This is a genomic window from Acetobacterium wieringae (assembly GCF_026646375.1).
In the GTDB taxonomy this organism is placed as follows: Bacteria; Bacillota; Clostridia; order Eubacteriales; family Eubacteriaceae; genus Acetobacterium; species Acetobacterium wieringae_A.
Map to the genome: position 1 here is coordinate 1 of NZ_JAIPPU010000006.1, position 115,343 is coordinate 115,343.

Annotated in this window: 123 protein-coding genes, 2 tRNA genes, 5 riboswitches and 1 other annotated feature (1 of these 131 running past the window's edge); of the genes, 29 read left to right on the plus strand and 96 right to left on the minus strand. The window is 42.3% G+C overall.

Annotated elements, in window-relative coordinates; genetic code table 11:
- From Q7P33_RS06860 to Q7P33_RS06870, 3 genes are all read left to right on the plus strand, one after another.
- Positions 1–1,439: aldehyde ferredoxin oxidoreductase C-terminal domain-containing protein (locus Q7P33_RS06860; protein WP_303868728.1), on the plus strand; the 1,439-nt coding region annotated here is incomplete at its 5' end.
- On the plus strand, positions 1,439–1,639 hold the full coding sequence (locus tag Q7P33_RS06865) for a hypothetical protein (RefSeq protein WP_303868730.1): 201 nt from the start codon (positions 1,439–1,441) through the stop codon (positions 1,637–1,639). The genes Q7P33_RS06860 and Q7P33_RS06865, both read left to right, overlap by 1 nt.
- 806 nt (positions 1,640–2,445) lie before the next feature.
- Positions 2,446–3,249: a sigma-70 family RNA polymerase sigma factor gene (locus Q7P33_RS06870; protein WP_303868731.1), complete on the plus strand. Its 804-nt coding sequence runs from the start codon at positions 2,446–2,448 to the stop codon at positions 3,247–3,249.
- A 280-nt stretch (positions 3,250–3,529) separates the two neighbouring features.
- Here the strand turns inward: Q7P33_RS06870 and Q7P33_RS06875 are convergent, their stop codons facing one another.
- The 5 genes from Q7P33_RS06875 to Q7P33_RS06895 form a co-directional block, all read right to left on the minus strand.
- A complete protein-coding gene (locus Q7P33_RS06875) occupies positions 3,530–3,811 on the minus strand; it encodes a hypothetical protein (RefSeq protein WP_303868732.1) in 282 nt (93 codons plus the stop codon).
- 26 nt (positions 3,812–3,837) lie between these two features.
- Positions 3,838–4,050 carry a hypothetical protein gene (locus Q7P33_RS06880; RefSeq protein WP_303868734.1) on the minus strand — a complete coding sequence of 71 codons (213 nt, stop codon included), beginning with the start codon at positions 4,048–4,050 and terminating at the stop codon, positions 3,838–3,840.
- Between the two features lie 322 nt (positions 4,051–4,372).
- On the minus strand, positions 4,373–4,639 hold the full coding sequence (locus Q7P33_RS06885) for a hypothetical protein (protein WP_303868736.1): 267 nt from the start codon (positions 4,637–4,639) through the stop codon (positions 4,373–4,375).
- Positions 4,636–4,920, minus strand: coding sequence for a hypothetical protein (locus Q7P33_RS06890; protein ID WP_303868737.1), 285 nt, complete (start codon positions 4,918–4,920; stop codon positions 4,636–4,638). The genes Q7P33_RS06885 and Q7P33_RS06890 overlap by 4 nt, the downstream gene beginning before the upstream one ends.
- A 34-nt stretch (positions 4,921–4,954) precedes the next feature.
- Positions 4,955–5,368, minus strand: coding sequence for a hypothetical protein (locus tag Q7P33_RS06895; protein ID WP_303868739.1), 414 nt, complete (start codon positions 5,366–5,368; stop codon positions 4,955–4,957).
- Positions 5,369–5,535: 167 nt separating this feature from the next.
- Here Q7P33_RS06895 and Q7P33_RS06900 point away from each other — a divergent pair, with 167 nt between their 5' ends.
- The 4 genes from Q7P33_RS06900 (at position 5,536) to Q7P33_RS06915 (ending at position 7,235) form a co-directional block, all read left to right on the plus strand.
- Complete coding sequence (locus Q7P33_RS06900; RefSeq protein ID WP_303868741.1) at positions 5,536–5,799, plus strand: helix-turn-helix domain-containing protein; 264 nt, start codon at positions 5,536–5,538, stop codon at positions 5,797–5,799.
- 215 nt (positions 5,800–6,014) lie between these two features.
- On the plus strand, positions 6,015–6,197 hold the full coding sequence (locus Q7P33_RS06905) for a type II toxin-antitoxin system HicA family toxin (RefSeq protein WP_148637594.1): 183 nt from the start codon (positions 6,015–6,017) through the stop codon (positions 6,195–6,197).
- Between the two features lie 31 nt (positions 6,198–6,228).
- Entirely contained in the window at positions 6,229–6,639 is a 411-nt protein-coding gene (locus tag Q7P33_RS06910; RefSeq protein ID WP_303868743.1) for a type II toxin-antitoxin system HicB family antitoxin, read from the plus strand.
- 464 nt (positions 6,640–7,103) lie between these two features.
- Complete coding sequence (locus Q7P33_RS06915; RefSeq protein WP_303868745.1) at positions 7,104–7,235, plus strand: hypothetical protein; 132 nt, start codon at positions 7,104–7,106, stop codon at positions 7,233–7,235.
- Between the two features lie 1,631 nt (positions 7,236–8,866).
- Here the strand turns inward: Q7P33_RS06915 and Q7P33_RS06920 are convergent.
- From Q7P33_RS06920 to Q7P33_RS06935, 4 genes are all read right to left on the minus strand, one after another.
- On the minus strand, positions 8,867–9,595 hold the full coding sequence (locus Q7P33_RS06920; protein ID WP_303868746.1) for a Rha family transcriptional regulator: 729 nt from the start codon (positions 9,593–9,595) through the stop codon (positions 8,867–8,869).
- Between the two features lie 19 nt (positions 9,596–9,614).
- The gene (locus Q7P33_RS06925) at positions 9,615–10,400 is read right to left on the minus strand and encodes a hypothetical protein (protein ID WP_303868748.1); all 786 of its coding nucleotides are present in this window, start codon (positions 10,398–10,400) and stop codon (positions 9,615–9,617) included.
- Positions 10,401–10,840: 440 nt separating this feature from the next.
- Positions 10,841–11,125 (minus strand): DNA-binding protein, encoded by a 285-nt coding sequence (locus tag Q7P33_RS06930; protein ID WP_303868750.1) that lies wholly within the window; start codon positions 11,123–11,125, stop codon positions 10,841–10,843.
- A gap of 1 nt (position 11,126) precedes the next feature.
- Positions 11,127–11,312: a hypothetical protein gene (locus tag Q7P33_RS06935; protein WP_303868751.1), complete on the minus strand. Its 186-nt coding sequence runs from the start codon at positions 11,310–11,312 to the stop codon at positions 11,127–11,129.
- Positions 11,313–11,456: 144 nt separating this feature from the next.
- Here Q7P33_RS06935 and Q7P33_RS06940 point away from each other — a divergent pair, with 144 nt between their 5' ends.
- Both Q7P33_RS06940 and Q7P33_RS06945 read left to right on the plus strand, forming a co-directional pair.
- Positions 11,457–12,350 carry a helix-turn-helix domain-containing protein gene (locus Q7P33_RS06940; protein WP_303868752.1) on the plus strand — a complete coding sequence of 298 codons (894 nt, stop codon included), beginning with the start codon at positions 11,457–11,459 and terminating at the stop codon, positions 12,348–12,350.
- Positions 12,351–12,353: 3 nt separating this feature from the next.
- Complete coding sequence (locus tag Q7P33_RS06945) at positions 12,354–13,739, plus strand: tyrosine-type recombinase/integrase (RefSeq protein ID WP_303868753.1); 1,386 nt, start codon at positions 12,354–12,356, stop codon at positions 13,737–13,739.
- A gap of 132 nt (positions 13,740–13,871) precedes the next feature.
- Here the strand turns inward: Q7P33_RS06945 and Q7P33_RS06950 are convergent.
- Both Q7P33_RS06950 and Q7P33_RS06955 read right to left on the minus strand, forming a co-directional pair.
- Positions 13,872–13,947: transfer RNA gene (locus tag Q7P33_RS06950), tRNA-Thr, on the minus strand.
- A 55-nt stretch (positions 13,948–14,002) separates the two neighbouring features.
- Positions 14,003–14,338 (minus strand): rubredoxin-like domain-containing protein, encoded by a 336-nt coding sequence (locus tag Q7P33_RS06955; protein ID WP_070372496.1) that lies wholly within the window; start codon positions 14,336–14,338, stop codon positions 14,003–14,005.
- A 158-nt stretch (positions 14,339–14,496) separates the two neighbouring features.
- A riboswitch (THF riboswitch) is annotated at positions 14,497–14,589 on the plus strand.
- A 52-nt stretch (positions 14,590–14,641) separates the two neighbouring features.
- Here Q7P33_RS06955 and Q7P33_RS06960 point away from each other — a divergent pair.
- The 5 genes from Q7P33_RS06960 to Q7P33_RS06980 all read left to right on the plus strand — a co-directional run bounded on the left by Q7P33_RS06960 (position 14,642) and on the right by Q7P33_RS06980 (position 18,794).
- The gene (locus Q7P33_RS06960) at positions 14,642–15,400 is read left to right on the plus strand and encodes a folate family ECF transporter S component (RefSeq protein WP_303868755.1); all 759 of its coding nucleotides are present in this window, start codon (positions 14,642–14,644) and stop codon (positions 15,398–15,400) included.
- 274 nt (positions 15,401–15,674) lie between these two features.
- Positions 15,675–16,604 (plus strand): class II fructose-1,6-bisphosphate aldolase, encoded by a 930-nt coding sequence (fba, locus tag Q7P33_RS06965; RefSeq protein WP_303868757.1) that lies wholly within the window; start codon positions 15,675–15,677, stop codon positions 16,602–16,604.
- Positions 16,605–16,795: 191 nt separating this feature from the next.
- Positions 16,796–17,773, plus strand: a complete 978-nt coding sequence (locus Q7P33_RS06970; protein ID WP_303868759.1) for an RluA family pseudouridine synthase — start codon at positions 16,796–16,798, stop codon at positions 17,771–17,773.
- Positions 17,774–17,775: 2 nt separating this feature from the next.
- The gene (locus Q7P33_RS06975) at positions 17,776–18,312 is read left to right on the plus strand and encodes a Holliday junction resolvase RecU (RefSeq protein ID WP_303868760.1); all 537 of its coding nucleotides are present in this window, start codon (positions 17,776–17,778) and stop codon (positions 18,310–18,312) included.
- 2 nt (positions 18,313–18,314) lie between these two features.
- Positions 18,315–18,794 (plus strand): S-ribosylhomocysteine lyase, encoded by a 480-nt coding sequence (locus Q7P33_RS06980; RefSeq protein ID WP_303868762.1) that lies wholly within the window; start codon positions 18,315–18,317, stop codon positions 18,792–18,794.
- Positions 18,795–18,825: 31 nt separating this feature from the next.
- On the opposite strand, the gene Q7P33_RS06985 is transcribed toward Q7P33_RS06980, so the two are convergent.
- The gene (locus tag Q7P33_RS06985) at positions 18,826–19,557 is read right to left on the minus strand and encodes a hypothetical protein (protein ID WP_303868763.1); all 732 of its coding nucleotides are present in this window, start codon (positions 19,555–19,557) and stop codon (positions 18,826–18,828) included.
- 194 nt (positions 19,558–19,751) lie between these two features.
- Positions 19,752–20,522 (minus strand): FAD-dependent thymidylate synthase, encoded by a 771-nt coding sequence (thyX, locus tag Q7P33_RS06990; protein WP_303868765.1) that lies wholly within the window; start codon positions 20,520–20,522, stop codon positions 19,752–19,754.
- Between the two features lie 235 nt (positions 20,523–20,757).
- Here thyX and Q7P33_RS06995 point away from each other — a divergent pair, with 235 nt between their 5' ends.
- Entirely contained in the window at positions 20,758–21,291 is a 534-nt protein-coding gene (locus Q7P33_RS06995) for a M48 family metallopeptidase (protein WP_303868766.1), read from the plus strand.
- A gap of 56 nt (positions 21,292–21,347) precedes the next feature.
- Here the strand turns inward: Q7P33_RS06995 and Q7P33_RS07000 are convergent, their stop codons facing one another.
- From Q7P33_RS07000 to Q7P33_RS07025, 6 genes are all read right to left on the minus strand, one after another.
- Positions 21,348–22,571, minus strand: coding sequence for an OFA family MFS transporter (locus tag Q7P33_RS07000; protein WP_303868767.1), 1,224 nt, complete (start codon positions 22,569–22,571; stop codon positions 21,348–21,350).
- A 21-nt stretch (positions 22,572–22,592) separates the two neighbouring features.
- Positions 22,593–23,246 carry a 3-oxoacid CoA-transferase subunit B gene (locus Q7P33_RS07005; protein ID WP_303868769.1) on the minus strand — a complete coding sequence of 218 codons (654 nt, stop codon included), beginning with the start codon at positions 23,244–23,246 and terminating at the stop codon, positions 22,593–22,595.
- Between the two features lie 11 nt (positions 23,247–23,257).
- Positions 23,258–23,968 (minus strand): CoA transferase subunit A, encoded by a 711-nt coding sequence (locus Q7P33_RS07010; protein ID WP_303868771.1) that lies wholly within the window; start codon positions 23,966–23,968, stop codon positions 23,258–23,260.
- Positions 23,969–24,454: 486 nt separating this feature from the next.
- Positions 24,455–25,174, minus strand: a complete 720-nt coding sequence (locus Q7P33_RS07015) for a hypothetical protein (protein WP_303868772.1) — start codon at positions 25,172–25,174, stop codon at positions 24,455–24,457.
- Positions 25,175–25,179: 5 nt separating this feature from the next.
- Positions 25,180–26,475: a hypothetical protein gene (locus Q7P33_RS07020; RefSeq protein WP_303868774.1), complete on the minus strand. Its 1,296-nt coding sequence runs from the start codon at positions 26,473–26,475 to the stop codon at positions 25,180–25,182.
- Between the two features lie 2 nt (positions 26,476–26,477).
- On the minus strand, positions 26,478–26,780 hold the full coding sequence (locus Q7P33_RS07025) for a hypothetical protein (RefSeq protein ID WP_303868776.1): 303 nt from the start codon (positions 26,778–26,780) through the stop codon (positions 26,478–26,480).
- 366 nt (positions 26,781–27,146) lie between these two features.
- Positions 27,147–27,239, plus strand: a riboswitch (THF riboswitch).
- Between the two features lie 138 nt (positions 27,240–27,377).
- On the opposite strand from Q7P33_RS07025, the gene folE reads away from it, so the two are divergent.
- Genes folE through folK form a run of 4 tightly spaced genes read left to right on the plus strand, consistent with a single transcriptional unit; the run spans position 27,378 to position 30,066 of the window.
- On the plus strand, positions 27,378–27,935 hold the full coding sequence (folE, locus tag Q7P33_RS07030; protein ID WP_303869020.1) for a GTP cyclohydrolase I FolE: 558 nt from the start codon (positions 27,378–27,380) through the stop codon (positions 27,933–27,935).
- A gap of 10 nt (positions 27,936–27,945) precedes the next feature.
- Complete coding sequence (locus Q7P33_RS07035; RefSeq protein ID WP_303868778.1) at positions 27,946–28,428, plus strand: HD domain-containing protein; 483 nt, start codon at positions 27,946–27,948, stop codon at positions 28,426–28,428.
- Between the two features lie 10 nt (positions 28,429–28,438).
- Entirely contained in the window at positions 28,439–29,266 is an 828-nt protein-coding gene (gene folP, locus Q7P33_RS07040) for a dihydropteroate synthase (RefSeq protein ID WP_303868780.1), read from the plus strand.
- Positions 29,248–30,066, plus strand: coding sequence for a 2-amino-4-hydroxy-6-hydroxymethyldihydropteridine diphosphokinase (gene folK, locus Q7P33_RS07045; RefSeq protein ID WP_303868781.1), 819 nt, complete (start codon positions 29,248–29,250; stop codon positions 30,064–30,066). Before folP ends, folK begins: the two co-directional genes overlap by 19 nt.
- Before the next feature lie 60 nt (positions 30,067–30,126).
- Here the strand turns inward: folK and Q7P33_RS07050 are convergent, their stop codons facing one another.
- The 17 genes from Q7P33_RS07050 to Q7P33_RS07130 form a co-directional block, all read right to left on the minus strand.
- Positions 30,127–30,705 carry a hypothetical protein gene (locus Q7P33_RS07050; protein ID WP_303868783.1) on the minus strand — a complete coding sequence of 193 codons (579 nt, stop codon included), beginning with the start codon at positions 30,703–30,705 and terminating at the stop codon, positions 30,127–30,129.
- Between the two features lie 19 nt (positions 30,706–30,724).
- Positions 30,725–32,176: a proline--tRNA ligase gene (proS, locus tag Q7P33_RS07055; RefSeq protein ID WP_303868785.1), complete on the minus strand. Its 1,452-nt coding sequence runs from the start codon at positions 32,174–32,176 to the stop codon at positions 30,725–30,727.
- Between the two features lie 80 nt (positions 32,177–32,256).
- A complete protein-coding gene (gene rplL / locus Q7P33_RS07060; RefSeq protein ID WP_228882626.1) occupies positions 32,257–32,640 on the minus strand; it encodes a 50S ribosomal protein L7/L12 in 384 nt (127 codons plus the stop codon).
- Between the two features lie 47 nt (positions 32,641–32,687).
- On the minus strand, positions 32,688–33,209 hold the full coding sequence (gene rplJ, locus Q7P33_RS07065) for a 50S ribosomal protein L10 (RefSeq protein WP_070372474.1): 522 nt from the start codon (positions 33,207–33,209) through the stop codon (positions 32,688–32,690).
- A gap of 24 nt (positions 33,210–33,233) precedes the next feature.
- Positions 33,234–33,354: a sequence feature (ribosomal protein L10 leader region), on the minus strand.
- 75 nt (positions 33,355–33,429) lie between these two features.
- Positions 33,430–34,119 carry a 50S ribosomal protein L1 gene (gene rplA, locus Q7P33_RS07070; RefSeq protein ID WP_070372473.1) on the minus strand — a complete coding sequence of 230 codons (690 nt, stop codon included), beginning with the start codon at positions 34,117–34,119 and terminating at the stop codon, positions 33,430–33,432.
- Positions 34,120–34,180: 61 nt separating this feature from the next.
- On the minus strand, positions 34,181–34,606 hold the full coding sequence (gene rplK / locus Q7P33_RS07075) for a 50S ribosomal protein L11 (protein ID WP_070372472.1): 426 nt from the start codon (positions 34,604–34,606) through the stop codon (positions 34,181–34,183).
- A 71-nt stretch (positions 34,607–34,677) separates the two neighbouring features.
- On the minus strand, positions 34,678–35,214 hold the full coding sequence (gene nusG / locus Q7P33_RS07080) for a transcription termination/antitermination protein NusG (RefSeq protein ID WP_303868789.1): 537 nt from the start codon (positions 35,212–35,214) through the stop codon (positions 34,678–34,680).
- 13 nt (positions 35,215–35,227) lie between these two features.
- Positions 35,228–35,605 (minus strand): preprotein translocase subunit SecE, encoded by a 378-nt coding sequence (gene secE / locus Q7P33_RS07085; protein WP_084633762.1) that lies wholly within the window; start codon positions 35,603–35,605, stop codon positions 35,228–35,230.
- 18 nt (positions 35,606–35,623) lie between these two features.
- Positions 35,624–35,773, minus strand: coding sequence for a 50S ribosomal protein L33 (rpmG, locus tag Q7P33_RS07090; protein ID WP_014355470.1), 150 nt, complete (start codon positions 35,771–35,773; stop codon positions 35,624–35,626).
- Positions 35,774–36,028: 255 nt separating this feature from the next.
- On the minus strand, positions 36,029–36,526 hold the full coding sequence (locus Q7P33_RS07095) for a GNAT family N-acetyltransferase (protein WP_303868795.1): 498 nt from the start codon (positions 36,524–36,526) through the stop codon (positions 36,029–36,031).
- 75 nt (positions 36,527–36,601) lie between these two features.
- Positions 36,602–36,787, minus strand: a complete 186-nt coding sequence (locus Q7P33_RS07100) for a hypothetical protein (RefSeq protein WP_303868796.1) — start codon at positions 36,785–36,787, stop codon at positions 36,602–36,604.
- A gap of 177 nt (positions 36,788–36,964) precedes the next feature.
- Positions 36,965–37,041: transfer RNA gene (locus tag Q7P33_RS07105), tRNA-Arg, on the minus strand.
- A gap of 141 nt (positions 37,042–37,182) precedes the next feature.
- Positions 37,183–38,004 (minus strand): D-alanyl-D-alanine carboxypeptidase family protein, encoded by an 822-nt coding sequence (locus Q7P33_RS07110; RefSeq protein WP_303868798.1) that lies wholly within the window; start codon positions 38,002–38,004, stop codon positions 37,183–37,185.
- A 214-nt stretch (positions 38,005–38,218) separates the two neighbouring features.
- A complete protein-coding gene (locus Q7P33_RS07115) occupies positions 38,219–38,437 on the minus strand; it encodes a hypothetical protein (protein ID WP_303868799.1) in 219 nt (72 codons plus the stop codon).
- A complete protein-coding gene (locus Q7P33_RS07120) occupies positions 38,438–38,860 on the minus strand; it encodes a DUF3842 family protein (RefSeq protein WP_303868800.1) in 423 nt (140 codons plus the stop codon).
- Between the two features lie 3 nt (positions 38,861–38,863).
- Positions 38,864–39,061: a CooT family nickel-binding protein gene (locus tag Q7P33_RS07125; RefSeq protein WP_070372466.1), complete on the minus strand. Its 198-nt coding sequence runs from the start codon at positions 39,059–39,061 to the stop codon at positions 38,864–38,866.
- Between the two features lie 157 nt (positions 39,062–39,218).
- Positions 39,219–39,377 carry a hypothetical protein gene (locus Q7P33_RS07130; RefSeq protein ID WP_303868802.1) on the minus strand — a complete coding sequence of 53 codons (159 nt, stop codon included), beginning with the start codon at positions 39,375–39,377 and terminating at the stop codon, positions 39,219–39,221.
- Between the two features lie 57 nt (positions 39,378–39,434).
- On the opposite strand from Q7P33_RS07130, the gene Q7P33_RS07135 reads away from it, so the two are divergent.
- Positions 39,435–39,884 carry a hypothetical protein gene (locus Q7P33_RS07135; RefSeq protein ID WP_303868804.1) on the plus strand — a complete coding sequence of 150 codons (450 nt, stop codon included), beginning with the start codon at positions 39,435–39,437 and terminating at the stop codon, positions 39,882–39,884.
- A 156-nt stretch (positions 39,885–40,040) separates the two neighbouring features.
- Here the strand turns inward: Q7P33_RS07135 and acsB are convergent, their stop codons facing one another.
- From acsB to Q7P33_RS07190, 11 genes are all read right to left on the minus strand, one after another.
- Positions 40,041–42,209: an acetyl-CoA decarbonylase/synthase complex subunit alpha/beta gene (gene acsB / locus Q7P33_RS07140; RefSeq protein ID WP_250936289.1), complete on the minus strand. Its 2,169-nt coding sequence runs from the start codon at positions 42,207–42,209 to the stop codon at positions 40,041–40,043.
- A gap of 72 nt (positions 42,210–42,281) precedes the next feature.
- Positions 42,282–43,067 (minus strand): AAA family ATPase, encoded by a 786-nt coding sequence (locus Q7P33_RS07145; RefSeq protein WP_148636695.1) that lies wholly within the window; start codon positions 43,065–43,067, stop codon positions 42,282–42,284.
- Between the two features lie 26 nt (positions 43,068–43,093).
- Positions 43,094–44,992: an anaerobic carbon-monoxide dehydrogenase catalytic subunit gene (cooS, locus tag Q7P33_RS07150; protein WP_303868806.1), complete on the minus strand. Its 1,899-nt coding sequence runs from the start codon at positions 44,990–44,992 to the stop codon at positions 43,094–43,096.
- 284 nt (positions 44,993–45,276) lie between these two features.
- Positions 45,277–46,062, minus strand: a complete 786-nt coding sequence (acsE, locus tag Q7P33_RS07155) for a carbon monoxide dehydrogenase/acetyl-CoA synthase methytransferase subunit (protein WP_070372462.1) — start codon at positions 46,060–46,062, stop codon at positions 45,277–45,279.
- A 74-nt stretch (positions 46,063–46,136) separates the two neighbouring features.
- Complete coding sequence (gene acsC / locus Q7P33_RS07160; protein ID WP_303868808.1) at positions 46,137–47,477, minus strand: acetyl-CoA decarbonylase/synthase complex subunit gamma; 1,341 nt, start codon at positions 47,475–47,477, stop codon at positions 46,137–46,139.
- A 19-nt stretch (positions 47,478–47,496) separates the two neighbouring features.
- Positions 47,497–48,432, minus strand: coding sequence for an acetyl-CoA decarbonylase/synthase complex subunit delta (acsD, locus tag Q7P33_RS07165; RefSeq protein WP_250933428.1), 936 nt, complete (start codon positions 48,430–48,432; stop codon positions 47,497–47,499).
- A gap of 185 nt (positions 48,433–48,617) precedes the next feature.
- On the minus strand, positions 48,618–49,274 hold the full coding sequence (locus Q7P33_RS07170) for a DUF3786 domain-containing protein (protein WP_303868810.1): 657 nt from the start codon (positions 49,272–49,274) through the stop codon (positions 48,618–48,620).
- Positions 49,274–49,921 carry a DUF3786 domain-containing protein gene (locus Q7P33_RS07175; protein ID WP_303868811.1) on the minus strand — a complete coding sequence of 216 codons (648 nt, stop codon included), beginning with the start codon at positions 49,919–49,921 and terminating at the stop codon, positions 49,274–49,276. Before Q7P33_RS07175 ends, Q7P33_RS07170 begins: the two co-directional genes overlap by 1 nt.
- A gap of 28 nt (positions 49,922–49,949) precedes the next feature.
- Complete coding sequence (gene acsV, locus Q7P33_RS07180; protein ID WP_303868813.1) at positions 49,950–51,875, minus strand: corrinoid activation/regeneration protein AcsV; 1,926 nt, start codon at positions 51,873–51,875, stop codon at positions 49,950–49,952.
- 244 nt (positions 51,876–52,119) lie between these two features.
- A complete protein-coding gene (locus tag Q7P33_RS07185; protein WP_303868814.1) occupies positions 52,120–52,905 on the minus strand; it encodes an AAA family ATPase in 786 nt (261 codons plus the stop codon).
- A gap of 571 nt (positions 52,906–53,476) precedes the next feature.
- Positions 53,477–54,280 (minus strand): ATP-binding protein, encoded by an 804-nt coding sequence (locus tag Q7P33_RS07190; protein WP_303868815.1) that lies wholly within the window; start codon positions 54,278–54,280, stop codon positions 53,477–53,479.
- Positions 54,281–54,379: 99 nt separating this feature from the next.
- Here Q7P33_RS07190 and Q7P33_RS07195 point away from each other — a divergent pair, with 99 nt between their 5' ends.
- Entirely contained in the window at positions 54,380–55,036 is a 657-nt protein-coding gene (locus Q7P33_RS07195; RefSeq protein WP_303868817.1) for a Crp/Fnr family transcriptional regulator, read from the plus strand.
- 7 nt (positions 55,037–55,043) lie between these two features.
- On the opposite strand, the gene Q7P33_RS07200 is transcribed toward Q7P33_RS07195, so the two are convergent.
- The 15 genes from Q7P33_RS07200 to Q7P33_RS07270 all read right to left on the minus strand — a co-directional run bounded on the left by Q7P33_RS07200 (position 55,044) and on the right by Q7P33_RS07270 (position 66,635).
- Positions 55,044–56,393 (minus strand): HdeD family acid-resistance protein, encoded by a 1,350-nt coding sequence (locus tag Q7P33_RS07200; protein WP_303868819.1) that lies wholly within the window; start codon positions 56,391–56,393, stop codon positions 55,044–55,046.
- 122 nt (positions 56,394–56,515) lie between these two features.
- Positions 56,516–57,271 (minus strand): ABC transporter ATP-binding protein, encoded by a 756-nt coding sequence (locus Q7P33_RS07205; RefSeq protein ID WP_303868821.1) that lies wholly within the window; start codon positions 57,269–57,271, stop codon positions 56,516–56,518.
- Positions 57,258–58,340 carry an iron ABC transporter permease gene (locus tag Q7P33_RS07210; protein WP_303868822.1) on the minus strand — a complete coding sequence of 361 codons (1,083 nt, stop codon included), beginning with the start codon at positions 58,338–58,340 and terminating at the stop codon, positions 57,258–57,260. Before Q7P33_RS07210 ends, Q7P33_RS07205 begins: the two co-directional genes overlap by 14 nt.
- Positions 58,340–59,449, minus strand: coding sequence for an ABC transporter substrate-binding protein (locus tag Q7P33_RS07215; protein ID WP_303868823.1), 1,110 nt, complete (start codon positions 59,447–59,449; stop codon positions 58,340–58,342). Before Q7P33_RS07215 ends, Q7P33_RS07210 begins: the two co-directional genes overlap by 1 nt.
- 37 nt (positions 59,450–59,486) lie before the next feature.
- Entirely contained in the window at positions 59,487–60,299 is an 813-nt protein-coding gene (locus Q7P33_RS07220; protein ID WP_303868824.1) for a class I SAM-dependent methyltransferase, read from the minus strand.
- A 42-nt stretch (positions 60,300–60,341) separates the two neighbouring features.
- Positions 60,342–60,866, minus strand: coding sequence for an FmdE family protein (locus tag Q7P33_RS07225; RefSeq protein WP_303868825.1), 525 nt, complete (start codon positions 60,864–60,866; stop codon positions 60,342–60,344).
- Positions 60,867–61,220: 354 nt separating this feature from the next.
- Complete coding sequence (locus Q7P33_RS07230; protein WP_303868827.1) at positions 61,221–62,114, minus strand: Mrp/NBP35 family ATP-binding protein; 894 nt, start codon at positions 62,112–62,114, stop codon at positions 61,221–61,223.
- Between the two features lie 158 nt (positions 62,115–62,272).
- On the minus strand, positions 62,273–62,644 hold the full coding sequence (locus Q7P33_RS07235; RefSeq protein ID WP_303868829.1) for a DUF134 domain-containing protein: 372 nt from the start codon (positions 62,642–62,644) through the stop codon (positions 62,273–62,275).
- A gap of 38 nt (positions 62,645–62,682) precedes the next feature.
- A complete protein-coding gene (locus Q7P33_RS07240) occupies positions 62,683–63,051 on the minus strand; it encodes a NifB/NifX family molybdenum-iron cluster-binding protein (protein WP_303868831.1) in 369 nt (122 codons plus the stop codon).
- A 210-nt stretch (positions 63,052–63,261) separates the two neighbouring features.
- The gene (locus Q7P33_RS07245) at positions 63,262–63,621 is read right to left on the minus strand and encodes a NifB/NifX family molybdenum-iron cluster-binding protein (RefSeq protein ID WP_303869024.1); all 360 of its coding nucleotides are present in this window, start codon (positions 63,619–63,621) and stop codon (positions 63,262–63,264) included.
- A gap of 62 nt (positions 63,622–63,683) precedes the next feature.
- Positions 63,684–64,547 carry an ATP-binding protein gene (locus tag Q7P33_RS07250; RefSeq protein WP_303868832.1) on the minus strand — a complete coding sequence of 288 codons (864 nt, stop codon included), beginning with the start codon at positions 64,545–64,547 and terminating at the stop codon, positions 63,684–63,686.
- A complete protein-coding gene (locus tag Q7P33_RS07255; RefSeq protein WP_303868835.1) occupies positions 64,525–65,379 on the minus strand; it encodes an ATP-binding protein in 855 nt (284 codons plus the stop codon). The genes Q7P33_RS07250 and Q7P33_RS07255 overlap by 23 nt, the downstream gene beginning before the upstream one ends.
- On the minus strand, positions 65,376–65,678 hold the full coding sequence (locus Q7P33_RS07260) for a BMC domain-containing protein (RefSeq protein ID WP_303868837.1): 303 nt from the start codon (positions 65,676–65,678) through the stop codon (positions 65,376–65,378). The genes Q7P33_RS07255 and Q7P33_RS07260 overlap by 4 nt, the downstream gene beginning before the upstream one ends.
- Before the next feature lie 3 nt (positions 65,679–65,681).
- On the minus strand, positions 65,682–66,050 hold the full coding sequence (locus Q7P33_RS07265; RefSeq protein WP_303868839.1) for a NifB/NifX family molybdenum-iron cluster-binding protein: 369 nt from the start codon (positions 66,048–66,050) through the stop codon (positions 65,682–65,684).
- 135 nt (positions 66,051–66,185) lie between these two features.
- Positions 66,186–66,635: a C-GCAxxG-C-C family protein gene (locus Q7P33_RS07270; protein WP_303868840.1), complete on the minus strand. Its 450-nt coding sequence runs from the start codon at positions 66,633–66,635 to the stop codon at positions 66,186–66,188.
- Between the two features lie 332 nt (positions 66,636–66,967).
- Here Q7P33_RS07270 and Q7P33_RS07275 point away from each other — a divergent pair, with 332 nt between their 5' ends.
- Positions 66,968–67,342 (plus strand): hypothetical protein, encoded by a 375-nt coding sequence (locus tag Q7P33_RS07275; protein WP_303868841.1) that lies wholly within the window; start codon positions 66,968–66,970, stop codon positions 67,340–67,342.
- A 152-nt stretch (positions 67,343–67,494) separates the two neighbouring features.
- Here the strand turns inward: Q7P33_RS07275 and Q7P33_RS07280 are convergent, their stop codons facing one another.
- The 3 genes from Q7P33_RS07280 to modD form a co-directional block, all read right to left on the minus strand.
- Positions 67,495–67,860, minus strand: coding sequence for a NifB/NifX family molybdenum-iron cluster-binding protein (locus tag Q7P33_RS07280; RefSeq protein ID WP_303868842.1), 366 nt, complete (start codon positions 67,858–67,860; stop codon positions 67,495–67,497).
- Positions 67,861–67,888: 28 nt separating this feature from the next.
- A complete protein-coding gene (locus tag Q7P33_RS07285) occupies positions 67,889–68,407 on the minus strand; it encodes a C-GCAxxG-C-C family protein (protein ID WP_303868844.1) in 519 nt (172 codons plus the stop codon).
- A 178-nt stretch (positions 68,408–68,585) separates the two neighbouring features.
- The gene (gene modD / locus Q7P33_RS07290; RefSeq protein ID WP_303868846.1) at positions 68,586–69,428 is read right to left on the minus strand and encodes a ModD protein; all 843 of its coding nucleotides are present in this window, start codon (positions 69,426–69,428) and stop codon (positions 68,586–68,588) included.
- 520 nt (positions 69,429–69,948) lie between these two features.
- On the opposite strand from modD, the gene Q7P33_RS07295 reads away from it, so the two are divergent.
- The 3 genes from Q7P33_RS07295 (at position 69,949) to Q7P33_RS07305 (ending at position 71,893) form a co-directional block, all read left to right on the plus strand.
- A complete protein-coding gene (locus Q7P33_RS07295; RefSeq protein ID WP_070372426.1) occupies positions 69,949–70,158 on the plus strand; it encodes a molybdopterin-binding protein in 210 nt (69 codons plus the stop codon).
- Positions 70,159–70,420: 262 nt separating this feature from the next.
- A riboswitch (cobalamin riboswitch) is annotated at positions 70,421–70,602 on the plus strand.
- 169 nt (positions 70,603–70,771) lie between these two features.
- A complete protein-coding gene (locus Q7P33_RS07300) occupies positions 70,772–71,419 on the plus strand; it encodes a hypothetical protein (protein WP_303868848.1) in 648 nt (215 codons plus the stop codon).
- A gap of 12 nt (positions 71,420–71,431) precedes the next feature.
- Entirely contained in the window at positions 71,432–71,893 is a 462-nt protein-coding gene (locus tag Q7P33_RS07305; RefSeq protein WP_303868849.1) for a EutP/PduV family microcompartment system protein, read from the plus strand.
- Between the two features lie 48 nt (positions 71,894–71,941).
- On the opposite strand, the gene Q7P33_RS07310 is transcribed toward Q7P33_RS07305, so the two are convergent.
- The 17 genes from Q7P33_RS07310 to Q7P33_RS07390 all read right to left on the minus strand — a co-directional run bounded on the left by Q7P33_RS07310 (position 71,942) and on the right by Q7P33_RS07390 (position 95,161).
- On the minus strand, positions 71,942–72,994 hold the full coding sequence (locus tag Q7P33_RS07310; protein ID WP_303868850.1) for a radical SAM protein: 1,053 nt from the start codon (positions 72,992–72,994) through the stop codon (positions 71,942–71,944).
- Between the two features lie 14 nt (positions 72,995–73,008).
- A complete protein-coding gene (locus Q7P33_RS07315; RefSeq protein ID WP_303868852.1) occupies positions 73,009–73,743 on the minus strand; it encodes an ABC transporter permease in 735 nt (244 codons plus the stop codon).
- A complete protein-coding gene (locus Q7P33_RS07320) occupies positions 73,743–74,585 on the minus strand; it encodes an ABC transporter ATP-binding protein (RefSeq protein ID WP_303868854.1) in 843 nt (280 codons plus the stop codon). The genes Q7P33_RS07315 and Q7P33_RS07320 overlap by 1 nt, the downstream gene beginning before the upstream one ends.
- A gap of 103 nt (positions 74,586–74,688) precedes the next feature.
- A complete protein-coding gene (gene cobN / locus Q7P33_RS07325; protein ID WP_303868856.1) occupies positions 74,689–78,441 on the minus strand; it encodes a cobaltochelatase subunit CobN in 3,753 nt (1,250 codons plus the stop codon).
- Positions 78,442–78,590: 149 nt separating this feature from the next.
- Entirely contained in the window at positions 78,591–79,625 is a 1,035-nt protein-coding gene (locus Q7P33_RS07330) for an ATP-binding protein (RefSeq protein WP_303868858.1), read from the minus strand.
- Between the two features lie 42 nt (positions 79,626–79,667).
- Positions 79,668–81,593 (minus strand): VWA domain-containing protein, encoded by a 1,926-nt coding sequence (locus Q7P33_RS07335; protein WP_303868859.1) that lies wholly within the window; start codon positions 81,591–81,593, stop codon positions 79,668–79,670.
- A 12-nt stretch (positions 81,594–81,605) separates the two neighbouring features.
- Positions 81,606–85,355: a cobaltochelatase subunit CobN gene (cobN, locus tag Q7P33_RS07340; protein WP_303868860.1), complete on the minus strand. Its 3,750-nt coding sequence runs from the start codon at positions 85,353–85,355 to the stop codon at positions 81,606–81,608.
- Positions 85,356–85,365: 10 nt separating this feature from the next.
- Positions 85,366–86,538: an ABC transporter substrate-binding protein gene (locus tag Q7P33_RS07345; RefSeq protein ID WP_303868862.1), complete on the minus strand. Its 1,173-nt coding sequence runs from the start codon at positions 86,536–86,538 to the stop codon at positions 85,366–85,368.
- Complete coding sequence (locus tag Q7P33_RS07350; protein WP_303868864.1) at positions 86,522–87,679, minus strand: adenosylcobinamide amidohydrolase; 1,158 nt, start codon at positions 87,677–87,679, stop codon at positions 86,522–86,524. The genes Q7P33_RS07345 and Q7P33_RS07350 overlap by 17 nt, the downstream gene beginning before the upstream one ends.
- Position 87,680: 1 nt before the next feature.
- A complete protein-coding gene (locus tag Q7P33_RS07355) occupies positions 87,681–88,892 on the minus strand; it encodes an ABC transporter ATP-binding protein (protein ID WP_303868866.1) in 1,212 nt (403 codons plus the stop codon).
- Entirely contained in the window at positions 88,889–89,923 is a 1,035-nt protein-coding gene (locus Q7P33_RS07360; RefSeq protein ID WP_303868868.1) for an iron ABC transporter permease, read from the minus strand. The genes Q7P33_RS07355 and Q7P33_RS07360 overlap by 4 nt, the downstream gene beginning before the upstream one ends.
- A 185-nt stretch (positions 89,924–90,108) precedes the next feature.
- A riboswitch (cobalamin riboswitch) is annotated at positions 90,109–90,309 on the minus strand.
- A gap of 38 nt (positions 90,310–90,347) precedes the next feature.
- Positions 90,348–90,680, minus strand: coding sequence for an energy-coupling factor ABC transporter substrate-binding protein (locus tag Q7P33_RS07365; RefSeq protein ID WP_303868870.1), 333 nt, complete (start codon positions 90,678–90,680; stop codon positions 90,348–90,350).
- The gene (locus Q7P33_RS07370) at positions 90,680–91,444 is read right to left on the minus strand and encodes an energy-coupling factor ABC transporter permease (RefSeq protein ID WP_303868871.1); all 765 of its coding nucleotides are present in this window, start codon (positions 91,442–91,444) and stop codon (positions 90,680–90,682) included. Before Q7P33_RS07370 ends, Q7P33_RS07365 begins: the two co-directional genes overlap by 1 nt.
- A 130-nt stretch (positions 91,445–91,574) precedes the next feature.
- Positions 91,575–92,417: an energy-coupling factor ABC transporter ATP-binding protein gene (locus Q7P33_RS07375; RefSeq protein WP_303868873.1), complete on the minus strand. Its 843-nt coding sequence runs from the start codon at positions 92,415–92,417 to the stop codon at positions 91,575–91,577.
- A gap of 24 nt (positions 92,418–92,441) precedes the next feature.
- A complete protein-coding gene (gene cbiQ, locus Q7P33_RS07380) occupies positions 92,442–93,320 on the minus strand; it encodes a cobalt ECF transporter T component CbiQ (protein WP_303868875.1) in 879 nt (292 codons plus the stop codon).
- Between the two features lie 48 nt (positions 93,321–93,368).
- On the minus strand, positions 93,369–94,136 hold the full coding sequence (gene cobK / locus Q7P33_RS07385; RefSeq protein WP_303868877.1) for a precorrin-6A reductase: 768 nt from the start codon (positions 94,134–94,136) through the stop codon (positions 93,369–93,371).
- Positions 94,137–94,250: 114 nt separating this feature from the next.
- A riboswitch (cobalamin riboswitch) is annotated at positions 94,251–94,444 on the minus strand.
- 72 nt (positions 94,445–94,516) lie between these two features.
- Positions 94,517–95,161: a 4'-phosphopantetheinyl transferase superfamily protein gene (locus tag Q7P33_RS07390; protein WP_303868878.1), complete on the minus strand. Its 645-nt coding sequence runs from the start codon at positions 95,159–95,161 to the stop codon at positions 94,517–94,519.
- Positions 95,162–95,282: 121 nt separating this feature from the next.
- Between Q7P33_RS07390 and Q7P33_RS07395 the strand changes: the two genes are divergently transcribed.
- Entirely contained in the window at positions 95,283–95,927 is a 645-nt protein-coding gene (locus tag Q7P33_RS07395; RefSeq protein ID WP_303868880.1) for a DUF1638 domain-containing protein, read from the plus strand.
- Positions 95,928–96,012: 85 nt separating this feature from the next.
- Here the strand turns inward: Q7P33_RS07395 and Q7P33_RS07400 are convergent, their stop codons facing one another.
- From Q7P33_RS07400 to Q7P33_RS07410, 3 genes are all read right to left on the minus strand, one after another.
- On the minus strand, positions 96,013–96,759 hold the full coding sequence (locus Q7P33_RS07400; protein ID WP_303868881.1) for a hypothetical protein: 747 nt from the start codon (positions 96,757–96,759) through the stop codon (positions 96,013–96,015).
- A gap of 59 nt (positions 96,760–96,818) precedes the next feature.
- On the minus strand, positions 96,819–97,748 hold the full coding sequence (locus tag Q7P33_RS07405) for a hypothetical protein (protein WP_303868883.1): 930 nt from the start codon (positions 97,746–97,748) through the stop codon (positions 96,819–96,821).
- 150 nt (positions 97,749–97,898) lie between these two features.
- Entirely contained in the window at positions 97,899–99,188 is a 1,290-nt protein-coding gene (locus Q7P33_RS07410) for an MFS transporter (protein WP_303868885.1), read from the minus strand.
- A 638-nt stretch (positions 99,189–99,826) separates the two neighbouring features.
- On the opposite strand from Q7P33_RS07410, the gene Q7P33_RS07415 reads away from it, so the two are divergent.
- The gene (locus Q7P33_RS07415; protein WP_303868887.1) at positions 99,827–100,579 is read left to right on the plus strand and encodes a transposase; all 753 of its coding nucleotides are present in this window, start codon (positions 99,827–99,829) and stop codon (positions 100,577–100,579) included.
- Positions 100,580–100,636: 57 nt separating this feature from the next.
- Positions 100,637–101,185 (plus strand): hypothetical protein, encoded by a 549-nt coding sequence (locus tag Q7P33_RS07420; protein ID WP_303868889.1) that lies wholly within the window; start codon positions 100,637–100,639, stop codon positions 101,183–101,185.
- A 15-nt stretch (positions 101,186–101,200) separates the two neighbouring features.
- On the opposite strand, the gene Q7P33_RS07425 is transcribed toward Q7P33_RS07420, so the two are convergent.
- The 5 genes from Q7P33_RS07425 to Q7P33_RS07445 all read right to left on the minus strand — a co-directional run bounded on the left by Q7P33_RS07425 (position 101,201) and on the right by Q7P33_RS07445 (position 107,121).
- Positions 101,201–101,686 (minus strand): ferritin family protein, encoded by a 486-nt coding sequence (locus Q7P33_RS07425; RefSeq protein ID WP_303868891.1) that lies wholly within the window; start codon positions 101,684–101,686, stop codon positions 101,201–101,203.
- Between the two features lie 389 nt (positions 101,687–102,075).
- Entirely contained in the window at positions 102,076–102,519 is a 444-nt protein-coding gene (gene msrB, locus Q7P33_RS07430; protein ID WP_369693290.1) for a peptide-methionine (R)-S-oxide reductase MsrB, read from the minus strand.
- Between the two features lie 58 nt (positions 102,520–102,577).
- Positions 102,578–104,638 carry a thioredoxin domain-containing protein gene (locus Q7P33_RS07435; protein ID WP_303868892.1) on the minus strand — a complete coding sequence of 687 codons (2,061 nt, stop codon included), beginning with the start codon at positions 104,636–104,638 and terminating at the stop codon, positions 102,578–102,580.
- 75 nt (positions 104,639–104,713) lie between these two features.
- Positions 104,714–106,399 (minus strand): hypothetical protein, encoded by a 1,686-nt coding sequence (locus Q7P33_RS07440; RefSeq protein ID WP_303868894.1) that lies wholly within the window; start codon positions 106,397–106,399, stop codon positions 104,714–104,716.
- Positions 106,399–107,121, minus strand: a complete 723-nt coding sequence (locus tag Q7P33_RS07445; protein ID WP_303868896.1) for an ABC transporter ATP-binding protein — start codon at positions 107,119–107,121, stop codon at positions 106,399–106,401. The genes Q7P33_RS07440 and Q7P33_RS07445 overlap by 1 nt, the downstream gene beginning before the upstream one ends.
- 217 nt (positions 107,122–107,338) lie before the next feature.
- Between Q7P33_RS07445 and Q7P33_RS07450 the strand changes: the two genes are divergently transcribed.
- Entirely contained in the window at positions 107,339–108,202 is an 864-nt protein-coding gene (locus Q7P33_RS07450; RefSeq protein ID WP_303868897.1) for a 4Fe-4S binding protein, read from the plus strand.
- A gap of 109 nt (positions 108,203–108,311) precedes the next feature.
- Here the strand turns inward: Q7P33_RS07450 and Q7P33_RS07455 are convergent, their stop codons facing one another.
- The 6 genes from Q7P33_RS07455 to Q7P33_RS07480 form a co-directional block, all read right to left on the minus strand.
- Entirely contained in the window at positions 108,312–109,229 is a 918-nt protein-coding gene (locus Q7P33_RS07455) for a PHP domain-containing protein (RefSeq protein WP_303868899.1), read from the minus strand.
- Between the two features lie 130 nt (positions 109,230–109,359).
- Positions 109,360–109,980 carry an ABC-2 transporter permease gene (locus tag Q7P33_RS07460; RefSeq protein WP_303868901.1) on the minus strand — a complete coding sequence of 207 codons (621 nt, stop codon included), beginning with the start codon at positions 109,978–109,980 and terminating at the stop codon, positions 109,360–109,362.
- A complete protein-coding gene (locus tag Q7P33_RS07465) occupies positions 109,980–110,837 on the minus strand; it encodes an ABC transporter ATP-binding protein (protein WP_303868903.1) in 858 nt (285 codons plus the stop codon). The genes Q7P33_RS07460 and Q7P33_RS07465 overlap by 1 nt, the downstream gene beginning before the upstream one ends.
- A gap of 1 nt (position 110,838) precedes the next feature.
- Positions 110,839–111,213 (minus strand): GntR family transcriptional regulator, encoded by a 375-nt coding sequence (locus Q7P33_RS07470; protein WP_303868905.1) that lies wholly within the window; start codon positions 111,211–111,213, stop codon positions 110,839–110,841.
- Positions 111,214–111,324: 111 nt separating this feature from the next.
- A complete protein-coding gene (locus Q7P33_RS07475; protein WP_303868906.1) occupies positions 111,325–112,005 on the minus strand; it encodes a M48 family metallopeptidase in 681 nt (226 codons plus the stop codon).
- 39 nt (positions 112,006–112,044) lie between these two features.
- Positions 112,045–115,343, minus strand: the 3' portion of a protein-coding gene (locus Q7P33_RS07480) for an SMC family ATPase (protein ID WP_303868908.1). Its footprint extends 214 nt past the window's final position; only the last 3,299 of its 3,513 coding nucleotides appear in the window; its start codon lies beyond the right edge, outside the window; it ends in the stop codon at positions 112,045–112,047.

Genomic DNA, 115,343 nt, shown 5'->3' on the forward strand with positions numbered 1-115,343 from the left:
TTATTTTACCTCATTTCCTTGCAATTTGGGACTGCACTTTTATGATAACACTCCAGGATATACCAGAAGAAAACGGATTATGGATACTTCACATCGGCGCCGATGGCAATGCAACCTTAAAAGATGCTGCTATTTATAAGTGTTGTAATAATTATGAATTTGCAGAATCGATGAAACAAACCTACGGTGATGCTTGCGCAGTCATATCCATTGGGTGTGCCGGAGAGCGTCTTTATAAAAATGCTTCGATTCAGATCACCGAGTTTAAATCAGGCCATCCCAGCCGTGCTGCTGCACGGGGAGGAATCGCTGCAGTTTTAGGAAGTAAAGGACTAAAGGCTGTCGTTATTGAGGAACCCGTTAAAAAATTTGAAGTGACATATGCTGATAAGGACAAGTTTAAAAAAGTTTGTTTACAGCTTAATAAAGTGATCGCTGAAGGGGCGAAAACTGACCCGTTCAGCATTATTGGAACCGCAGCGACAACGGATATTTCCGGTGCCTCCGGCATTTTACCTGTCGATAATTTTTCAGGGAAGTTTTTTGGCGATTATGAAAAAGTTGGCGCACAAGCGTTTTTAGATAAGCTGGAATCAAGCGGGGGAAGAAATCAGATTCCCTGTCAACCAGGGTGTGTAGTGCACTGTTCTAATTGCTACAATGATCCGAACGGAAATTATATAACATCTGGTTTTGAATACGAAACGATTGCATTATTCGGACCAAATTGTCATATTTCTGATTTGGATGCCATTGCCCGAATGGATCGATTATGTGACGATATCGGTGTCGATACGATGGAAACAGCCAATTCCATTGCAGTTTGTATGGATGCAGGAAAAATTGAGTGGGGAGATATTCCTGCTGTAATGGGTCTTTTGAATGAATTGAAAGAGGGAACAGAATTCGGGAATCTACTTGGTCAAGGTTGTGAAGCTGTGGGATTATACCTGGGATGTAAACGAATACCAGTCGTTAAACACCAGAGCATGGCAGGATATGATCCTAGAAACACCAAAGGAACGGGTATCACCTATGCAACTAGTCCTATGGGTGCTGACCACACCGCTGGCCTTACCATGGGTCGAGCATTTGATGATGCTGGTCGAACGGGCCAAGCCTATGCTTCCAATAAATTACAGGTGGCTATGTGTTTTGCCGACAGTATGATGTGTCTTTTCGCTTTTGCTCATACTGTTCCTGTTCTTCCTTTACTTGGGGAACTAATGGCAGCTCTTTATGGAGGAACTTCAGAATTTACCCGCGTGGCAACCATCGGCGTAACTACCCTTCTTACTGAAAGAGGATACAATAAAATGGCTGGTATGACAGCTAAAGATGACCGTCTCCCCGAGTTCTTCTATACAGACAGATCACCTGCTACTGGTTCGTTATTTGACATTAATGATTTGGAATTGGAAGTTTTGTTTGATTTCTGATGATTACTATTAATGGTATAGATTATCATGTTTGTCCTGGGTTGACGCTGGACAAATTTTTTATGAAATATGGCGTAGCACTTGATGGGACGAATATTGTTATTGTGGATGGTCGTGTACTATCACGAATTGATTTAGGAAATCAGCTAGCCCAAGACAATATGAAAATAACTGTTTTAAAACTAATCGGAGGCGGCTAATTGTAATCGTAATTTGTGCTGTAATTTGTTTGTAGAGAGTGTAAATTATTTTGTGCTTTTACGCATTCCAGATTAATGAAAAATTGAAGTGCAGATTTAAAGATTAAATTTCAAGACTATTTTTGCACATGATTCAAAGGCTGTCAATAATTAATATTGGCAGCCTTTATTGCTCAAGGATCGCATAGTATTGAACGACTTAATGACTCCATCAATCACATTGTTTTTAAATTTACTTCCCTGGTCGGTATGGAAATTTAAATCCGATCCAACCGGTATCTGATCCCGGCAAATGCTTCATAAACCAGCAGTGCTGTCTTATTATCAAAATCATTATTAAACTCCCCATAAGTGAATTTCTAAACGGTATTGACATAACCAAGGTGTTGTGAAAAATACGACAAAAAATAGGGGCAAAATAGCAGAAATAGCCAGAGTTTTTTGATTTTTCACAGTAGGTCACACTTTTGGTGGAGACATAATTCAAGAAATAAAAAAAAGAACCGCTAATTACAGCCATTCTTTTAAATAAATATTATTTTTTACTGGAGCTAGCGGGGGGAATCGAACCCCCGACCTACTGATTACGAATTAATCATATTAAACAACACCATCTCTCACCATCTTCATATTTCCCATTAAATAGCCATTCTACTAACTCATTTTCTTATAAACCGTCATGAAAAACAATCAAAAATCCTCAAAAAATTTAAAAGTGTCCCCAAATTGTCCCCAAGTCGTGGGTTTATAAAGCTGATTATAAAGCCGTTTTAATGATATAATAAAATAAAAACGGGAGAAACATCATGTCTAATGAAGAATTGGTTATGGCTTATCGTAATGGGGACAAATCAGCACTGGATCAAATCATTGAAAATAACCAGGGCCTTATCCATCATTTTGTTAATCAATACTATAATCTCACTGAAATATCATATCTTGAACGTGATGATCTGGTTCAATTGGGGAATATTGGCTTGATTGAAGCTGCTAAAGGGTTTGATCCTGATTATGATGTCAAATTCTCAACTTATGCCGGTGTAGCCATTAAAGGGCATATCTCCAGAGGATTGAGGTTTTCCTCTCCCTGGGAGAAGAGGAGCGACCGGGAAAGTGACCTGTGTCATGTGATCAGCGCTCATGAGCTGATTCCTGGAGCTGATGAAACAACATTCATGGATTTAATAGAAGATCCATCAGCCCTTAATGCCTTTCATCTGGCCAATGAAGAGGTTGACCGCTTAATCTTACGAGAAGACCTCTTCCATGTGATGGATCGTGTTTTCAATCCTGACGATAAAGAAAAGAATGCTCTCATTTTAAATCATGGCTTAAATGGACATGAGTACACTTTGAAAGAAATATCAGCTTTATATGGTGTTTCTCCGGAGAGGGCCCGACAATGGACTGCCAAGGGTTTGCGAAGGATCCGTGCTTCCTCTGCCGGCAAAGAATTGATGGCCAAATACAGAGATGAGTATGTTTGTAATACTCTTCTCCCAAAGCTGATAAAACACAGCCAGCGTAACCCTTATCTTTATGCTCAAAAGCTGGAAGACCTGGAAGATCTGGAATCTATTGATTATTTTCTTGATATGCTTGGGCTGTAATTTAATTTGCCGGTAACTTGCCAGCTTTATGCTTTGACCTGCTAAAACGATTCGTTCTGTCAATTATACCGTCCCCAAATAGAGAAACCGCCCTTCACAAAAAGGCGGTTTCTTTTATGTTCTGAGCCGTCACTCTTAATCAGGGTGATTGTTTATCTGTTTTTTTTAATAAGGATTCAGCAAATATAGCCCCCCCTTACCCTAAATTTCCAGATTTTCGTTCCTGCCTGGTTAGACATCGCGACCGTCACGAGGTGCTAAAAGTTTTTTATGCCCCCCACTACTGATCATGCTTAACCCCGCCTGTTAAGAGGTTTACCGCTTCCTGGAACCCCAATACAAAACCCTGGTACATGGCAGCACTGGCACAACAAGTAGACGTTTCTTCAATATCTTTCCGTATTTCGTCATCGTGTATTTTCTCCAACAAATGATAGAAATAAGTGATTAATTCGTCATATTCCGGGGAATCTTGATAAGAATCTCTGCTTTCTATTGATTCCAATAAAGCAGCCAGACTATCGTTCCCAATTCCATTACAAAGCTTTTGATAAGTATTCATTTATCATATCTCCTCTTCAATTTTATCTATAATTGTTCCCAGAACAAATCAATATCCTGAGTTCTGTAATCACGTTCTTTTGCCGAAATATCACCGATTCTATAGGCAAAACTAAGCATCCCGTATATTTCAAATAGAATCAATCTGGTTGTTTCAATACTATCCTCGAATTCTATCATTTGTTCCTTTTTACTTTTAATAAGCTTATCCAGTATTATCATGCGTTTTTGCCTATTCATTCTCCATTTCTCCCTTCATTTGCTGCACTGGAAAAGGTCGCCCTGGCTCAGTTCCCCCTTCCTGGCTGCGTGATCGTTCCGGTTGCCGTCGTGGCCTACATCATATTACTTTAAATGTCACATCGTGGCCGGTATTTTCTTTAATTAAGAGGCGCTTAACATCTTCCACTGTCAGATTGTTGTCAAGCGCTGCCTGGAGCACATCCACCAGTTTTACCCCATCGAGATAGGCCCAGATCTTTTTCTATTTTATTTTCATGGTTATTTCTTCCTTATGTCTGTAACCATGAAGAGGGCTTATCCTCTTCATACTCTCATTTGCTTACACCATTTTCAGCAAGTTGAATGCTTCATTGAAACCTATTTTAAATCCTTGGTATTTTGCCAAGTATATGAGATCGTCAAGCATCTTTTCTAATCTAAGAAATAACGCCTTATCCTCAATTTGATTCATTAGAGTTACAAATTCGTCTGCTACTATTAAAAATTCTGGTATGTCTAAATAATCATCTCGGTTCTCAACAGAATCCAATAACATACTTAAATGATTACCTTTAATGCTATTTGTGTACTTTTCAAAAACATTCATGATTTGATACTCTCCTTTTTTCGACTAGATTTTATTATCCTTTGTATTTCTTCCACATTGGCAAAGGTGGCAGCTTGCTGGAAGCCTGAGAATTTTAAATAATAAGCTGTAAAATCTCCGATGCCAAATCCACTTGCCCACCCATTGAGATAATTACTTCCAAAATCAACCGCTTTTTTTCCAAACAATTCTATCGCTCGGTTAATTAAAACACCGTCCGCATTACCAAATAAGACGGCCTCTTTTTCAAATAATTCTTTTACCTGAACACTGTTTAGCATTTTTCCTCCCGTCCGGAAGAGGTGCAGCCTCTCCCTAAGCAATCTGTGCTTTTATCCTCAAACCATAATATAAACCATTACCACCAACAATTTGTTTTAATGCCCCTTTTAAGGCCGTTCCGAAGTCCATGACCTTTGATAACCATTCAGCAACCGAAGAGGCCAAATAGCCTACACAGTAGGAATTGCCGTGGATCGTGGCCACCACTTCAATGGCATCCTCTTCAAAATATCCGGTAGTGTTTCTTTCAAGACTGATCGTGATTTCTGATGGGTCATATTGCTTCATGTGGTCAATGGCGGTCTGTCTCTTGCCCTGGGTGACCCCCTTAACAACAAGGGCTTTTCCCTTGGCCAGCTCCCAGGCTCTTTTAAATGCCTGGCTTTTGGTTAATCCGGTGGTTACCAGTTTGTTGGCGGTTCTTGCGATTTCTGATCGGTTATACATGTTGTGGTCTCCTTTCAATTTGTCAAATACATCTTATTGAGTATATTATAAATCTTAATGAGTATGTTGTCAATTACTAAATACACTATTTTGAGTATTTTATTGTTTTATTTGATTGCTTTCAACTCAAAAACAAGTTATAATATATTTAAAAGGAGGTGTGCTTAATGTCAGTATCTGATAAAATAAAATCATTATTGCAATTAAAAGGGGTTAAAAATAAAGACCTGGCCGATTATTTAGGGATCACTCCACAGTCAATGCGAAACAAATTTACAAGAGGGAGCTTTTCAGCAGAAGATTTGATACGCATCAGCGCTTTTTTAGGATGCAAATTATATTTTGACATGGATGGTGATATAAAAATCCCCCTTTCAACTGATGATCTCAGACCACCAGCACTAACAGATCAAACAGAACCCCAAGAATAGGCCCGTAAGGAGAGGATCAATCAAAGACCTCTTCTTTTTTCATGCAAATTATTGGCCAGATCCCCCCGCATTTTAACTCCCTCTTGAATCTGGTGTAATCTTATTCCTACCATAAACAAAACCGTTTAAATCGGCTTATCCAGCTTCATTTTATTAACAGTTCCTTGACGTGCGTATAATTTAGGCGTATAATATAGGCGTAGGGAGGATAGCAAATGACAACACGGGAAATAATGAAGATCCTGAAAAAGGACGGTTGGTTTGAAATTGAAACCAATGGTTCACATGTTCAGATGAAGCACCCAACAAAGGAAGGGAAAGTCACCGTTGTTAAACACTCGGGTGATCTTCCCAAGGGAACACTTAACAGCATCCTCAAACAGGCAGGGCTTAAATAGCCCTGTCACCCTATGAAAAGGAGTGGAAATCATGCGTAAATTAACTTATTTGGCAGTATTGGAGCCGTCTTCTGATGGTTACGGCGTTTATTTTCCGGATTTACCCGGTTGTATCAGTTTTGGGAAAGACATTGAAGAGGCTCAGCAAATGGCAAGGGAAGCGCTGGAGCTGCATATATATGGTATGGAAAAAGATGGTGATCCTCTTCCAGCACCATCAAAAGCCCTGGCAAAGGAAGATGTAGAAGACGGGATCATGACCGCCGTTACTGTTTTACCTGATCTGGTAAAGAATGATATGGAGAACCGCCGTGTTAAGACTAACGTCACTATTCCGGCATGGCTTAAAGATGCTGCTGAATCCAGGCATGTTAATTATTCGAAGTTGCTGGAAGCTGCTTTGATTGATTATCTCAATGTGAAAAGAGAGGTTCTGCGTTGAGCGTCAAAATAGGCAATGAAGAATTTACAGAGTTCAGCGACCTTTATAATAATGATCCGGATTTCATATCCTCCAAATTGCCGGGTATAAAGATGGTGTCCTGAATTGGGACTCCATCGGAAGAAATCATAGAAGCCCGGGCCAGCGCCTTGGCTTTTTTATTTGCTCAAATTTGAGTAAAAGACGATGGTCAAAACTGTCCACCGTGGGCCGCTGTTCTAAAATGCACATTATGCACTTTTCAGATATGCATGATCTGCACATCCGGCTTCTAAAGTGACAGTCCGTCACAATAGCCTGTAAAGTCAATAATCTTGACAGTTCAACTGTCCGTTTAAAGGACATCAGGCTTCAGATATCAGCTTTACCGACAACCGGTTTCGCCAACTTGGACAAAAATGTCCGAGTTCAACTGATTATGGTTTTGACAGCCGGTTTCGCTCCTCCAAATTGAGGAACGAGATATGATGGAATTATCCCACATCTGGCCCTGGCTCCAGTATCTGCAAACAACCGGCAAACAATTAGCTACCGTCATTCGTGTCGGTGCCAGATCCCCGGCCCCTGAAGGGGTTTCCAATATGGTAGGACCTTAAAGGGGGTACGCCCAACTTGGTAATACCTCTCCCCAAAATTGGGGACATCTTCAGGTACGGTATAACCTGTACCAGGCCATTTTTTATAATTGGTGTGCCTTAATCCGGGGTGTGTCGTGTTTTGCTACCCACCGGTCTCCCCAAACTGGGTATATGGCGTTTTACCACCCACCAAAACCCATGTTTTGAACCTGTCCAATTTTGGGCACACCCGGTATAACGGAAAAATCCGGTGTTATGAAGTTTTCTAAAGTCGGTAATCCCGACATTAGATTAACCCCCGAATTTTCATGGGTTAAATTCACACCTCAATTTTGAGGACTGGCAAGATCGGTTGAATTTTCGACCGATGTTTTTTCACGCTGTCAAAGCTGAAAATTCATCGCTGATATTTACCCCACCGAATTCTCACTGGTTACCAGATCGGCGCAATTTTTCGCCGGTGTTTTTTCCACAATATTCATTTTCCAAGAAGAGGTCAAGATTGCTAAAAAAAATATTTCCTGCATTCGCTCTATTGGAAGAAGTTACCCTATCCAATGAAAATGTTTTTTGGAATTCTTCATTTAAGGTGGGGGGATTGGCTCGGCTACAGCATTTTTTTAATCTTCTCATCGTCTTCATTGCCTTTGTTCCTTTTCCGGGTTGCTCGTCGTTGCCGGTGTTTAGCACAAATGATTATCCCATTAACCACGTCATACTGTAGCTCTGAATAGTTTTACCTGTTCTTTACGTGGTGTACAATGGTTCCTTCTTAGTGTATTCCATAGCGCTTAACATGGACATAATTCAAATTTAGATTGTGATTATTAACTTTATGATTCATACTGCTTTCTTGAAAGTACATGTAATCGCTTATTTTCATGGAATTATTATTCAAAAAGTCAAAAATAAAGTGTGTGTGCAAATTGGGAACCCTATGCAATGTGCAGCTGATTACTAAATCGCACACCCCCGGGGGCTTGATATATCGCTTGAACCTACTCCTATTGCTTTTACTTGTGCAGTGTGCAACTTATTACCTTGCTATAACCTTGCCCTATTTGCAGCTTATTAATGGCTTGTGTTTTACAGTTCTTAAGGTGGTGAAAATTCAGGGACAAAACGCCCCCTGTTAGGTCAGCGAGGATCATGGGCAATACTCCATTAACTTCTATTTTGGCAAGCGCTGGGAGCCGTGGCCATCCGCTCCCAATCCGTTTATAATATTTCTCATAAAAAACTATCGCAAGAAGAAGATCCCTAATGATTCTTGAACCCTATCGAATGACGACCCGTATCTTTAAACCCATTTTTTTTATGACCGGGAGTGTGGCCCATGGTGTATCCCGGATCCCGGCTCTTCCGGATCACTGGCCAACGCCACCTGCAGCATGAGCCACCCCCCTCACATGTGGGAACGTTTTTTCTGATGATTCTTGAACCCTATTGAATGACCTCTTCTTACCGATGTTTTCTTTATTCCAGTGGTATGCTTAACCTCTTATGGTTCGCCAATATATCAAATTAAAACACCTTGATCTAACCTTATGCTTTTTACCACCCTTTTTTCACTGAACATATGTTCATATTAAAAGGCAATTACCCCGTCATGCTGCGCCATTATCAATGCCATTACGTCCATGAGCGAATCACCCCAGGAACTTTTTAATAAAATACTCCTGCCCTTTTACCGTGACCATTGTCTTAATGCTTACGTCATGTTCACCATATGGTTTCGTAAATGGGACATGCTCAATTTCAAGCAAGCCATTATTAATGTATTCCTGCATTGGTATATTGTATTTTCCGTCATAATATACATATTTGTTTGTTCTAAGCCAGTCAAACAACTTATTTGGCCCAGTGTCCACACCATTTTGTGTCAATATTTTGGCTAGTTCTCCTACTTCAATTGAAGTTTCGCTCGCTGTTAACGCCTCTGCCAGAAGAACCTTTGACCTTTGATCTCGCAACTGAGCATCTCTTGAGTCAATTATCTTCTGTGCTTGAAGAACAGCCAGCGCCATGAATTCCTCTCCCTGTGGCTGATTTATCCTTTTGATCTCGCTTTCCATCTGGTTAAACGCCTCAATATATCTAAGTCTCCAGACATCAGCCTTCGAACCAGTAAACCCCATGGCTATAAAACTAAATCCATCTCGTGTAAGTAAAAATTCTTTGTATTCATTCCCATTATGTAAAAATGAGCTCTCAATAAAATAAGTGTTAACTACGAAATTTTCCGTAGTTAAAATATGGATTTTGCTTTCAATCACCTTTACGACATCATTATGCCTCTTCTCAAATCTTTCCGCAATCTCCCTGCTGCTGACAAATAACAAACCGTCTTTGTTTTCAATATTGATTAAATCGTTCATTTCATTTTCCTCTCTGGTTTCATGGCCGGATTTTCGGCTTTGATAATCGATTTGCTCTTTTTTGGGTAATGACCTCTTCTTTTGCCACCCTGATCATGCGATATACCTGGTATGGCCACCCAGTGAAATCATGGAAGCCCTCCCGGATGCTGTCAGTCTCAATGATGTACCCTTTAACTGGCTCCGGCACCTTACGCCATTCTTTTGCTTTAATGATTTCTTTCTTAATTTCCGGCTTCTTTAGGTTTTTACTGGCATTCCATCGCTTCTTTGAAGGGCTGCCGGTTTCTCTAAAGGTTTTTCTTGTCTCTTTAATCAGATAATGGGCCAATTCACTATATTGGCCGGTATCATCAAGGTATGTGAATTTAACCCGGCCTTTTTGCCATAACCTTGCAAAATCTTTTACTGTCACAGGATCTATCGTGTTTGCAATTAGATGATGGTGAATGGATTTATTTTTATATTCCGTGACTATGATATACCTGAGCTCCTCTTCATTTTTTCGGTACTCTGCCCGAATCTTCCGGATAAACTTTTCAAGCTCAATCTTCGCCTCTTCTGGTGCCAGCCTTTTTTCCTTTGCATAGGTAAGAACAATATGCAAATCACCTGGGCCATAATTTGTATTAATGAGCCTTCTCAGATTTGTTTCTGAATTCCTCTCATTGATCTTTTGCATCTGCTCCGGCGTTGGCTTATGATTCTCACCTCTGGTAATTCCTTTTATATTAAACCTGGTCGTAAACCGTTTTGTTATTTCAATGGTTTTGCCAGCTCTGCAGGTCTCTTTGATGTATGGCATTTTGATAACCCCTCATTGTGAAAGATATTGTCGGTAGATTAATAACCTTATCAAGTCTAAAAGCTGATTACTCAGCCGTTTTTTACTTGTTATCCATCATATAAAAAGGTATAATTAGATAACAGGTTATTTAAAGAACGCTATAGCATCCAAGCTTTAGCAGCGGTCTTTTCTTATTCAGTTATTTGTGATAAAAACACAACACTCTTTTAAAACTCTCCTCTATGGTATGGCGTGCCTGGGAGAGTTTTTTCATGTCTTTTTCTGGTACTTTCTGCCAATGGCGTCACGAATCGTTACCCCATCGCTTGCTTTGTCATAAAATTAATGGGAAGAGGCCGGAAGTCTGCCAAGATGTCAGACTGCTGGAACCTTCCCATTTAATTACGTTATGCTGTTGACAATGTCCCATGAATGACAATCGCCTTTTTCCCGTCCATTTACAAAATTCCGATATTTTTCTTGTATGCCTCCATTCTTTCTAAAGAGATCACCTTTTCCTTTTTAGCCAGTGCCTCTTCTGGGGCATCTTCCGCAAACGGGTCACTCAAATAATTGATAAGCTGATCCAAATTGATTAATTTTTTTCGCCCGGCCTTTACGCATTTGATCTTACCTTGATCTACAAGCCGTCTGATGGCGCATTCTGTGAGTGAGGTGTTCTGATCTAGGGCTTTTAATTCCTCAGCGCTTTGAGGGATGGTTCTCATTCTTGGGGTTTTCATGTTATACCGCCTCCTTTTCTTTCTTTAATTCCTCAATTGCATTATAAATCTTCTGTTTTTCCTCTTCTGGCAGTTCGTGACGCATTTTGCGATAAAAGGTTGAATCTGCCATGTTAATCCGATCCGCAATCATCCATTGGTATAAACCTGCATTTTTAATTGAATCTTTAATATCTTTGTTATTCATCTTGTTAGCTCCTTTTTATAAAATAGTTGTAGTTGTTGTTTATTCTTGCTATAATTAATTATAAGGCAAGAGCTGCAGTTGTGCAATTAAAAATTGCACATAATAAAAAAATGCTAGATATACTTACATTTGGAGGTGTTTAATATGGAAGAGGTAATATTTACTGGTTACGAAAGTAATTTTGCAATGCGGTTGAGGGATTTGATGAATGAATTTGGAACTACGCAAAAGAATTTAGCTGATATTACCAAAATTACAAGACAGGCTATTGCTCAGTATATGGAAGGAAGTGTACAACCAAATGTTGAGAGACTTTATAAAATAGCTAATTATTTTCATGTATCAGCTGATTATCTGCTTGGAATCACGGACCAAAGAACTTCTAATATCGATGATCAGAAGATTCATGAAATTACAGGTTTGAGCTGCGAGGCAATTGATAAACTAAAAAGGTTCAATAAATATTTGCCTGGTATTTTAATACCGACATTGAACGAATTGATAGAGTATGAGGATAACCCCGAATGTCTTGCTTTATCTTATAATTCAAGATATAGAAGTTGCCTTTCTTCTGATACTGAAGTGCGAACGGAACTCCATAATATTTTAAAATCCTCTAAAGATCTGCTTTCATTCAGCAATGGTCATATCGAAGGCCCACTTTTGTTAATTGAAGAGTACTTTAATGGTATCGTAGATAAAAAAAGCTATTTAGATATTAAAATCGAAGACACTTCAGTTAGCGAAATTAGTACTCAACGGATTATTGACACAGTTTTTTTTGACACAATTAAAGATTCATTGGCTGAAATGAGAAACCAAAATGAACGTAAAGGCGTTAAAGCAAGCATCCGTCAAAAAACACATCCAGAGACATTAGAAGAAATTAACCTTTCTTTATCGCTTGATCAAATACATTTTGATGAAATTGCGGATTCATTTAAAAACGAATTTAAAACCGCACTTATTGCTGAAGGTGTCGACGATTTAGAACTTGATAAAATAATAGAAGAGGCTATAAAAGAAGAGGAGGACTAACCCATGGCCAACATAGAAAAGCGAGGAAATGCCTTCCGGATCGTTGTTTCTGGCGGTTTCGATGTTAACGGCAAAAGAATTAAACACACTATGAACTATAAACCCCCAGAGGGATTAAGCCCCACCAAATTAAAGAAGGATCTGGACAGGGCAGCCCTGGAGTTTGAGGAAAAATGCAATCTGGGCTACGTCATGGACAGTAACACGAAGCTCATTGATTTTATTGAAATCTGGTTTAAAAATTATGTGGGTAATAAGAACCTCTCCCCGGTGACGGTAAAAGGTTATCAGGATCTCTCATTGAAAATTGCTGAACATCTGGGACACTTGAAAATGGGAAAGATTACCTCAAAGCATATACAGGACTTTTATAATCTGATCAAAGCCGGTACTGGTATGCGTGGCGGAGAGAAATACCAGGTTACGCCTGAATACCTAACCATTGTGGCCAAAATGAAGCAGAGGGACATCTCAGAAAAAGCCGGGATTAATGATGATACACTCAGGCGTCTTAAAAAAGGTGGTAACACTACTCTTGAAATCGCCCGTAAGGTGGCCGATGCTATTGGTAAAGACTTTGACAGCCTCTTCATATCAACAAACCCTCAAAAACAAGTATCCAATGATACAGTTTTACATTATCACCGGTTACTGAATAACATCATGAATACCGCTGTGAGATGGGGCGTTATTCCCTTCAACCCGATTGAAAAGCGTGTGGAGCTGCCCAAAACAGAGCGAAAGGAACAGGCTTATATGGATGATAAGGAAGCCATGGCATTTCTTGAGCTGCTGGAAGAGGAACCCATCAAATATAAGCTTGCCCTAAACCTCCTGATATACAGTGGCTTAAGACGTGGTGAGATTGGCGGTCTGAAATGGTCAGATATCGACTTTGAAGATAAGATCATTACCGTTAAGCGGGCCTTAAAATATGTTACTGGCCAGGGCATCATTGAAGGGGATCCCAAAACCTTTAAATCTAAGCGTAGCGTGAAGCTACCTGATTTCATCTTTGATCTGTTTAGGAGCTATAAAGTCTGGCAGCTGACAGAGCGCCTTAAAGTCGGCGATCAATGGATTGATCATGACTATATCTTCACCAGATGGAACGGGGAACCCATGAACCTTGACACCATCGGCGGTTATCTTAAAAAATTTACCGATAAGCATGGATTAAAGCCGGTGCATCTGCACTCTCTCAGGCACACAAACGCCTCGATCCTTATTGCCAGTGGTGTGGATCTAAAAACGGTGTCTTCCCGGCTGGGCCATTCCAATATCTCCACGACTGGTAATATTTATGCCCATGTGATCAATACGGCCGACGCAAAAGCCAGTGATGCACTGGAAAATATTTTAATCAAAACTTCCGTCAAAGCTCAATAACATTTCGCTATTGAGCTTATCATTTTTCAAAAGTGTCCCCAAATTGTCCCCAACTCATGGGTTTTTCGCCCTTAATCAGCTTTTCGGCAATAAAAAAAGAGAACCAAAACGGCTCTCTCATGCGATTCTTACTGGAGCTAGCGGGGGGAATCGAACCCCCGACCTACTGATTACGAATCAGTTGCGCTACCATCTGTGCCACGCCAGCAGTAAAACTTACTGCACTATCATAACACAAACCCTGGCTCCATTTCAATATTTTTTTACCATTTACCTTTTGAGATATGACCAGCTATTTCTGCTTTGCACATTTCCTTGATGACATAACAATCTGCTTCGGCTTTCTGAAAAATATGCAGACATCCTGGATCCAGATTAATTTCGGCACCTTTTCTTGAAAGATGAACAATCTTTTCAGCCAACCCAATCACTTCCATATGAATATCGTTGGTAACATAGGAGTCATATACTTTTTTAGCCTCTTCGTCACTTAAAGCTGCAAATTGCTCCCGGGGAGCTCCACATTTAGGACAATTTTCCGGGGCTTCAAGGCCTTCCATCTTATAACCGCAGACACCACATTTCCATAGCTTTTTCATTTATTACCCTCCATTTACTTTTTTTCTTTCAGTTTTTCTTTGACTGATACTATTATATACCCAAAATCACAATAATTACCACTTTGATTAAAAAATAACGATAATTATTTATCCTTGTGTAAACCTTTAACTGCATGTTAAAATGATGACAATTAAATACCAGAGTAGACAAGATGCGTAAAGTGTTAAAGGATGGGAAGTTGCCTTTAAACGAAATGTGACCATTGCGGTATCTTGTCGCTTCCGCTGTTACAATGCAGATTGTAGGTTGCGGAAGCATTACTTTAAACTCAAGGAGGTTTTATGAAAAGTAATGCTTTTATTAGTAGTTCCACCCGAACCCGGGTCATGGTGAACTGTGGGCTACTCATTGCCATCAGCATCGTGCTGAAGATTCTGTTTGAGGTGTACATCCCTCTTGGTGGCTTTCCTTCATTACGGTTAAACATCACTGCTTTGCCAATTATGCTAAGTGGTATCCTGTTTGGACCGCTAGCAGGTTTCGCCGTAGGTTTTATATCCGATATCCTCTGCTTTATTATTAAGCCAGGTGGCCCTTTCTTTATCGGATTTACCTTAGCCAGTGGGTTGACTGGTTTAATTCCGGGTTTACTCTTTATGCTGTTGCGAAAAAAAGAAGTAAAATATCTGGAATGGTTCAACCTGGTTTTTATCGTTCTGGCTACAATTATTCTGGCTGTTTCCGGCACCTTTGGTTTCGACAATGGTACCATTTATTATGCTGGTGAACCGATCAGCACAATTGTCTTTGTACTCTTTATTGCTTTAATGATTGCATTTGCGGTCTTCCCCATTATTGTTGTAAAGAAATCAAATCTTGACAATGAATTTCGCAGTGATCATATTCTGTTTATCGTCAGTGTTTCACAATTGGTCACATCAATATTGTTAAACACCTGGTTTTTGAGCATTCTTTATGGACAGGCAGTTGCTGTATTGCTACCTGCCCGAATCATTACCAACATTTTCCTGATTCCGTTATATACAATCATGCTCGTTGGTTTATTAAAAGTCCTTCCCAGCTTCATTAAACAACGTTAGTTACAAATAAGTAAAAGATGCAGCACTATCTGTTGCCTCTTTTACTTTTTTTCATTTTCAGCAAATACGTTCTTCACTATATTATTTCTTTTGTCAAAATCACGCTTTAATTTTTTCTTAATTTCCATGCAGATAAAAATGTAAATACCGATCAAATTTGTTCTGATTGCTTGAGTATTATCACAAAAGATAGTATACTGATACTACTGTCGCTAAATAAAAATGTCATATAAAACAACAAGCAAAATGTGATAACACTTAGGAGGTTTTCAAAATGGGACTAGTAACATCAACTGAAATGTTCAAAAAAGCTTATGACGGTGGCTATGCCGTCGGGGCTTTTAATGTTAATAATATGGAAATAATCCAGGGAATCGTAGAAGCAGCTGCCGAAGAACAAGCGCCTCTTATCTTACAAGTATCGGCAGGGGCCAGAAAATATGCCCATCCGGTCTATCTTAAAAAATTGGTTGAAGCAGCCGTCGAAGTCACTGGTTTGGATATCTGCCTCCACTTAGATCACGGTGATGATTTCGAGATTTGCAAAGCCTGTGTCGATGGCGGTTTTACCTCGGTTATGATCGATGGTTCAAAACACTCCTTCACTGAAAATATTGCCTTAACCAAGCAAGTGGTCGAATACGCTCATGATCATGGCGTTGTCGTTGAAGCCGAGCTGGGAAAACTGGCTGGCGTTGAAGATGATGTCAACGTCGATACCCGCAATGCAACCTATACTGATCCCGATGAAGCGGTCGAGTTTGTTGAACGAACTGGCTGTGATTCGTTAGCTATAACAATTGGCACCAGCCATGGTGCTTTCAAATTTAAAGGCGAACCCCGACTGGATTTTGAACGGCTTTACAAAATTTCCGACATGCTCCCCGGCTTTCCTTTGGTACTCCATGGGGCCTCTTCGGTTCCCAAAGAGTTCGTCAATCTTTGCAATCAATACGGTGGACAAATTCCTGGCGCTCAGGGTGTTCCCGAAGACATGTTGCGAAAAGCTGCAAAATCTGGCGTTTGTAAAATCAATATCGATACCGATCTGCGTCTGGCCATGACTGCCTCGATCCGCCAGGTTTTTGTTGAAAATCCCGGTTGGTTCGATCCCCGTCAATATTTGGGACCTGGTCGATCCGCCATCAAAGCCATGGTTGCCCATAAAATTAAAAATGTCCTGGACTGCAGCCACAAACGATAATTTATTTTATCCTTAACGTGTTTCTCCGTTTTTTGAGCATCGCACAAGCTAACTTTGATTACTTGGGCAGATGCTCTTTTATATTTAAAAAATACCCGCTTAATTAATTTTTCCGTCTCCATGACCGAAACTTAATTTATTCACGCCACATCCATGGTATAATAACACAAAACACTATTTAAGGATTATCGATGAAAACAATTGTTATTACTGAAAATGAAAGCAACCAACGACTGGATCGCTTTCTTAAAAAACTGATGCCCCAAGCCTCTACAGGATTTCTCCAGAAGATGCTGCGAAAAAAGCGGATCAAACTAAATGGCCAAAAATCGGAGCCATCCACAGCAATTACCGCTGGCGATGTGGTTTCGATTTACTTCGCAGAAGAAACCATTGCCAATTTTAGGGTTGATACACCACCGAAAAAATTGGATAGAAACAGCCCACAACTCGATATTATTTTTGAAAACAATGATCTGCTGGTGCTTAATAAACCCGTTGAATTACTCACGCAGCCAGATAAATCCGAAGAACCATCCCTGATTGACTATGCCGTTAACTATCTGATAAAAAAAGGCGATTATGACCCCAAAACCAATTTAACCTTCACCCCCGCCTGTGCCAATCGATTGGATAAAAACACAACCGGAATCATCCTGGTTCCCAAGAATTACAAAACCCTTCAAGCGGTTAATTGTGCGATCCGGGAGGATCGCACCAAAAAGATCTACTTCGCCATCGTTACCGGAAAACCCAAGACTGCCGATGAAATTACTGGCTATTTAAAAAAAGATGGTGATAAAAACTCTGTTACCTTCTCGCCACAGCAAACCGCCCCAACCGATAAAAAGGCCGTCCTGAACTATGAAACTCTGGCTGGTCACGGTGACTATGCCTTGTTAAAAATCATTTTAAAAACTGGCCGTTCCCACCAGATTCGGGTTCAACTTTCAGCCATGGGTTTGCCGATTGTCGGTGATCCCAAATATGGGAGTCGCCTGGTTAACAGCCGTTTATATGAAGAATTCGGCCTGAAAAGCCAATTGCTCCACAGCGCCCGGTACACCCTGCCTGACATGAATAAAACCTTTACCGCCCCGCTTCCACCGGTTTTTGAAAAAGCCTTAAAGCGCTTTGGCTTTAAAGATCCGTTTCTATCGGAGCAATAAACATGGGTTACTGGAACAGCCGGGGGCTGCGGGGCAGTCAGCTTGAGGAAAACTTAAATATCACCAATAAAATCTATCTGGAACAGGGGTTGGCGGTCGTTCAGAAAATTCCCACTTCCATCAAACCAGTAGAGTTGGATCCTGCTAAAGGTACCATTAAACTGGCCTATTTTGAAGAGAAAAGTACCGTCGACTATCTGGGCAACATTCAGGGAATTCCGGTCTGCTTTGATGCCAAGGAAACCAGCCAGAAACGCTTGCCGATTGCCAATATCCATCAGCATCAGATAGAATTTATGGAAGCCTTTGAAAAACAGGAGGGGCTGTCCTTCCTGATTGTTCATTTTAAATTCTGCGATGAAACCTTCCTGCTGCCCTTCGATATTCTAAAAACCTATTGGGATCGTGCCCAGCATAGTGGTCGCAAATCCATCCCCTACGGGGACTTCGACCAGAATCTGCGAATTTATCCTTACCATAATATCCTCCTTCATTATCTGGAGGCCATTAACCATTATCTTACCAGAAAGGAAAAATAATAATGAAAAAAATTGCCAGCTTCACCATTAACCACCTGGATTTACTACGAGGAGTCTATATCTCCCGAAAAGATTATTGCGGCGATCACTGCATCACCACCTTTGATATCCGGATGAAAGAACCCAACCGCGAACCAGTAATTAACAACGGCGAACTCCATGCCATGGAGCACTTGGGCGCAACTTTTCTGCGCAACGACCCGGTACTCAGTGATGAAATTGTCTATTTTGGCCCAATGGGCTGCCGCACCGGCTTCTACCTGCTAATGAAAGGGGAACGAACCCCAGCCGATATCATGCCCTTGATTATCAAGCTATTTACCTTTATGGCCGATTATCAGGATGAAATTCCCGGTGCCTCACCCCGAGACTGTGGCAATTATCTGGATATGAACCTCCCCATGGCCCGCTATGAAGCCCAGAAGTTTCTTACTGAAATTCTTGAAAAAATCCAACCAGAAAATATGATTTATCCTGAATAGAATCCATAAAAAAAAGCCCGGTGGGCTTTTTTTATTTGCGAGCTTTTGAATCAGTTGCCTTTTCTAATTTTTTATTGTCATTTTTGCTTTTACCAAGCATTTTTTCAAACAATTTCTCCGACCCAGATTTTCGTTCACTCATTTGCTTTTCATGGAGTCGCGTGTATTTATTGATTCTGCTGACCCATGTTTTGGCATCGGCAATCATCCTGCTGTCGTCAGGGTTTGGGATAACGGCAGTCCATTCCTGAAACAGCTTGCCATTTCGGGTTAAGGCTTCATAATTAATCGCTAAGACCTTGTACATTTTTTCACCATTGTCATAATTTTTCAGCTTCGCCTGCGCTTTCGTCCATTTATGAAACCGCCCCATAATGTAGGCACTGTCTTCCTGGATAATCGTAACATACGGTTTTACCAGCGCCCTATATTTAAAACTCTGCGGTAAGATGATAGTGAACAGTACTGACATAGTGGCAAAAAAAATGAAAAAAACAAACCCCAGCCACTTCGATCCTTCTGAGAGCATAATCACCAGTAAAACCGAAATAACCAATTCGATTCCCAATAAAATCCAGATCTTCTTCTTCTCGGAATTTTTCTGAATCTGGTTTAACTCGCCAATAAATCCCTCATATTGAGCTTCATCGTATTCCCAGACCAGCGCTTCGTCTTTATTTGCCAGAAACGTTTCAAACTGGCGATACCGGCGGTAGAAAAAGATAGCATAACCCAGCGAAAAAACAATAATAACCACACCCACATAGGTAAAGTAAAACTAATAGCTTACCACCGCTTTTATTACAAACGGAACAAAAATAATAGCGATCCCTAAAACAGCGACGATTAAAGCAATCATAATATTCTGTTTTTCGGGATTTTTAATTTCCAACATACCTTTTCACGACCTTTTCAATTTTTAGTTTATTTTTATTGGATAACACATATATCAATATCCTAAATGTGTTTGAATTTTTCTCTGACTTCAACGATTTGGCCACAGGTCATACTGCCTTCTGGGCAAGGGCCTTCGACACAACGGGGGCCACCGTTTTTAAAGAGTAAAGGGGCCACTTTTTTACATTCTTTAAGCATTTGGGTAGCCAGTTCCCGGATTTCCCATTGGGCCCGATTGCAACAACGCTGATTAAAGAAATGCAGCAGTTCCCGGGTATTCATAGTGGTCACAATTTTCGTTTCGCAGGCATTGGGCAAAACAAATCGAGCATCTTCGATACCCCGCTTTTCAGCCGCCATCGCAGCCTGTTTTTCTGAAAGTCCTGCTGCCATCAACTCTTTTGTGTATTTTTCAATAAGTCTTTGGGCCAGTGCATCATAGGTCTTTTGAGCGTTTTCCATTCCTTCCACAAAGATCTTTTCGCCATCCGGCAGAGCTTTAATTTCCGGAGGAATCACATAACTAAACTGACCTTCGGCTACATAGCGTTGTGATTTCTGACTGAAACTGGCCATCCGATGGCGTACCAGCTGATGGGTTAAGGCCCGACTGACTCCTTCAATGGCAAAGGTAAAGCTGGCATGTTCAATGGGTGATGCGTGACCCATGTCCATCAAACGGGTTAAGAAGCGCTCCACATTGTCATCGGTCAAGTCATCCATGATCTCACCGGCACCGGCTTTGGAATAACACAGCTTGGCCGCTGCCGCAACTAATTTCTCAGGATCCGGGGTGTGTTGAATCAAAGTTACACTTAATCTTGTCTCCATAAGATTCTCCTTTCATTTAAAAACACTTCTGATTATTCTCAACATGTTCGGGAACGATAATATCTCATTATAACATTTTTCCAGTGAAAGTACAGTTCATAAACGGCATCTTAAAAATTTACAAGTTAATCACCAATTCTTTCCCTATGGTGACAACTATTTCTATTCAGATTTAGCTGCTTCTTGGATATAATTGTCAAAATGAATTGTTCAACCAGAAGATGGAGGTACCCCTATGTTTGGCAATCTTGATACCGTCCCTGAATTATTAAAAAACTATCAGTACAAAACTGGTGAAAAACATAAATTTCTGGGTGATTACTATCGCCTGATGATTGAAGAATCCCCCACCACTGGTGTCGTGATCAACAACTATAACATGGTTCTTAATGTCCAGGATGTTTCATCCCTTTCTCATAAAGAATTTGTTCTGGATATGTGGTACCGGGAACAGGCCCGGGAAGTCTTTGTTGAAGCCATGGCTGCTGCCATCATCAAAGCGGCGCCCTATCAAATCCGTTTTCCCGACCTTAAAATCTATCGTCTCGACAACCGCTGGGGTGCCTGTTCACCTAAAAGTCAGCGGGTGATCCTTAATCTGGAGCTGATTAAAACCCCCAAGGAATGTATTGAATACATTGCTTTGCACGAAATGCTGCACTTCCGTTTTCCCAATCATAACCTTTCCTTCTACGGGGCCCTGGGCACACTGATGTCAGACTGGAAAGAACGGGAAGACATGCTCAACCGCAAATATCGCTTAACCTAAATCAAAACAAGATCTGTCGCACTGAGACAGATCTTGTTTTTTTACCTTTGAATTTTTTATTGTTCTGTTGCCAGCATCATTTTGTGTTTAGCATTCATCCGTTTGGCAACCAATACCAGAATAATCGCTGCAATATTAATGCCCAAGGTAATAATAAAGGCCAGGTCATAACTGCCACCACTTTTTTCGACAGCATAGGCCGCAATTTGCGGTCCAATAAAGGCCCCGATTGAAAGGCCGGTCATGACCACCCCATAATTCATACTCAAATTTTTAATCCCGAAATTATCAGCCGTAATTGACGGGAATAATCCGAACACCCCGCCATAACTGGCCGCAATCAAACAAATCCCTACCATAAAAAGCGGTAAATCTTTGGTAAAATACAAGGCCACTAAGCCAGCACCACTTAAAGCAAACATACACATCAAGGTATTGTAGCGTCCAATCTTGTCGGAAACAGTTCCCCAAACAACCCGTCCGGTGGCATTAGCCAGTCCGATAAATCCAACTGCAAAAGCCGCTTGTTCGGGCGATAACCCCACCATCACCTGGCCAATTGGTGAAGCCTGACTGATAATCATTAATCCGGAGATACAGCCCAGCACCATCAATCCCCAAATCACATAAAAATCAACCGTTTTTAACATATCCCGGGTGGTGACATCTCCACTACTTTGATTTGCTACCACAGTGGTCGCTTTGTTATCAGTATCCGATACCGGCGGAGCGGCAATAAAGATCCCCAGCACCAGAATCACCCCGGCAAAGATTAATCCTAAGGTCTGGAAAGCCCCCATTACGCCTTGAGCAGCTATAAACTGTACCGCCACCGGGGCAAAAATCAGTGAACCGGCTCCAAAACCACCCGCCGTCAGGCCACCCGCCAAGCCCTTGTATTCAGGAAACCATTTAACAGTATTGGAAACGGTAATTGAGTAGATCAGTCCAATTCCCGACCCGGCAATTAAACCATAGGTAATATAGATCTGATAAACGGTGGTGATCATTCCGCTTAAGTAAAGGCCCAAGCCAAACAACAGCCCACCTAATAAAACAACCACCCGAACCCCGAAACGTTTTACCAACGGCCCGGCAAAAATCATCGCAATCGGCAAAACAAATAAGTTGATGGTAAAAGCCATTGATGCCTGGGAGGGTGTCCAGCCAAAATCTACCTGCAACGGTTTTGAGAAAACGCTCCAGGCGTAGGCAAAGCCGATACACAAGTTAATCACAATACTTACAGCCAGAATCAACCATTTTCTATTGTTATTCATATTCTTTCCTCTTTGATCTTTCTAAGTAATTTCGATATGTTCCCATTCGATGATGTTTAAAATTGTCCCTTCGGTGAGCTGCTCAATCTCAGCAACCGTTATCCCTGGTGCCAGTTCTTCCAGATACAAACCGTCTTTCGCCACCCGAAACACCGCCTTATCGGTAATGATCATATCCACGACCCCAGCGGCGGTTAGAGGCAGGGTGCATTTTTTTCTGATTTTCGGGTTTCCGTGCTTGTCGGTATGGGTCATCGCCACAACTACGCGCTTGCAACCATACAGTAAATCCATGGCACCTCCCATCCCCGTCAACAGCTTCCCGGGAATTTTCCAGCTGGCGATACTGCCCGTTTCATCAACCTCCAGAGCCCCAACCACCGTCATATCAATATGTCCACCCCGAATCATCGCAAACGAAGTGGCCACATCAAACACCGCACCACCAGGCAGCATGGTAATCGGCTCGGCTCCAGCATTGGCAATATCCGGATTGCTTTCACCCCGCTTTGGTTTTGGCCCGAACATCAGGCCGCCATTTTCGGTCTGGAGAAACACCCGGGTTCCTTCTGGAATATAATTGGCCGATTCGGTCGGTATGCCGATTCCCAAATTGACATACATTCCATCTTTAAATTCCTTAGCGATTCTTCTGGCTATATAATTTCTAGGCATTTTGGCACCTCCTATAATTTATTTGTAGCGATCCACATTTCTTCATAAATCGTCTTTCGTTCTTCATAACGATGTCCCTGAACAATATAATCCACAAAGATTCCTGGCGTCCCAACTTGTTCACAGGCAATCTCGCCAATCTCGACAATCTCATCCACCTCGGCAATGACAATGTCGGCAGCCGTTGCCATAATCGGATTCGTATTACTCATTCCCTGATATTGCAAATTTCCCAAGGGGTCAGCCCGATAGGCTTTAATGACCGCCACATCAGCCCGAATCGGCTTAAATAACAGATATGGTTTTCCATCGACGGTAATTTTTTGTGCCATCGCTTCGACCTCTGTTCCCATCCCCACTGGTGTGACAACGGCACCCAATCCGGCACCACCAGCCCGAACCCGTTCCACAAAGGTACCCATGGGACTTAACTCCAGTTCGACTTCCTCTCCTACAATCTGTTTGATTAAATTCGGATCAGTTCCCACATGGGATGTGACATATTTGATAATCTGATGATTCAGGACTAACTTGCCGACATCCACACCACCACCTCGATACCCGGCGCCAATACTGATAACGGTAAGATTTTTAACGCCAGCTGCTGCTATTTCATCGATCATTTTTAGCGGAACAGCAGCTCCTAAGAATCCTCCGATCATAACAGAAGATTGATCAACAATTTTTTTTACGGCTTCTGCTGTCGTAATTTGTACTGCCATTACAATGACCTCCTTTTGCATGTAATAATTTCCCAATCATTTTAAGATGGTTCCTCAATTTAACACGAAACCGGTCAATTGAAACGAGAATTTTTTGACTGATAAATGGAATTTTTCATACTATTTCTCTAGGGTTAAATCCAATGTATCTGAAGCGTGTCTTTGAGATATTAATGTTACTCTTATATTCATGTTTGAAGTATCTTTAATCTATCTCAAGAACTCACTTAAAATCAAACATGAACAGAATAATATCTGATTATTCATATTTATTAAGAATTTTAAAGTATTAGTTCTTTAATTTAAATTTAAAGGTATTATAATCATTTTTTTAACATATTTTTACTCATTTATATATTATTTAGTCAGAAATAAAAAAATAGCTGGATAAAATAGCAATACTATCTTATCCAGCCATCTTTTAGGAAACTCTTAATTTGAACTTATTAAAGCTAACGTTAATCACCTCAATCAATTCGTTACCAATCATACATGCATTTTCTTTTTTAACATTCTTCTGGTTTTTTCGGGAATCCGATGATAAATCGTCTGGAGCAGCCCAATGATACAAAGGCCCGAGACCGCTACAATCAATGACCAGGTTAATTGGACTCCCCCCTGAACATTTAAGCTGATGATTCCATCAATACCAATTGCCAGAACAATCACAAAAAGAATCAGATTGGTGGGAATAAAAATAAACTGACTTTTGTGCCTGGTGTGTTTGAGAATAAAACGAAACAGGCTGATGTCCAGATAAACCAGGGTGGCAATCGGAAATGCATAACTTAAAAACCAGTTAGTCTGGCTTCCGCCAATCATGTAAACAGATAGACAGATAATCACCACAGTAATATAAGCTCCCAGAAAGTTATAGTTCGGTTTGAGATAACCCATGGCAAAAAAAACCATCGCAAAGATGCTAAGATCTGCCAACGCGATGTATTTAAGCAAAACATGATTCCAGGGGTAAACCAGATAGATGACACCAATAATCACCATAATACTGGCTGCAATAATCGTAATCGAAAAGAACGCCTGATTCTTTTTTCCCAGATGATCCTCATCATAGGTGTTGATTGCCTGGGGATATTTACTGTCCTGAGAATAATTCCCGCCATTGACATCCGGAATGGGAAAGTCGCAGAGCGGACAGTTTTTTACATCGTTTTCAACCTCAACACCACATTTTGGACAATACGCCATGTTTCTCACCTCTTATTCGTTTCTATTTTTACCGGAATTCCCAGCTGTCTGATTTTTCTGAAAAAAATCTTTTCAATCACCGTTTCTCCGGTGGTTTTGCCAAAACACAGCGCCAGCTGGTTGTCATAACTGACTGTTACCATTTTCAAGCGGCTTTCAGCGCTGGGAGATGGGAACACTTCAAAACTCTTCACATAAGGGCGAAGCTCTTCCGGAACCGTGACCACCCCCAAATTGGATAAGCCACTGGTATAACCCCGTTCGCCGTAGCGTTTATAGACAACGGGCATCAACAGTTTTTTTACCCACAGAGGAATGATTCTCAAAAATATCAGTTGTTCATTACGTACATTTCTTGAAATATAGCGGTTAATATGCTTCCGATTCATATATAGACCCATATACCCTTTGATCTGCTCAATAATTTCCGCACGGGTATAATAGCCCAATGCCAGATCAATCTCTGGATTGAGACTGATAAAGAAATTTCTCAGTGTAATCGAAGGAAACATCTTTCGCAAGTCTACCGGTACATTGATGGCAATCCGCTGGCGACGCTTTTTTTTCTCGCTGATCGGCAGCTCCATAATGTACTCCTGGATACTTTCAAAGTAAAGAGCCAAAATAAACTGGGTTAGGGTACAGCCATGACGCTTAGCCAGGGTCAATAAAGGTGCCACCGGCACAAAGCCCGTCAACAACAGATATTCCCCCTTATCCAGTAGTTCAAAGGGAAAATGAAAGACCTTTTTACTGCCCGGCGGCGGCGGTACGTTTTCTTCATAATAGACCTTAAAGGAGTCTTCAAACTCTCCCGGATCCACGTCTGAGTGAATATCCATGGCTTTACCCAGATCTTTTGGAACAATCTCCTTTAACAGTTTAAAATATTCGATAATCAGCGTTTGCAAAAAAGCCAGTCCACCGCTGCCATCACAGATACTGTGATTAAATTCGACATGAAGGTATTTTTTATAATAGAGCACCCGAAAGGGAAAGGTCTTGCCCTGCCGTTGTCGCATCGTTTTACAGGGATAATAGGTTTCTTCCTCGACCCTTGGTATCGCCTCGGTGTGTTCATAGTAATACCAGAAAAAACCACGTTTTAACGTCACCTGAAAATAAGGAAACCGGTGAATAATCTGTTCCAGGGCTTTTTGCAACGTCACTGGTTGGATTTCTTCTGATAATTCCACCGTCATCCGGTATACTGTGGTGATCCGCGATGAGGCAATGGCCGTATAGAGCACCCCGGCGTTGTCCAGCGAGTAAAAACTCTTCTTGTGATTCTTTTCTTCCATGGTCAACCTCCGCCTCGCAGAAAGTTCTTTCGAAAGCTACGCAAAAAGTCGTCAAACTGATCCTTTTCCACCACCAGGGTAACATCCACTGCCACCAGTGAACAGACCCCGATACTTTCCTGTCGCTCCGGCGACAAGGTTACCTGCCAGCCCGCACCGGTATAGCAATCCTCATGAATTGTTTCGGCCTTTTTTCTCAGATAACGGTCAAATTCCCATTTATGAATTCCCCGCATATACAACGTTTTTTTAATAAATTGATCACTACTTAGCACGTTGGCTGTTATTATATCTGATTCGGTCATCGTCCTACTCATTTCTATACATATTGCAATTTTGATTCTTTCGCAGAGTTATTTTAACATATCCGGCTTAAGTAAACGATGTAATTCTTAATGATCACCGCTTTCTGTTGTCAACTTTGGCAAATATATTTCATCTTCAAAGGACCGACAAGTAAAAATATTGCCAATCGATTACATCAACCGGGAAACTTTGTTAAAAAAATGGTTAAATTTTTTCTCTTTACATTTTTTGTTGATTTTACTAACTTTATTTTGATTTTTTTATCCGCAAATTACAAGCCAATCGATCCTTAGTACGTTTAAGAATACGTTATATTACCCTTGTAACCAACCCCGTCCCGTGTTAAAATACATCCAATTAAATATAACAGAGTAGACAAGATGCGTAAAGTGTTAGAGGATGGGAAGTTGCCTTTAAACGAAATGAACTCATTGCGATATCTTGTTGCTTCCGCTGGACCCCTTAACAACCAATTAAGGGTTGCGGAAGCATTGCTTAAAACATTTTGTTTTATTTAAGTAATGCTTTTTTTATTTGGTTTTAGTAAAAACCATTCCGGATCAAATGGAAGTTGATTCGGCGATAGGAGAAAAATGATTGATCAAAAGAAAATCCAAGAAGCTGTCACAATGATTCTAGAAGCCATCGGCGAAGATCCCACCCGAGAAGGCCTGGTTGAAACCCCTGCTCGGGTTGCCCGGATGTATGCTGAAATTTTTTCAGGTCTGGGCCATACTGCCGAAGTACACCTGGCCAAAACCTTTGCTGTAAAATCAGATGATATTGTCATTGAACGGGACATTCCCTTTTATTCGATGTGCGAGCATCACCTGTTACCCTTTTACGGTAAAGTTCACATTGCCTATATTCCCAATGGTCGGGTTGCCGGGCTGTCTAAACTGGTTCGTACAGTCGATGTTTATGCCAAAAAACCACAGCTTCAGGAAGTATTAACCACTGAAATTGGTGAAGCCGTTATGGAATACCTGCAAGCCCGCGGCGTTATGGTAATTGTTGAAGCCGAACATCTCTGCATGAATATGCGCGGCGTTAAACGTCCCGGCACCCGTACTGTTACCGCTATGCAAGCCGGTATCTTTCAACATAACAAGGAGCTCAAAGACGAAGTACATAAACTTTTAAGCATCAAATAGGACGTGGTTAATGGATCAGTTAAAAAACACCAACACCCTTTTTCACAATACTGATTATCAGAATTATCTAAAAAAAATAACAGCGTGTGAGGTCAGTCGGTCATTTTGTCGTCATGACATCGACCATTTTTTATCAGTCGCCCGCATTGCCAGTATCAAGACCATGGAAGCCGGATTAAACTTCTCCCGGGACCTGATTTATACCACTGCATTGCTCCACGACATCGGTCGTTTTGTTCAATATCAGGACAAAACACCCCATGAAATTGCCTCTCATCAATTGGCAATACCCTTGCTGAAAATCCTTGATTACACTGACGATCAGAAAAATCTGATCCTGGATGCAATCCTTAATCATCGTAATCCAAAAGCCAAGGGATTTAGTCAAATAGTTTATCAAAGCGACAAATTATCCCGGGCATGTTTTTGCTGCCCGGTTGAAAAAGAATGTGATTGGTCAAGTGAAAAAAAGAACCTGACCATCGTATATTAAAGGAGTATTCATGCGAATTGGCAATAAAAATTTTGACTTAACCAATCAGATCCTCATTATGGGGATCTTAAACGTTACCCCCGATTCATTTTCTGACGGCGGCAAGTTTAATAATCTGGATGCCAGCCTGAGGCAGGTGGAAAAAATGATCACCGATGGTGCTGATATTATTGATCTTGGCGGCGAATCGACCCGTCCCGGTCATACTCAAATCAGTGATGCCGAAGAAATTGGACGCGTCGTTCCAATGATTGAAGCAATCAGCCAACGTTTCGACATTCCCATTTCCATCGATACCTACAAGGGGTCTGTTGGGACAGCGGCCTTACAGGCTGGTGCCGACATGGTCAATGACATCTGGGGCTTCAAGTATGATCCGACCCTTGCCGACGTGACCGCCAAATACCAGGTGCCCTGTGTATTGATGCATAACCGTACTAGTCAGAATTATCAAAACCTGATGGCTGATATTAACAGCGATCTTCAGGAATCCATTGATATCGCCTTGAACGCCGGTATTTCTAAGGACGCCATTATCCTTGACCCCGGCATCGGCTTTGCCAAGGATTATGCCCAGAATATGGAAACAATGCATCATTTAGAAGACCTGCAACGTCTGGGCTACCCGGTTCTTTTGGGTACTTCCCGCAAAGGCTTTATCGGACTGACCCTGGATCTGCCGGTAACCGAACGGGTGGAGGGCACTGTGGCCACCACGGTTATCGGGATTATGAAAGGCGCCTCGATTATTCGGGTTCATGATGTCCTGGAAAATAAACGGGCGGCGCAAATGACTTTTGGCATTCTGAAAGGAGCACCATGGACAAACTCTATATAAAAGACTTTGAGGTCTTTGCCTATCACGGGGTTTTCCCCGAAGAAAAAACCCTGGGCCAGAAGTTTCTGATTTCTGTAATATTATCTCTGGACATGCAGGAAGCAGCCCTCACCGGCGATTTGACAAAATCAGTTCATTATGGCGAACTCTGTCATGCCCTGGAGATCGAATTTAAAAAAGAAAGCTACGACCTGATCGAAACCGCTGGCGAAATGCTTGCGACTTATGTTTTAAAACACTACCCGATGGTTAAACATGTCAGCATTACCATAAAAAAACCCTGGGCCCCGATACTTAAATCAATGGATACCGTCGCCATCGAAATAAACCGCGGCTGGCACCAGGCATTTATCGGACTTGGCACCAATATGGGTGACCGCAACCAGAATCTGGCCGAAGCCATTACTGCCATAAAAAGCACCTCAGGCATTGAAGTTCTGACCCAATCCACAATTATTGAAACCGAGCCCTGGGGTTACACCGATCAGGATGCCTTTCTCAACTGCGTTTTAAAAATCAGAACCACCCTGCCGCCCCCTGTCCTGATGAGCCGGCTACTTGAGATCGAGTTGGAACTTAAACGGGAACGAACGATTCACTGGGGCCCCCGAACTATTGATCTGGATATTTTATTTTACGATAATCTGATCAGTGATGATCCCCATGTGATTCTACCCCATCCCCGGATTCAGGAACGAACTTTTGTAATGGAATCAATGGCTGAAATTGCACCGTATTTCGTCCATCCTCTGCTCAATTTACGAATGATTGAACTACTGAACAATTTAAAAAATGCCTAAAAAAGAGGCCGTCTAAGGATAACTTAGGGCCTCTTTATGCGTTTTATCGATTAAATTGGTTTAGCCAAAATAAATTGCGTAGGCTGTCCGACTCGGAGTGGTCAATCCCATCTCAGTAACCGTAACGCCAATTTCTGCTTCAACATTGTCGAATAAATTGAATATTTTCTTACCCGATTCCAGACGAAATCCATCTTCACCCGGATAGATGCAATCTGTTATCGTGATGCCATAGCGATTCTTCACATCACGTATCAGCGCTTCTCTGGCAAATTCGCAGGCGAAATTGCAGAGCTCCATGATAATGTACTGATCCAGAACATTCTCTCGAGAAAGGCAATAGTTCTCAATTTCCCGACCGGCTGTGACGATATTCGGAAAAACATAGGTAGACTTGGCAATTTTTTCTACCCCAACTTCACTGATAAATTCAACACCATCCAGAGTGAAGTGAGTAGCATCAATGATTTTCGCTTCGGATACCCGATAGAGCACCTTTGGCTTCGGAATATTTCTTGCTGACTCAAGAATTCGCTCAATGGGCAAGGCCCGTCTTGATCCTTTTTTCATCCGGATATGTTCATAAAACTCGCTTTCATTCAAGAAAAATCCCAGGTTGGTCATTGCAATGCTGCTCATTTTCACACGCTCATTCTTCCTAATATGCTCGGGCGAAGTAGGCCATTTTTTGTGCCGGCTTGCCACAACATACACATTTGCCTGCGTACAACACTTCCTGTTCTTCTTCAAAAGGAATACAACGGATCGATGCACCCGTTTCTTCTTTTATCTGATCTTCACAGCTCCGCTCACCACACCACATCGCTTTTACAAATCCTGGATTTTCTGATAAATTCTTTTTGAACTCGTCGATGTTTTCCGCTGTGGAGGTTTTTTCTTCCCGCATTTTCAGGGCTTTATTAAATAGATTGGCCTGAATTTCGACCAACAAGTCATCCACAGCCTGGCTGATATTGTCAAGACTGACCTGAATTTTTTCACCGGTATCCCGTCGGGCCAGTACGCATTGACCATTTTCAATATCCCGAGGACCGATTTCCAGGCGGATTGGCACCCCTTTCATTTCCCACTGGTTAAATTTCCAGCCAGGGGAATAGCCGTCCAGATCATCAACCTTAACTCTAAAATCTTTTCCCAATGTTTTACTGATTTCCCAGGCTTTATCCAATACCCCTTCTTTATGTTGGGCTACTGGAATGACGACCACCTGAATCGGAGCAATTTTCGGCGGCAAAACCAGACCATTATCATCACCATGAACCATGATAATCCCACCGATCAACCGGGTCGATACCCCCCAGGAAGTATGATAAGGAAAGGACTGTTCATTATTGCGATCCAGGTACGTAATCTCAAAGGCTTTGGTAAAATGCTGCCCGAGATTATGAGAAGTGCCTGATTGCAGTGCCTGGCCATCGTGCATTAGTGCCTCCATGGTATAGGTGGCATCGGCGCCAGCAAATTTTTCTTTATCACTTTTTCGACCAACGACCATCGGCATGGCCAGGTGGCTTTCAGCAATTTCCCGGTAGATTCCCAGCATTTGCATGGTTTCTTCCTGAGCTTCTTCTGGGGTTTCATGGAGGGTATGGCCCTCCTGCCATAAAAACTCAGAGGTTCTCAGGAATGGTCGGGTGGTTTTTTCCCACCGTACAACTGAACACCACTGATTATACAAATAAGGCAGTTGACGATAGGAATTGAGCCACTTGGAGTACATACTGCAAATAATCGTTTCTGATGTAGGCCGCACTGCCAGTTTTTCTGCCAGTTCTTTACCGCCACCATGGGTAACCCAGGCGACCTCTGGCGCAAACCCTTCGACATGCTCCGCTTCTTTTGTTAAAAGGCTTTCTGGAATCAAAAGCGGAAAATACATGTTCTCATGACCGGTTTCTTTGAAGCGTTTATCGTAAGCACCCTGGATCAGCTCCCAAATCGCATAACCGTAGGGCCGAATCACCATAAATCCTTTTACCGGAGAATAGTCCACCAATTCGGTTTTGGATATAACATCGGTATACCATTGGGGGAAGTCTACCGCCATGGGGGTGATTTCCTTCACTTGATTTGTCTGTTTTTTTCCCATTGTTCTTCTTTCTCAGACTTCGTCTGTTAAACAAAAAAATCACCTGCGCAAGCAAGTGATTTTTAGTGGTTATCGAGTAATTATTTTACTTCGACGCTTCCGCCAACTTCTTCAATTTTAGCTTTAATATCATCAGCTTCTTCTTTAGTAGCGCCTTCTTTTAATGGTTTTGGAGCTTCATCAACTAATGCTTTCGCTTCTTTTAAGCCTAAGCCTGTTAATTCACGAACAACTTTGATAACTTTGATTTTTTGATCGCCAGCAGAAGCCAGGATTACATCGAAATCAGTTTTTTCTTCTACTTCTTCAGCAGCACCACCAGCAGCTGGAGCAGCCATCATAGCCATTGGAGCAGCAGCGCTAACGCCGAATTCTTCTTCTAATGCTTTAACCAGCTCAGATAATTCTAATACGGTTAAACCTTTTACGTCTTCAATTAATTGTGTTACTTTTTCACTTGCCATTTTATAAAACCTCCAAATATTCTTTCTTTAATTTAGTTTTTTTCGAATTATGCTTGTTTTTGTTCTGCGATCGCATTTAATGCGACAACCAATCCACGCATGTTTCCGTTAAGTACGTTAACAAAACCTGAAATTGGTGCGTTCAAGCCGCCAAGAACCTTGGCAACCAATACTTCCCGTGGTGGTAATTCAGCTAGATCCTGGACGCCTTTGACATCTAAAACTTTACCATCTACCATACCTGCTTTAATTTCTAAAGCCTTATGTTTTTTTGCAAACTCGCTGAGTAATTTAGCTGGTGCAACTGGATCTGTATCACAGAAAGCAATTGCAGTAGGTCCAACCAAAACGTCAAGTAAACCTTCAAAACCGGTTTCTTTTGCAGCGAACCGCATCATTGAATTTTTATATACCTTATAGTCGATACCTGCTGCTCTCGCCAGGGAACGTAACTCAGTTACTTCTTCAACATTCAACCCACGATAATCTACGAGAACCGCTGTTTGAGCGTTACGAAGTTTTTGCGCAATTTCCTGGACAATCACTTGTTTTTCTTCAATTTTTGGCATGTATTATCTGCACCTCCTTTATAAAATCGTATCAAAAAAGCTCACTCCACAGCGTGAAGAGAGCTTTATTATTCATAAGCGTTTATCTCTTCAACCTCGGTAGGATTTACAAACCTACTGTCTATGGATGAATGCGTCTTTTACAACGACGTTATTGTATCATTTGTCATTTTCTATGTCAAGTCGTTTCAAAGTTTATTATTTATAAAGCAATAAACTTCTAGATTTTTCCTGTATTGACTTTAACTCCAGGACTCATGGTGCTTGCCAGGGTTACACTGCGGAAGTATTGACCTTTGGCAGCAGCTGGTTTTGCTTTTTTAACAGTTTCCAATAATACCATCATGTTTTCTTTTAAGGCTTCTTCGGTAAATGATGCTTTTCCGATGATTACGTGAATAATATTGGTCTTATCCAAACGATACTCAACCTTACCGGCTTTGGTATCCGCTACAGCTTTGGCAATATCCATGGTTACAGTTCCTGATTTAGGATTTGGCATTAACCCTTTAGGTCCTAATACTCGACCTAAACGACCAACCTTACCCATCATATCTGGAGTAGCAATCATTACATCAAAATCAAACCAGTTTTCTTTTTGAATTTTATCGATCATATCGTCTTCACCAAAGAAATCGGCGCCTGCTTCTTCAGCTTCTTTGAGTTTATCACCTTTGGCGATAACCAGAACTTTAACTGATTTACCAGTACCATGTGGCAGAACGATTGCTCCACGAACCTGTTGATCTGCATGACGTGAGTCAACACCCAATTTAACATGCAATTCAATGGTTTCATCAAACTTTGCTGTAGCCAGTTTTTTGACTTGTGCAATTGCTGCATCAATTTCAAAAAGTTCTTGCTTGTCAAAGCTTTTTACCAAATCCTGATATTTTTTTCCTTTTTTCATCTTTGCCTCCTTGTGGTAATAGCGGTTTCCCTCCCACTTAAGGTGTTTCTACCTTCTAAAATTATTCTTCGATTGTGATACCCATGCTACGGGCAGTTCCAGCGATCATTCTCATCGCTGCTTCAACAGATGCTGCATTTAAATCTGGCATCTTTAATGTTGCAATTTCTCTTAACTGTTCAGTTGTAACCTTAGCTACCTTCGTTTTGTTTGGTACCCCAGATCCAGACTCAATACCAGCAACTTTCTTTAATAGAACCGCAGCTGGTGGTGTTTTTGTAATAAATGAGTAAGATCGATCCTGATAAACAGTGATTACAACAGGAATAATCATTCCCGCTTCATTTGCAGTTTTTGCATTGAATTCTTTACAGAATCCCATAATGTTAACCCCATGTTGACCTAATGCAGGACCAACTGGTGGTGCTGGTGTTGCTTTACCGGCAGGAATTTGTAATTTAATCATACCAATTACTTTTTTTGCCATGATAACACCTCCTTCATTTTATTATAGTTTTTTTTCTCCTAAAGGAGCAAGCATGAAGAATAGTTTTTTCCTTAAGTGTTTAATTTTTCTATTTGTTCAAATCCCAGTTCAGCGAGGGTATCTCGACCAAACATGGAAACATTGACCTTGACCTTTGATTTCTCGGCATGCACTTCTTCAATAACACCAGTGAACCCTTCTAATGGTCCTTCAATGACCTTGACTTCTTCACCAACATGCATACTGATTTCCACACGTTGCTGACGAATGCCCATACTCTTAAGTTCAGACTTTGAGAGCGGAACAGGTTTTGAAGCAGGACCAACAAACCCGGTCACACCACGGGTATTTCGGACAACATACCATGAATCATCTGTCATGAACATTTTAATCATGACATAACCTGGAAATAGCTTTTTTTCCTTAACGACTTTTTTGCCGTTTTTACTTTCCACTATTTCTTGTACGGGAACCTGAACCTCAAGGATCACGTCCTCCATATTTCTGTTTTCTACGGTGGCTTCAATGCTAGCCTTTACCTTATTCTCATAACCGGAATAGGTATGTGCTACAAACCATTGGGCCTGTTCCTGTTGATTAGTATCCATGGTTCTCCCTTACCTAAATGTTCATAAATAACGCGGCAAGTGCACCTAATCCTGAATCAACAACCCAAACGAGAAAAGTGAATATCCCAACAATCCCGGCAACAACACCAGATTTCTTTATCAATTCATCTTTAGTTAACCAAGTAACTTTTCGCAGTTCATGATGTACGCCTTTTAAAAAGCCAACCATCTTCTGAAAAATATTCGGTTCTTTGCTTTTATCGCTTGACTTCTTTGCTGTTTTTTTCTCATTTTTTGCCGTTGACTGAGGCGCTTTCTTTTCCTCTTTTACGAGGTTTGCAGCCTTATCATCGGTTTTTTGTGCCTGTTGTGGGGTGTTATCTTTTCCTTGTTTACTACTGGCATTTTTACTTTTTTTGTTAGTTGCCATGATATTCCTCTTTATCCATTATTTCGTTTCTTTATGTGGTGTATGCTTCTTGCAAAACTTGCAATATTTATCCACTTCTAAACGATCAGGGTTATTCTTCTTGTTTTTCATGGTATCGTAATTTCTTTGCTTGCATTCTGTACATGCTAAAGTAACTTTTACTCTCATTCCAGCACCTCCTACATCCTTATATCAACACCCGCAGGAACATGCAGGCACACGTTCCCTATTTTCATAGTCACTAACATAGAATACCATATGACCCTAATTTTTGTCAATGAAAACATTGATAATCATCTATGATTTTCTTTATCGGTGACTGTCCGATTATTATTGCGTTGATCCAAATAAAAAAAGGCTTAGAGCCTTTTGAACAACATTAAAATTATATCAGCAACGCCGAAAATAATCAAGCAGCATTTACTATTTTTCTATTTTTAATCCCCAATAATCGCAACCAATCAAGTTTCCGTCGATATCAACTGCCTCTGGCATATGCCCCCATAACCTGAACCCATGTTTTTTTACAAGCTTACGGCTGCTGATATTGGTGTCAAATACGACTGCTACAAGGTTTCTGAAGCCGATTTCCCGGGCCGCTTCAATCGCTCGCTGCATTAACATTGAACCAATGCCCTGGCGGTGAAAACGGCTGTCCAGGTAATAACTTATTTCTGAAGTAAAGCGAAACCCCTCTCTGCCAGCACGAAATTCTGTGAGTGTTACCCATCCAACCACGTTGCCATCGACTTCGGCCACATACATCGGATGTCGTGGCGCTGAATGATGAATGAACCAGTCTTTGCGCATCTCCATGGTTGCCGGCGAAAGCTGAGCCGTAAATTTTCGGGCCGCAATGGACTCGTTCAGAATTTCCAGCACTCTTAAGTAGTCTCTTTCTTCTACTAATCGTATTTCCAATGTGTCAATTATCTCCTGTTTATTCAGATTGTTTTTTTTGTGTTCGGATTACTCAGAAAACACGCTATCAACCGTTTATTTGCGACCAATTTTACCAAACCAGGCAATCAGCACCGTCGCAATAAAAATAATGGCAACGACTCCTGCTGTTGTAATCAGCGGAGAAAGGAGCACACTAATCCATGCAATAATGATTGGAGAAATGAGCGCAAACAATAAAAGCAGTCCACAGACAATTAAATACTTTTTATAGTTTTCCATAAGCACTCCCCCCGTTTTTGCATTGCTGCCGCTTAATAACTCTATGAAGTATAAACCTTGTTGTCATACTTTGCAACCGTTTCTTACTTATTTAATTAATTATTTACATACGACTGTCAATCAAACGGAAATAATAAATACCGTACAAAAAAAACGGCCTTCGCCGTCAGATTCAAATGGTGCACCCGAGAGGATTCGAACCTCCGGCACGCAGTTTAGGAAACTACTGCTCTATCCACCTGAGCTACGGGCGCACAAAACACTTGCTTATTATATCAGACAATTAATCCTTTGAAAATAGTTTTTCTCAGAACTGTCTTAAGATAAGCGCTAAATTTTAAAAAAAGGATACCCGAATGATATCCTTTTTGTGTATATATTTTTTTTAACTAACCTTAATTGGTACCGTAGTATTCTTCCATGGTTTTTCCGCTATTATATATCGCCGTCGCCACATCTACACCCAAATAGCGTAAATGCCAGGGCTCGTAGGCGTAACCGGTAATATCGGTTTTACCCTGAGGATAGCGGATAATAAACCCGTACTTATGGGCGTTATCCTTGATGAATTGACCTTCTGGTGTTGCACCAAAACTCTCTAACAGATCAAAACCGACAGACGCACTGGTGACATCCATGGCTAAACCCAGTTGATGTTCGCTCATACCCGGTCGGGCGCTCACCAGTTCAGCCCCGTCAACCCCATATGTATCCACATTCCAGGCATATAACTCAGACTGCGTTTCATACGAACGATACCCTGAACAGCAGTACAATTCCAGACCAGATTCCTCCGCCGCTTTAAACAGTTTCGTCAGTCCATCAGCAGCGACACTTCGCAGTTGAGTATCACGAGTTGACGGTAAATCAACCGTGACCAGATCGCTGGGGATATAGCTGGCGGTGATACTGTGATTTTTATTAACCAGTGTCGTAATACTGTCTGTCCCCGTTCCATTTACTACTGCTGTGTTTTTTGTTTCGGTCTGTACCGGTTGTTGAGTTTCAACCGTCTGAGTTGATGTAGCCGGATCAGCCTCTGTTTTTGTATTTGTTGTTTGAGCCGTTGATGCCTGCGAATTTTTCTGGTTCGTTAGTTCTGACTGGGTTTCGTTACGATTCCAAAAACCGAGAGTCAAAACTGAAATAGAAAGAATCAGAATGATCGCCAGACCACCGCATGCAACTATAAAACGTTTTTTATCTTTGATTCGCATTTTTTGACCTTCTTCTTTTTGTATTCGTTTTATTATACACCATCTCTAAAAATTCGCATAACTTTTTATGAAATAATCCCCGGTAGAATATCATATTCTTCCGGGGACTCATCACAATTTACACGTTTGATTCGATGCCATAAAAAAAAACAGAACAAAAAGTCCTGCCTTCAAGCATGGAAATAATCAGTTTTATGCAATTATTTATTTGTTATTAAAAGCGCATTTTCGCTTCCATAATCTTCTTTTGCGCTTCTCGCATTTTAGCGATCGCTATAAAAATCTCCTGGGACACATTATCCTTTGATGTTCCCTGCAATTTATCGGCCCATTCCTGATAGCCTGCAATATGGTCTCCGGTGTGATTAATCCAATGAGCAAGAAACACCTTGAAAATATCGGCTTCTTTATCCATATTTAATTTAGCCTCCATCTAAACTTCTCCCAAATTGAGCTCTTTTTTAATCAAGGATACTGCTTCACGAATTTGAAGTAGTAGAGGTTTTTCCTCCAGTGAAACAATATGGTGATTTTCCGGTAGAATCGGAATATAGATTTTAAATCCATCACTATTTCCAATGGCTTCAACCATTTTCGGAGTGACTTCTCCCATCATCGAGTTTGGAATGGTCATTGCAATTGAACTGATGATAAAATCAGCTTTTTTAACGGTAACAGCAATGGCGTTTTCGCCAGTAGCGCCCTTATTAGCGCCCTTTTTTAACATCGCCGCAGTGGCCAGCGCATTGGTTCCCAAACCATATATTTCAATATATGGTGGTATTTCATCTTTTAAAATACCCACAATTCGAGAGCCAATGCCTCCTCCCATGCCGTCTAGCACTACTATGTTCATCGTCTAGACCGTTGTTCCTTCAATAATAATTTTGTGGTTAAGAAGCTTTACTTCTTTTAATTTCCCTTGAACAATTTTTGTACCACCCAATAAATCCGACAGGGTTAAACTGCCATCTTCATTTGGAACGATATCAACAACATAGTCCATAATTTTAGTTTCTCCTTCAGGAGTGATCATATAAGCTGAAGATTCACACATGTTCTCAGTCTCCTTTCTTCTAATTGAGGTTATTTTAACATAGACTGCCCCCTAACACAAGTCAGGGGGCAACTGGTTTTTTATGCGCTTTTGACACGAGTTTTATCGCGATTCGTTTAATCCGCACTACTCAAGTCGTTTAAAATTTTAGAGTTATTTAGCCTAACTCTTTTTTTGCTGCCACCAGATGCTTATCGGCTTCACTCATCAGTGCTATCGCTTCGATTAAGGACTCGGCAACATCATTTTTTCCCAGTCGATTCATTTTTTCAACCCAGGTATTATATTCCATGGCATGATCCTGATTGTGTGCCACCCAATGATCCAGTAGTAATCCTAGAATTTCAACATCTTTATTTTCGATGTCACCACCATGGCAACAACCAGCGCCGTTTTTATTGTGGTGTCCACAATGACCGTCACCGTGAACATGAGGGTGAGGATGATCGTGGCTGTGCGAGTGATCGTGACCGTGGGGATGATCATGGCCATGTACATGGGCCTGACTTTCATGTCCATGTGCGTGCTCATGTTTATGAGGGTGGGGATGGGCGTGATTATGCGTGTGTTCGTGCTCATGTTCTGCAGTGTGGGTATGCTCGCTTCCATGATCATGGTCATCGCTGTGGGGATGACTGTGTGTGTGACCATGTTCGTGATTATGCTCATGAATGTGTTCATGACCTTCATCCCCAGTATGAGGATGCGCATGTTGATGTTCGTGTTGGGCTCCACCTATATGAGGATGGCCTTCTTCATGGGCATGATGCTCACCATGGCTGTGTTGTTCTTTATTGCTACACATATTGTTTCCTCCTGTTGATCTTATTTTAATAATTATAGCATCAATTTCTTAATAAAACTATAGCTATTTTGAATTATTCTAAACTGCATAGATTTATGTTTAGGTTAAAAAAAGGCAGAACACGACTGTGTTCTGCCTTCAGGCATGTCTTTATTTTGACGGCGTCAAAATTAATTACATAATTGGATCCATAGCTAAAGCTGGATGTCCTTTTGATTCTAAGAATTCTAATACTGCTTCAGAATCGCTGGCAATTGTTTCATCACAAACCATGTCTGCGAAGTTTTCAATTCCGGTCATTTCTTTAACTGCTTTATTTAAACGTTCTGCAACATCGTCTTTTAATTCTTTTGGCATCCAAACGATTCGTTGTAAACCGCCTTCTGCTGACATGAATTTTTTAGAACCGATCAGGAATCGACCATGACCCATGAAGCCTGGAGTTTGAACACCACCACCGGTCATTGAAGCCAATTCACCGAAAGTCATACCAACTGGTGAAGTATCGCCAAACTCACGGTTTACAATGATAACACCGTTTGCTTCTGGCATGATACCACAGATACATTCGAAACAACCACAAGATGTCATTGGATCTTCAAGGATTGAGTACAGTGTAACTGCTTCAACAGCACCTTGAGAATCTCTTGCAACTACTTCATTTACAGAATCCCAACGTCCTAAACGTTCGTCAATAGCTTCGCCTTTAACGATTGGTTGGTTAGGTCCGGTTGGGTCTAATTCTTTAGTTGCTTTAGCATCTAACCAGGAAACAGCACCACAAAGACCTAAACGTTCTGGTGTTACTACACAAACATGGCTTGGAGCAAATGATTGACATAACAGACAGGTGTAGAATTCATCAACACTTTCATCTGTCAGAGCGCCCATTCGTTCGTCACGTTCAGCATAGATCGGTTTAACCAGTTCTTCGCCAAGACGTTTTACATCTTCTGCATTGGTGTAAATGGTAACTTCACATTTGTCAACAACTTTATCAAAGTCAGAACGCATTTTTGCATATAAAACTTCACCGATGTGTCTTAAACGGAAGCCTTTTTCAAATGCTTCTTTTGTTAAACGGATCCATGCAATATTTCTTTGACCAACATGCATTGCGCCTTCAATATAGTTTGTGAAGTAATGGATACGTCTTTCGAGTACGGTTTCAAAGTCTTTTTGCATTGCTTTGCCACCAACTTTAACAACAACACCCATTGGCAGACGAACAACGTCTTTACCTTCGAACATAGCGTCATCAATGTCAGGTCCTACCACAGTAATTTTGTGGTCTTCCATTTCAGCAACATCACCAGTTGTTACAAGTTCCCAACATTCAGTTTTGTTTCCACCGAATTCAGCAAACATTGTATCTTTACGAACTCGTTCACCTTCGAAGGCTGAAGAAACAGCAACTGGACAGTCGATTTCAGTAACTTTGATTTTGATGTTACGGGCTTCTAAAGAAGTAGCAACAACTTTGCTGTTATCTGGTTGGTTTAATAATAAGGTTGGTACTTCATTGATGTATGTTTCTGTAACTGCTGGGAAGCCTAACTCGATTGCAGCTGCACCAGCGGCGATAATTTTATTGTCCCATGGTCCAAATACATTAACAAATGCTTTAACACGGTTTTTAGTATACGTTCTGTGAGCCAGGAAGTCGCCAGGAGGTGTTGCACCAAAGATTAAGCTGGCACGTAACGCTACAGATACAACGTGGATAACAGATTCGATTTCGTATCCCAAAGGAATAACTCGAAGGTCGATACCCATTTTGATTTTTTGTTCGATCGCCTGGTCAATTACTTTACCAACCATGAAGGTCAATAAACCTTTGCCCTGGTAATCTTTAACGATGCTAGCAAGCATTTCAGCATCTTTGCATTCACCGATAATAACAGCAACACCTGGGATGTCGTCAGTAACCAGTGGCACACCGAAGTTACGAACTTCAGCATCAGTGATATGTCCTAAGTAACGAACATCAGTTGTATTTAAATCTTCAACTGCACGACCTGCATATGGAAGATCTTCATAAACATATTTAACTGCTTCAATGATTTCCGCACACATTGCAGCAGATGTACCAGCATCTAAGCCTTGTTGCAGGTAATTCGTACGGTTGATCTTAGCTTTTGCTAGTTCTAACGCTTCTTCCAATTCACCTACGTTGGTAACTTTTTTACCGGTGATGGCATAGATACATGGTAAAGCGTAAGCAGTACCGGGGAATTTTACCGGTGTTTCTTTTCCCTTTTCAGCAACGACTTTGGCAACCATTTCTTCAGCACGTTGCTGATACTGGGCTTGACCGTCGTAAACAATATCAAAAAGATTCATATTCATATGGACTTTTTCCTCCTTAGATTCGTTCAATTAACATTAGATTTTTGTTGCTTTATTAAAAACTCGTTATTTCTTTTTTTCCTGCACAATTTCCAGAATTCGCTTACCTAAATTGGCAATGTCTTCCTTCATGACAGGATCGTCATAGGGTGACTTGTTGTTTCGGTCAGACTCTGAAATCGCATCACGGTAGTTTAAGAAACCAATAATGTTTTCAGCTCCGATTTTTTCGGTAAGAAAGGCGATATCTCCGTCGTTCCGGATTTTATTTCCAATAACATAAACTTGTTTAACACCAATATCCGTAGCCATGGATTTAACCTTATGATACGTTTGAATACTGCGGACACCCGGCTCGACAACAACGATAAATGCATCGACAGCGCCAGCGGTTCCTCGACCCAAATGTTCAATACCAGCTTCCATATCCATGATGACTACATCTTTTTGGTACAAAACCAGATGGCTCATCAGCATCTTTAAAAGCACATGCTCAGGGCAGACACAACCTGATCCACCGGTATCGACCGTTCCCATTGTCAGTAATTTGACACCGTTAAATTCCTTGGCATAACGGTCAGGAATATCAGCAACCTCTGGATTCATTTTAAACATTGAACCAAAAGAACCGGTATCGGCAGCAGTACGTTCTTCAATCATGTCTTTCATTTCAGAAATAGGAACAATACTGGCAATCATTTCTTCGCTCATGCCTAAGGCAAGACCAAGATTGGCATCGGGGTCAGCATCAACTGTTAACACATTATATCCCTGGTCGGCAAAATATCGGCTCAAACTTGCTGAGATGGTTGTTTTTCCAACCCCGCCTTTTCCTGTTAATGCTATTTTCATTTTATCACCTGTCTATCTTTATATAATTAGATACCTAATGCAACTCGTTTTGCTTCAATATCTTCCATGATCTTATCAACCATGACAATTGGATCTTTTTCGAATACGAAGTGGGCACCGATGAATTCCTGAACATCTTCTGTCATCAGTTTTGTGAAGTTTGGTGAACCCAATACTTGTGGAATAACTCCCAAGTAAGTATTGATACCAGAACCAACAACATAGTTAGCAATCGCTACCGCTTTTTCTGACATCCATTCTGGTGCGATACCAACGACTGGTAATAAAGCTGGATCGATTCCTTTTAAATCTGCACAAAGGTTTACTAAGTGAAGGATACGGCTGATATCTACACAAGAACCCATGTGAAGTACTGGTGGAATGTTTACACGTTCACAAACTTCTAACAGTCCTCGACCACATTTTTCTTTTGCTTCTAATGTTAATAAACCAGCTTTAGCAGCAGCTTGAGCAGCACAACCAGTAACAACACAGATAACATCACGTTTGATCAGTTCTTCCATAACTGTAATATGCGCATAGTCATGTTGTTGTTTAGGGTTATTACAACCAACAACACCAGCAGCTCCACGAAGTACCCCGGCATAGATAACGTCAGTTAATGGTTTAACTGTTCCCAGACCATCTTCTAATTGAGAGTTAACAACTTTATCTAAATGGTTAATGATTTCTTCTACAGAGTAACCAACCATTGTATCTTGTTTAATATCTGGAATTTCTACTTTGGAAGCATCACGATTCGGGAAGTTATTGATCGCAATTTTTACGATTTCAGCAGCATTTTCTAAGCCAGTTGCTTCAGAGAATTCAATGTACATATCACCAGCGATTTTTGCTTTTTGTGATGTACTGATGAATCGTGTATGGTAAGTTTTAGCCAGTTCTGGAAGAGCTGGGAAGATACATTGAACGTCAACGACAACCGCTTCCATCGCACCAGTAATAATACACATTTCTTGTTGGTAGAAGTTTCCGGCAATTTTAATACCATGTCGCATGGTCATTTCATTACCAGTACAGCACATCCCAACGATGTTAATGCCTTTAGCACCAACAGATTTAGCCATTTCAACCATTGCTGGATCTTGAGCAGCTAATACAAGCATTTCAGAAAGGTTAGGATCATGACCATGGATCAGGATATTAACCATTTCAGCATCAATAACACCCAGGTTAGAAGAAGATGCTCTTGCAGTTGGTGTTCCATAAAGAATATCCGAGAATTCAGTTCCGATCATGGAACCACCCCATCCATCAGACATCCCAGTTCTCATTCCACGTCGGAAAATACTTTCATAGTCTGCAGCACAACCCATATGTGTTGAGTGCATTAATGTTACAACTTCCTGATCAATGGCTCGTGGCTCAATGCCTTCTCTAGCCCATACAGCCTGACGATCTTTTGGTGCACGTTTTAAGAAACGTTGAGTTCCAAATGGTTTACCAAATTCTTCAAGGGCAATTTCAGCCATTTCATGTGCTAATGCGTAAGTTTCTTTGGTATCAGCATCAACAACATCCCATTCCTTAGCAATTCGACGTAATTTTGCTTCATCACGTACTTTAAATGGACCTTCTGCAGAAGCATGATGCATTGCATGAACAATATCACGGGCATGATCCGAGTGAGCAGATGTACCTGCAGCAACCATTCTGGCAAAGTTTCTTGCTACAATTGTGTCTGCATTCGCTCCACAAATACCTCTTTCAGCACCTTTTCCAGGAACTGGACTGACTCGACATGGACCCATTGCACAAATTCGGCAACATACCCCTGCTTCCCCAAAACCACATTGGGTTTTTTGTGCAGCACGGCGATCCCACATTGTTTCTGCGCCATCTCTCTGAGCTTTCGCAAGGGAAGCTTCAGCGACCTTATCGTAGTTTAAAATTTCATTGCTCATATTTTTTCTACCTCTCTAAATTTTATAATTTATATCAACGCACCTGTTTCGTATAATAGATAATTTTTACGGATTTGCAAAAAGTTTTATCATATCGAAAAAAATAATCAAATTACCCTTTACAAACATTGTTAAATGTTATACAATGTAGGTGAGTGATACATTATACATAGTTGTTTGCTCCTGACTTTCATCTTAACTTGTGCGGCAAGTGATGAATTGTGGTCGGGGGCTTTTTTTTATGAGTATTTTCAAATACCTGTTGTTAATTTATAAAGGTATTTCTAGAACTCAAGTACTGAATCGGCATAAAGGATATTATTTTTGATAATATCGCAAGCAACAATGGTTTCCATTAATCGTTTGTCGCAAGGATTAACAATAGCAGAACTGAATCCACATTGCATTGCCATAGCAACTGTAGCGCTATCTAATAATGGACGGATGTGTTTTGGTGCGCCATTCGATACGTTACTTAAACCACCAGTTGTTAACAGACCCATATCAGTGATCATTTGAATTGCTTCTAATACATCACCTAATTGATCTTGCATTCCTTTGATAACAATGAATAATGGGTCAAACAGTAAATCTGTTGGTTCCATTCCTCGTTCCATACCACGTTCTAATAATTCTGAACAGTATGCAATACGTTCGTCATTGCTTCCTGGTACACCTTCTTTAGAGCAAAGAGCGATAACCATCGCATCATTAGCAGCTGCTAAATCAACGTATTCGATACGATCGCCAGCATCAGCTGAGTTTACGATTGGTTTACCTTTTGATCGGTTATAAACCTGAATACCAGCTTCGATTGCTTTCATGTTGGCTGTATCCAATGCGATTGGTACGTTATCAAAGTTTTCCTGGAGTAATTTTACACCCCATTGCATTAATTCTTCGCCGCCTTTTTCAGCAGGTCCGATGTTTAAATCAAGATAATCTGCACCAGCATCTAATTGTTCTTTTGCTCTTAAAAGAATTGGCTCTGGATTTCTATCTGCGAATGCCTGACGAATTGCTGGAGAAATACAGTGAATTCTTTCACCAATAACCATGAATTTTGACATATTGTTCCCCTTTCAAATTGAAAAAAATATTTTAGGTGTGCCCGAAGTTAACTCCGGGCACAGATTGATATTATTTATGCTTGCATGTCTCTTAAGAACTTAGGTAATTGCATCGCTTCGTTTGGTCCAACAATAACTTCCCAGTCTGGAAGTTCTTCAGCTAAGTCGCCTTGAAGAACAGCAACCTTACCAGGTAAGATTAACTTACGAGAAGTAGTCATGCTGGCAACGTCTGCTTCTTTAATGAAGTTAGCGATAACGCCAGCGCCAAATTTACCAGCAGCCCAAGCAGTAAGTACTGAATAACCACCAGCGTCTGGAATTGCCAGGTAAGCAGGAACTTTAGATCGTTCGATTTCACCGGCAACAACGAAGTAAGACAGTGCGAAGTCAACAGTAACAAGAACTGGATCGTTGCCTGTTGGTTTGTTGAATTCATATACCTTCGGTTCAACACGCATTGGTTTTTGAGGATCGGTAAAGATGTTTTGTCTTAAACCAAACAGTGGTAAAGCAGCGTTGAAGTCCATTTCGTCCATAACGATGATTGAACCATAACGAAGAACGAAAGCCGATGCTAAAGCAATTTGCAGATTGATATTAGCTGGTGCTAATTTGTTTGCAAATACAACTGAAGGATATCCGAATGTACGGTCATTACCTTTGATTGCTGCAGTACGGATATCAACTGCATTTGCGTAAGCTTCTTTGATTGAAGTTTCGCCAACATTTAATACCAGGTTTTTGTAACCCATTTTTTCGATTTCTTCAACTAAATCGTGTAATGCTTCAATACTGTCTGCAGAAACACCAAGAACAGCATCTGCAGCTTTAGCTACGTCTACCATTGCTGCGGCGTTATCTTTGGTTGCGCCCATGATAATTGCGCCTGCGCCAGCACCTGCAACCGCTGCTTTTGCTACTTCAGCATCAGTTGTAACGATCATTGGAATTTTGCCACAGTCAGCTACTTTTTTAACAAGTGCTGCAAATTTAGCTGCATCAGCTGCAAAACGAACGGCAACTATTTCAACGAACATCATTTCGCCGATTCGGTCATAGTTAATTTTTTGTAATGTAGCGCAAGCTGCATCAACATCAGCGTCACTCATAGCATCTGATAATTCTACTGCAAACAGGTTTTTATTAACCAAAGTTTTTTCGTGTCTGAATAATACAGTTTCGCCGCCAAGAGCTTTTTCTGTATCGCCAGAACCAACTTTGATGGTTTTCATTGGAGGAGCTGTAGCTTCTGATAATAATTCTTTAGATTCTTCTGAGATGTATGGACATTTTTCTACAGGTACCCCGCCAGTAGCAGCTTTCATTGAGAAAGCCATACATGTTGGGAAACCACATTCTTTACAGTTTGTTTTTGGTGTGAGTTTAAAGATATCTAAACCTTTTACTGCCATTTGTATTCGCCTTCCTTTCCTAACCTATGATTCCAGCAACTAAAGCTTTAACGGTTTTAGCTGATTCTGGATGTCTTACGATGATAGCGTTTGATCCGCCAACAACACAAGCAGAAGCTGTTGCTACTTCCATACCGATACCACGTGCTTCCTGATCGCCCCATTCTGGTGCATCTTCAATTGTGGAAACCGCTTCTTTTACGCCCCATGCTTCGTTAGAAACATTGGTCATAATTGGCATTTGTAAGGATTCATCGTTTTGACCTAAGCCGGCTAAACGAATACGATCCATGGTTGAAGCAACATATTCAAAACCGTAACCGGCTGCTGCTGTTCCAACATCCATGATAATATCTTTGCTCTTAACACCCAGTTGTGTTAATAAGATGTTTAATTGTTTTGCAAGGTTGATATCTACTGCAGATTCAGCTGATACTTTTTGGCCGTAAGCCATTCCGCCAGCAGCACCAATTGTCTTGTAATTGTCTTCTACTGCAGAGAATAAAACGACATTTTTACCTTCAAGAGCTTTAGCTACTTCTTCTAATAACTTAGCATCTTTTTCGCCGTTTTTACATCCTTCTACTACTAAAGGTACGTCAATTGCAGCTTCTACTGCTACGGCAGTTGCAACACAGCTTTCAACTGATGCGTCTGCGCCGTTTGGATCTGCACTTTCAAGTTTAACTAATAGGAAATCAGCACCTGATTTTTCTACTGCTGCTTTTGCTAACGCTGCAGGGTTTTTCAAATCATCTCCGTAAAGAGCTTTGAAGCAATCTGCCCACTCGTCAGTTGTGTCTGAAATTGCGATACCAACCGCAGTTTTAAACCCTTCAGTACCTAAAAATGGTAATGAGTTTTCTCCACCTATGCTGATAGCTGCATCTCCAACACCTATCTCACATACGTTGATCTTGCCACTAAATTTTTGTTCTGCTTTTTTGTATGGCATTCTTTGTTTCCTCCTAACCTGTTACCTTTTTTCAAAATATTTATTTCAAAGTTCAAGACTTTAAAACCAAATTAAAACCATTACATATTCTACAGCTTTTTACCTGTATATATAAGTATACACAGATTGTACTATATTAGTTAAAAGTTTGTCAATTAATTTTCGGCATTTTTCTAAAATTTATCTTAATTTTTTTTAGAGTTTAAAGAGAAAGTAAAGGTTTTCAACGAAATCATCAAAACATCACCTAAAATTGCCAGATCTTTGATGTTAAAGACATCTGTTAATTTCTTGTCGAACAATATCTGCGCTTCAGCTTCGAACTCATCGTCACCAAACCACACTATCCAGACAATATCCACTCCAGGTGTCACTGTGAACTGCCAGGAAAGGTCACCTTTATTATAGGGAACCGCTTGTAGCCTGCTCATATATTTCTTTAGTTGTTCTGGCATTTCGTTGCCTATTTGTGCAAAAACTTGAATGCAGCGTTTGTGAAAATTGGAATAATATAACGGGCCATCCGGAAATTCTTTGAAACTAATCCACTCGTTGGTGGCTTCTTTTCCGTTGGCATTCATTAAATATCTGAGAATAAAAATTTTGATTGAGTAGTTATCAAATTCTTCACCTTGTGCGTTGCGAACCACTCCACTGGGATAATCGACAAAATAAGTTTCTCCCAGAACCGTAATTTCAAATCGTCCATTTTCCCGATTATAGGGGCAAGACGAGCTTCTACTCATCTCGCCGGGATCGTAATTTATAAATAAATCACGATTAATGACATAACTACTCTCCGAAAAATGGGGATCAATATCCAGTAATTTTGATTGCTTCATTATTTCTTACTGAGTTCTTTAAGTGCCGGAATAAAAATATCGCCCATAACAGCCATATCTTCAGCACTGAAGGCACTGGGAAAATTAGCATCAAACAAGATTTGTGCTTCGGGTGGAAACTCATCATCACCAATCCAAAGAATTACAGTCATGAACATATTATTGATGACCTCAAACCGCCAGGAGAGATCCCCAATACTTTGGGGTTCAGCACCCAGAATTGCCATCGCTTTTTTTAACCCCTCAAGATTATAATTAAAGGTAAAGGCAAACCGTTTTAAACAGCGCCCCTCAAAGCAGGGATAGTAAATGTTTCCGCCGGAAACATCCCGATAGGCAATGTTTTCGCCGGTAGCCTTAATCCCTTTGGCATTGATCAGATAGCGCAAAATCATGGTTTTTAGTTTATAATTATCAAAGTCCTGTCCATCCATATCCGTCACATCTCCCTGAGGATAGGCAACCTTGTATGGGGTTCCCATCAAAGTGGCGGTAAAGAAGCTCCCTTTTTCATCAAAGGGACAGGTACTGTTTTTAGCAACAGTTTGAGGATCAAGGTCTTTTAACAAGCCCTTGTAATGCTCATAGGGTATTTTATCTTTTCTTTTTTCTTCAATTGCGGTTTCATCCCGTAAGGTATTTTCCATTTAAAATCTCCTGTTTTAGTTTTCCATGTTAGCTTTCAAGCGATGGAAATAAGTTCATGTTGGTGTGCGGAATAAAGCAAGCCGAGATAAATTCATCCATATAGGTCGGGTGGACGCTTAATTCCATGTAAGTCATATTCTGAGAGATCTCACGGATCTTATCTTTTCCTTCACTGAGGGTCAGAGCCAAATAACACCCCTGCATTGAACTGTTACCAATATAGAAATATTTTTCTACTGGTATATCTGGCAGCATTCCCAGCGCAATTGCATTGGTGATATCCAGATTGGTGCCGATTCCGCCGGCAACATAAATATTTTCCAACACATCAATGGGCATATCCAGACTTTCCATTAAAATATAAATCGCCGAGAATACGGCTCCTTTGGCCTTGATAAAGCTGTCAATGTCAATTTCAGTGATATAGATGTCTTTTGAGCCATTGTCCAGCTCCTTGGAATAGAGATAATACTGCCCAATTCCGTATTCGTCAAATTTTATTCTGGGATGATTCAGATCCCGTTCCATTCGACCTTTGCCGTTAATGATGCCTGTTCGCTTCATTTCACAAATTAAGTCGATGATCCCTGAACCACAAATCCCAACCGGACTGACATGGCCAATGGTATTATAAAAGGGCCTAAGATCTTCTTCATTGATGGTAACCTGTTCGATGGCGCCAGGTACGGCCCGGGTACCGCAGCTGATTTCTCCACCTTCGAAAGCCGGTCCAGCTGAACAGGCACAGGTCATTAAGAAATCTTTGTTGCCAAAGACAATTTCGCCGTTTGTTCCCAGATCCACCAGCATAGTAAAGTCTTCTCGCATCCACACCGGTACCGCAAAGACTCCAGCGGTAATATCGCCGCCAACGTAACTAGCCACTGATGGGGCCAGATAAATTTTTCCTTCCGGGTTAACATTGATTCCCAGTTCAGCACACTTCATTTCAGGGATGTCATTAATCGCCGGGATAAATGGCTCCCGTCTTAAATAGTCGGGATTTAACCCCAACAATAAATGATTCATGGTGGTATTACCGGCGGCACAGACCTCGTAGATGTCTTCTTTGTTAATCCCGACAGTTTTAACCATTTTTTCGATGAGACTATTAATACTCTCTTCAACAATGGCATGGCGCAAATTTTCCAGTCCACCAGGTTTTTCTGAATACACGATCCGGTTAATGACGTCTGCCCCATATTTAACCTGAGCATTGCCCATTGATGCTTTTGTCAGGATTTCATTGGTGTTCATATCCACCAGGCAGGCCGACACGGAAGTTGTTCCAATATCCAAGGCAATACCGTAGAGTACTGATTTTTCGCCATTTGCCGGTTTTACATCGAGAATTTCGGCCACTTCCCGACGTTTCAGATAAACAACTTCGATTAAAAAATCCTTTTTTCTAAATGCATCCGGCAGTTTTTTCATCACATTCAAACTGATGGTGATGTCTTCATAACCCAGATTCTGTTGAAAATAAAGTTTTAGCCGATCTTCATCAGCACTGTTGTCTTCGATGCTGGGGCATGGCAATTGAATGATCTCAGACCAGAGCCGACTGGCATTGGTCATACCTTCTTTGATCATTTTCTTGCGAACGTATTTAATATTTTTATTTTCATTGTTTGATAAATCGGTGATCTGCATTTCATTGACAAAAGAAGATGCTAAATCCGGTACTTCCACCTCGATATCTTCAATAATGGTTGCATTGCAGGAAAGAACGATCCCGTTGGCCATATCTTCCTCAGAAATATGTCTGGTTTTTTCTGTCTTAACCTGTCCTGATATAATTTTTACCTTACATTTTCCGCAGGTGGCATTCCCGCTGCATGGCGAATCGATCATGACGCCAGCTCTTCTGGCTGCATCCAGCAGATTCTCGCCCTCACCGGCCACTAAATCAACGGATCTTTTTCCTTTAATTATAAATCGTACCTTACTCATTTAACAATCTCCCCTTTTCCGCAGTTTCCGTCTGAAAGGGCTGATAAACAGCCCCGATTTCATCGACAAACTCCCGTACCGACCAATTGTTAATCTGTTGTATGCTGCAGAATCGGACAGGCTATCGCCGTGTCCGCTCTGATGCATAGGGTCTGACCCCTAGGTCACAACATGATGTAACAATTGTCGGTACTGCTTTATCCGTTTATCTATCAGTTTTTAAAGCATTCATAAGCCTGATGATCTATTTTTTGTTGTTTTTGATGATTTCCAATTTGTTGACAATATCTCTTAAAGCCACCTTGGCTGGTGAATCAGCGGGCAGCTGAACCAGTGGTTTGCCATAGGCATCATATTCAAAAACATTCTGATCCAGTGGTACAACGCCAATCAGATCAAGTCCCTGTTTTTCGATTTCTTCGGCTGTCCCTTCGTTTAAGACGCCATCTGGTGCACGGTTGACAATGAGTTTAATTACTGGTACTTTTAGTTTAAGCTCAGCTACCAACTCTTTAATCCGGCCAACAGCCTGAATCCCGCGACGGGAACAGTCACTGACTAGAATCAACATGTCAATTTTTCCAAGGGTTCCCCGGCTTAAATGCTCCATTCCGGCTTCATTGTCAACGATGATATATTGATAATTGCTCGCCAGCATATCAAGCTGGGTTTTTAAGATTCCGTTTACATAGCAATAGCAACCAGCACCCTGGCTACGGCCCATAACCAACAGATCATAGCCGTTACCTTCTGCAACTGCCTGATTCAATCGCAATCTTAAAAAATCGGTTTTCGTCACACCCGGAGGCAGTGGCACACCTTCCATTTCAGCCCGGTTGACTTCTTCTTTAATCTCTCCAATGGAAAGATCAACCTCTTCTCCAAGCACTTCGTTAAGATTGGCATTGGCGTCTGCATCCACTGCTAAAATTGGACCCAGACCTTCTGCCACTAAATATTCAATAAGCATACCGGTAAGACTTGTTTTGCCAACGCCACCTTTGCCTGCAACTGCAATATTAAAAGCCATAATGTTTCCTCCATTATCATTTCCCGGTCAATTTTCTTTAAACAGTGTATGTTATAATCACTGTTTTTTCAACAGGAAAAATTCGTATTTTGTCAACTTGTATATATATGTATCGACAGGGCTATCATATCATAATCATTCTGGTTTTACAACATAACTTTATCACTTAAAGCACAAATTAAGGCCTTTGCAAAATATTTCTTATCGATTTTTGCAAAGGTTTACGAAACCATGATAACACCTCATTTTTTTGTGCCCGATCGAAATTGCAACGATCTAAAATTCGTTTAAAACATCTTCTTAGTTCACCTATATTTATCTATTCTGATCTAAAAAAAGCCATATCCCCGGAGATTCGGGATATGGCCGTATTTTTTAGGTAACAAATTAGAGGACAAATTTTTATCAGTCGAGCCGTTATTAAAAGCAAATCGTCGTGTGTTAAGCTTTAGTGGCTTCTCCAACAACAGGAAAATATCAATTTAATACTCATGAATTGTTCCTTTGCCGGAACCACATGGATAATCTTTCCACCTATTTCTGTAATTCGTTGTTTTTTTACGATGGCATTTTAGACATTTTCCAGCACTTTTCCATCTGTTGTGACGGTTAGCACCTGCCAGGGAATCATTTTTCCCGAATTCTGAAGAGCCGTGGTCACGGCTGCAGTGATACCACCACAACAAGGTACTTCCATCCGCACCACCGTCACGCTTTTGATGTCATTAAGCTTTATTATTTCAGTCAACTTTTCAGCATAATCAACCGAATCCAGTTTAGGACAACCGATCAGTGTGATTTTATTTTTAATAAAACGATTGTGAAAATCAGCATAGGCGTAGGCCGTACAATCTGCCGCAATCAGTAGATGTGCACCATTGAAATACGGAGCATTAACCGGGGCCAGCTTAATCTGCACTGGCCATTGTCGCAATTGTGATTGCGGAGCAGCTGTTGCCGTTGATTCCGGTGTTGTTGCAACATCTCGAGTAATCGCTTTGGACGAGGAGCCCGGACACCCACAGGCCAGTGGTTCCAAACCATCATCCGCTGATACGCTTTCCCGGACAATCGTTTTTGCATGAGTTCCGGGGCATCCACCCGTTTTTTTCTCATCACTTTTTTGAGCAGCTTCTTTCTTTTTCATATTTTCAAGCACCGCCGCTTCGTCATAGGCAGCGGCTTCCCGTTCCACAAAGGTTATCGCTCCGGTTGGACAGCTGGGCAGGCAATCACCCAATCCATCGCAGTAATCGTCTCTTAGTAGTTTGGCCACCCCATCGACCATGCCAATGGCACCTTCATGACAGGCTTCGGCACATAAGCCACAACCATTACATTTTTGTTCATCTATCGAAATTATTTTTCGGATCATCTTTATTTCCTCCTTGAAATATCATGTATTGATTTCTTGAGCTAATCATAATATAATCTACCCAAAACTACCGTTGCAAATGCAACACAAAGGGAAAATATGGATAAAAATATCGAAGTCTTAAGAAACGTTAAACTATTTGATGGCATTGATGAAAATCTCGAAGCCATGCTGCAATGCCTCGGTGGTGAGGTAAAAACCTATGATCGAGGGGAAATCATCCTACTGACCGGCCAACCGGTTCCAGCGGTCGGGGTTATTCTATCAGGAGAAGTTCAGGTTATTCAGGAGGATTATTATGGCAATCGCTCAATTCTTACTGAACTGAGCCCCAGCCATATTTTCGGCGAAGCCTTTGCCAGTGCCGGGATTAAAGAAAGCCCCGTAACGGTGCTGGCCAAGACCAACGCAAGTGTTATGTTTCTGGGCATCGAACGGATTATCAACACCTGCCCCAACTCCTGCATTTTTCACAATCAGCTAATCGAAAACCTGCTAAAAATTCTGGCACGGAAAAACATTCTCCTGAGTAATAAAAACCAGCTGTTATCGCGTCGAACCATTCAGGATAAGGTGCTTTCCTATTTGTCGATGCAGGCCGAAAAAAAAGGAAACCTCGCGTTTGAGATTCCCTTTAGCCGCAATGAACTGGCCGATTTTTTGTGCGTGGATCGCTCTGCTTTATCCCGGGTGCTTTCTAAGCTGCAAAAAGAAGGTATCATTGAATACACCAATAATCATTTCAAACTGCTATAATTTTTAATTATACTGTTTCATGACTTTCAACCGAACGGACACTATCATCCTTAGCCATATTATTCTCTATATCCTGATAAAGCGTGCGGGAAACCACAATCGAATCCCCCCGTTCATAGAGCCGATCCAAATAGTCGAGATAGGCACCGGGGGTAATAATACCATTGACCTTGATCAGATCAATCCCGGTTTTACCAACAATGGTATCGACCAGCTTAACACAGTTGGTTCCCAAGGCGTAATATGTTTTAAATTCATTGCCCTGTATGAATTTATAAAAACTTGCTTTGGCATCATTATAAAGCTGACTGGAAACATCAGAATAATCCTTTGGTTCCCCTTCAATTTCCCCTTTTTCTGCTTGTTCTGCTTTAGGTTCCCATGAAGTTGTTTTCGACAGCAGTTTGTCAAGTTGTTCCTTAACCCCACTTTTCTGTTCCGGGGTTAGCGAAAGACCATAACCCATCAGGATTTTCTTTTCAACCTTCAGAGCCTGTTTTACATGTTCCGCCTTGGGCATTTCCACCAGCACCCCATCAGCCAGAAAGCCACCCAGTTTCCAGGTGGAATCATCATAATTCCCATAACTAAATACATTTTCCCCGATGGAAGCATCCACATGACCCATTCCTGGTATCAATCCTTCTTTTGTATGAATAAAAATTTCCATATCAGTGGTTCGCTCAATGGAATGATCTTCCAGTAACAGCAAGGCATCCGGTTCTTCTTCCACCAATTGATTGACCTTTTTTAACATCCGCATCGGTAAAAAAGCCGCAAATACCAACGGCAGAGTGACCCGCAGGTGCTTCTTGGCTTTTTGGGCGCCGCTATTATGTTTCATTAAACTGACCAGCGCATCGCCAAAGATATTAAAAGCAAAAAAAATCAGATAAATTCCAAAAATAATGCCAAAAATTCGACCGGTGGTGGCAAAAAAAGCCATATCAATACCCAACCCGATATAAACCAGGGCCACCAGCATGGTCCATCCCCAGGACGCTCCATCGCTCTTAAGTTTTAAACTACTGATTAAAACAAAAAAACCAATGATGATCCCCAGCATACCAATCGCGAAACTAAACGGAACTTTTAAAAATTGCGGGTTGGCGTAGGTAAAAATTCCCCCAAACAGGCACAATAACCCGATACCCAGCTCCTTTAGCTTACTTTCGTCCTTCTTTAAAAAAATGGCGGATAAGTACATAATTCCAACGACAACTAACATAATCGAAATGCCGGTGATAATAATATCCCAGGCCAATTTTACGTCTAAAAGCATAATCATGCCGCCAATAAATACGGCAATGGCAATCAATAACCAGACGACCGGTGCGGTGTTTTTGAATGCTGACATAAGAACAGCCCTCCTTCTGTTTTTTATTCATTTTATCAGAATTCTTCAAAGTCGACAATCGTATTATTTAGCTCAACGTCAACAAAAAAAACTCTGGTTCAACAAGCAAACCAGAGTTTTTTTTACGTTAAAGGGATCACGACTTTCTGATTTTGATAGGATTCCACAACCACCGGCACCTGATAGACTGCGCCAATGTTTTCGGAGGTCATTATGTCCAAACCACCATAACAGAAAATTTCACTGTCTTTTAAAAAGAGAAACCGGTCGCAGTATCGCAGTGCCAGATTTAGATCGTGAATGACAATGACCACCGCGATCTCTTTTTCTTTGGTAATGTTCTGAATCAGTTTTAGTACCTCCAGCTGGTTCTTAAGATCCAGGCAGCTGGTGGGCTCATCAAGTAGCAGCACCTTCGGTTCCTGAGCCAAAGCCCGGGCAATCATCACCTTTTGAAGTTCGCCGCCGCTTAGCTCATCAATATAACGCAGTGAGAATTGTTCCAGTCCCATGCTTTCAATAATCTTTTCAACGATTTCGTAATCTTCTTTTTTCGGTGCCAGTTTAATATAGGGTTTGCGACCTAATAAAATAGCATCATAGGCCGTAATTTGACTTCCTTCACTTTTCTGGGCAACATAGGCGGTATTTTTGGCAATATCCAGACGGGTCATCCTGAGAATATCGACCTCATTAACAACTACCCGGCCTTTTTGAGGTGCGATAATCTTATTCAGACATTTTAGCATAGTGCTTTTTCCCGCCCCGTTATTTCCTAAAATTGCCACGCATTCGCCATTAGCAACATCAAATTCAATGCGATCCAGAATTTTGCAGTTGGATCGATAACCAAATTCCAAAGCATCAATTTTCAGCATTATGACTCACTCCTTTAAATATCAGATATAAGAACAGCGGAGCCCCCAGGAATGAGGTAATGGCTCCAATTGGCAGAATGACCGGTGAAATTATCAGCCTGGCAAACGTATCACTTATCAATAGCATCAGCGCCCCCATCAAGGCTGATGCTGGCAGCAGATAACGGTAATCATTGCCGACAAAACGCCGCATAATATGGGGAGCAATCAGACCAATAAAGTTGATGATCCCCACAAAGGATACAATCGTCGCCGCCGTCAGTGAGGCTACCGTCATCCCGATCAGGCGCACCCGGGATACATTGACCCCCAGGCCGGTGGCAGTATGTTCGCCGCATTCCAGGGCGTTGTAGTTCCAACGGTTAAACATGAAATAGATCAATGCCCCAGTTGTCACCGTTGCCGCCACCTGGATATTTTGCATACTGGCCCGACCCAGATCACCAAAAGTCCAGAACACAATCGCCGCCATTTGAACATCTGAGGAAAAATACTGAAGCAACGCCGTTGCGCCAGCAAACAACGAACTGAGGGCCACACCAGCCAGAATCATGGTTTCAGGAGATGCCTTGCGGGCTTTGGATAAACCCAAAATCACAAAGGTGACAAACATCGAGGCGATAAAAGCGCAGATGCTGGTCAGATAGGGGTTGTTGACAGTCACCGCATCGGCAGTGTTCCCCATAACGGCACCACCACCTAGGAAGGTGATAGCAATGGCCGCCCCGAAGGAAGCCCCCTGGGAGATCCCCAGGGTAGATGATGATGCCAAGGGGTTTTTTAAGATACTCTGCATGACACAGCCAGCCGCTGCCAAGCCAATCCCGCCGACGATGGCCATCAGGATTCGAGGCAGACGGATGTTGACTGTAACCAGTACATTTTTTTCAGCACCCAATCCAAATAAAGCCTTTAACACTTCGATAACCGGAATATCAGCCGAACCGGCTGATATAGCAAAAAGTGCAGTTAGAAATGTCAGTATCACCAGAATCACGATCGTCAGAACCTTGCGGTAGATGTATTGATCATAATTGACACCACAGGTTTTCTTTTTTTTGTTAATCATTATTTTCCAATTGTCAGTGGACCAAAGCCCTGTCCTGCTGCCGTATATTTAGAATATAATTTCTCGCCCAGCAAAAACTCAAAAATTTCATCCGTTTTCTTTTCAATATTGATATCTTTAAATTTATCAGGATAGACAATGGTACCGGCATAATAGGCATCGGCCAAGGCAATTTCCATATTGGTATAATTATTATTATATGCCAATTGGGTGTAAACCTTGTTATTCTGAACTGCCTGCAAAGAATTAAAGAAGTCCGGGTTCTGGGTGTATTGTTCATTGACCAGATCCATATTTTCCGGATTCAGGAAAATAATCTCCGGATTCCAGGCCAGTACCTGTTCAAGATCAATGGAGAAAGCTGATTTTTGACCGGTTTGATCGGCCACGTTATTGGCATTGATGGCTACAAAGGGGCCATAATTCCCGCTGGTTCCGTCAAAACCATGTTTGCCTTTAAAATTCAGAGCGCCATTATAAACACTGGGTCGACTAGCTTCAGGAATACCTTTGGTGCGATCATTGAGATCCTTTTGTGCCTTATCCATATACTCGTTGACTGCCTTAGCCCGATCTTCTTTGCCCAATACCTGTCCTATCAGATCCATGGAAGCACTCATTTTTCCATCAAATAAACCGGGATTGGCTACGGCTACCACCGGAATACCGGTTTTCGCCTGCAGATCATCGGCTTGAGTATAATCCGACACAACAAAAATGACATCGGGTGCCAATTTGACGATTTCTTCGTCAAAGGGAACAATGCCACCGGAACCACCCTGACCAATTTGCGTTAAACTGGCAAAATTTGGATTCACCAGGGTGTAGGGACGAGTTAACACCTGAACATTGTCCATATCGGTTGCGCCTTTAACCAGATCAACCGCATCCATGTAGGTTAACAGCCGCATCACTCCGAGGGAACCAACACTGTCAATTTCTGTTGGTACTTCCACCTGACGACCCTGACTGTCGGTTACCACCTTTGTGGTGGCCTTAGCTTCTTTACTTTCGGCATCCTCTTCTTTTGCACTGCTGCAAGCTACAAAGGATACCATCATCACCAAACTTAATAAAATGATCGCCACTTTTTTTATTCTTTTTTTCATTACTTTTCTCCTCTTTCAGTACATCGTTTAAAACGGATTATACACGCCAGCAGATCGTCACAATGGTTGTTTCCACATTTTCCGCAACCAAACCATCTTCTGCAATTGTGACTAAATATTTTCTGATCTTTGTTTCCTCTTCCGGGGTTAATGCCCGATACGACTTCATCCGGTTTGCATAAAGCTTATAGGCCGCATCAATGGGTTTTTTCATCTCCCACAATTGCTCTTCATAATGCATTTCCGGCAGCATTCCCTGAAGCCAGAGTAATTCGAAGGCATATAGTACCTCGATATCTGCCGATTCTTTTTTATTTTCGATCCCCAGCATTTCCCGGATCGCGTCAGAGACAGGATCTTTTCGTTTAATCGGCTTAGTCAGGATACAATGCCCCTTGCTTGCTTCATTAAGTTTTAAAAAAGTCTGGGCATTTCTGACTGCTGGTGTCATATTGGCAATGACCAGATCAAACTTCCCTTTGTAACCCATACTTTCAAGATCCGAGGCGTGCCAGTCATTGACATAAAACTCAATATTTCCTTTACCTAATTCAGTCTTTTTTTCATTGGCTTTTTCAATCATTTTAGGGGATAAATCCAATCCCGTTACCGTGTGACAGACATCTGAAAGGGCAAATGAATATTTTCCGGCACCGCATCCCACATCAAGAATGCTGCCTTCTTTGCTGATCAGGTTATTTTCTGCAATCATTTTTATTAAAAAACTGTTCTCTTTAGTTGGTATTTCAAATTCGGCGAATTGCTGAGCCATAGAATCCCACATTTCGACACTGGCTGCTACATCACGCTCATGATAATCCCATTTCTTTTTTACATCTTCTAAATTCAATTTTTCCCTCTTTTTTCTTGAATGAATCCTGTTTCCTACTCCCTAAAAACCTCGGGTGTAGGGATTTGAGCAATCGACACAGACTTTTTTGCCATTTTCAAGTCGAATCATATGCTCGGCCGTTTTTTCACCGCATTCTTCACAGATCACACTTTGAAAAATCCGGGCCCGTTCCGGCAGCTCATAATCCGGGGTTTTAAAATCAAAGATCTTGCTGGCATCAGGTTCATTTAAAATGAACGCTTCCATTTCATCCCGTTCCATTTCCGGCAAAGCTTTTAAAACCAGGCGGATTTTTTCACCACTGTTACGATTAAAAAAAGTAAACGCCTGTTTCCCCCGATTTCTAAACAACAGATTGCCTTTTCCAACGCTACATCCCAAAATAACCTGAACGCCATCAACACCGCAAGCATCGTTCTCGGTGATACAAACGACATCTTCATCTTCCGAAAAAGAGACATTGAGAGCCTTAATCGCTTCCTGTGAAGCTCTAACGCCAATAGCCAACCCAGGACAATGATGTCCGTGAAACGCTACCGATTTTTCCCATAATTCCTGATTCATTTTTCTTTTCTCCTTAAATTTTCAAAAAATAAAAGACCCACATGAGTGAGTCTTCAGACACATAATTGACATCAATATTAAACTGTTTTTGTAAACCACTACTCCAAAGACATTTTACTGATATGACACTTTTTAAAAGTGTCAGCCCTATTTCAAATCGGATCTGAGCAATTGCCTTAAAATTCTGTTAATACGCCTCTACAAAAAAAGCCAACAAAACACAACTTCTTTCAAGAAGTACATGCCTCATTGGCTACCTTTTATTTAATACGATTAAGCTTCTGTTAGTCTACATTAATTCTTAACATTTGTCAATAACCAGTTTATCTTTTTTATAATTTTATAAACAGTTTATTAAACCTGGCTCCCCGTCTGAGCCGGAACATCCTGACCAGCAAATTCCGGTATGAACAACGCATCTGCTTGTTCACTCTTTTCCATCGTTTTAATGATCGGATCCAACCAGTTGTTTTCAAACAATTCGATTAGCCCTTTGTCGCAGCCTCCCGCCAGTGATGAATCAATCGGCATTTTTGCAACGACATCGATGCCATATTGTTTGGCCACGTCTTCAATCCGGCTTTCGCCAAATAAATAGTGTTTCTTGTCACAATCCGGACATTCAAAGTAAGACATGTTTTCCACCAGACCAATTACTGGTACATTCATCATCTTGGCCATATTAACAGCTTTGGCAACAATCATCGAAACCAGCTCCTGGGGGGAGGTGACAATGATAATGCCATCCACCGGCAGCGATTGAAAAACGGTTAATGGCACATCGCCGGTTCCCGGCGGCATATCGACAAACATATAGTCTACATCACCCCAGATGACATCGGTCCAGAACTGCTTAACTGTGTTGGCAATAATCGGGCCGCGCCAAACTACCGGATCGGTATCATTTTCCAGCAACAGATTAATTGACATGATTTCAATCCCGGTTTTACTGGTGATCGGAAACAATCCCAGTTCTGAGGGCATGGCTTTTTCTTTGATACCAAAGGCTTTGGGAATGGACGGACCGGTGATATCGGCATCAAGAATGGCGGTGTTATATCCCTGCCGTTTCATACTGACCGCCATCAATGAGGTTACCATCGATTTACCAACACCACCCTTACCACTGACGACACCAATAACTTTTTTAATCTTGCTTAGTTCATGAGGCTGCTCGGAAAAATCGACTTTTCGATCGGCACATTCTTCGCCGCAGCTTCCACAAGATTGACTACAATTTTCACTCATAAAAATTCTCCTCTTTCAATTGTTTGCTACAGGCAATTCCAAAATAGCGTGAGCTTTGCGCCCAGTTTCGCACGAAACAATTTTTACACTGTACCCAAAGCAACCTTTGTTCGATGGTTTTTTATTTCGCAATTGCCTATTGTTTGCTATATTGATTTTTAAATCTGCGTCTGATCGCAACGACCATTACCTCGACGTTTGCGGCAACGGCTGCAACCGTAGGTTTCCTGACCTTCTTCGCACAGCTTGTAATGTCCGCCTTCGATTTTTAAGACATTGCCGTTCACCAACGCATCAGCCAGTTTTTTACGGGCATCGTTATAAATTTTTTGAACCGTTGTTCGTGCCACATGCATACTTTCGGCACATTCTTCCTGAAGCAGCCCTTCCAGATCAATCAGACGGATGGTTTCGTACTCCTCAACCGACATAGTGATGAAGCCCTCTTCTGTATTTTTGGCGTTAAGGGGTCCAAATAAATCCGTTTCCGGCAGACAACAGACTTTTTTCCATTTTACTGGTCTGGGCATCGCTTAATACTCCTTATTGTAACTGCTTATGCCAGAACTTAGTGCTGACATTCATGGCCCGCTTCGTGGGCATGACACATTTCACCAGAATCCATTACGGATCCAGCCAGCCAGCTTAATGCCACTTCTTTGACATCCCCGGAACATCCCCGAACCACTTCGATACCCGCTCGACGCAACACATTGACTGCGCCTTCACCCATATTGCCGGCAAGCAACAGACTGACACCCATTTCGGCCAGGGTGGTGGCAATATTGGATTTGCAGCCACAACCCTGCGGTGAGGCAATGATCTCCTGATTTAAAATCTCTTTGCTGCTGTCATCAATGGTAAACACCGTATAATACTCACAGTGGCCAAAATGGCCATCAATATAATTCTCACGAGTTGGTAATGCAATTTTCATAGTATTCCTCCAAATTATCGTTACTGAGATTGATTCGCATTGTTACTGACATATGCGATTAACAAAAATATTATAATACATTAACAGCATATGTCAATAACCTTCTTTGTTTGTTAATACTTTTTTAGGTGTTTAAATAAAGCAATGCACTGCGAATCTATCCAGTTTTTGTTTTTTTTGGAGATACTGTAACTATTAAACAGACCTTAATTATTGTCCGCACTCGTCATGATGCTGATGTTCATGGCAGACCGAGCCGGTAGATTTCAGTTCTCCCAACAGATAACGATCAACCAGATCTTTTGCTTTTCCCTGGGCACCGGTAATGACTTCAATATTTTTTTCATTGAAAATATCAACTGCCCCGCCGCCCATGCCGCCAGAAATAATGACGTTGACGCCCTGATCATTTAAGAATAGGGGTAAAAACCCTGGTCGATGCCCCGGATTGGGAACTGCTTCAGTTTTTACCACCTTGCCATCTACTGTATCATAAATCATAAAACTCTCACAATGTCCAAAATGTCCTGAAACCATACCGTTATCACTTGCTACTGCTATTTTCATTATATCTTCTCCGTTTTCTTTTTAATTTTGTTCAATTTTTTTAATAATTTTGCATAAGTATTCACTTATAACACTATTTGCATCGTCCTGTTGAATACTTCCTGGGCAGCCAAGCCCGCATCACATACGATATCCACAATGGTCAAGCCCTGATTGATGGCTTTAACCGCATTTTCATCATAAGGAATGTTACCCATATAGGGAATGTCCTGTTCTTTACAATACGCCATAATTGTTTCGGTTTTTTTTAGGTTGGTATCGTATTTGTTGACACAGACAGCGGTCTTCGTATGAAAGGTCCGAGCGGTTTTAATGATCCGTTCCAAATCACTGATCCCGGAAACCGATGGCTCCGCAACAATCAGCACCAAATCGACCCCACTGATCGATGCAATCACCGGACAACCAATTCCCGGTGATCCGTCAATGATGGCCAAGTCAGCACCGACATCAACCGCTTTCATTTGCTTCTTCACTTCGGTGACCAGCATCCCCGATGTCCCGCTGCCCATTTTAAGCAACGCGGTGGAAAAGAGACTGTCTTTATTGTCATACAGCATCAGTTCACCGGCAATATGGGATTTTAGACTGATCGCCCGAACTGGACAAACCATTTCACAGACACCGCAGCCTTCACATGCAAACGAATCGACCCGATAGCTGCCATCATTGACTGAGATCGCCTTAAAACGGCAATGTTCCAGACAGCGATCACACTTTGCACATAGCAGTGAATTAATCTCTGCCTTTGGCATCCCGAAAAAATCGTTTACCTGGGGCTTTACCGACTGCTTTAAAACCAGATGCAAATTAGGCGCATCGACATCACAATCCGCATATACTTTTGCCTGGGCCATCTTTATAAATGCACTGGCCAGGGTTGTTTTTCCGGTACCACCTTTACCGCTAAGAATGAGTAACTGTTTCATGTTCCACCTCCTTAACGACTTTTTGTAGCAACTCTGAGAATAAACCATAATATTTTTCACTTTTTGCCGCAATTTTACCATCAGAATTAATTATTCCCAATTCACTCTCAAATGGAATTTTGCCTAATACAGTGATCTGATTATCGCAACAAAACTGTTCAATCAGGTTTTCACCGGCCATCCATTTATTGATGACAACACCATGGGGTTTATTAAACAGCTTCACCAGCTGATAAACCAGGGCCAGATTATGCAGGCCAAATACTGTCGGTTCTGCCACTAAAATACAATAATCGACATCCCGGATGCTTTCCATCACAATGCAGGCACTGCCAGGTGGACAGTCAATCACTGTCATCTTTTCTTCAGCTGATATTTTATTCAGCAGTTCTTTGATAATGGGTATTCCCGATGCTTCACCGGTATTTAAAATACCGGAAATCACCTTGACCTCTTCGGAAATACCACTATTTATTTCTCCAATGACCTTGTCCTTTTCGGTCAAAGCGTTGCTTGGACAAAGCATGATGCAACCCCCGCATGAGTGACAAATATCATCAAAAACAATTAACTTGTTGATAATGGCGGCGAGGGCGTTGAATTTACAAAAGTCGACACATTTCCGGCACCCCAGACAAAGGTCTTCGTCAACAACAGGTATTTTAATGCTGACCTTTTCGTTCTTTATCTCCACCGGTTTAAAAAACAAATGCCCGTTTGGCTCTTCGACATCACAATCGACATAAACGGAATTTTTTGCCACAGCTGCCAGATTAACCGCTACCAGTGTTTTTCCGGTTCCACCTTTGCCGCTGAGCACTGCTAATTTCACTTACTCATCAACCTACTTTCTATGGCTTTCAAGGCTGCTTCCACTGATGTTACATCGCCCAGAATTGCCAGACAAATGATATGTTGTGGACAAACTCCTGAGATCTCAGTAACAACAACGTCAGACGTTTTTTCGGCAATATCACTGGCTACCAGCATTCTGACCACATCCCCCTGACACAAACCAACTGCCGTAAACTCATTCTGAAGGATTTTCTCAACAATTTTTTTATCGCCAACTTTGCGTGATATAATTCCGAGGGTTCCCTGGGATACGCCGTTAATCAATTGCGTTTTCATGACTTAGATTCCGCCAACGCCATGAAACCCTGCGTGAAACTGGTCGAGGACAGCCAGTTTGTTATCCATATACGCGTTGATGTTTTCCTGAATCGAGCCCAGCGTACTTTTGTAGATTTCCAGTTTCGTCGCTTTAAAAACCTCAGCGGCATTTTCGCCACATCGGGGCGTAATTAAGATATCAGCGCGACTATCGACAACAATCTGGGCCGCTTTAACCCCAGCCCCACCAGGACTGCTGGCGGCGGCATTTTCAATGAAGTCGCCCATTTTTGTCGTGGTTTCATAGATGTAAAAGTACGGGGCTCTTCCGAAAGACATGCATACTTCGCTCGCCAAAACTTTTTCATCAGCGGGTATTGCTATTTTCATTAAACTCTCCTTTTAGTTATTGACATATGTTTTTATTAATTATGATTATACCTCATTATAAACATATGTCAATAACTATTTGGATTTAATTGCTCGCCTTAAGCTCCCCGATTATTCCTGACTTAGTAAGTGATGTCATTCCTGTTGGTGCAATTTCTGTCCTTCGATGTATGCTGCCATCATCGCAGCTGCCATCCCCACCAACTCTTCACAGGGCCGATTTTGATAGTATGCTGCGGTTCGCTGCTCTGGAACCGGACTATCCTTGCCTGCTTCCAGTCCCAGTAATTCCCGGCAGATAATGGTTTGGTATTTGTCCTCAAATTGTTTGGCCAGTTCCTGAATCCGCTGATAATGAGCGGTTTTTCCGGACTGATCCCGGGGATCGCTGTAGCCGTAAAGCAGTCCTGCCACCGTGAACATCCCGGTCACCGCACCGCACACTTCTCGAAGTCTGCCCATGCCCGCGCCGAAGGATGAGCTGAGCCTGGCGGCCGTTTCAAAGTCCAGGCCACATTCATCGCTAAATGCCAGCAAAACAGCTTGAGAACAATTATATCCCTGTCGGAATAAATCCTTTGCCATCTCACGATGGTTTGTTCTTAAATTTTGATGTGATGCTGCCCCTGTCAACTCAGCTTGTCGCTTCCCTTTTTCCATTTCAAATTTACCCTTTCACACCTTAACACTAATGATCAACCGTGTATTCCGCTTTTTATAAGTATTATAGGCTATAATAAACATATGTCAATAACAGTCGTCGTGATTTCTCATCATGATAAAATTATTCAACGCTATGGCATGCTCGCCGTAAAAATGATATGATATAGTTAATCAGACTCCAAATGAAATTATTTTTCATTCTAATCAATATACAGAAATTACAAAAATATTTAGAAATACTAGGGAGAGTAGCTATGCAAACATGTTTTAGTTGTGGAATCAGTCTTGAAGATGATGATGTTTATGAAGTAAAAGGAAAAATTTTTTGTGATGATTGTGCCATGGGCCAACATAAGCTAACCCAGACCTGCGACCCCAGTGCCGTTCATAGTGCCAAACTCGATCGCAAAAATTCCGGCAAGACCGGCATTGACGGTTTAACCGATCCGCAAAAGAATCTCTATTTATTTATAAAAGATTGCGGTGGTGTAACCATGCCGCAATGCGTCGAAAAATTCGGCATAACACCAGATGAAATCAGCACCAATATGTCCGTCCTGCGACATCTCGAGCTGGCCAAGGGTCAAAAGCGAGCGGATGGGGTATATTTTGTTGTTTGGGAAGCCTGATTATTCAGAACAAAATCTTCTATCCATGCAGATTTCGAGTATGCGACCCACCGCCTTGATTACTCGAAATCCGGCTTTAAGGACAGTGATTTAAGCCTTCTTATACGCAGAAAAACCCTATATTTTAGGGTTTTTTCTGCGAAAGCTATTGTTTAATGGTGATGGTCGCCGCCACAACCATCGGTACCTTCGATGTTTCTGATGAGCTGCAAGTCGCGTTTTTTCATTAAATCAAGGGCTTCCATGCCTGTCTTGCCAGACCCCAGAAAACGGGTAATGCAGGCATCAGCCAGAATCTCAAAGGCCTGCGGATCACTGATAGCTCCGGTTATAATTCCTTCACAATTCAGGTCAATTACTTTTTCGGCTAAGCTTTCTGCTGAAAAATCTTGGCAGTTTTCAATTGAACTCACGCTTAAATTCGTGGTATCGACCACCAATAAATACTTCCCGGTCTCAAACTGCTGCGAAACCTTGCTTTCCAGCGTTTTACCGTCCATCGACATCGCTAAATACATTTTTACGCCGTCCTCCTTTTTCTAGCACTCATTTTTTGTTATTATCACTCATTTTTTCGCCATATGGCAGCTCAAAGGCTTCATCTTGTGGAATTTGCAGATATTTGTACGCTAATTGAGCGGTTGTTCCCACCATATTCATGCAGTGAAGCCGACGGTCTTTTCCATTCCAATCTTCAAATGGCTCACAGATTCCACGACAGGTTGCCCCACCATTGGCTTTGCAGAACTCGCCAACCAGATTGTTATAACGTCGGTAATATTTTTGTCCGACTTCCGGGCCACGTATCTCAGCATCGATGCTCCAGGGATCCTTGCGACCATAAACCGCACTGTTTGCCATTACGGCAGCTGATAAAGCGCCACAGGTTTCACCGACAAGGCCGATGCCACCACCAAAACCGGTACACATCGCAATCGTTTCCCGTGGAACATCCAAAACCCCCGCACGAAGCAAGGCATCATAGACACTTTCTGCACAATTTAAGCCACTCTTGAAATTCTCAATTGCATAATCATTGACCAATTGACTCTTGTTTTCTTCCATCTTCATTTCCCCGCTCTTTCCTTATTTTTTGCACCACGTAAAAATCGTTCCTGCTATACAATATTATAAGCTATAAATAGCATATGTCAATAATGGAATTGATTAAATCAAAGTCCATCCCGTATTGATCACTTAAACAAAAAGATACAAGTCACCACGCTTGTATCTTGAAATGATGCTATTGATTAATTTTAACTCCGATATCAATGGGTTTGGCACTGTAGAGACAGGTTGTCACAATGCCATTGACCTGGGTGCCGGCATAAGCGCTAATATTTGTTTCATTGATGCCGCCCGCTGCCAGCAGCACAACGCCAGGAAATTCACTGCGCAACTGCTTAACCGCTGCGCTCAGAACCTCCACCGTCAGTTTATCAAACTGAATTCCATCTACCCCGGCCTGGCAAAGCTCAATTGCCTGGGCCAGAGTGGTGGCTTCGACAATAATTTTCTTTTCACAGCATTCCGCTTTGAGCTCCGGCATTTTTTTTAGCAAACCATCAAACCCGCCAATAAAATTCAGATGCTGCTTAAAAATAAGAATCGTTTCTGACAATCCCAAACGGTGGGGCATGGCTCCGCCGGACATAATCGACTTAATCGCCAATGCCTTGGTACCGGGAAACCCCTTCCGGGTTGTCAATATCGCTGTCTTCGGACTGACACGCTTGGCCATATTCACCATTTGTCGGGTTTTGGTGGCAATTCCCGAACAATTATCAAGAATATTCTGACCCACCTTCCAGGCTTTATGTAAATCTTCGGCCCGTCCCGTGCCGGTAATCAGCTCGTCGCCCGCACTGACTTTCTGTCCTGAGGATACCATCGATTCTGTTTTGATATGTAAACGCTCAAATACCAAACTGACTTCTTCAGTGCCACAGATAACCGCATCTTCCCGGGTAAAATAAGTAATTTTCCCTTGCTGTTCCCTGACCCCCAAAACCCAGCTGGTCAGATCAATATAGGGGACATCCTCATGAATTAACTGGTCGATCTCGTTGATCGATATAAACGACATCTTTTCTCCTCCGTTTCAAGTGATTATTTAACTGCTTTGTTTTCGATTGTTTCAATGCAGTCTTTGAAATTATCGGCAATGATCCGCTGCTTGTCAGATACAATTGTAACTGACTGATATTATCTATTAATATCCTTCATCCCGCTTTTTGCTTTTTTTGTAACTAATCCAGTTTGTCAAAAAACAATCACATAATGAAATGATTGGATTTACGGTCACCTAAACCATTGATACCCCGGTATCGCCAGTTGCCATATTCAAATAAATCGATATTTTTTAGGATGCAAAGGTGATTAAAGCTTCATTGACCATCTTGCCGAGTATTACTTGACATCTACTTTTAGCCTACTTAGTGTTGTTTTGTTATTTTATGAATGTTATTATATTGTATACTCTTCTTTTATGTCAAGAGATGATTTCGGTTAAATGCGTTTCGCAGTTTAACACTGTTTTGTCTGGCTTAAAATGGGTAAAAACGAAAAGGTAGTATTTATTACTTTGTGGGAAAGGAGGTGTCAAAATGAAATTAAGTGCAAGAAACCAGTTAAAAGGCAAAATTGTTGCGATTGAAGATGGGGCAGTCAGCGGGATTGTGAAAATTGATATTGGAAATGGTAACATTATTTCAGCAACAATTTCCATGGCAGCGATCAAAGATCTTGGTTTAGTCGTCGGCGGTGATGCAACTGCGGTTATCAAAGCTACGTCAGTTATGGTTATGGTTGACTAGACGAATTTCAATTCAAAACACAGAAACGGACTGCAATTTCGTTTCTGTGTTTTTGATTTGAATGTCTTATCATTTTTTTAAAACTCGCAAATAAAACACTTTCTTTGTTATCAATCCTTTATCATTTTTTAAAGACTCGTTTTATCCTTTTACAGTAAGGAATTCTCATAATTTGCAAATAAACGTCAAATCAGTTATTGTCTCTAAACCAAGCTCGTATTTTTCCTTCATCCTGAAAAAACAATAATACCCTTGATTAACACTGGCTTTTAGATTATTATAGTCATAGATATGTTTTACAAAAGGAACGCGGTGAAAATCTGCGACAGTTTCTTTGCTACTGTAAGGAGAACATGGACGCATTCAGTCATTGGGGATACCGAGAAGGCTGGGTGCAGAAAGTCCCTCCAAGTCAGGATATTTTTGTAAAGCTAAAATTCTGTTTGAAGCTTCAAAGAAGGCTGCAAAATGTGAGCTGAAAACGAAATGACGTTCTCCTTTAATTGATGACGTCACCGAAATAGTCCCGCATTTGTAAACCTTTTTTTGAAAAGGTTTTTTTATTTTTTTTGCAGAAATAAAAAAACTGAACACTCAAGAAAAGAGGAAAAAAATGAAAGACGTTGTTATCAAAAAGATTCCCATTGGAACAGATATTGAAAAATTGCTGGGAAAGAAGCCCCTTGAGGTAGATTCCTCTGCCGATGCGGAGTACAGCCATGTTACAGATCGTTTAAGTGAGTGGTTTAAACCCAGGGCCATTCTAAAAGAATGTTCGATCAAAACAACCACTGGCAACACGATTCTGATCGGCGGCCATGTGTATAAAAGTAAAATTCTGAAACATCTCTTATCGGAAAATCAAAAGGTGTTTTTGTACCTGTTGACCATCGGCGACATACCAACCAACCTCATTCAGACCGAAAAATATCTGGTAAATTCGCTTAAACTGCCGGTTATGACTTCAGCGATGCGCTATCTGAAAAAAACGATTCAGTTGGAGCACGGTTTTGATAAAATCGGGATGGTCAATCCCGGACTACTCCCGGACTGGTCGATTAAGGCCAATCAAATCATCTTCAATACCTTTGGCAACACCGCCAAAAGTATCGGCATGGAAATAACCAAACACAGCACCATGCGCCCACTTTACAGTTCTTCCGGCATTCTTTTTGAGGATTTATTGGATTACTGCGATTGTCAAACCTGCCCCATCGATGCCTGTATTGGTCGGGAAGCACGTTTTGTCCAATCAGCCTAACGGAGAGTATTTATGGCAAATAATAAAAACCGTATCGCCCTGATCGGTCGGATTGGCAGTGGCAAAACCACCTTATTCCAACGGCTGACTAATGAATTGATCCGTTATGGCAAAACTCAGCAGATCAGTTATTCTGATCATTTTATTGATACCCCCGGTGAATTTGTTGAACTCCCCTGTTTTCGACCCCAGGCTATCAATGTGACCTGTGACGCCGGACTGATCGTCCTGATTAATTCCAGCACCGATTCTCAGAACTCGGTTCCACCCAATTTTGTCTGTACCTACAACATCCCGGTGATCGGGGTCATCACCAAGATCGACCACAGGCATAGCGATTTGAAACGCAGTCATCGTTACCTGACTTATGCAGGTATCCATCCGGATAAGATTCATCCAGTCAGTGCCCTCACCGGTGAAGGGATCGCTGAGCTTAAAGTGGTTATTCAGAAATATGTCACTTTTGCTCACTGACTTAAAAACCCGCAATATGATGAAAAATAATGCGGGTCTTTCCCTTCTTCAACTATTTTTCCTGGCCATCTCAAAGGCCGTTTTTTTCAGCACACAATCCAACGACAGGTCTTCGCCATCATTCCCATTAATCAGCAGCCGTGAGGGACACCCCCCAGGACAGAACGCATAAAATTCACAGGTTTTGCAGGTTTCCGGTTCTGTTTTCCCAATGGCAATGCTTTTTAACTTTTTTTCGTTCACATTCCCCATATAATATTCTGGTTGATCAATCAGCGATCCACAAGGATAAACATCGCCGTCTGGTAAGACCACATAGGATCGACCACAGGAAGCATAACAATACGCTTTACTGCAGGGCGACGTTTTTAATCGCTGTCTGGCTTCATGGATCTCCCGGATTACAATCTTTTTACCGGTCAGTTCGTAAAGTTCCCGGGCTGCTTCGACCATCTCTTTCAGCGCCTTTTGCAATTGCTCCGGGGTGGCTTTTTTGATGGACTCCGGATTGTCTCTGGCCCTTCCGGCATCGCGAAGCAAATCAAGACCAATTCCTCCAACATTGCCCAGATAATAGGCGAAATTGACCAGTTTGGGCAACTGCATCACGCTGTGACTGGTCACCACGCTGTTTAAGTTAATTTTAATTCCCTCATCGGCCAGACACCCAATCCCGGCAATCACTTCCCGAGTTTTTCCCCGGGAAAACTCATTGACTTCCGGAGGACCATCGAGACTGACCCCTAAGGCAATCTTCATTTTTTTCAGGCCCGCAGCAATTTCCGGAGTAATACCGGTGCCATTGGTTTGCATCCGAAAGCTGGCATTGTATTTTTTCGTATTTACGTAATCAACTACCTGACAGATCAGCGGATAGTTCAAAAGCGGTTCTCCCCCGGCAAACTGAATTTTCATGGTATGATCTGAAAACAGATCCAAAGTCTGCGCCGCTATCTCGAAATCCATATCCGCTTTTAAATGGGTTGAACCGGCATAGCAATATTTACAGGCCAGATTACAGCGGCTGGTTGTCCACAGTACAATCAATACTTTTTCTTTTACCATCGTTAATAATTCTTTTCCCTTATCAATCTGATTCATGCCCATGCTACCTTTTATTCCACCTTCTTACATAAACGAATGCTGACGATAAATATCACGATCAAATAAAGCATTAACACCGCTGCATGCAGCATCATATTTCCGGCTGTTTCCCCCGTTGTCCGCAATGCGATATTGGTATGGGTCAGGGGTAATAAATAAATAAACCATCGTAAAATTTCCGGCATCTTGTCAATCGGGAAAAAGGTTCCGCATAAGAAGGACATCGGGGTAATCACAAAACTCATAAATTTGGACATATCGGCATGGGAATTAATCAGTAAGCCAATTAAAAAGCCCAGGGCCGAAAAAACAAAACAGTTTAACAAGGCAATAAAAATAAAATATGGCGTAATCACCAGATCCGATGTAAAAATCGAAACAATCACCGTAATCAGGATTCCGGAATAAATGCCATAAAAGGCGCCGGCAATTATTTTTCCCAATGCGTAAATTGTCATATTAATCGGTGAAATCACATAATATTCAAAGGTCTTATAAAAGATGCGCGAAATGTTAATTGAATTAGCGGTATTGTTAAAACTTGTCATCATGGTATTCATCGCAATAATCCCCGGTATGATATAGGCCATATAGGACACGCCATCGATCTCCATACCGCTTCCAAGCCCCCAGCCAAATGCCACCAGATATAAGATGGGCGAAACTAAAAAACCAATGGTTGTGGCCCAGAATTTTCGTTTAAAGACAATAAATTCCTGCCATAAAATGCCATATAATCCATTCATTATGCTTCCTCCACCCTTCTATTGGTAAATTTCAAAAAGACATCTTCCAGATTCGACGGCCGGATGCGCACATCCCCTTCAAGTTCACCAGCATAAACATTGGCTTCTTCCCGGGATCTGAAAAATTCTTCCTGGGTTTCTCCGTCTTTAAAATATTCAACTGTCACCTTACCAACTTCTTCGATCAGGTTCCAGGGAGTATCCAATTTTAACAGTTGGCCTTTATTAATCAATCCAACCCGGTCACATAAAACCTCTGCTTCTTCAATGTAATGGGTGGTCAGCAACACCGTTAAACCATTTGACTTCAATCGTTTTAACAGATCCCACATTTTTCGTCGGGCTGATGCATCCAACCCGACGGTCGGCTCATCCAGCAGCAATATCTCCGGTTCATGAAGTAACGCTCTGGCAATCATCAATTTACGCTTCATCCCACCGGAATAGGTTTTAACCAGATCGTCTTTACGATCGGTCAAGCCGGTAAATTCAAATAACTCTTCAATCTTCTTGCGTCGCTTTTCCTTGTTAATTCCATATAAGATGCCATGTACTTCCAGATTTTCCCAGGCTGACGTCTCATTTTCCAGATTATTCTGCTGCGGCACCACTCCAATTTTTGCCTTAATCGCCGTTAAATTCCGATCAATACTTTCTCCGTCAATCACAATTTCTCCCGACGTTTTTGGCGTAATAGTACTGATCATTCGGACCGTCGTCGTTTTTCCGGCACCATTGGGCCCCAGTAAACCGAAAAACTCCCCATCTTTGATGGTTAAATCAAGATAATCCACCGCTGTAACATTTTTATACTCTTTAGTCAAATTTTTAATTTCCAGCATTTTTCCCTTCCTCCTCAATCACTCCAGGCCGAAACAAAATTTCTGTTCCGGCCACCTTTTTAGAAATTTCTTGGTATTATTGAATCAACTTTTACCCCCTTTCTCATTCACTAAATCCTTCAATGTCACCCTCAATATCCATATACATGGCGCGAAGCTTTTCCAGACTTTCGGCTTTGGCTTCCCACATGCCCCGTTGTGCGGCTTCCAGCAGACGCTCGGTCATATTTTGAATAGCCCAGGGATTGACGTCCTTGATCCATTCTCGTCGTTCATCGTTAAAGAGAAAATTTTCACTGATTTTCTCATACATCCAATCTTCAACAATATCGGATGTGGCATCCCAGCCAAAAATGAAATCAACCATTCCCGAGATCTCCTGGGCCCCTTTATAACCATGTTCTTTCAAACCGTCAAACCATTTCGGATTTAAAATCCGGGCGCGCATAATTTTAGCGGTCTGCTCTTTGACGTTATTTAAACCCACCCGGGATGGATCACTGGTATCCCCACAATAGGAATGGGGTTTTTCACCCGATGCAGTTCGTACCGCAGCAATCAATCCCCCATGATAATTATAGAAATCATCACTTTCCAGCATATCAATTTCCATCGAAGATTCGTTTTTGACCGTAATCTGAGCCATCGATAGACGCCTGGTAAACACTTCAGTCACACGTTTCCCGTGCACATTTTTACCATAAGCGTGACCGCCCCAGAAAGTATAAATATTACCCAGATCGCTATAGCTCTCCCAGTTTTTACTGTTAATCAGCTGGGTGACACCGGCTCCATAGGTTCCCGGCGGATCACTGAAAATTCGCACCCCGGCTTCTTCCTGAGCCATTTCAAGACTGGCCCCGTTTTTAATCAGTTCCCGCACTTCATTTTGAAAATTCCTTTTGATAAAATTGTCCTGATCCGCTTCATCCAGACAGGCCACCATATTAACCGCTGCTTCGACCGATTCAATCAGATTCGGGAATGTATCCCTAAAAAGACCGGAAATTCGCAATGTTACATCAACCCGTGGCCGACCCAATTCTTCCATCGGAATCACTTCCAGTCCAATCACCTTGTCCGAATTTTCCAGCCATTTTGGTTTAACGCCCAATAGGTAATAAATCTCGGCAATATCATCGCCAGATGTTTTCATGGTTTCGCCGGCATAAACAACAATGACCATTGTTTCCGGAAATTTGTTTTCATCCTTAATATAGCGGTCAATCATTTTCTGTCCCAGCTGCTTACCGACTTCCCAGGCGGCCCGGGTCGGTACTGCTGAGGGATCAATGGCATAAAAATTCCGACCGGTCGGTAAAATACTGACCCGACCCCTTGTCGGTGCGCCCGACCCCCCAGGCGGAACGAATTTCCCATCCACGCCATTTACCAGATATTTCATCTCATCGGTCGTTGCATCCAGTTTTGGCACAACGGTATTTTTAATGAATCGGAATACCGTCACCAGATCATCAAGATCAGACAATTCCGCTTTTCCAAAATAGTCGCTCGCTTTTTCCCAAACAAACGTCGGTTCCAGCTGATTACTGAAATAATCCGTCACCAGCTTCCGGCTAATCGCTTCAATTTCATTGAATTTCATCAAATTGGTGATTCCCTGCTGATCGACTGCCTGCGGTTCGTTTTTCAGGATCTCATAGTCATAGCCTTTGGCCCGACAGGTAGCCTGGGTCAATGACGGTACCTTCCCATTGGACAAACGCAACAATGCGCAAACCAACTGATGACGCTTTTCTTCAATCGGTGCCTTGCCAAAAACATGAAGGCCATCTTTGATCAAAGTATTCTTGATTTCTTCAACCCAGCTATGTAACTTTTCAACAAATCCCGAAAAATCCGATTGCATCGCTGCTGTAGTCAGATTTAAATCTTTTAAATAGTCGCCGTCAATGACAATTTTTTCAATATTTTCCTGGACAAAACTCATCTTGCCGGTATCGGTACTTCGGGCCTGATAATACTGCTTAATCAGATCATCCAGTTCTTCCATTTCATCATAAGATCCACTTAAGGTCAATGATGGAATTAAATGATCCAGAATCACTGCATACGAGCGCCTTTTCGCCTGAATTCCTTCCCCTTCAACCGTGATACTGTAAGGATAAAGATGAGGAATATCAGAAATGGCAATATCGGGATAACAGGCAGATGACAAACCGATTTCTTTTCCCGGCAGCCATTCCAGGGTCCCGTGCGTCCCCACATGAATAATCACATCCGCCTGAAACCCATACTTGATCCATTTATAAAAGGCGATGTACTGATGGGGCGGCACAATATCCGTACTGTGATAGACCTCATCGGCTTTATCTTCGTAGCCTCTGGCCGGTTGCAGTCCAATAAAAATATTCCCATTAAGAATACCCGGTACGGGCATTCTGCCCTGATGCACCATATTTTCTCCCGGGGGCTCTCCCCAGTCACGGATCATTTGCTGACGGCTTTTTTCTTCCAGCGGCTCGAACCATTGATCATATTCATTCTTTTCGATGATCGCAATACTTCGCCCAATCGCCTGTTCTGCCGACAACCACCGGGTATCATTACTGACTCCATTAATAATATTCTGAATGATTTCATCCCCATTTTCAAAATCATAGGCCGTTGTAATCCCATTATCTTTGAGGGCCTTGACCATATCAAAAACACTTTGGGGCGTATCCAGCCCAAAGGCACAACCAATCATATCATTTCGCGGCGGCATATTGTGAAAGAGAATGGCAACTTTTTTGTCCTTATTATCCTTGTGTGACAACTTCGCCCAGTTAATGGCCAGTTCACAAAGACTTGTTACACGATCCGGAATCGGTTGATTAATTGTCTTTTCACCGATATCATCCCGAATGATCGTAGAGTATGCAAAGGTAAAACTGATGATCTGTCCGTCAAATTCGGGATAATAAACACTTCCGGGAAAAGACATATTATCAATCCCTCGAAGATTCTCCTGCCAGTCTTGGTAGCTCTGATAGGTAGTGAGCCCCTTAATCACCGGGACATCGATGCTTTCGTAAATGCTTCTTGCAACCGTCTGCGAGCCGTCTCCCGGATCTGAGAGGATACTCTGGGAGTGACTCATGGTATTAATAATGACATCGACATTCCGCTTACCATCCGTTGTAAACACATGATCCACAACCCAATGAAAGCCCCGGCAGCCGATGGTCGGATCCGGTGCCGATGCCGAATAGACCGCCAGTGGGTATGCTCCCTGCTTTTCAATTTCGGCAATCAATGCGGCAATATGTTCGAAATTATTTTCTTGCATCAAGCGGCTATAAAGCAGAATGCCGATCACCGGTTTGCCGCTTTCTTTGGCTTTCTGAAGCCCTTTCTCAATGCTTAATTCTTTACCCGGATAATAAATACCCTCCCACTGGGCATGAGCTGGCGCCAAATATTCAAGTTTCAAATTTCCATAATAGACACCTAAGTATTTCATTAGGTTCATCGCATTAAAGGTACAATGATCCATGACATAATGCTGAATCGCTTCATATTCCATCGGTGAAATACCAGATTTTTTTAATGCCAGCCGGTTTTCCTCATCATAACCCGACCAAACGAAAAATCGTTTTTTATTCTCAAATGTCTCCATTATCGTAGCATAAGATTTAAATTGAGTCAGGCCACCATGCATAAAAACAAAAACAAAATCGGCCTTTTCCAGCTTTTCAATGGCCAATAGTTTTTCTTCTGTTGAGTAATCCATTCTGCTGCTATCCAGAAAATCAACTGAAATAGCGGCTGTTTCTTGTTTCAATTGTTGTGCCGCATCCTTAATATGATAAGAATGATCCATCGGTGAACAGATAAAAACAATTCGATACATTACTGTTCCTCCTTCACAAGTTCCATCAGACATGCGTTCATCTTTTTTATCAACAAACGCATCGGTTTCTGATGTCAAAAAACACGCTCTCTTGCTAGCAACATATATTATAGCGTGCTCTTATTTTTCAATTTTATACTGATTACTAGCTAACCAACCAATTCATTCACGATTTCTTCAATACTACTTTGATTGAATTGAGAATCGTCAAACGGTCGTTTACGCATCCGATGGGGCAGCACATATCCCGCCGCCTCTTTGACATCTTCTTTGGTCACTTCCGCTCTACCATGATAAGCAGCAATGGTCATTGCCGTCTTCATCATAACGATATCGGCGCGATGACCATCCACCCCCAGGGCCGTCGATATCTTGGCAATGATTTCGAGTAACTGATCATCAAAGCTTACATCTGGCAGAAATTCAACGGCTTTTTGAATCGTATCCGCCAAAGTTGTCTGTTCCTGATTAAATCCCTGATGAAAAACGTCTGATTCTTTTTCGAAATCTAGCCTTCTTTTAATAACTTCCACGCGTTGACCAATATCCCCTTCACCCAAAACATCAACCACCAAGCCAAAACGATCCAAGAGCTGGGGACGTAAATCTCCTTCTTCGGGGTTCATGGTTCCGACCAGGGTAAACTTAGCGGGATGTGTATATGAAATGCCTTCCCGTTCAATGGTATTCACTCCCATGGCAGCCGAATCCAGGAGAATATCAACCACATGATCGTCCAGCAGATTCACTTCATCAACATAAAGAATATTCCGGTTGGCCTGAGCCAGAATACCGGCTTCAAAGCGTTTTTCCCCTTTTTTAATCGCATGTTCGATATCCAGCGTCCCGACAACGCGATCCTCGGTAGCACTCACCGGTAAATCAATCACCTTCATTTTTGTTTGAACCGTCTTGAATTGATCATTTTTAATTTTTTCCAGGCACTCAGAACAAGCCTGATCCGTATTTAACGGATCACATGAAAATTTACAGGCTTCAACCTGATCCCGTTCCGGCAGCAGATCTGCCAAGGCTCGTACGGCCGTTGACTTGGCGGTTCCCTTTTCGCCTCTGATCAACACCCCACCCAGTGAAGGATTAATAACATTGAGAATCAGTGCCAGCTTCATCTTTTCCTGACCAACGATGGCTGTAAATGGGTAAATTTTGATATTCTTTTTCATTGTTTTTCCTTTTCTTATTCTATAATTTTGTATCTAATCACATCAAAGCGATAATGATACGGCAGTCATCAGACTATTGGCCTGAAGTTCTTCAATCTGATAACGGTCAGCATCCATCTGAACTGCCAATTTTTCGGCCAGATTAAGTTTTATAAAACTCTGATCGGTATCAATGACAATAGTCTTGATCTTTTCTGCCCGAATTCGACCAGCTGCTTTCAGCGCTTCCTCAAAGGCGTCTTTCCCCTGATCGCTGTATGTCGCCCGACCATCGGAAATCAGCACAATCACCGGCAACATATCCTTATCCTTGATTTTTCCTGCTTTCACCACTTCGACGGCCATGTTTAGGCCAGCTGCCAGAGGTGTTCTTCCGCCGGTCGGCAACGCTGTCAGTTTCTTTTCTGCCAATTCGACACTGCGGGTGACTCCCAAAACCAGTTCAGCGGAATGATTTTTAAAAACGATCATCCCCACCTTATCACGTTTCTGATAGGCATCATTAAGCATCGAGATAGCGGCTCCTTTAACAGCCTTCATCCTTTTGTTGGCACCCATGGAGCCGCTGGCATCAACGACAAAAATAATAGTATTCCCAGTTCTTTTTTCCCGGATCTTGACCCGGATATCCGACTGATTAATCGCTATGGCCATGTCATTTTTTTCGCGGTAGCGTTGATAGGGGGCGGCGGTTCGCAGCGTCGCATCAATGGCAATATCCCTGATTTCGCCTTTGACCGGACAACGGTTTCTGACATAACGTCCCTGGAGCGATGAGGTTACCATCAGGCTGCGTTTTCCACTTCCTTTTGAAATGGTACCTTTATCTGTTTGTGACATCCACCGGGCAATTTGAAAAATCTGCTCCGGTGCATCCAGGGTTTCTTCTCCGCCCTGAAAAAAGTCATCATCCGCCTCAGTTTGGTCATCTGCGGGATCTTCCGGCATTTCAGAATCCGACTCCTGTTCCGGGTTTTCTTCCGCTTCATCTACCTGATCATCCGCCTGTTCTGATCGGTCTTCTGGGTCATTCCCAGATTCGTTTTGTTCCTGTTCTTGCTGCTCTTCTGATTCTTCCGGTTCGGGGGGCGGTGGCGGAGCTTCCGGCTGATCATAAACGTCACGAATCCGGTGCGGCAGCGCATATTTAGCCGCTTCTTTAATATCGTTGATGTTCAGCATTTTTCTACCATCCATCGCCGCAATGGCTTTCGCTGTTTCGATGATCACCAGTTCTGCCCGATGACCGGCACAATTGGCTTCATCCACCACCGAGGCGGCCAGCTGCATGGCATTATCAGACACAACAACCTTACTCAGATCCTCTCTGGCCCGTTCAATCCGATTGCTCATTTCGACAATCTGATCCTGCCATTTTTGTTCAAAAGCAAGCGGATTCCGTTCATAGTCAATCCGACGCCGGACAATTTCAGCCCGAACCCGGGTATCAACCTCCCCCTTTACTTCAACATACAGACCGAACCGATCAAGAAACTGCGGCCGCAAGCCGCCCTCTTCTGGATTCATACTACCGACCAGAACAAAGTTCGAGGCATGTCGATAGGACATGCCTTCCCTTTCGATGATATTTTCACCGGATGAAGCCGCTTCCAACAGTGATTTGACCAAGTGGTCACTTAAAAGATTGACCTCATCCACATATAATAAATTACCATCGGCTTTTTTAAGAATCCCAGCTTCAAAGCGTCGTTCTCCAAATCTGATGGCATGTTCAAAATCAACGTTACCAAGTAGTCGATCTTCAGTCGTGTTCAGCGGCAACTCAACCAGTTCGGTGTCAACGGTCAATTTGCAGACCCCTCTGGCTAACGACGATTTCGCCGTGCCTTTTTCACCACTAATCAACACGCCGCCGATTTGAGGATTGATTACATTCCATATTAAAGCGTTTTTTATTTCCTCCTGTCCCACAACGGCCACAAAAGGAAAAACTGTATTATTTATCATTTGCAACTCCTCTTAACCAAGTGATTCTAGATTACCTTCCATTTCGAGGTAGATTTTTTTCAGCTTCTCCACACTTTCTTCGGAAGCATGCCACATGCCCCGCTGATTGGCTTCCAAGAGCCGCTCAGCCACGTTCTGCAAGGCCCAGGGATTGACTTCTTTCATCCAGTCCGTGGTTTCTTTATCGAAAGCATAACGGTTGGCAATGGCATCATACATCCAGTCATCGATGACATTGGTGGTGGCATCCCAGCCAAAGGTAATATCAACCATGGCCGAAATTTGTTTGGCCCCCCGATAACCGTGGTTTTTTAAGCCCTCGATCCATTTGGGATTATTAACCCGGGTTCGCATCACCCGGGAGGCTTCTTCATGGAGACTCAGGGTTTCGATATGATCGGTATCCGAGGTGCTGGGCACATAGGCCGGCTTCTGGGAACCGCTATGGGTGGTAATGGCTGCGACCATACCGCCAAAATAATTATAGAAATCATCGCTGTCGAGCATATCCACTTCCCGGGTCGATTCGTTCTTCACCGCCACATTAATCTTGCTGAAGCGTCGGGTAAAGACCTCCGGCATTTTTTCGCCGTGAACATCTTTCCCATAGGCGTGACACCCCCAAGTGGTGTAGACGGTTCCCAGATCGGTGACGTCATTCCACTTTTGACTTTCAACGACGTTTTTGGTACCGGCCCCATAGGCTCCCGGCGGATCACCAAAGACCCTAAGCAATGACTGGCGCTCGGCCTGCTCCAGAGAGATCCCCTGGCTAACCAGTTCGGCCACCTCTTCTCTGACATGCTTGCGGATATAGTTCATCTCATCCGGTTCATCCAGGGCGGCCACCAGATTAACGGCGTCTTCCACCCGTTCGATCAGATTGGGAAAGGCATCCCGGAAAAGCCCGGTGATTCGCAGGGTCACATCGATTCGAGGTCGTCCCAGTTCTTCCAAAGGAATCGCTTCAACCCCAATCACCCGGTCGGTATTGCCCAGCCAGACGGGCCGGGTTCCCAACAGATAAAAGGTTTCAGAGATGTCATCGCCATAGGTGCGCATCGATTCGGTGGCATAGACCAGCATTGAGACGCTCTCCGGATATTTCCCTTCATCCTGCTGATAGCGCTCCATTAACTGATTGCCAAGTACCTGGCCGATTTCCCAGGAGGGTCGGGAGGGCATCGCACCGGGGTCAACCGAATAGAAATTGCGGCCCGTCGGCAGGATTCCGGCATTTCCCCGGGTCGGCGCGCCCGATGGTCCCGGCGGAATAAAGCGGCCTTCAATCCCATCGATAAAATGCGTCATCTCATCGGTTATTTTCTCCACCCGTGGTTTAATAAAGGTGCAGACGTATTCCAATGTCTCTCTTAAGCGTCGGCTTGAAGTCTGCGGCTTAGTCTGGAACTTGTCAATAATATCGGGAATTACCTGAGCGTCGAAACCACTGGCTTCCAGTTCGCAAAAAATTTCGCGGCCCAGTTGATCCGCTTCAAGCAGCAAAATCCCATAGGATTTTCCATCACTGGTGGCTTTATCCGGTTCAGCCAGCAGGACTTCATGGTCATAACCCAGCAGATCACAGACCCCATCCCGCAGCGAGGGGATGTTGCCATTGCGGTTTCTGACCAGCATTTTTAGCATGTTGCGGTATTTATCCCCCTCCGGAACCTTGCCAAAGATATGAAAACCGTCATAGACGTCACAGGCCTGAACCTTGGTGACCCAGGAATGGAACTCATGAATACAGCCATCAATATCCGCTTCCATCTCAGCTTCAGAAATATCGAGATCATCATGCAGATTCATTTTTACGGCCAGTTCCTTAATCTCCTTTTCAATAATCGGCAGTTTTTTGGGATCGGCACTTTGAATATGATAATACTGTTTCATCAACTCATCCATCTCTGCCAGTTCATCATAAACGCCGGCTTCAAACATCGATGCTACCATATAATCTAAAAGGGTGGCATAGGTACGTCGCTTGGCTTGGGTGCCTTCCCCGGGAGCGTTAATGATATAGGAATAGAGATGGGGGATGGTACCAATGCAGATATCGCTGTAACAGTTTTTGGACAGGCCCACCTCTTTACCGGGTAGCCATTCGATGGTGCCATGGGTACCGACGTGAATAATCACATCGGCTTCAAAGATTTTTTCAACCCAGTTGTAAACCCCAATGTACTGATGGGGACAGGGTATGTCCGTGCTGTGGTACATTTCTTCAGCCTTGTCTTCAAAGGCCCGGGGGGGCTGCAGCCCGATAAAAACATTACCGTTTAGAATCCCGGGAACCAGCAACTGATTCTCCACCGCCATAAAGTCCCCCACTGGCTGATCCCAATATTTCACCAGATTATCCTGGATCCGGGGAATAAAGTGGTCAAACCACTGCTGATACTGCTCTTTTTTAACCGTGTCGATGCTTTTTTCAAGCATCGCTTCCGGCGAAGACCAGCGTCCATCATTGGTCAAGCCACTGGTAATCCGGTCGATGATTTCTTTGCCATCTTCAAAATGATAGGCGGTGAAGATACCACGCTCCTCCAGCGCATTCATCATCTCATAAACCGAAACTGGCGTGTCCAGTCCGGCGGCGCCGCCGATGTTATCATTTCGGGGGGGATTATTATGCAGAATAATCGCCACCTTCTTTTCCGAATTATCCTTATGCCGCAATCTGGCCCAATTATTGGCCAGGGTGACAATCCGGTTAACCCGTTCGGCAATCGGTTTTGAAACCCGTTTTGACCCGAGGGGAGTATCTTCATTTTCCGTGGTGGCAAAGGGATAGGCAATCACCTGACCGTCAAACTCCGGCTGAAATACGCAGAAACTGAGTGACAGGGGATCCAGACCCCGAACCGACTCATCCCAGTCGGCAAATGACTGCAGCGTCGTCATCGATTGCAAAACCGGCACCTTGAACAGTTCAAAAATACTGGTGTCTTTGGGCTTTGAGCCATCCCCGGGATCGGAAAGAATCGTCAGACTGAAGGCGGTGGTATTGATGATGGCATCGACAATCACCTGACCCTCCTGAATCATGCACCGTTCCAGCACATTACGGATACCTTCACATCCCAGATCGGGATCGGGCAGCATATCGGAATACACACACAGGGGATTAAGACCCTGGCTTCTGATTTCACGAATCAGGGCATCAATGTGGGCCAGATTATCCTTTTGGATCAGCAATACATTGATAATTATCCCGATGGTAAATTGACCATTATTTCGGAGTTCGGCTAAATATGCCGCCTCATCAGCAGTATCCATATCCGGGTCATAAATCCCACTCCATTTTGGCAGTACCGGTGCAGCAACCGGGTATGCACCGCCGGTAAACTGATTGGCCAGCCATTTGATCAGATTTTCAAAATTTCCCGCACTAGTCGATTTAAAATATTTATAAATCGTCCTGAAATCATCCGGAATAATGCCGCAATCCGGAAACACCTCGCCAACCTCTTCTTCAATGGTGGTATTAATAAAAAAGGGTTTCTTCTTTTTAAACTGATTGAAATAAGCATTAAACGGTTTGAAAAAAGACAGCGAACCATGCAGATTCATAAAGATAAAATCAGCCTGTTCGGACGCCTCAAGGCACTGGTCATAAACTTCTTTATTTTCCAGCTCGGTGGTATTAAACAAGGCCACCTTAAACTTACCAGGATACTGTCTGTCTAAATTGACCAGAGCCTCCCTGAAAGTCAGGAAAGGCTCCATACTGGTCATAATAATCACTAAATTCATCATTTTTTAGTCCTTATTTGGCTACAGCCGGCATTTGCACAAACTGGGTGACCTCATAATCCGGGTAAAGATCCGAATGGAAAATAGCTGCCAGATCAAGATATTTCTGATCGATGGTATGATAACTTAACCAGAAATTGTCAGTAATCTGCCAGACATTGCCACTGCTGTAGATCGGCAGATCGGCTACCACCGGCACCTGATCGGTAATTGATTTAATATCCGATCCATATTTGGGCATTCCCGAATTAATATAATAATCGGCTTTGGAAACCCGGCTGTAGAATTCTTCCGGAGTCAGTACCGTAACGCCATCTTTCCCGACGCCAATGTCATCAAACAAATACTCACCGCCGGCATCACGCACCATTTGGGCGGCTTTTGATCCGGCATTCTGGACATAAATTTTACCGGATGAAACAATGGCCCAGGCCACCTTGGGTTTTTCAGCCGTTTCCACCTTGGCTTTCATTTCATCAATCCGCTTCATTGCCGCATCATAATATTCGGTGGCTTCTTTTTCCAGATTATAAAAAGCCGAATAGTATTTCATCCATTCCATGGTTCCGCGGTAATCCGCTTCAGTACTGGAGGCGTCAAATAGATAGGGAATATTATTCTGGGTCAGCATTTCCATCAGTTTTTGCTGTTCGCTGCCCATGCCGGTTGAGGTAAAGACAATCTTCGGGTTCAATGACTGAATGACCTCATAATCATAGCTGTTGCTGGTTGCCGAATTGGATCCGATATCCTTGATCTTGCCCTCCAGCATCCGGTTTTTCATGGCATCAAAATCCCATTCTTCGGCTTTTAAACGGACTCCGACAATACTGTCAAACAAGCTTTCATCATCAAAGGCCCGTAAATAACCAACCTGAGTGGTACTGGTATAAATCGCCTGATCAATGGGAATGGTAATGGCTGGCAGGTCCTTGTATTCCTCTGGGGCCTCCTGACCTTTTTGCAGCAGCAGCATTTGTTTGCCTTCGCCATCGGTAACAATCTTGTTATTATTATCCAGATATTCGATGTTAAAATTCTTGGCATACTGCAGCTTGATGGTATTACCATCCTCACTTTTGTAACTCTTGTCACTCGACTGACAACCGGTCAGACCCACCATTGTTGTCACTGCCATTACCGCCGTGACTACCATCACCGCTAACCGTTTAAACTTTCTTTTCATTACTACTCTTTTCTCCTTCTGAGTCTAAATTTATTTCATTTGCCATGACCATTTCTGCAAGGGTCGTCACAAAAGAACTCACCATTTTTTGAATCACCACTTGGTCTGATTCGTCCTGTTTAATTGATCGGTCAAACTTAATAGACTGCACCCCGGCAATCTGCTTAAGAATCATCGCCCCACCATTGATGGCTTCCGGCCCGGACAATAAGCCCCAGCCCAATTGATCCAGCAGATGGACATAGAGAGAGGTCATGGTTACCAGCTCATCCTCCTGATCCAGCCGATGGAGACGATCGATCCATTTGGGGAAATCACGTTGCCCATCTTGACTGAGTTCATTGAATTTTTTAAAAAAGCTTCCCTCAGCAACCCCATAGCGTTTCATTCGCGCTAAGAGCCGATGCTGGGTAACCGGATTTAAAGCCATATGCTGATTGAGGGATTCTTTGACCGTATCCCGAACCAGTCGCCCAATCAATTCGCCCAGCTTGCCATGCTTGCCGGCATAGGTCAAACGATTTGGTGACTCGCTATCACAAATAATCATCAGGTTATCGGTTCCCGATCCGGTGGCAATGCCACTGGAATAGAGACTGCCGGCCATCAACTCCTGACAGGCGGCTGTTTTGGCCTCGGTTGCTGTCACCATAGCCCGGGCCATACAGCCCGGGCTCATGTTGCCACTGACAAAGACCATGCTGTTAATTGTTCCTGGTCTTAAATTGACATATTCACCATTTTTTTCATAACTGGTGGCCTTTTCACCGATCCGTCCGCCATTGACTTCCAGACTGGCGGTGGTAATGGCTGTCACAGTCAGGATATCATAGGTTTCGCTTTTGATGGCCGCACTTTCCATGTCCACAATGGTTGCCATCCGGGCCACGGTGCCGGGATCCAGCCCCAGCTCCTCCCGGATAAAGGCCTGCATTTTCTCCTGCTGACCGGCTTCCATGTTTTCGCACAAGCGACCCGGCCCGGGATTGACATCCTGATTGAAGACCGCCGTTAGATTTTCCTGATAGCCGCCGTGCTCCATGGCGGTGCTCATCACCTTTCGTTTTCCCGAGAAGGGACCCACCAGACATCGATGATAACGGTGAATGAAATCACCGGTAGCCGTTTTTTCCAACATCATCTCAGCACCTGATTTCCGTTTTATTGGGAATACTTTGCAAAATCTCAGCCGGGTTTTTACAACATCTTATTTTTTCCGACCATTCGCCAAAGCGATTACTCAACTCGCTTTGTTCTGATAAACTAAACACGGTTTTTCCCATTTTAATCGCCTCAATGATTAAATCGAGGTTGTGCTGATTGGTTTTTCCCACTGGAAAGCCGGTGTCGATCACGTAGTGCATTTTAGCCATTTTAGCCGTTGCAGCCTGATAATGCTTCTCACTGATCCGGCTAAAGGAATCTTCTTCAATGATGTCGCAATTAAGGGCTCTGGCTACATGTAAATCAATGTCATTACTGTGCAGGACACCGCAGCACATCCCAAAGCCGGCCCGGGATACGGCCCGATAAACACCCGTCCCAGTACCATTGCCCCCGGTAATAAAAACCTCTGGAACCACCGGCGAACAGAATTCCAGACAACCCAGCAACTCATTATAATTGGCCCCCTCAATTGAATAAAGATTCTGAATCGTGCCGGTTTTGATGATCTCTTCCGGTGTTCCCTGAGCTTTGACCTTACCCTTTTCAATTAACAAAATCTTTTGGCAGCCTTTAATGGCAATATCAATATCATGGAGGGATAAGACCACAGTAATCCCTTTTTCCAGACAGAGCTTTCTTAAAATACTGACGACCTCAACCTTGTGGCGGACATCCAGATGACTGGTGGGTTCGTCCAGAACAATCAGCTCCGGCTCCTGAACCAGGGCCCGGGCAATCATGACTTTTTGTTTTTCGCCGTCGCTAAGTTCAAAATAATAACGGTTTCTCAGATTCCCGGCGTCAACCAGATCCAGAGCCTCTTCGACGATGCTTTCATCCTCTTTTGATAATTTCCCCAGAAAATTGGTATGCGGATATCGCCCCATCGTAGCAATTTCAAAAACGGTCAGTAGTCCCAACGAGACCTGTTCAGTCAAAACAATGGCCATTTTTTTAGCCAGCTCTGCTTTTTTGATAGTGGCGATATCCATACCGTTGATTTCCACCCGCCCGGTTACCGGCGGCTGTAACCCGGTCAGGGTCCGCAGAATGGTTGATTTTCCCGATCCATTCGGACCTAATAAGCAAATCAGCTCCCCCCGATTTGCACAAATATTGACTTGTTCAACAACTACCTTTTTATCATAACCAACGTTCAAATTTTCAGTGAAGATTACTGGTTTCATAGCTCATTTCCTTTCGTTTTATGGACGAGTAAATAAACAACAATCGGCGCACCGATTAAAGCCGTAATAACCCCCAGAGGTAGTTCAATGGGGGAAAGAATCATCCGCGCACAGAGATCGCAAACCCCGGTCATCAGGGCCCCGGCCAAAATCACCCCGGGAATCAAAATGCGATTATCGGAAGTTCCCATAGTGATTCGCACCATATGGGGAACAGCGAGACCGACAAAGGAAATGGGCCCGGCAAAAGCCGTGATGGTTGCCGTCAGGACACTGGCAATCAGAATCACAACCACCCGGAATTTTTTCATGCTGAGCCCCATTGAAATCGCATAATTTTCGCCAAAGAGCATGGCATTGAGCGGTTTACTGAGGACAAAGGCCAAAATAATCATCGGACAACCGATACCATATAAAAACTGCACCTGCGGCCAGGAGAATCCCGAGAAACTGCCCATCGACCACATCACAAAACCATGCAGCTGTTCTTTGTCGGCAAAAGCCGTAAGAATACTGGTAAAGGCATTGCAAATAAACCCGGCCATCATCCCAATGATTAACAGGGTGGTGATATTTTTGACCTTTTGCGAAGCAAAAACTACCACCACCATGACCAGCATGGCCCCCAGAAAAGCTCCACCAAACAAACCCATCGGCGGAAGCGACTTCAAACCAAATGAGAATCCCCCCAATAGTACCAGCCCCACAAACAAGGTTGCCCCGGACGAGACCCCTAAAATATACGGCTCAACGATGGGATTTTTAAAAAATATCTGCAGCAGCAAACCGGATAATGCCAGACAGGCTCCCCCCATGATGGTCGCCAGCGTTCTGGGCAGGCGGATATTCATAATAATCGGGCCAAAGGTATCATCGGCTACTGCTTTTCCAGACAAAATGGATAGAATATCCGGAATACTGATATTGATGGAGCCGACGCTGATGCTGTATAGTGAGACCACCACAATAGCCACAAAAATCAATACCAGGATACTGAGTTGTCGTGCTTTTCTGTTTTTGATACTTTCCATTACCACCTCTGATTCATAATTTTTGCAACTTGTTTTGTCATTATGAAACCTCCATTTTAATTGATCACTTACCCTGACGGTTTATTGTGCGCTTAAAAATCTTCATAAAAAAAGACCCATTATCTCTGAATAAGACAATGAGCCCATAAAAATGCGCACGCAAATAAAACTATATCTGTCTCTCGCAGAGTTTTTCATAAACAGGCAGGTCTCCTGGCTCAAGCGTCAACATATTCTCCTGCCTTCCCATATGGCTACAGTGGCATTTTTGGAGGATACTCGTCTCTTACAGTGGCGGGACCGCGGAGGATTTTCACCCCTCTTCCCTTTTAATCGGCCCTGCAATACAAAGGATTGCAGCCGACACCTGTTCGTAATTATTTAATTTTCGTTGCTTAATACAAGCTGCCGCTAAACTGGCAAACTACTTCGCTTTTTTCTTGCCGGTCTTGTCTTCTTCCTGCTTCTTGCGTTCGACAAAACGTCCCATCACAAAAGCAATAATGCCGACCCCGATACCGGTTTGAAGGCAGAAAAACAAACTCTCTAATTCACCCGGCAATTCGCCCCCCAGTGCTGTTTCCATAATTGGCGTAAACCAGGGTTCGTAGTCTCCTCCTTGGATTTCAGAAACAACCACACTTCCGGCATTATCAGCCCCGCCAAATTCAGCACCTCTTAATGCAAATAACGGAACAAGAACCATTAAAGCGACCAGAAATAGTAGTCCGACCACTGTTTTTTTTGTAGCTGTCATTATTTCACACCTCCAGTAAGATATCCTAAATCACTAAGTTCTGGTTGCGCATAGGTTTCCAGGCCAATGATGATAACCACAGTCAGGATCCCTTCAATAATCGCCAGTGGCACCTGGGTTGGAGCAAACACCGCCAGGAACTTCACGGCTGATGCTGCAACACCTCCACTTTCTGAAGGATAAGCCATAGCCAGCTGAATACTCGTTACCAGGTAGGTAAAAAAATCACCCAGCGCCGCTGCCAAAAATACCGCAACACGTTTGTTTATTTTCAGTTTCAAGCCTAATTTGTAAATACCATAGGCTGCAAATGGTCCGGCAATGGCCATTGAAAAAGTATTGGCTCCCAAGGTCGTCAGCCCGCCATGAGCCAGCAACGTTGATTGAAACAATAACACGATGATCCCTAAAATACTCATCGGTGCGGGTCCAAAGAGAATTGCTCCCAGCCCAGTTCCGGTCATATGGGAACAGCTGCCGGTAACCGATGGAATTTTTAACGATGATAACACAAAAACATAGGCCCCGGCCATGGCCAGCAGGGTAATGGTCTTAGGGTTTTCTTTGAGGTTTTTTTTAATTGACAGGTAACCGGCAATTAAAAACGGAATACAGATCACCCCCCATGCGATACTGAAACCAACAGGCAGATACCCTTCCATAATGTGCATGGCACTGGCTACCGGGGTAAACCCGAAAACCAGGGCAATGGCTGCCACAACTGCTATAAATCTTTTTTCTCTGGTGTTTAAATGTGTGTTCATAGTTCCTCCTCTTGTTTTTATCTATTATTAAGGGTTCACAAGACCGTTGAGCGCTCATATTAAGTCTTGTAAAACCGGCTTAATCTATTTCGCATTTTTTTCTTAATTTGCTAAAAATCACCCTGTTACTTCAGGAACAAGTGAATTGTTTTTCCAACAAAACCTTTAATTCCTCCGGACTGGTGGGATAATCGTCATTGTTCTTAATCATTTTTTTCTCAACCAGCATTTCATAGACATCCAGCATCGCCGGACGTTTCAGATTGGCCTGTTTGAGAATTTCCCGGTTTTTAAAAATCTCCAGCGGGGTGCCGTCGGCAATGATTCTGCCCCGATCAAAGACAATCGCCCGCTCGGCCCAGCGGTAGGCAAAGTCGACATCGTGGGTGGAGATCAGCATCGTCTTGCCTTCTTGCCCCAGCTTGACCAATACCTCTTCCAACATTTGGGCGTTGAGAGGATCCAGGGCTGCGGTGGGTTCGTCAAAGATAATCACTTCGGATTTCATGGCAATGATATCCGCAATGGTGACCCGCTTTTTTTCACCGCCGCTTAAATAGTGGGGTGGACGATCCTTAAAATCGAGAATATTCATGTAAGTCAGGGCCTCATCGACCCGGCGGAGCACTTCTTCCCGGGGCAGTTTTAAATTCATCGGACCAAAACCAACCTCGGCCATCACCGTGGAAGCAATGATCTGGTTATCGGCATCCTGAAAAACAATACCAATGTTTTTTCGCAGTTCCTTTAGGTTTTTTTTATTAATAACCCTACCCTGATAGCAAATCTCGCCATGGTCGGCTTTTAATACACCATTGGCATTGAGAAAAAATGTCGATTTGCCGGAACCGTTGGATCCGATTACAGCAATCTTCTCGCCTTTGTAAATATTGACACTGATCCCTTTCAGGGCCGGGTTACCGGTTCCATAACTGTAATGCAGATTATTGACCTTAAGTATTGGCTCTCTCATCGATTGACCTTTCAAATTGAATCATTATTTTGTAATATACCAAAGTAGCAGCAGAAAAAAAATAAACCCGACAGGGTAAATCACCTGATTGATCTGAAACGGTTTTTCATCCTCCAGAAAAAGAAGCTCCCCTTCATAGCCTCTGGCTTCCATGGCGGTATAGTAGGCATTGGCCTTTTTAAGGGAAAGCACCAGCATATTGCTGGCGACGCTGCCAAAGGTCACGCAGGAGGTCTTAAAATCGCAATAACCCTGGCGGGAATCGGCGGAATTGCGCATAGTGTTAAATACGTCCAGCAGTATAAAAATATAGCGGTAAATCAGATTCATCAATTCAATGATCAGCTTGGGTACATGGGCTTTTCGCAGCACTTCGATAATTTCAGAAGACGGAGTCGATAGAGTCATCATGAACATCGCACTGATGGCCCCAAACACTTTCAGCATCAGAAACACCATTTCCTTAAGCTTGGCAACGGACGTATACAGATAACCAGAGCCGAGACTGAAATTGAATGGACCGATTGGTTGGCTTGAAAAATCAATGCCGATGGCAACAGTGCCCAAAATGATAAAAGTAATCGGAATCAGCAACACCGACAGATAGGCCCTCAGTGGCAAGCCACCTTTGATAACTGTTAAATAAGCCATGCTGACAATCACTGCCAGGGATACCAACGGGTTGTTAAGCACGATGCAAAGCAGCAGAGTCAATACTGAAAAGACCACTTTAAAGCTGGGGTTCCAGCCTCTGATTTTTGAGGCATAGGCATAATAATCAATGGCCGATCCTTCTCCGTGTTTATGACCGATTTGATGATGATGTTTGTTCGGATAATGGCTGTTATTGCTTTTTTCGTTCGTTCGAGCAAAACAAAGCCGCTTGGCTGAACTGTTTTCCATCTACTCCCATCCTTTCTTATTTTGTATGATTCCTGTCCATTTCGAATGCTAATTAAGCGTATCGATACATTTAATCACCTCATCAACCTGGCTGAACTTATTACTGCACTGCTCTTCGATGCGATCAACAAGAATGATCTTCATTCCCAGCTTTTTTGCGGCGTTGATCTTATCCACGACACCACCCATGTTGCCACTTTCTTTAGTTACCAGCACCTCAGCCTGACAGTATTTAAAGAGTTCCATATTCAGCGCTTCGTTATAGGGCCCTTTGATGGCGATAATATTTTTGGGGCTGAATCCCAGGTTTTCACATTTGCTCAAAACCTTCCAGTCCGGCAACACCCGTAGATAAACCCGCCGGGAGAAATCGGGAATTTTTTTAAACGCTTCAATCTTATTACTGCCCAGGGTCAACAGAATATTGCCCTGGTAGGTTTTTAATACATCACAGGCTTCACCATAGTTCTTAACAATGGTAATCTCGGGATCATTTGCATAACTAATCCGCTCCCGCTCGTAACGAATGTACGGCAGCGCTTCAAAGCGACAGACATTGATGGCATTTCGACTGATCTCCGAGGAAAACGGATTGGCAGCATCAACTAAACAAACCGGTTTCAGGGTTCTGATCAAATGGGTAATGTAATCCTTATTAAGTTTTCCCTGATAAATATCGAGGTTCTTGAATTCATCCAGCATCCCGGCACCCAGGCGGGTCGTAACGGTTACTGCCGTGTCGTGATTATTTTCTAATAGTCTTTTTATGACGGTCTTGGCATCGGTTGTCCCGGCGATTACTAGTACTTTTGACATCTTACTCTTCACTTTCCACTTACATTTTTGCATAAAAAAACCTCATTATCTCAAAACAAGACAATGAGGTCGCAAAAATGCGCACAAAAATAAACCTCCTCCATCTCTCGTAGAGTTTGAGATATGCAAACAGGCAGGTCTTCTGGCTTGAGCGTCAACATTACCTCCTGCCTTCCCAAATCTGGTGGCATTCCTGGAGAAACTCGTCTCTTACAGCGGCGGGACCGCGTGGGATTTTCACCCATCTTCCCTTTTCACCGGCTTATAATACATTGATTACAGCCGACACCTGTTTCTTATTTAATTCTTATATTTTCTTAATGCAATAGTACTATATCAAATTTCAATGGTTTTGTCACGTATTTTTTATCCCCGCGATTTTACGCCCTGAATCGTTCCGTTCTTAAACCCAGCTCGGCCAATGACATTCCGGCAATGGAAAACACATACGCTTCATCAGGATCCACCAATGTGACGGCTTCTGAATCGATGGTGTCAATTGTTTTTAAATCATCTCTTAGACCCAACCCATTTTGTTTCATTAAACTTTCTTTTTTGGTCCAGATTTTCGTAAAGGCCAAGGCCTTGTTATCGCTTTTATTAATCTGTTTTAATTCATGCTCGTTACAGACATATTCAGCCAGCTGGGCATCATAGCTTGATATGGCTTCAATATCGACGCCGACATCGCAGGTATGGATGGCACAGATCACCCCATTTTTGCAATGGCTAAGATTAAAGTGGATCTGTGGATAATCAGTTAAAAGTGGCTTGCCCTTGGCGGTATAACTGAATTGAATCTTTTCCGAAATGCCGTATTCATTTTTCAAACCATAACTCAACAATACGTAGCCCAATACCGACAATTTTTGATCAAGTTTCTGTCGATACGTTAGCGTCTTTTGCTGTCGTTCCGCCGGGAGTCTGGCCAATCCCTGGCTAAACATATCTTCGGTAAATTCTTTTAGCTGATCAAATAAATAAACCACAAATATTTCCCCTTCGTTCGTCTTTAATACCCTCATTTTAACAAAATTTATATTCGATTTCGACGCTTTCATCGAATAATAAGTTATTTTTTGCAGATTGACACATCTATACTTCTTCAATATAATCAGACCAATGTTAGAAAACGGAGGTTAACGCATGAAAAAAATTGTAATCGGGTGTAGTGTAATCCGCAAAGAAATCGAAAAATATTATGATAAATCAGCAGATTTTGAGTTCGATTGGTTAGAAGATCATCTTCATAACATCCCCGAAGCACTTCATAAAAAACTCCAATCTGCCATCGATAAACATCGTGATGCTGATATGATTTATCTTTTATATGGCCATTGTGGGCAGGCAATTTGTGGCATTCAAGCTCGACAGTGTCCCATTATTATTCCTAAAGTTGAAGATTGTATTGAAGTTTTACTTTACCATAATCCTGAAGTAAACGAAATGCGCCGCACTTCCTATTTTATATCGCAAGGTTGGCTATGGGGTAATGAAAACCTTGGCTATGAATATGACCGTATTAAAGAAAAATATGGCGAAAAACGTGCTTTGCGGGTAGTTAAAACCATGTATAAAAACTATCGTTATCTTATGTATGTCAATACTGGAATTGAAGAGGATCGTGTCCGCCATGATTGTTCTACCGTTGCTGAACGTTTAGGATTACAATTGCAAGAAACACATGGAGATATTCATCTGCTCTTAAATATGCTAAATGGTGTAATGGATGATCGTTATCTAATCGTTCCGCCGGAAGGGTATGTAACTGAAGAAATGTTCCGAAAATAGCAGGTAGTGTTACAAAAATGGGGTCTCGCTTTTATCCAAATACCATTTTTGCAACACTACCATTTTTAAAATAATCTGCCCTCATTCAACTTGTAATTATGCGCTTTAAATAAGCTGCAATAATATCACCAAAACGGTTCATTTCTCTGGTAAAGATAAAATCTTTGCCATAAATAAGTTTCTCGGCTTTCAGGTCTTTTTCATCACCCGTAAAAATACCCAACACCATTATCCCTCTTTGCCGGGCAATTCTGACTTCTTTGGCTGTATCATCGATACCAATCCCTCCAGAATAAGAAACTGCGCCGCGAAATTCTTTACCACTATTCCTGGTCGGCAAATGAATATCATTTGGTTTTCCATCACTTAAAACAATTAAAATCTTATTCTCCTCGGCCCGTGTATAAAGAGCATCACAAACACTCTTTATAGCAAGACCATCCCGATTGCATCCTTCACAGCTATATTCAAAAATATTTTCAGTCTGTTTTAAATCATCATCATAATTGCGGTACCGTTTTAGGATCGTATAATCAAAAAAACTGTAAAATCCATTAACGCGACAAGGAATTCCAGCATCAACAATTGCCCGTACAATAATATAGGCCTGAATTGCTACTGTTGCTTGTTTTAAAAATTGAGAATGGCTACTATCAATCATCAAATCAACAACATACTTCCCTTTATCATTGTTTTCCATTTTTCTAAATAGTCTTGTTGAAGGAACACGGCCCAACCGCCACAGCTTTTGGACATTAATTGTCCCTGAATCACTGGAAGTAGCATATTTAGATTGTTCTGCACTTAACGTTTGAATTAATGATTTTTTCAACCGATTTATTGTTGCTTCATAAATTTGCTGTTTCTTTTCGTATGCAAATCGGTTCTTTTCTAAACTTTTTTGAGCCCGTTTAACTGCATTTGGTTATTATTCTTACTCCTTATTAAACCCTCTGTGAAATGAAGTTGGCAATCTCGATGGACCCCTTTACATAATCGACTTTCGATTCTTCTAACAAGCACTCCTTTAAGATATGATTCCCCACAATTTAATTCGGCTTGACGATTCATAGCCTCAACAAATTCATTATCCTTGCTTCTATATTCTGTCTGACGTTCTCCGCTCATTGTCTTTTCAAGTTCTGCTACTTTACTGGATTTTTTATTTAACAACTCTGAATTTAAAACACTTTCAGATAATTTTTTTCTTTTAACCAACGGTCGGGGATGATTCTCTAAAATACTTTGCATATCAAATTGAACATAATCATTTATCCTAAAAAATCTGATATATAATTCGTCGATTTCTTCGATAAAATTTAGAAGGTCGTTTGTTTTGGCTATACTGATTATTTCCAATGCTAATTCACGCATGATCGGTTTTACGCTTACACTGATGCCCGCAAGAACTGAAAACATTGAGAACTCGATTTCATCGGATAAACAATCAGAAACCGGTGAATTTAGTCTATCAATAATCTCTAAACAGGCTTTTTTTTGTATATCGGGAATACCTGGTCTCTCGACTGTCAATAAATTAATCGCTATCACATCAATTGCTGGTAAAAGAATTGCCTGCAGCTTTTCCCTGGAAAACCCTGAACAACTCCGCCACTCAATGTATTGGTTGATTAGATACCAGTCCACATATTTTCGACGGGCACCTGAGATAGCTCCAAAATATAAAGCATTAAATTTCGAGCGATTTACCTTTTCATTTTCAGGCATTTCATCCCCATAATTGCCACAGATGGTCCACATCAAATTATTAACGCGATTGTCAAATTCAGAATCTTCGGATTCCCGACACTTCTCTGCCATTTATCGTACCTCCTAGAAAATGTTGCAAATGAATTAAGTTCATTCTCTAAAAATTCATAAAGTATACCCAACTGGATCTAAATAATTCGCAGTGGTGAGATATTTAATCTTAAAATCCGCGCAGAACTCTTTAATATTTAACTTCCTATATCATATGATATCTTGCCCGGTTTCAGTACGATGCTTTTCATATAAGATCGCCTCTTCATTCCGATCCGATTTTATAAATAGACAAATCATAACTGTGAGGATAGACATCATCAACATTAGTTGATAAGATAATGAAAAACTTCCAGTCATTTTTTTAATGTAACCACCTGCATAATTCCCGATCATTGAACCCACTCCTAACGATAAATTCAACAGCCCAAATAACTTCGCCGTTTTTTCTGGTGGTAAGACTCGAGTCACATATGTTGGATGCAATCCAAAAATGCCATTGTAAGTTAATCCAAAAATAGCACAAGCAAATAGAGCCGCTGCTGCATTATGGAAAAACACTACTGTTGCAATTGATAAAATCGAAATACTGTATGTGATAATCATTGCCCGTTTGGCTGTATATTTGTCGGCTAAAACCCCTGCAATAAAACCACTAAAAATACCAATAAAGCCAAAAATACTCCATGCAATTCCTGATATTTGTTCATTTAAACCCAAGTCTTCTTGCATTAAAGGTACGATGTAACTTTGGAATGGAATCAAATAGAGCCCGGATAAAATCAATAATGCAACTAATAAAACATAGTGTTTGAGATAATTCCCCGACTTATCATTCCTTAGCACCAGTTTTTTCGTCTTATCTTTATTTCTTTGATTGGCTTTTTCAATCTGTAAATCAGTTGAGTTCTTTAATTTGTATATCCAATAAACACCAATCACCCCGAGAATCAAACTGATAATGCCAAATACAAACCAAACGGTTTGCCAAGTATCATTAGTCAGTATATAAGGAATCAAGAAACCATTTAGAATTAGTCCAAAAGATGTCCCACTTGAAATGATGCCAAGACTTTTTCCGCGATTATCTTCCTGGATGTTCTTAGCCACAAACTCTACCATTGGTATCCATGATGTTGCCGCAAATATACCCTGAAGGGTTACAATAACTAGCAAGAGCCATGGATTATTAACGAATGCTAGCACAAAAACACTAAACCTACATAAAATTACTGACGACGATATCAAAAATCTTACACTTAAGTAACCACACAAAACACCGCCAAGCAAAGAAAAAAGCAAGTAAGCACCTTGGTGGCATGCATTTATTAACCCAATAAATTCGTAGTCAATATTTAAGCTACTGACGATATCCGGAGTAATCATCGAAAAAATATAACGCCCAAAAGCAAATGTAATTGTGATAAATCCCGTTAAACAAATAACATATATCAATTCTTTTCTTTTTTTGGACATGATATCCACCACTTTTTCTTTCATACTATTCTCCTTCTTCAAATGTACAATTTAGAATAATTGTGCTAATGATAAACGCAATCTGCTAATCATACATTTTTCACTTTCTGAGCTTATATTAAGCATTTTTTGTGCCAACTTTGTGTTTTAATTTAAATATTTTTTAATCATATTCTACCCGATATCGCAATAAACAGTATTTTATAATTATTTTAATATTACGAAATTTATAATAACCCCCTTATTACAGGCTGCTACCGCAAAATATTATTACCAGCAAAATTATATTCATGGCCAAAGGCCGCTAATTTCAGAGGGTTTTAAACACGCCTGCAAATAAATCTGCACAATAAAAAAAAATTGCAAATAATACTCGATTTGTTTCGTAAATATTATCAAATATTGGTAACGACCATATTTTTCGTATGCCCTCATGAAACAATCACAACAAAAAAGATCCCTCAATTATAATCAAATTGAAGAATCTTTTTTGTTACGTAAATTAATCTTCTCAACTTTCCCAGCTGAAAAATTCAGCTGAGACCTTACAAAAACAAACTTTGCAGCTTCTGAAAAACAGAAGTTGACAAAAAAATGCACCCAACGTCTGATATAATGAAAATGCAACCTAACAAAAATCAGACAGGAGAGTGCATAACACTATGATAAGCCAAAACAGCCCATCTGAACAGACAAATATTAAATTTCTCAAAGCTTTTAAAGCATTGAAACTAACATCGCTCCTTAGAGATTCCGGGATCCGCAAAGCACAGGGGATCAAAGTAACAGAAGTTTTTGAATTTCTTTTGCTACTGGCCTTTCAGGGCAAAAATCTGTATCGCTACCCGGATTCAAAGTACTATGATCATTCGGTATCAAAGAATACGTATTATCGATTTTTGAACACCGCTACCTACAACTGGCGGCGATTTCTGACCTCACTGTCTGCCCGGGTGATTACTTCATTCAGTAGGCTGACACATTCGGATCGGGTTAAAGTCTTTATTCTTGATGATACGGTGATCAATCGGAACCGCAGTAAGCATGTGGAACTTCTGGCCAATCTCTATGATCACGCAGAGCATCGCTTCATCAAAGGCTTTACCATGCTTGCCCTTGGCTGGTCGGATGGTTACAGTTTTATTCCTGCTGATTTTGCGATGATGTCTTCAGCCAACAAAGCAAACCGGGTGCAGGAAGTTTCGGAATCAATTGACAGGCGCACCAGTGGTTACAAACGTCGAAGCGAAGCCATTAAAAAGAAAACGGATGTCGCTGTTCAAATGATCAGTAACGCTTTAAAACAGGGCATTCAGGCCGATAATGTTCTGATGGATACCTGGTTTACCCATGAACCGATGATTCGTGCCATTCTTGATGAAGGTCTGGATGTCATTGGGATGGTGAAACAGTAAAAACAACGTTATCGCTACAAAGGCAGTTTTTATACCCTTCCACAACTGCGGCGACTGTTGCCGGAATATTCGCCCGGAAATCAGTTTGGATCACTTATTGTAACAACGAAAAATGGGATTCCTGTGAAACTGGTTTTTTTCAGAAATCGCAATAACAAAAGAGAATTGCTGTCGGTACTCAGTACGAATTTATCACTGTCTGATGAAGAAATCATCCCTATTTACGGAAATCGCTGGGCAATCGAAGTTTTCTTCAAATCCACCAAATCCTTGTTGAAGCTTGGCTCCGAATTTCAGGGACGAAGCTATGACATGACGATCAGCCACACCACGATTGTCTTTAGTCGATACATCCTTTTGGAATGGCTTCGCAGAAACGAAAAGGATGATAAAACCTTATGTGAATTATTCTTCAGACTCTGTGATGACATCCAGGATATGACACTTTCGACAGCTCTCCAAAGTTTGATGGGCTTATTTGTCGAACATTTAAACACGGTAGGCTCCCAAAAGTCTACTCTGCTAAAAATTCAACTCCAGCAATGGATTGACGCCCAGGCCTCTTTTGTAAAGGCTTTGTTTAGTCAATTAGGATGGGAAAGTTGAGTAATTCTTTATTCTTTAATACTCTTCTCTTATTCCAAATTCAGCATCTTCAACCCATTCTTCGGGACGTTCGACCAACGTGATCAGGTTATCAAAAATATTAAAATGCTTTTCTTCCTGCTTAACCAAGTAACCAAACAATTTCTTTGTTTGTTCATCAGTTGACTCTGAATACAGCTTCTGATACAGTTCGATGCTGTCTTTTTCCATTTCCAAGGCCATTCGATAGACATCTAGCTGATTGGGAATTTTTTCGAATTTATTCTTGAATTCTCCACGTTTTTTAAAAACATTACTTGTGTCTGCTAAGGTTTTATTGTCAGCCAGATCATAGGTTATTTTCGCCAGTTCGTTTTTTAACAATGTGGCATGACCATTTTCGTCATCTGCCAACAACAAAAACACAGCATTTAAACTATTATCCTGATTGTTTTCTGCTTGTTCACGGTAATACTTTTCGCCATCAACTTCCATTTTAATTGCAAATTCGATCGTATTCATGCACTTTCACCTCAAACTATTCGTTCAATTTAAAATTCATACCGCAAAGCTTAATTTTTCAAAAGCCCGGATTTTTGCAGATGTGTTCGTCCGTATTTCCGGTACAGGCCGCAATGTTGGCCTTTTTACTCAGAAGTCATATCCTGATGTCTTTTTTGATTCATTCGACCACCTCTTGGTCAGTGTTTGTTGTTTGGTATACCCTCGGCAAGAATCACACCTCGCAGTATAGAATCTTGTTAACCTTATACCCAGTATTACCGATTCCAATCAATTCAGACTCTTTTTCTTATTACCATTTTACCAGAAGATCTATTTGTCCATCAATAAAAAAAGAATCGACTATCATTGGATCGATTCTTTTTTTCTTCTGTCACTATTTATTTTATCTAGTCGATCAATGACAGATAATCACCGTAACCCTCAGCTTCCATCTCCTTAACCGGAATAAAACGCAGTGAAGCGCTGTTAATGCAGTAGCGCAAGCCTCCGGTGGTGATTGGGCCATCTTCAAAAACGTGACCCAAGTGGGCGTCACCTGTGACACTGCGCACCTCGGTTCGCTTCATCCGCAGTGAGGTGTCGCTGCGTTCTTTGACCACTTTGGGATCAATCGGTTTTGAGAAACTGGGCCAGCCACAACCGGATTCGAATTTATCGCTGGATGAGAAAAGTGGTTCGCCGGTGGTGATATCCACATAAATCCCTTTGCGGTATTCGTTGTAGTATTCATTCTGAAACGGTGGTTCGGTGGCATTTTTCTGTGTCACCGCATATTGATCCGGGGTCAAGGTCTTTAATAAGGTCTCCTGATCTTTTTTTTTATATTTCATTATCATTCCTGCCTTTCTTATGATGCTTCTGTTCCTACCCCATTTTTCCTGATTATAATCAGTCTTCAATAATTTTAAGAAAGCTTTCAAGGTCATTCACCGGCTGCTCGCAACGGTAGTTTTTACAGATATAGGCAGTCGGTTCACCGTGAATCATCTGCTGATTCATGGCAAACTCGTTGATCTTTTTGAGATCGGTTTCGCTTTTGTTAAACAGCACCACCAAAAACGGCAGAAACTGCTGATTTAAGCGACGGTTCATTTCGCGAATCGTCGTATCGGTCTCATACCCGGCAAAAACCACCTCGGTAGTGGGTTGTTCATGGAATAATTTGGCACAGAGCATCATCGTACCAGCCATCGGTGCCTGATTAAGGTTTCCGGCAAAATAGTGAAACATCCCATTGACGATATCAATATATTTCTGTTCTCCGGTTATTTTCCCAAGCTTCAGCAGACAATAAGCTGCCAGGGCATTTCCCGATGGCATGGCATTGTCATACACTTCCTTGGGCCGGGCAATCAATTGTTCCGTATCATTACCATAGAGAAAAAAGCCGGCGGTGCCAAATTCATCGCCAAAAAGGTTGATCATATCCACCGCCCGCACAATCGCTTTTTCGAGATACTCGGTTTTAAAACTGGCCTGATAGAGTTCCAGATAACCCCAGATGACACTGGCATAATCATCCAGATAGCCGAGAATTTTGGCCTCCCCCTTGCGGAACCGGGCGTAAAGCCGACCACTCCGCCGGGCCATGTTGTTTTCAATAAAAGCCATCGCCTCTTCAGCCTGTCGGACATAAACCGTTTTGTTGAAGATCCGTCCCGCCATCGCCAGAGCAGCAATCATCAACCCATTCCATGAGGTCAGAATCTTGTCATCCTTATGGGGATGAACCCGTTTTTCCCGCTGGGAAAAGAGATCAGCAGTCATCTCATCGAGTGCTTTTTCCAACTCGGGATTGGCTTCAATCAAATCGAGATCGGTATCGATCATATTAACAATGTTCTTGCCATCAAAATTGCCTTTTTTTGACATCGGATAAAACTTAAAAAAGACCTCCGCCCGCTTCTGGCCCAATATTTTTTCCACCTTATCCATCGACCAGACATAGAACTTGCCTTCTTCCCCTTCCGAGTCAGCATCTTGCGCGCAATAGAAGGCCCCTTCTGGGGAACGCAGATCACGATTGACATAGGTGATCGTTTTTTCGGCAATTTTTTTGTAGAGTATGTTGCCAGTAGCCTGGTAGGTTTCAGCATAAACCATAATCAGCAGGGCATTGTCATAGAGCATTTTTTCAAAGTGGGGAACCAGCCACTGTTCATCGGTTGAATAACGGGAAAACCCAAAACCAATATGATCAAAGATCCCGCCTTTATACATTTGCTGTAGGGTTTTTTCCACCATTACCAGGGCATCGGGCTGCTTAAACGCCTGATAACAACGCAGCAAATAAAAAAGATGATGGGAGGTGGGAAATTTGGGAGCCTTGCCAAAACCACCATAGCGGTCATCAAAGCTTTCATCAAAAAAATCATAGGCTTCAAAAAAGATCGTTCGCTTCAGTTCCTCTTCCCCTTTTCGTACCTCCAGATCATTGAGCAGTCCGGTCATCCGATTGGCAGAATCAATAATGTCTTCATTGTTTTTTCGCCACTGGCTTTCAATACCCAACAATACATCGATCAAGCCAGGGTTTCCAAGCCGAGAGTATTTAGGCAGATAGGTGGTGACATAAAAAGGTTTGCGGTCAGCAGTCAGAAAAACATTCAGGGGCCAACCACCCTGACCGGTACTGACCTGGGCAAAGGTCATATATATCTGATCAATGTCCGGCCGTTCTTCCCGATCGACCTTGATGCTGATAAAATATTTATTCAGGATTTCGGCTACAGCTTCATCCTCAAAGGATTCTTTTTCCATCACATGACACCAGTGACAGGTGCTGTAACCAATTGAAAGGAAAACTGGTTTGTCCTGTCGTTTGGCCTGAATAAAGGCCTCATTCGACCAAGGATACCAGTTGACTGGATTATAGGCATGCTGTAATAAATAAGGACTCATTTCATGAACGAGTCGATTCGCTTTTTTCTTTACGTCGTCAAGAGCCATTGTATCAACTCCTTTTTATTGTATTTCTTATCGCTACTAGCTATTATGCCCCTTAACCATTAACCTGGGCTTTAATTACGATTCAAAATTCAAGAATTCGGCTTCCAGGCGACGATTGATCAGTTGGTAAAAAACTACACAAAAAATTGCACTGATCAGGACAAATATTACATAACCCAATATTGGATTCACAAAATACCCCAATAAACCACTGACCCCAATTAACAACCCGGTGTAAGCCATCCCAACAAAAAGTGTAATGACCACATTCAAGTTATTTTTAACGGCCTTTTGAGGGTTATCCCAATTGAGCAGCGGCCGGTTCATATCGAGGAATAATCCAAACAACAAAATCGGCAGTGATCCCAGTATCCCCAGAATGCTGGTTATCACAAGGGTGGACAGGGGTAACGGGAAAATAAATTGCACCGCAATGATGGTAAAAACGATCCCCAGGCTTTGAATAAACATCGCTACCCCGGTTCGCCCCACAATCTGATCTCTGGCAGTCACCGGAATCATCCGAGTCAGCCAGGAGGCTTTTCCTTCCCGGGAAAAGGTCGAGGCGGTGGTAGCTGAGGTGCCTCCGAAAAAGATAAAAAAGGCAATCAATAAAAAGTTCATCAAAATTGGCATGGCTCTGAAAAACTCCTGCATCCCCTGTAAATCTTCCGGAGGGATTTCAATAAATGAAACGCTGAGCAAAATGCAAAGCGGGGCAATAATCACCACGCTGACATTATTAAAAAAGTAAACCGGGGTTCGCAACAATAGCCGCAAATCCATGGTAAATATCGCCATCGCTCCGTGACTCTTTTTCCCCAGCACCTTGCTGCGCTGGGCACCGCTTAACTGTTTCCCCTTTTTGATTATTTTTCCGCTGACAATACTCTTAAGATAAACACGATTGCCAATTGCAACCATCAAAACGCAGGATAACAGCGTAATTCCCAGTAGTGATGCAACCCAACCCAACGATATCAGAGTGATTTTATTGAGCGTCCAGGCCATTAAAAAACTGGTCGGCATCAAGTAACCAATGCTGTTCAACAAGCCTTCATTATTTGTCAGAATCGTATTCATCAGTAACTGAAAATCCGCCTCATCACCGCTTCCCAGTTGGCTGGTAAACCAGAACTGTACCGTGAAAATGACGGCAATCCCGATAAAGACAAAAACAATCTGAAGCATATCTTTGCGTCCTTTGAGGGAAGCCGATTGCATAATCAGCATGATCACGGCGGTCATTAGCGAAAGCGGCAGCACCGGGATGGTCAGAAAAACCAAAAACGATAACAGCCCATAAAGTAGCCCCATACCCTGACCGATACCATAAATAATCAGAATCGGAATAAAAATAAAGGCGGCAAAAATATATTCAAACACCAAAATGCTTAAGAATTTTGAAATGATCAGTTTTCGTTGACTGATCGGCAGTGGGATCAGTTCTTCAATGTTATCGGAGAAATAGAATTCTGAAAGAATATACATGACCCCAAAAACAATGATCAACACCGTTGCCAAGATATAGCCGATACTTAAAAAAACCGATGTCTGATTAATCAGTGTCAGCCCAAAATAGGTGGCCGACATCAGTGAAACGTACATAAAAAAGGCCGGAATCAAAGCCACTGGCACAATTATCAGGGTAAATAACTGTTTATAAAATTCTTTTTTATTGTACTTCTGATTATAGAAGAACAACGAAACTCCCAATGATTCGTTGATAAATAATTTAGTTAACGTGATAATTTCTTTCATTATTCGGTCAACTCCAAAAAAATATTTTCAAGTGACTCCTGACTCCCGGCTTTTTCGCGAATTTCAGCCATGGTGCCCACCTCAATGAGTTTACCCTTTTTAATGATGGCAATCCGGTCACAGATTTTTTCAGCCACATCCAATACATGGGTGGAAAAGAAAACCGATCGGCCCCGGTCGCAATGTTCCCGCATGATTTTTTTAAGCTCAAAGGATGCCTTGGGATCCAAACCGACCATTGGCTCGTCCAGAATAAAAAGCTGAGGATCATGAATCAGTGCTCCCACCAGAGCCAGTTTCTGCTTCATCCCATGGGAAAACGATCCAATCGGATCATTGACGGCATTTTTAATTTCAAAAATATCCAGATATCTTTCAATCCGTTCCTGTCGTTCGGCAGCAGGCACCTGATAAACATCAGCCATAAATTTCAGATACTCAATGCCCTTAATCTTTTCGAACAGCTCCGGATTATCCGGTACATAGCTAAACTGCTTTTTTGCACCCAGAATGTCCGCCTGATTATCGATGCCATTGATCGTTATCTTACCGCTGTTGGGCGCCAGCAGGCTGACAATCATTTTGATGGTGGTGGTTTTTCCCGCTCCATTGGGCCCCACAAAACCAAATATTTCTCCGGGATATACTTCAAAACTGATATCATCGACGGCTTTTTCGTTTTTATTACCATAGGTTTTTGAGATATGTTCAAGTATTAGCATGGTCGCTCCTTTTTTCTTGATAGTCTGTTTATTTTAACACAACTCTGACTGTTTGCGACGATAAAATTTAATATTGTTTTTAGAAACAAGGCATACAATAGAGACAATAAACATCAGCAATCAAAACGGATAATTGGTCGGTGGCGAAAAAAACGTTCCCTACGTGACCACTTATTTTTTTGAATTGCCTCACACCTTTAGGAAAGCAGGTAACCGCGTGATCTCAAAAAACGAAATTGCAGAATTAAAAGCCCAGGGGATCTTAGCCCAGCAACAGGAAGGTTATTTTTCGATTCGGGTTTTAAGCCGGGCTGGAAATTTCACCTCAGCTGAATTAAAGACTCTGGCCGAAATTGCCGAAAAATATGGACGGGGTTATCTGGGCGAAACCACTCGCTTAGCCATTGAAATTCCCTGGATCACTTATGAGCATCTGGATGCGGTTAAAGCCGCCCTCTCAGCCGGTGGGCTGGTTTACGGCGGTACCGGTAAAAAGATCCGACCGCTGGTGGCCTGTAAAGGAACCGTTTGCCAGCATGGTCTTTATGATACCCAGAAGCTATGCGGCATCTGTCATGACCAATTTTTCGGTCGGGATCTTCATGCCAAAACAAAAATCACCTTTGTGGGCTGCCCCAACAATTGTGCCAAAGCCAACACCAATGATATCGGTCTGATGGGACAGGCTTACATCCAGTTTGATTGGGATGCCTGCCTGAATTGCGGAAAATGTATCAAAGTCTGTCGGGCCCAGGCCCTGACGATGTTCAATCAGAAACTGCTTTGGAATGAACGTCAGTGTGTCAATTGCGGGAAGTGCGCCCAGGCGTGTACCACTGGTGCCATCACTGAGGAGGTTCGCGGCATTGCCGTTTATCTGGGTGGCCGGATGGGCCGGGGGTACCGTTTTGGGGATCGTTTAACCGATCTTTATGCGGCCGAAGAGATTCCCAACCTGATTGATAAAATTCTGGAAACCTATCTGGAATTGGGTAAAGACGGCGAACGAGTCTGTGGGGTGATCGATCGGATAGGTTTTAATGCGTTTGAAGAAGCCCTGCTTGAGCATCTCGAAATCTGACCAAGCTTTGAAGTACCACACCTTAGCGGTGCTCTGTCGATAAACTATTTTTAAAATGAAGAGAATCAGAATTCCCAGTCTTTTTATCAACATGGGATTCTGATTCTTTTTATAATTTGTTTCGCATCCGTTCTTTTTTTCGAATTCTGTTTTTCTCTTGATTTAACCGCTCGATAATGCTGTAATCAGTGGTTCCCAACTGACCAAGGGTTATTGTTGGTTTGAATTTCCCATGAAAATCACTTCCGGAGGTAAACAGCAGCTGATGCTTTTTACAATAGGCCAGATATCGTTGCGTTTCTTCTTCCGAGTGGGTGGTATAATAGGCTTCAACGCCGGAAAGCCCCTGTTCCAGCAGCTCATCGACAAAAGTCGTATCAATGAAATCCACCTTCATCTGGGTGTAGCCCGGATGCGCCAGAACCGCTACCCCACCGCTTCGATGAACCGCCTCGATAAACACTTTTGTTTCGGGAATGTAATTGGGCGCATAAAAGGGCTTGCCAAAAACCAGAAACTGTAAAGCAAACTCCAGTACCGGATTACTGTATTTTTTGTTATATTCAATAATCAAGGGATGGTTGGTGTTGCGTTCATCCTTGAAAACGCCGTAAGAAAGCGATGACGGTGCCGGCGAAGTATCTTTGCTGAATTCGTAAACATTCGCTTCATCCAGATAGAGACCATTCTCCTTCAGCAGTTTGATCTGCGCCTGTAGCCAACGTTTTCTGTCAGCATTAACTGTTTCAATAATCTGCGATACCGGTGACTCATCGAGATCGATATAATAAGCCAGCAAATGAACCAATTGACTGCGGTTCTGACAGAACACCTCGGTACCCGGAATCACCTCGACCCCCAGTTTTTCTCCCCAGGCCATGGCATTGTCAACTTCTTCAATACTGTCATGATCGGTGATTGCCAGAGTTGATACATTTTCCTTAATCGCCAGTCGAATCAGTTCCTCTCCCGACAACTCTCCATCGACGCTTGCCCGGGTGTGAACATGCAGATCTATTTTTCCCATTCTTTTCTCCCCCATTTTGTTAGCCGTCGTATCTATAATTTTAATCCCATTATCCCATCAAGTGAAGCACATTTCAACCAAAGCTTTATTTTTTAAATTCTTAAACGATTTCGCATTTTCTTAGGCTAAATCAAAACTCTTTTTCGCTATAAATTTTAACTGAGATCAGATACGAAAGAACCACCCCAACGACAGAAAACCCGATTAATGCGATCAAATAGATCCAGGGATTTCCAATGGTTGGCAGGGACACACCCAACTGTTCCACCAGCAGAATCAGGGCGGTCGGAATCAACGCACAAAGAACCAACAACAGCCGGGCTTTTTCAGTACCGAACTTATAAATCAAGGGAATAATCACTGAACCAAAGATTAAAGCCACCAGATAGATTACCCCGACAATGGCGAGAATTTCCAAATCAAAGCTTTTGCCCATAATGATGCTACCAACAATTCCAACCGCCAGTGATAAGACTGCCCCCAAGGTATTTAAGATAACCATCACCAGATACTTACTGAGTACCATTTCTTTTCGGGTCACCGGCATGGTCAAGGCATAAGCGTCCCACTTGGCCAGATCGTCATAGCTGATCGTGGTCACCACCATCATTGCAAACATCAAGATAATCATTCCAAAGATAAAACCATTGCCTTGAGGCAAGAAAACAACGGCGAAAAATACCATCATCACGCCCAGCATTTTAAATGTGCTTTTTAAATTAAGCAGATCTTTTAAGATCAGTCCCTTCATTATTTTTGCCCCCTTACATAAAATAACATGATTTCTTCAATGGTTATCCCATCGATAACCGCCTCGGGATATTTTTTGCGGATGGCTGCCTTTTCTTTCACCAGCACCTCAAAACTGAATTGATTCTTGCGATAGCGGATATATTCATTGCTCTCGAGTTTGCGGAAGTCTTCTTCACTGCACTTCAAAACCCCCATTTGTGAAAGTAGGGTCTCTTTTTCTTCGTCAAGCAAAATTTCACCCTGGTGAATAAAGACAATATAATCAGCAATCTTATCGAGATCGCTGGTAATATGTGACGATATTAAAATGGAATGTTCTTCATCCTGGATAAACTCCATAAAAACATCAAGAATTTCCTCCCGGACAATCGGATCCAATCCGCTGGTGGCTTCGTCTAAGATCAATAACTTCGGTTCATGGGACAGCGCCACCGCAATCTGCAGCTTCATTTTCATCCCCCGGGAAAATTCTTTGATGATTTTATTTTCGGGTAGCTTGAATTCTTTCAGATAGTGTTGAAATAATTGTGCATTCCAATTTTTATAAATACTGGCCAGCATTTTTGATATATCACCGGTTTTTAAATTGTCGTGAAAATTGCAGCCGTCCATCACAACGCCGACTGATTCTTTTATTTTTTTCTCATCTGTTAAAGTATCCATACCCAGTAGCTCAATGGTACCTCCATCACGCTTGACCAAATTTAGCATCGCTTTAATGGTAGTCGTTTTACCGGCCCCATTCTCACCGATAAAACCGACAATACTGCCTTTTGGCACTTTAAAACTAACATCTTTCAGTTGAAAATCCTGATAATTTTTGTTTAAATTTTTAATTTCAATGGCATTAATCATGTTATTCTCCCTTATACAATAGTTCCAACAACTCACTGAGTTCCTCCCAGGAAATATCACTGCTTCTGGCAATATCCACTGCTTTCTGTAAAAACTCCTCAGCCAGCCGTAGTTGCTCTTCCCGGATAAATGATAAATTCTGGTTGGCCACAAAACTGCCTTTACCAGTGACGGTTTCAATAAAACCATCCCGTTCCAGATCCGAATAGGCCCGCTTGGTGGTAATCACACTGATTCGTAGCTCCTTGGCCAGAAAGCGCATACTTGGCAAGGTGTCCCCGGGACTCAGTTCACCGCTGATAATCATCTTCTTGATCTGCTGGGCAATTTGCTCATAAATTGGTTTGTCACTGGAATTGCTGATGACGATATTCAACGTACCACCTCATTTCGTTCGCCTTAGTGTATATATACTTTATATACACTATAAACTCTTTTCTCCCAGTTGTCAAGGTTTTAAGCAAAAAAATAAGCGAGATGGTCTCGCTTATTCCCAGCACTGAACGCTTAATTTTTTCTGGAGTTGTTTCAGTTTTTCCCGCTCCGCTTTGTAATTGGGGAGTACCTGTTCCACAATTCGCCAGAAGTTGCGTGAGTGATTCATTTCAATCAGATGAGCTAACTCGTGAACGACCACATAGCGAATGGTGGCCTCTTCGGCCATTACCAGATACCAGGAAAAATTGAGATTACCGGCACAGGAGCAGGAACCCCATCGGGTTCGGGCACCGTTTACTTTGACGGCCTTGGGCTTTAGCCCCATATGTTTTGCCATTTCTTCCACTATATCACTGAGCACCTTTTTTGCCAGGGTTCGGTAGCAGCCCACCAGACTGGTTCTTAATGCCTCAGCGGACATCTGAGCATAGGCATAAAAACGCTGACCATCAAAGCCGAAAGCTGGTTTTTCTACCGGCTCCAGGGGATATTCATGGCCCAGAAAGAGCAGTTTGGTTCCAAACCGCAATTCGAAATTCTCCCGCTCCGCCACCTGTTGGGCCACCGCTCCGTGGTGGGTGTTAATCCACTGCTGGTGCTGGCTAACAAAATCCGCTACGACGTTTTTGGGGGTTCCATTGGGAACCCGCACCTCAATCTGCGCGTTTTTGGTAATGTAAAGTCCCATCGTTTTGCGCTTTGAAAACTTGATTGTATAATCTTTCGTCATCGTTATCCTTTTGCTATTTCAACATACTTTTTGTCCGTCTTATTTTTCAATTCGCACCTTGCTGCCGCCGACTCCGGCTTCGCCAGGCGTAATCAACAGTTTAACCGGCATCCGATTCTTGATCGATTCCACATGGCTGATGATTCCCACCTTCAGGCGATCATTATGGAGCATTTCAATGGAATTCATCACCACCTCCAGGGCATCTTCATGCAGCGAACCAAAGCCCTCATCGAGAAAGAAAAATTCCAGGGGTGCCCGTCCTTTTAACTGGATTTCAGCGGACAGAGCCAGCGCCAACGCTAATGAGGCCAGAAAGGTTTCTCCGCCGGACAGGGTTGAAGCATCCCGGGCCGCACCGCCATTTTTATAATCCCGGATAATGAATTTCCCCTCATCATCAGCTTCCAGTCCATAATTACCGTTGCTGATCTCGGTAAGTCGCTTGGATGCCGCAATGGAGATATACTTGAGCCGAGAAACGGCCACAAATTCGACAAAGCGCTTACCCGAAAACAGTTTTTCCAGATCATTAATCAGGGCCAGGCGATGATCCACCTGCTCCTTTTGCGCCAAATAGTCTGCCAACTCGGCCAGACGCTTTTCCAGCGCGTCGATACTGGTTTTTAAGCGGATCTCAAGGGCCTTTTGCTGCTCAAGGCTTTCTTCCAACAGCCGATGGGCGGTGCAAAGTTCATCATAGGCCACAGCGGTCATTTCCCGGTCATTAATTTTACGATTCAGGTCTTCCAGCTTACCGCTTAATTTCGTGCGGTTCTGGTAATAATCCTCAATCTCCATTTCCAGATCTTTGATGGTTTGATCGTCGATACAGGCGTTTATCGCAGTGATCGGATCTTTAAAGCCCAGAGTACTCAGCTGTTTTTTCAACGCTGTCTCAGTGGTGTCAAACTGGCTTTGCAGGGTGTGCAGATTGGCTTTCATGATGGTCACTGCTTCCTGAGTTTTGTCATAATCTTCCTGGGCAGCAGCCAGCTTTTTCTTGGCCGTATTCCAGGCATTTTCGATCCATTTGATATTACCGATAAATTTATCTTTTAATTCCCCCAGCTCTTTTAGCTGGTAATCTTTTCCCAGTTTTTCCTCAATGGCAATTCTTTTTTCTTTATGCTGTCTGGCCTTTTCGCCAATCAGCAGTAAATGCTCCTGAACCTGCCGGTTAACACCGTGAATGGCATCATCCAGTTTTTTTAGCTGCTGTTGCTGGGTTGTCAATTTATTTTCGAGTTCTTCGAGACTGTCCATCAATTCGCCCCGACGCTGATCCATCTTTTTAATGGTTTCGTTGGCGGTATGAAAGTCAAAGGCTTTTGGGACTCTGAGCTTAGTCTTTAATTCAGCCCCTTCTGCCATCAACTCCCGGAATGCTGTTTCCTTTTTCTTTTTTAGTTCTTCCAGCTCCCGGGTCTGTAACACGAGCGCTTGCTTGCCAGCTGTTTTTTCTTTAAGATCGCCATCCAGCTTCAAGATCTGATTCCTGACTTCATGATTCTGATTTTCCAGTTTTTTTAGCTGTACTTCCCAAGCGTCCATCATCTGACTCAGCTTGGCATTGGCAGCCTCCAGCAGCTCCGGTTGTCCTGGAGGAATCGGGTCACCAAGACTGGCGATTTCACTTTTTAAGCTTTTCTGATTTTCGACCAGAATGGTAAAGCTGCCGGTTAATTGGGCAATTTCTTCTGCCAGTACGATTAATTCCTGCTCCTGTTGCTGGTGAGCTTTTTTAATGACTTCTGCCCGAATGGCATCATCCGATTCGTCCGAATAATCCGTCAACGGATGCTCAGTTGCCCCACAAACCGGGCAGGGTTCGCCGGATCGGAGCTGTTCTCTTAGTTTATGCCCAATGGTTTTATTTTCCAACTCAATCAGTTCGATTGCTACCGCTGCCATTTTTTCTTTTAGAAGCTTTTCAACAGCCTTTTTGGTATCAATCGTCTGAATCAGATTATCAAGCTGGCTTTCCAGCGCTTCAAGACGCGTTTTACTAGCCCTTTGCTTGAGAAAGACATTTTTAATCCCCGTGATTGTTTCTTTTTCCTTCCCGATGCTGTCCCAGGTCGCCGGCCGGGCCTTTTCATGCGTATTAAGCGCCTGCTCGACAATTGCCTGCTCGGTTTCTTTTATCTGCCGCTGCTCAGCCAGATTTTTCTCACTTTCTTGCAGCGTGTTTATTTCTGTCTGATTTTTCGCCAGCCGTGTCGTATCGCTTTCAATTTCATCATTGAGCCGGGTGAGTTCTTCGGTAATGGCCATCCCCCGACCGATTTTTTCCCGATAATCCGGTTCGATCCGGCACTGCTTTTCCTCCCGACGTGCTCCATCAAGCCGCTTTTTTTCTTTTTCCATCGCCTGGGTCAGCAGTGTTTTTTCATTTTCCAAACTGATCTTGTGATGGTTTTCTGTATCCATTTTTTTATTTAGCTCGCGGATTTCTGTTTCCAAATCCAATTGGGCTTCTTTCCAAAGAATGGCATCCGCCACCTTTTCCAACTTGCTTTGAAACTTAAAGAGGTTTTCATTTTTATAGTCATCGGTTTGCTTAAAGTTTTTCTCGCACGTTTCTTTTTCAACAAGCAGTTGTGTCAACTTTTCTTCACTGCCAATCAGACTACGCTGACTTGCTTCGACCTGATTTTTCAGGGTTTCAAATGCTTCCAGAAAGGGCCGCACTTCCAGCGCCTTTTTTCCCAGTACCACCTGCTGTTCTTTGGCGGTGATTTCGGGTTGTCTGGTTTCAAGGTTTTGAGCCGCTTCTTTGGCATTTTGCTGCTCCGTGAGCCAACTCATTAACACCGCAGCTTCTGATCGTTCGATGTTCAACTTTTTAAATCGTTCCTGGTTTTCGTTAAGTTGTTTATGGTTTTGTGTATAACTGAGCTGCTTTTCAGTCAATGCTTCCGGGCTGACTCCTTCATAGGTATTCATACTGCCGACAATTTGATTGAGTTTTTCAACCTCCCTGATCCGCTCCGATTTAAGCCGATTGGAGAGATCATCCCCATATTTAGACAAATTAAACAGCCGTTCCAGCATATCCCGACGGGGCTTTCCCTCCAGCTTCAGAAAATCACTGAATTTCCCCTGAGGCAACACCACCGTTCGGGTAAAGTCAGTGAGACCCAGGCCAATGATTTCCTCACAGGCATTGGTCACTTCGGTGGTTTTATCCGCCAACACCAGCGGCCCTTCGGGTCTTAATTCCAGTAGCTGACATTTTCCCTGATTGATGCCTTCATTTTTATTGCGTTTGAATTCACGGCTGACCTGATAGGTTTTTTGCTCCGAACCGGCGATGATAAACTCATACACGACAC

Coding starts and splice junctions, on each gene's coding strand:
- Q7P33_RS06865 (WP_303868730.1), top strand. CDS start 1,439: ATGATTACTATTAATGGTATAGATTATCATGTTTGTCCTGGGTTGACG.
- Q7P33_RS06870 (WP_303868731.1), top strand. CDS start 2,446: ATGTCTAATGAAGAATTGGTTATGGCTTATCGTAATGGGGACAAATCA.
- Q7P33_RS06875 (WP_303868732.1), bottom strand. CDS start 3,811: ATGAATACTTATCAAAAGCTTTGTAATGGAATTGGGAACGATAGTCTG.
- Q7P33_RS06880 (WP_303868734.1), bottom strand. CDS start 4,050: ATGAATAGGCAAAAACGCATGATAATACTGGATAAGCTTATTAAAAGT.
- Q7P33_RS06885 (WP_303868736.1), bottom strand. CDS start 4,639: ATGAATGTTTTTGAAAAGTACACAAATAGCATTAAAGGTAATCATTTA.
- Q7P33_RS06890 (WP_303868737.1), bottom strand. CDS start 4,920: ATGCTAAACAGTGTTCAGGTAAAAGAATTATTTGAAAAAGAGGCCGTC.
- Q7P33_RS06895 (WP_303868739.1), bottom strand. CDS start 5,368: ATGTATAACCGATCAGAAATCGCAAGAACCGCCAACAAACTGGTAACC.
- Q7P33_RS06900 (WP_303868741.1), top strand. CDS start 5,536: ATGTCAGTATCTGATAAAATAAAATCATTATTGCAATTAAAAGGGGTT.
- Q7P33_RS06905 (WP_148637594.1), top strand. CDS start 6,015: ATGACAACACGGGAAATAATGAAGATCCTGAAAAAGGACGGTTGGTTT.
- Q7P33_RS06910 (WP_303868743.1), top strand. CDS start 6,229: ATGCGTAAATTAACTTATTTGGCAGTATTGGAGCCGTCTTCTGATGGT.
- Q7P33_RS06915 (WP_303868745.1), top strand. CDS start 7,104: ATGATGGAATTATCCCACATCTGGCCCTGGCTCCAGTATCTGCAAACA.
- Q7P33_RS06920 (WP_303868746.1), bottom strand. CDS start 9,595: ATGAACGATTTAATCAATATTGAAAACAAAGACGGTTTGTTATTTGTC.
- Q7P33_RS06925 (WP_303868748.1), bottom strand. CDS start 10,400: ATGCCATACATCAAAGAGACCTGCAGAGCTGGCAAAACCATTGAAATA.
- Q7P33_RS06930 (WP_303868750.1), bottom strand. CDS start 11,125: ATGAAAACCCCAAGAATGAGAACCATCCCTCAAAGCGCTGAGGAATTA.
- Q7P33_RS06935 (WP_303868751.1), bottom strand. CDS start 11,312: ATGAATAACAAAGATATTAAAGATTCAATTAAAAATGCAGGTTTATAC.
- Q7P33_RS06940 (WP_303868752.1), top strand. CDS start 11,457: ATGGAAGAGGTAATATTTACTGGTTACGAAAGTAATTTTGCAATGCGG.
- Q7P33_RS06945 (WP_303868753.1), top strand. CDS start 12,354: ATGGCCAACATAGAAAAGCGAGGAAATGCCTTCCGGATCGTTGTTTCT.
- Q7P33_RS06955 (WP_070372496.1), bottom strand. CDS start 14,338: ATGAAAAAGCTATGGAAATGTGGTGTCTGCGGTTATAAGATGGAAGGC.
- Q7P33_RS06960 (WP_303868755.1), top strand. CDS start 14,642: ATGAAAAGTAATGCTTTTATTAGTAGTTCCACCCGAACCCGGGTCATG.
- fba (WP_303868757.1), top strand. CDS start 15,675: ATGGGACTAGTAACATCAACTGAAATGTTCAAAAAAGCTTATGACGGT.
- Q7P33_RS06970 (WP_303868759.1), top strand. CDS start 16,796: ATGAAAACAATTGTTATTACTGAAAATGAAAGCAACCAACGACTGGAT.
- Q7P33_RS06975 (WP_303868760.1), top strand. CDS start 17,776: ATGGGTTACTGGAACAGCCGGGGGCTGCGGGGCAGTCAGCTTGAGGAA.
- Q7P33_RS06980 (WP_303868762.1), top strand. CDS start 18,315: ATGAAAAAAATTGCCAGCTTCACCATTAACCACCTGGATTTACTACGA.
- thyX (WP_303868765.1), bottom strand. CDS start 20,522: ATGGAGACAAGATTAAGTGTAACTTTGATTCAACACACCCCGGATCCT.
- Q7P33_RS06995 (WP_303868766.1), top strand. CDS start 20,758: ATGTTTGGCAATCTTGATACCGTCCCTGAATTATTAAAAAACTATCAG.
- Q7P33_RS07000 (WP_303868767.1), bottom strand. CDS start 22,571: ATGAATAACAATAGAAAATGGTTGATTCTGGCTGTAAGTATTGTGATT.
- Q7P33_RS07005 (WP_303868769.1), bottom strand. CDS start 23,246: ATGCCTAGAAATTATATAGCCAGAAGAATCGCTAAGGAATTTAAAGAT.
- Q7P33_RS07010 (WP_303868771.1), bottom strand. CDS start 23,968: ATGGCAGTACAAATTACGACAGCAGAAGCCGTAAAAAAAATTGTTGAT.
- Q7P33_RS07015 (WP_303868772.1), bottom strand. CDS start 25,174: ATGGCGTATTGTCCAAAATGTGGTGTTGAGGTTGAAAACGATGTAAAA.
- Q7P33_RS07020 (WP_303868774.1), bottom strand. CDS start 26,475: ATGGAAGAAAAGAATCACAAGAAGAGTTTTTACTCGCTGGACAACGCC.
- Q7P33_RS07025 (WP_303868776.1), bottom strand. CDS start 26,780: ATGACCGAATCAGATATAATAACAGCCAACGTGCTAAGTAGTGATCAA.
- Q7P33_RS07035 (WP_303868778.1), top strand. CDS start 27,946: ATGGATCAGTTAAAAAACACCAACACCCTTTTTCACAATACTGATTAT.
- folP (WP_303868780.1), top strand. CDS start 28,439: ATGCGAATTGGCAATAAAAATTTTGACTTAACCAATCAGATCCTCATT.
- folK (WP_303868781.1), top strand. CDS start 29,248: ATGGACAAACTCTATATAAAAGACTTTGAGGTCTTTGCCTATCACGGG.
- Q7P33_RS07050 (WP_303868783.1), bottom strand. CDS start 30,705: ATGAGCAGCATTGCAATGACCAACCTGGGATTTTTCTTGAATGAAAGC.
- proS (WP_303868785.1), bottom strand. CDS start 32,176: ATGGGAAAAAAACAGACAAATCAAGTGAAGGAAATCACCCCCATGGCG.
- rplL (WP_228882626.1), bottom strand. CDS start 32,640: ATGGCAAGTGAAAAAGTAACACAATTAATTGAAGACGTAAAAGGTTTA.
- rplJ (WP_070372474.1), bottom strand. CDS start 33,209: ATGCCAAAAATTGAAGAAAAACAAGTGATTGTCCAGGAAATTGCGCAA.
- rplA (WP_070372473.1), bottom strand. CDS start 34,119: ATGAAAAAAGGAAAAAAATATCAGGATTTGGTAAAAAGCTTTGACAAG.
- rplK (WP_070372472.1), bottom strand. CDS start 34,606: ATGGCAAAAAAAGTAATTGGTATGATTAAATTACAAATTCCTGCCGGT.
- nusG (WP_303868789.1), bottom strand. CDS start 35,214: ATGGATACTAATCAACAGGAACAGGCCCAATGGTTTGTAGCACATACC.
- secE (WP_084633762.1), bottom strand. CDS start 35,605: ATGGCAACTAACAAAAAAAGTAAAAATGCCAGTAGTAAACAAGGAAAA.
- rpmG (WP_014355470.1), bottom strand. CDS start 35,773: ATGAGAGTAAAAGTTACTTTAGCATGTACAGAATGCAAGCAAAGAAAT.
- Q7P33_RS07100 (WP_303868796.1), bottom strand. CDS start 36,787: ATGGAAAACTATAAAAAGTATTTAATTGTCTGTGGACTGCTTTTATTG.
- Q7P33_RS07110 (WP_303868798.1), bottom strand. CDS start 38,004: ATGCGAATCAAAGATAAAAAACGTTTTATAGTTGCATGCGGTGGTCTG.
- Q7P33_RS07115 (WP_303868799.1), bottom strand. CDS start 38,437: ATGGAGGCTAAATTAAATATGGATAAAGAAGCCGATATTTTCAAGGTG.
- Q7P33_RS07120 (WP_303868800.1), bottom strand. CDS start 38,860: ATGAACATAGTAGTGCTAGACGGCATGGGAGGAGGCATTGGCTCTCGA.
- Q7P33_RS07125 (WP_070372466.1), bottom strand. CDS start 39,061: ATGTGTGAATCTTCAGCTTATATGATCACTCCTGAAGGAGAAACTAAA.
- Q7P33_RS07135 (WP_303868804.1), top strand. CDS start 39,435: ATGGCAACAACCAGCGCCGTTTTTATTGTGGTGTCCACAATGACCGTC.
- acsB (WP_250936289.1), bottom strand. CDS start 42,209: ATGAATCTTTTTGATATTGTTTACGACGGTCAAGCCCAGTATCAGCAA.
- Q7P33_RS07145 (WP_148636695.1), bottom strand. CDS start 43,067: ATGAAAATAGCATTAACAGGAAAAGGCGGGGTTGGAAAAACAACCATC.
- cooS (WP_303868806.1), bottom strand. CDS start 44,992: ATGAGCAATGAAATTTTAAACTACGATAAGGTCGCTGAAGCTTCCCTT.
- acsE (WP_070372462.1), bottom strand. CDS start 46,062: ATGTCAAAATTCATGGTTATTGGTGAAAGAATTCACTGTATTTCTCCA.
- acsC (WP_303868808.1), bottom strand. CDS start 47,477: ATGGCAGTAAAAGGTTTAGATATCTTTAAACTCACACCAAAAACAAAC.
- acsD (WP_250933428.1), bottom strand. CDS start 48,432: ATGCCATACAAAAAAGCAGAACAAAAATTTAGTGGCAAGATCAACGTA.
- Q7P33_RS07170 (WP_303868810.1), bottom strand. CDS start 49,274: ATGAAGCAATCAAAATTACTGGATATTGATCCCCATTTTTCGGAGAGT.
- Q7P33_RS07175 (WP_303868811.1), bottom strand. CDS start 49,921: ATGGAAAATACCTTACGGGATGAAACCGCAATTGAAGAAAAAAGAAAA.
- acsV (WP_303868813.1), bottom strand. CDS start 51,875: ATGAGTAAGGTACGATTTATAATTAAAGGAAAAAGATCCGTTGATTTA.
- Q7P33_RS07185 (WP_303868814.1), bottom strand. CDS start 52,905: ATGGCTTTTAATATTGCAGTTGCAGGCAAAGGTGGCGTTGGCAAAACA.
- Q7P33_RS07190 (WP_303868815.1), bottom strand. CDS start 54,280: ATGATCCGAAAAATAATTTCGATAGATGAACAAAAATGTAATGGTTGT.
- Q7P33_RS07195 (WP_303868817.1), top strand. CDS start 54,380: ATGGATAAAAATATCGAAGTCTTAAGAAACGTTAAACTATTTGATGGC.
- Q7P33_RS07200 (WP_303868819.1), bottom strand. CDS start 56,393: ATGTCAGCATTCAAAAACACCGCACCGGTCGTCTGGTTATTGATTGCC.
- Q7P33_RS07205 (WP_303868821.1), bottom strand. CDS start 57,271: ATGCTGAAAATTGATGCTTTGGAATTTGGTTATCGATCCAACTGCAAA.
- Q7P33_RS07210 (WP_303868822.1), bottom strand. CDS start 58,340: ATGATTAACAAAAAAAAGAAAACCTGTGGTGTCAATTATGATCAATAC.
- Q7P33_RS07215 (WP_303868823.1), bottom strand. CDS start 59,449: ATGAAAAAAAGAATAAAAAAAGTGGCGATCATTTTATTAAGTTTGGTG.
- Q7P33_RS07225 (WP_303868825.1), bottom strand. CDS start 60,866: ATGAATCAGGAATTATGGGAAAAATCGGTAGCGTTTCACGGACATCAT.
- Q7P33_RS07230 (WP_303868827.1), bottom strand. CDS start 62,114: ATGAGTGAAAATTGTAGTCAATCTTGTGGAAGCTGCGGCGAAGAATGT.
- Q7P33_RS07235 (WP_303868829.1), bottom strand. CDS start 62,644: ATGCCCAGACCAGTAAAATGGAAAAAAGTCTGTTGTCTGCCGGAAACG.
- Q7P33_RS07240 (WP_303868831.1), bottom strand. CDS start 63,051: ATGAAAATTGCATTACCAACTCGTGAGAATTATATTGATGGCCATTTT.
- Q7P33_RS07250 (WP_303868832.1), bottom strand. CDS start 64,547: ATGAAACAGTTACTCATTCTTAGCGGTAAAGGTGGTACCGGAAAAACA.
- Q7P33_RS07260 (WP_303868837.1), bottom strand. CDS start 65,678: ATGAAAACGCAATTGATTAACGGCGTATCCCAGGGAACCCTCGGAATT.
- Q7P33_RS07265 (WP_303868839.1), bottom strand. CDS start 66,050: ATGAAAATAGCAATACCCGCTGATGAAAAAGTTTTGGCGAGCGAAGTA.
- Q7P33_RS07270 (WP_303868840.1), bottom strand. CDS start 66,635: ATGGCAAAGGATTTATTCCGACAGGGATATAATTGTTCTCAAGCTGTT.
- Q7P33_RS07275 (WP_303868841.1), top strand. CDS start 66,968: ATGCAAACATGTTTTAGTTGTGGAATCAGTCTTGAAGATGATGATGTT.
- Q7P33_RS07280 (WP_303868842.1), bottom strand. CDS start 67,860: ATGTATTTAGCGATGTCGATGGACGGTAAAACGCTGGAAAGCAAGGTT.
- Q7P33_RS07285 (WP_303868844.1), bottom strand. CDS start 68,407: ATGGAAGAAAACAAGAGTCAATTGGTCAATGATTATGCAATTGAGAAT.
- modD (WP_303868846.1), bottom strand. CDS start 69,428: ATGTCGTTTATATCGATCAACGAGATCGACCAGTTAATTCATGAGGAT.
- Q7P33_RS07295 (WP_070372426.1), top strand. CDS start 69,949: ATGAAATTAAGTGCAAGAAACCAGTTAAAAGGCAAAATTGTTGCGATT.
- Q7P33_RS07300 (WP_303868848.1), top strand. CDS start 70,772: ATGAAAGACGTTGTTATCAAAAAGATTCCCATTGGAACAGATATTGAA.
- Q7P33_RS07305 (WP_303868849.1), top strand. CDS start 71,432: ATGGCAAATAATAAAAACCGTATCGCCCTGATCGGTCGGATTGGCAGT.
- Q7P33_RS07310 (WP_303868850.1), bottom strand. CDS start 72,994: ATGAATCAGATTGATAAGGGAAAAGAATTATTAACGATGGTAAAAGAA.
- Q7P33_RS07315 (WP_303868852.1), bottom strand. CDS start 73,743: ATGAATGGATTATATGGCATTTTATGGCAGGAATTTATTGTCTTTAAA.
- Q7P33_RS07320 (WP_303868854.1), bottom strand. CDS start 74,585: ATGCTGGAAATTAAAAATTTGACTAAAGAGTATAAAAATGTTACAGCG.
- cobN (WP_303868856.1), bottom strand. CDS start 78,441: ATGTATCGAATTGTTTTTATCTGTTCACCGATGGATCATTCTTATCAT.
- Q7P33_RS07330 (WP_303868858.1), bottom strand. CDS start 79,625: ATGAAAAAGAATATCAAAATTTACCCATTTACAGCCATCGTTGGTCAG.
- Q7P33_RS07335 (WP_303868859.1), bottom strand. CDS start 81,593: ATGATAAATAATACAGTTTTTCCTTTTGTGGCCGTTGTGGGACAGGAG.
- cobN (WP_303868860.1), bottom strand. CDS start 85,355: ATGATGAATTTAGTGATTATTATGACCAGTATGGAGCCTTTCCTGACT.
- Q7P33_RS07345 (WP_303868862.1), bottom strand. CDS start 86,538: ATGAAAAGAAAGTTTAAACGGTTAGCGGTGATGGTAGTCACGGCGGTA.
- Q7P33_RS07350 (WP_303868864.1), bottom strand. CDS start 87,679: ATGATGTTGGAAAAAACGGCTACCGGTGATTTCATTCACCGTTATCAT.
- Q7P33_RS07355 (WP_303868866.1), bottom strand. CDS start 88,892: ATGAAACCAGTAATCTTCACTGAAAATTTGAACGTTGGTTATGATAAA.
- Q7P33_RS07360 (WP_303868868.1), bottom strand. CDS start 89,923: ATGGAAAGTATCAAAAACAGAAAAGCACGACAACTCAGTATCCTGGTA.
- Q7P33_RS07365 (WP_303868870.1), bottom strand. CDS start 90,680: ATGACAGCTACAAAAAAAACAGTGGTCGGACTACTATTTCTGGTCGCT.
- Q7P33_RS07370 (WP_303868871.1), bottom strand. CDS start 91,444: ATGAACACACATTTAAACACCAGAGAAAAAAGATTTATAGCAGTTGTG.
- Q7P33_RS07375 (WP_303868873.1), bottom strand. CDS start 92,417: ATGAGAGAGCCAATACTTAAGGTCAATAATCTGCATTACAGTTATGGA.
- cbiQ (WP_303868875.1), bottom strand. CDS start 93,320: ATGGAAAACAGTTCAGCCAAGCGGCTTTGTTTTGCTCGAACGAACGAA.
- cobK (WP_303868877.1), bottom strand. CDS start 94,136: ATGTCAAAAGTACTAGTAATCGCCGGGACAACCGATGCCAAGACCGTC.
- Q7P33_RS07390 (WP_303868878.1), bottom strand. CDS start 95,161: ATGAGGGTATTAAAGACGAACGAAGGGGAAATATTTGTGGTTTATTTA.
- Q7P33_RS07395 (WP_303868880.1), top strand. CDS start 95,283: ATGAAAAAAATTGTAATCGGGTGTAGTGTAATCCGCAAAGAAATCGAA.
- Q7P33_RS07405 (WP_303868883.1), bottom strand. CDS start 97,748: ATGGCAGAGAAGTGTCGGGAATCCGAAGATTCTGAATTTGACAATCGC.
- Q7P33_RS07410 (WP_303868885.1), bottom strand. CDS start 99,188: ATGAAAGAAAAAGTGGTGGATATCATGTCCAAAAAAAGAAAAGAATTG.
- Q7P33_RS07415 (WP_303868887.1), top strand. CDS start 99,827: ATGATAAGCCAAAACAGCCCATCTGAACAGACAAATATTAAATTTCTC.
- Q7P33_RS07425 (WP_303868891.1), bottom strand. CDS start 101,686: ATGAATACGATCGAATTTGCAATTAAAATGGAAGTTGATGGCGAAAAG.
- msrB (WP_369693290.1), bottom strand. CDS start 102,519: ATGAAATATAAAAAAAAAGATCAGGAGACCTTATTAAAGACCTTGACC.
- Q7P33_RS07435 (WP_303868892.1), bottom strand. CDS start 104,638: ATGGCTCTTGACGACGTAAAGAAAAAAGCGAATCGACTCGTTCATGAA.
- Q7P33_RS07440 (WP_303868894.1), bottom strand. CDS start 106,399: ATGAAAGAAATTATCACGTTAACTAAATTATTTATCAACGAATCATTG.
- Q7P33_RS07445 (WP_303868896.1), bottom strand. CDS start 107,121: ATGCTAATACTTGAACATATCTCAAAAACCTATGGTAATAAAAACGAA.
- Q7P33_RS07455 (WP_303868899.1), bottom strand. CDS start 109,229: ATGGGAAAAATAGATCTGCATGTTCACACCCGGGCAAGCGTCGATGGA.
- Q7P33_RS07460 (WP_303868901.1), bottom strand. CDS start 109,980: ATGAAGGGACTGATCTTAAAAGATCTGCTTAATTTAAAAAGCACATTT.
- Q7P33_RS07465 (WP_303868903.1), bottom strand. CDS start 110,837: ATGATTAATGCCATTGAAATTAAAAATTTAAACAAAAATTATCAGGAT.
- Q7P33_RS07475 (WP_303868906.1), bottom strand. CDS start 112,005: ATGACGAAAGATTATACAATCAAGTTTTCAAAGCGCAAAACGATGGGA.